This is a genomic window from Microbacterium aurugineum, from assembly GCF_023101205.1.
GTDB lineage: Bacteria > Actinomycetota > Actinomycetes > Actinomycetales > Microbacteriaceae > Microbacterium > Microbacterium aurugineum.
Map to the genome: position 1 here is coordinate 787811 of NZ_CP078078.1, position 112580 is coordinate 900390.

Annotated in this window: 112 protein-coding genes, 5 tRNA genes and 1 other RNA gene (2 of these 118 running past the window's edge); 84 read left to right on the forward strand and 34 right to left on the reverse strand. The window is 68.8% G+C overall.

Annotated features, from left to right (window positions below; translation table 11 throughout):
* Window positions 1-2562 carry the 5' portion of a hypothetical protein gene (locus KV397_RS03850; protein WP_261812200.1) on the reverse strand. The gene continues 237 nt to the left of window position 1, outside the view, so only the first 2562 of its 2799 coding nucleotides appear in the window; its start codon is at window positions 2560-2562; its stop codon lies off the left edge, out of view.
* A 23-nt stretch (window positions 2563-2585) separates the two neighbouring features.
* Window positions 2586-4409, reverse strand: a complete 1824-nt coding sequence (locus tag KV397_RS03855; RefSeq protein WP_261812201.1) for an HSP90 family protein — start codon at window positions 4407-4409, stop codon at window positions 2586-2588.
* A 196-nt stretch (window positions 4410-4605) separates the two neighbouring features.
* On the opposite strand from KV397_RS03855, the gene KV397_RS03860 reads away from it, so the two are divergent.
* The 9 genes from KV397_RS03860 to KV397_RS03900 all read left to right on the forward strand — a co-directional run bounded on the left by KV397_RS03860 (window position 4606) and on the right by KV397_RS03900 (window position 10417).
* A tRNA-Trp gene (locus KV397_RS03860) sits at window positions 4606-4678 on the forward strand.
* 40 nt (window positions 4679-4718) lie between these two features.
* Window positions 4719-4991 carry a preprotein translocase subunit SecE gene (gene secE, locus KV397_RS03865; protein WP_017201518.1) on the forward strand — a complete coding sequence of 91 codons (273 nt, stop codon included), beginning with the start codon at window positions 4719-4721 and terminating at the stop codon, window positions 4989-4991.
* Window positions 4992-5033: 42 nt separating this feature from the next.
* Complete coding sequence (gene nusG / locus KV397_RS03870; RefSeq protein ID WP_047522345.1) at window positions 5034-6068, forward strand: transcription termination/antitermination protein NusG; 1035 nt, start codon at window positions 5034-5036, stop codon at window positions 6066-6068.
* 353 nt (window positions 6069-6421) lie between these two features.
* Entirely contained in the window at window positions 6422-6853 is a 432-nt protein-coding gene (rplK, locus tag KV397_RS03875) for a 50S ribosomal protein L11 (protein WP_033106100.1), read from the forward strand.
* A gap of 11 nt (window positions 6854-6864) precedes the next feature.
* Window positions 6865-7554 carry a 50S ribosomal protein L1 gene (gene rplA / locus KV397_RS03880; RefSeq protein ID WP_047522875.1) on the forward strand — a complete coding sequence of 230 codons (690 nt, stop codon included), beginning with the start codon at window positions 6865-6867 and terminating at the stop codon, window positions 7552-7554.
* Between the two features lie 186 nt (window positions 7555-7740).
* A complete protein-coding gene (locus KV397_RS03885; RefSeq protein ID WP_134352065.1) occupies window positions 7741-8562 on the forward strand; it encodes an amino acid ABC transporter substrate-binding protein in 822 nt (273 codons plus the stop codon).
* Window positions 8563-8565: 3 nt separating this feature from the next.
* Window positions 8566-9231, forward strand: coding sequence for an amino acid ABC transporter permease (locus KV397_RS03890; RefSeq protein ID WP_047522873.1), 666 nt, complete (start codon window positions 8566-8568; stop codon window positions 9229-9231).
* Window positions 9218-10021, forward strand: a complete 804-nt coding sequence (locus tag KV397_RS03895) for an amino acid ABC transporter ATP-binding protein (RefSeq protein ID WP_153242767.1) — start codon at window positions 9218-9220, stop codon at window positions 10019-10021. The genes KV397_RS03890 and KV397_RS03895 overlap by 14 nt, the downstream gene beginning before the upstream one ends.
* Window positions 10022-10060: 39 nt before the next feature.
* Entirely contained in the window at window positions 10061-10417 is a 357-nt protein-coding gene (locus KV397_RS03900) for an iron chaperone (RefSeq protein ID WP_153242765.1), read from the forward strand.
* A 6-nt stretch (window positions 10418-10423) separates the two neighbouring features.
* Here KV397_RS03900 and KV397_RS03905 read toward each other — a convergent pair whose 3' ends face one another.
* Window positions 10424-11086 (reverse strand): LysE/ArgO family amino acid transporter, encoded by a 663-nt coding sequence (locus KV397_RS03905; protein WP_131494512.1) that lies wholly within the window; start codon window positions 11084-11086, stop codon window positions 10424-10426.
* 70 nt (window positions 11087-11156) lie between these two features.
* Between KV397_RS03905 and KV397_RS03910 the strand changes: the two genes are divergently transcribed.
* A complete protein-coding gene (locus KV397_RS03910) occupies window positions 11157-12101 on the forward strand; it encodes a LysR family transcriptional regulator ArgP (RefSeq protein ID WP_205802390.1) in 945 nt (314 codons plus the stop codon).
* Here KV397_RS03910 and KV397_RS03915 read toward each other — a convergent pair.
* Window positions 12040-12528 (reverse strand): MarR family winged helix-turn-helix transcriptional regulator, encoded by a 489-nt coding sequence (locus KV397_RS03915; protein WP_261812202.1) that lies wholly within the window; start codon window positions 12526-12528, stop codon window positions 12040-12042. The two genes, KV397_RS03910 and KV397_RS03915, sit on opposite strands and share 62 nt — an antisense overlap.
* The gene (locus tag KV397_RS03920; RefSeq protein ID WP_261812203.1) at window positions 12515-14236 is read right to left on the reverse strand and encodes a DHA2 family efflux MFS transporter permease subunit; all 1722 of its coding nucleotides are present in this window, start codon (window positions 14234-14236) and stop codon (window positions 12515-12517) included. The genes KV397_RS03915 and KV397_RS03920 overlap by 14 nt, the downstream gene beginning before the upstream one ends.
* Before the next feature lie 295 nt (window positions 14237-14531).
* Here KV397_RS03920 and KV397_RS03925 point away from each other — a divergent pair, with 295 nt between their 5' ends.
* The 3 genes from KV397_RS03925 to KV397_RS03935 all read left to right on the forward strand — a co-directional run bounded on the left by KV397_RS03925 (window position 14532) and on the right by KV397_RS03935 (window position 16399).
* Window positions 14532-14657: a hypothetical protein gene (locus KV397_RS03925; protein WP_261812204.1), complete on the forward strand. Its 126-nt coding sequence runs from the start codon at window positions 14532-14534 to the stop codon at window positions 14655-14657.
* Window positions 14654-15280 carry a signal peptidase I gene (locus KV397_RS03930; RefSeq protein ID WP_261812205.1) on the forward strand — a complete coding sequence of 209 codons (627 nt, stop codon included), beginning with the start codon at window positions 14654-14656 and terminating at the stop codon, window positions 15278-15280. The genes KV397_RS03925 and KV397_RS03930 overlap by 4 nt, the downstream gene beginning before the upstream one ends.
* A 624-nt stretch (window positions 15281-15904) precedes the next feature.
* The gene (locus KV397_RS03935) at window positions 15905-16399 is read left to right on the forward strand and encodes a hypothetical protein (protein WP_261812206.1); all 495 of its coding nucleotides are present in this window, start codon (window positions 15905-15907) and stop codon (window positions 16397-16399) included.
* A 51-nt stretch (window positions 16400-16450) separates the two neighbouring features.
* Here KV397_RS03935 and KV397_RS03940 read toward each other — a convergent pair whose 3' ends face one another.
* Entirely contained in the window at window positions 16451-17131 is a 681-nt protein-coding gene (locus tag KV397_RS03940; protein ID WP_047522864.1) for a YqaJ viral recombinase family protein, read from the reverse strand.
* A gap of 327 nt (window positions 17132-17458) precedes the next feature.
* Here KV397_RS03940 and KV397_RS03945 point away from each other — a divergent pair, with 327 nt between their 5' ends.
* From KV397_RS03945 to rplL, 3 genes are all read left to right on the forward strand, one after another.
* A complete protein-coding gene (locus KV397_RS03945; protein ID WP_261812207.1) occupies window positions 17459-18442 on the forward strand; it encodes a type IV toxin-antitoxin system AbiEi family antitoxin domain-containing protein in 984 nt (327 codons plus the stop codon).
* Window positions 18443-18796: 354 nt separating this feature from the next.
* Entirely contained in the window at window positions 18797-19285 is a 489-nt protein-coding gene (gene rplJ / locus KV397_RS03950) for a 50S ribosomal protein L10 (RefSeq protein WP_017829129.1), read from the forward strand.
* A 48-nt stretch (window positions 19286-19333) separates the two neighbouring features.
* The gene (rplL, locus tag KV397_RS03955) at window positions 19334-19717 is read left to right on the forward strand and encodes a 50S ribosomal protein L7/L12 (RefSeq protein ID WP_017829128.1); all 384 of its coding nucleotides are present in this window, start codon (window positions 19334-19336) and stop codon (window positions 19715-19717) included.
* 77 nt (window positions 19718-19794) lie between these two features.
* Here rplL and KV397_RS03960 read toward each other — a convergent pair whose 3' ends face one another.
* Window positions 19795-20799 carry a LacI family DNA-binding transcriptional regulator gene (locus KV397_RS03960; protein WP_261812208.1) on the reverse strand — a complete coding sequence of 335 codons (1005 nt, stop codon included), beginning with the start codon at window positions 20797-20799 and terminating at the stop codon, window positions 19795-19797.
* Window positions 20800-21084: 285 nt separating this feature from the next.
* Here KV397_RS03960 and KV397_RS03965 point away from each other — a divergent pair, with 285 nt between their 5' ends.
* The 8 genes from KV397_RS03965 to KV397_RS04000 all read left to right on the forward strand — a co-directional run bounded on the left by KV397_RS03965 (window position 21085) and on the right by KV397_RS04000 (window position 30125).
* The gene (locus KV397_RS03965; RefSeq protein WP_261812209.1) at window positions 21085-22398 is read left to right on the forward strand and encodes an ABC transporter substrate-binding protein; all 1314 of its coding nucleotides are present in this window, start codon (window positions 21085-21087) and stop codon (window positions 22396-22398) included.
* 102 nt (window positions 22399-22500) lie between these two features.
* On the forward strand, window positions 22501-23640 hold the full coding sequence (locus tag KV397_RS03970) for a carbohydrate ABC transporter permease (RefSeq protein ID WP_131491375.1): 1140 nt from the start codon (window positions 22501-22503) through the stop codon (window positions 23638-23640).
* Window positions 23637-24599, forward strand: coding sequence for a carbohydrate ABC transporter permease (locus KV397_RS03975; RefSeq protein ID WP_047522133.1), 963 nt, complete (start codon window positions 23637-23639; stop codon window positions 24597-24599). The genes KV397_RS03970 and KV397_RS03975 overlap by 4 nt, the downstream gene beginning before the upstream one ends.
* A 98-nt stretch (window positions 24600-24697) precedes the next feature.
* Window positions 24698-26074 (forward strand): cystathionine beta-synthase, encoded by a 1377-nt coding sequence (locus KV397_RS03980; protein ID WP_261812210.1) that lies wholly within the window; start codon window positions 24698-24700, stop codon window positions 26072-26074.
* 73 nt (window positions 26075-26147) lie between these two features.
* The gene (locus tag KV397_RS03985; RefSeq protein WP_261812211.1) at window positions 26148-27314 is read left to right on the forward strand and encodes a cystathionine gamma-synthase; all 1167 of its coding nucleotides are present in this window, start codon (window positions 26148-26150) and stop codon (window positions 27312-27314) included.
* Between the two features lie 130 nt (window positions 27315-27444).
* Window positions 27445-28833, forward strand: a complete 1389-nt coding sequence (locus tag KV397_RS03990; protein WP_261812212.1) for a multidrug effflux MFS transporter — start codon at window positions 27445-27447, stop codon at window positions 28831-28833.
* Window positions 28834-28864: 31 nt separating this feature from the next.
* A complete protein-coding gene (locus KV397_RS03995) occupies window positions 28865-29494 on the forward strand; it encodes a phosphatase PAP2 family protein (protein ID WP_248570173.1) in 630 nt (209 codons plus the stop codon).
* Between the two features lie 28 nt (window positions 29495-29522).
* On the forward strand, window positions 29523-30125 hold the full coding sequence (locus KV397_RS04000; RefSeq protein WP_261812213.1) for a GNAT family N-acetyltransferase: 603 nt from the start codon (window positions 29523-29525) through the stop codon (window positions 30123-30125).
* Between the two features lie 118 nt (window positions 30126-30243).
* Here the strand turns inward: KV397_RS04000 and KV397_RS04005 are convergent.
* Window positions 30244-30331: transfer RNA gene (locus tag KV397_RS04005), tRNA-Ser, on the reverse strand.
* A 192-nt stretch (window positions 30332-30523) separates the two neighbouring features.
* On the opposite strand from KV397_RS04005, the gene KV397_RS04010 reads away from it, so the two are divergent.
* The 13 genes from KV397_RS04010 (at window position 30524) to trhO (ending at window position 40886) form a co-directional block, all read left to right on the forward strand.
* Window positions 30524-31246 (forward strand): hypothetical protein, encoded by a 723-nt coding sequence (locus KV397_RS04010; protein WP_261812214.1) that lies wholly within the window; start codon window positions 30524-30526, stop codon window positions 31244-31246.
* Window positions 31246-32295: a daptide biosynthesis RiPP recognition protein gene (mpaB, locus tag KV397_RS04015; RefSeq protein WP_315972138.1), complete on the forward strand. Its 1050-nt coding sequence runs from the start codon at window positions 31246-31248 to the stop codon at window positions 32293-32295. Before KV397_RS04010 ends, mpaB begins: the two co-directional genes overlap by 1 nt.
* Window positions 32296-32297: 2 nt before the next feature.
* On the forward strand, window positions 32298-33551 hold the full coding sequence (gene mpaD, locus KV397_RS04020; RefSeq protein ID WP_240740457.1) for a daptide-type RiPP biosynthesis aminotransferase: 1254 nt from the start codon (window positions 32298-32300) through the stop codon (window positions 33549-33551).
* Complete coding sequence (gene mpaC / locus KV397_RS04025; protein ID WP_261812216.1) at window positions 33548-34732, forward strand: daptide-type RiPP biosynthesis dehydogenase; 1185 nt, start codon at window positions 33548-33550, stop codon at window positions 34730-34732. Before mpaD ends, mpaC begins: the two co-directional genes overlap by 4 nt.
* Before the next feature lie 4 nt (window positions 34733-34736).
* On the forward strand, window positions 34737-34871 hold the full coding sequence (gene mpaA1 / locus KV397_RS04030) for an MpaA1 family daptide-type RiPP (RefSeq protein ID WP_261812217.1): 135 nt from the start codon (window positions 34737-34739) through the stop codon (window positions 34869-34871).
* A 42-nt stretch (window positions 34872-34913) separates the two neighbouring features.
* On the forward strand, window positions 34914-35039 hold the full coding sequence (gene mpaA2 / locus KV397_RS04035; RefSeq protein WP_261812218.1) for an MpaA2 family daptide-type RiPP: 126 nt from the start codon (window positions 34914-34916) through the stop codon (window positions 35037-35039).
* A 34-nt stretch (window positions 35040-35073) separates the two neighbouring features.
* Window positions 35074-35193, forward strand: coding sequence for an MpaA3 family daptide-type RiPP (gene mpaA3, locus KV397_RS17410; protein ID WP_308191516.1), 120 nt, complete (start codon window positions 35074-35076; stop codon window positions 35191-35193).
* Window positions 35194-35257: 64 nt separating this feature from the next.
* Window positions 35258-36097 carry a daptide-type RiPP biosynthesis methyltransferase gene (gene mpaM / locus KV397_RS04040; RefSeq protein ID WP_261812219.1) on the forward strand — a complete coding sequence of 280 codons (840 nt, stop codon included), beginning with the start codon at window positions 35258-35260 and terminating at the stop codon, window positions 36095-36097.
* Between the two features lie 31 nt (window positions 36098-36128).
* The gene (gene mpaP, locus KV397_RS04045; RefSeq protein WP_261812220.1) at window positions 36129-37778 is read left to right on the forward strand and encodes a daptide biosynthesis intramembrane metalloprotease; all 1650 of its coding nucleotides are present in this window, start codon (window positions 36129-36131) and stop codon (window positions 37776-37778) included.
* Window positions 37771-38487: an ATP-binding cassette domain-containing protein gene (locus KV397_RS04050; RefSeq protein WP_131491384.1), complete on the forward strand. Its 717-nt coding sequence runs from the start codon at window positions 37771-37773 to the stop codon at window positions 38485-38487. Before mpaP ends, KV397_RS04050 begins: the two co-directional genes overlap by 8 nt.
* Entirely contained in the window at window positions 38484-39212 is a 729-nt protein-coding gene (locus KV397_RS04055) for an ABC transporter permease (protein WP_261812221.1), read from the forward strand. Before KV397_RS04050 ends, KV397_RS04055 begins: the two co-directional genes overlap by 4 nt.
* Complete coding sequence (locus KV397_RS04060; protein WP_261812222.1) at window positions 39209-39937, forward strand: hypothetical protein; 729 nt, start codon at window positions 39209-39211, stop codon at window positions 39935-39937. Before KV397_RS04055 ends, KV397_RS04060 begins: the two co-directional genes overlap by 4 nt.
* 58 nt (window positions 39938-39995) lie before the next feature.
* Window positions 39996-40886, forward strand: coding sequence for an oxygen-dependent tRNA uridine(34) hydroxylase TrhO (gene trhO, locus KV397_RS04065; protein ID WP_261812223.1), 891 nt, complete (start codon window positions 39996-39998; stop codon window positions 40884-40886).
* A gap of 33 nt (window positions 40887-40919) precedes the next feature.
* On the opposite strand, the gene KV397_RS04070 is transcribed toward trhO, so the two are convergent.
* From KV397_RS04070 to KV397_RS04080, 3 genes are read right to left on the reverse strand one after another with little or no spacing between them, the layout of a single operon-like run.
* Window positions 40920-43187 (reverse strand): transglutaminase family protein, encoded by a 2268-nt coding sequence (locus KV397_RS04070; protein WP_261812224.1) that lies wholly within the window; start codon window positions 43185-43187, stop codon window positions 40920-40922.
* Window positions 43174-44364 (reverse strand): DUF58 domain-containing protein, encoded by a 1191-nt coding sequence (locus KV397_RS04075; protein WP_131491389.1) that lies wholly within the window; start codon window positions 44362-44364, stop codon window positions 43174-43176. Before KV397_RS04075 ends, KV397_RS04070 begins: the two co-directional genes overlap by 14 nt.
* Window positions 44365-44375: 11 nt before the next feature.
* Window positions 44376-45365, reverse strand: coding sequence for an AAA family ATPase (locus tag KV397_RS04080; RefSeq protein ID WP_047522165.1), 990 nt, complete (start codon window positions 45363-45365; stop codon window positions 44376-44378).
* Window positions 45366-45541: 176 nt separating this feature from the next.
* Between KV397_RS04080 and ffs the strand changes: the two genes are divergently transcribed.
* The 16 genes from ffs (at window position 45542) to KV397_RS04160 (ending at window position 64787) form a co-directional block, all read left to right on the forward strand.
* Window positions 45542-45638: signal recognition particle sRNA small type (ffs, locus tag KV397_RS04085), an RNA gene on the forward strand.
* Window positions 45639-45700: 62 nt separating this feature from the next.
* Window positions 45701-46309: a rhomboid family intramembrane serine protease gene (locus KV397_RS04090; protein WP_261812225.1), complete on the forward strand. Its 609-nt coding sequence runs from the start codon at window positions 45701-45703 to the stop codon at window positions 46307-46309.
* Complete coding sequence (locus tag KV397_RS04095) at window positions 46306-47004, forward strand: hypothetical protein (protein ID WP_261812226.1); 699 nt, start codon at window positions 46306-46308, stop codon at window positions 47002-47004. The genes KV397_RS04090 and KV397_RS04095 overlap by 4 nt, the downstream gene beginning before the upstream one ends.
* Before the next feature lie 64 nt (window positions 47005-47068).
* Window positions 47069-49186 carry a phosphate acetyltransferase gene (gene pta / locus KV397_RS04100; protein ID WP_261812227.1) on the forward strand — a complete coding sequence of 706 codons (2118 nt, stop codon included), beginning with the start codon at window positions 47069-47071 and terminating at the stop codon, window positions 49184-49186.
* On the forward strand, window positions 49183-50403 hold the full coding sequence (locus KV397_RS04105) for an acetate/propionate family kinase (RefSeq protein WP_261812228.1): 1221 nt from the start codon (window positions 49183-49185) through the stop codon (window positions 50401-50403). Before pta ends, KV397_RS04105 begins: the two co-directional genes overlap by 4 nt.
* Window positions 50404-50503: 100 nt before the next feature.
* Window positions 50504-51262, forward strand: a complete 759-nt coding sequence (locus tag KV397_RS04110) for a beta-phosphoglucomutase family hydrolase (protein WP_131491392.1) — start codon at window positions 50504-50506, stop codon at window positions 51260-51262.
* The gene (locus KV397_RS04115; protein WP_261812229.1) at window positions 51259-53766 is read left to right on the forward strand and encodes a glycoside hydrolase family 65 protein; all 2508 of its coding nucleotides are present in this window, start codon (window positions 51259-51261) and stop codon (window positions 53764-53766) included. Before KV397_RS04110 ends, KV397_RS04115 begins: the two co-directional genes overlap by 4 nt.
* 187 nt (window positions 53767-53953) lie before the next feature.
* Window positions 53954-56227: a DNA polymerase III subunit gamma and tau gene (locus KV397_RS04120; protein ID WP_261812230.1), complete on the forward strand. Its 2274-nt coding sequence runs from the start codon at window positions 53954-53956 to the stop codon at window positions 56225-56227.
* The gene (recR, locus tag KV397_RS04125; RefSeq protein WP_047521806.1) at window positions 56227-56820 is read left to right on the forward strand and encodes a recombination mediator RecR; all 594 of its coding nucleotides are present in this window, start codon (window positions 56227-56229) and stop codon (window positions 56818-56820) included. The genes KV397_RS04120 and recR overlap by 1 nt, the downstream gene beginning before the upstream one ends.
* Complete coding sequence (locus KV397_RS04130; protein WP_261812231.1) at window positions 56817-57734, forward strand: DMT family transporter; 918 nt, start codon at window positions 56817-56819, stop codon at window positions 57732-57734. Before recR ends, KV397_RS04130 begins: the two co-directional genes overlap by 4 nt.
* A gap of 113 nt (window positions 57735-57847) precedes the next feature.
* Complete coding sequence (locus tag KV397_RS04135) at window positions 57848-59128, forward strand: aspartate kinase (RefSeq protein WP_047521813.1); 1281 nt, start codon at window positions 57848-57850, stop codon at window positions 59126-59128.
* Window positions 59129-59308: 180 nt separating this feature from the next.
* On the forward strand, window positions 59309-60379 hold the full coding sequence (locus tag KV397_RS04140) for an aspartate-semialdehyde dehydrogenase (protein ID WP_261812232.1): 1071 nt from the start codon (window positions 59309-59311) through the stop codon (window positions 60377-60379).
* A gap of 63 nt (window positions 60380-60442) precedes the next feature.
* Entirely contained in the window at window positions 60443-61915 is a 1473-nt protein-coding gene (locus tag KV397_RS04145) for a malate:quinone oxidoreductase (protein ID WP_261812233.1), read from the forward strand.
* Window positions 61916-61924: 9 nt separating this feature from the next.
* On the forward strand, window positions 61925-62578 hold the full coding sequence (locus tag KV397_RS04150; RefSeq protein ID WP_047521800.1) for a thymidine kinase: 654 nt from the start codon (window positions 61925-61927) through the stop codon (window positions 62576-62578).
* Between the two features lie 210 nt (window positions 62579-62788).
* Complete coding sequence (locus KV397_RS04155) at window positions 62789-63511, forward strand: FadR/GntR family transcriptional regulator (protein WP_261812234.1); 723 nt, start codon at window positions 62789-62791, stop codon at window positions 63509-63511.
* 10 nt (window positions 63512-63521) lie between these two features.
* Window positions 63522-64787, forward strand: a complete 1266-nt coding sequence (locus tag KV397_RS04160) for an alpha-hydroxy acid oxidase (protein ID WP_153242725.1) — start codon at window positions 63522-63524, stop codon at window positions 64785-64787.
* 31 nt (window positions 64788-64818) lie between these two features.
* On the opposite strand, the gene KV397_RS04165 is transcribed toward KV397_RS04160, so the two are convergent.
* The 6 genes from KV397_RS04165 to KV397_RS04190 all read right to left on the reverse strand — a co-directional run bounded on the left by KV397_RS04165 (window position 64819) and on the right by KV397_RS04190 (window position 70636).
* Complete coding sequence (locus KV397_RS04165; RefSeq protein ID WP_248570160.1) at window positions 64819-65661, reverse strand: DUF1295 domain-containing protein; 843 nt, start codon at window positions 65659-65661, stop codon at window positions 64819-64821.
* 53 nt (window positions 65662-65714) lie between these two features.
* Window positions 65715-66470, reverse strand: a complete 756-nt coding sequence (locus KV397_RS04170; RefSeq protein WP_261812235.1) for an HAD-IIB family hydrolase — start codon at window positions 66468-66470, stop codon at window positions 65715-65717.
* Window positions 66467-66943: a VanZ family protein gene (locus KV397_RS04175; RefSeq protein ID WP_261812236.1), complete on the reverse strand. Its 477-nt coding sequence runs from the start codon at window positions 66941-66943 to the stop codon at window positions 66467-66469. Before KV397_RS04175 ends, KV397_RS04170 begins: the two co-directional genes overlap by 4 nt.
* Window positions 66944-67009: 66 nt before the next feature.
* Window positions 67010-67086: transfer RNA gene (locus KV397_RS04180), tRNA-Pro, on the reverse strand.
* A gap of 56 nt (window positions 67087-67142) precedes the next feature.
* A complete protein-coding gene (locus KV397_RS04185) occupies window positions 67143-68084 on the reverse strand; it encodes a metallophosphoesterase (protein ID WP_261812237.1) in 942 nt (313 codons plus the stop codon).
* A complete protein-coding gene (locus KV397_RS04190) occupies window positions 68075-70636 on the reverse strand; it encodes a transglycosylase domain-containing protein (RefSeq protein ID WP_261812238.1) in 2562 nt (853 codons plus the stop codon). Before KV397_RS04190 ends, KV397_RS04185 begins: the two co-directional genes overlap by 10 nt.
* Window positions 70637-70725: 89 nt before the next feature.
* Here KV397_RS04190 and KV397_RS04195 point away from each other — a divergent pair, with 89 nt between their 5' ends.
* Complete coding sequence (locus tag KV397_RS04195) at window positions 70726-70950, forward strand: hypothetical protein (RefSeq protein ID WP_047521785.1); 225 nt, start codon at window positions 70726-70728, stop codon at window positions 70948-70950.
* Window positions 70947-71405, forward strand: a complete 459-nt coding sequence (locus KV397_RS04200; RefSeq protein ID WP_131491405.1) for a RidA family protein — start codon at window positions 70947-70949, stop codon at window positions 71403-71405. Before KV397_RS04195 ends, KV397_RS04200 begins: the two co-directional genes overlap by 4 nt.
* 79 nt (window positions 71406-71484) lie before the next feature.
* On the opposite strand, the gene acs is transcribed toward KV397_RS04200, so the two are convergent.
* The gene (gene acs / locus KV397_RS04205; RefSeq protein ID WP_131491406.1) at window positions 71485-73452 is read right to left on the reverse strand and encodes an acetate--CoA ligase; all 1968 of its coding nucleotides are present in this window, start codon (window positions 73450-73452) and stop codon (window positions 71485-71487) included.
* A 402-nt stretch (window positions 73453-73854) separates the two neighbouring features.
* On the opposite strand from acs, the gene KV397_RS04210 reads away from it, so the two are divergent.
* From KV397_RS04210 to KV397_RS04265, 12 genes are all read left to right on the forward strand, one after another.
* Entirely contained in the window at window positions 73855-74856 is a 1002-nt protein-coding gene (locus KV397_RS04210) for a TadA family conjugal transfer-associated ATPase (RefSeq protein WP_261812239.1), read from the forward strand.
* Window positions 74850-75752: a type II secretion system F family protein gene (locus tag KV397_RS04215; protein ID WP_194239282.1), complete on the forward strand. Its 903-nt coding sequence runs from the start codon at window positions 74850-74852 to the stop codon at window positions 75750-75752. Before KV397_RS04210 ends, KV397_RS04215 begins: the two co-directional genes overlap by 7 nt.
* 56 nt (window positions 75753-75808) lie before the next feature.
* Complete coding sequence (locus tag KV397_RS04220; RefSeq protein WP_047521780.1) at window positions 75809-76006, forward strand: DUF4244 domain-containing protein; 198 nt, start codon at window positions 75809-75811, stop codon at window positions 76004-76006.
* 14 nt (window positions 76007-76020) lie between these two features.
* Window positions 76021-76392, forward strand: a complete 372-nt coding sequence (locus KV397_RS04225; RefSeq protein ID WP_261812240.1) for a TadE family type IV pilus minor pilin — start codon at window positions 76021-76023, stop codon at window positions 76390-76392.
* Window positions 76392-76721: a helicase gene (locus KV397_RS04230; protein ID WP_261812241.1), complete on the forward strand. Its 330-nt coding sequence runs from the start codon at window positions 76392-76394 to the stop codon at window positions 76719-76721. Before KV397_RS04225 ends, KV397_RS04230 begins: the two co-directional genes overlap by 1 nt.
* A 77-nt stretch (window positions 76722-76798) precedes the next feature.
* Entirely contained in the window at window positions 76799-79675 is a 2877-nt protein-coding gene (gene topA / locus KV397_RS04235; protein WP_261812242.1) for a type I DNA topoisomerase, read from the forward strand.
* A complete protein-coding gene (gene tmk / locus KV397_RS04240; RefSeq protein ID WP_131491411.1) occupies window positions 79672-80301 on the forward strand; it encodes a dTMP kinase in 630 nt (209 codons plus the stop codon). The genes topA and tmk overlap by 4 nt, the downstream gene beginning before the upstream one ends.
* Before the next feature lie 71 nt (window positions 80302-80372).
* Entirely contained in the window at window positions 80373-81530 is a 1158-nt protein-coding gene (locus KV397_RS04245) for a DNA polymerase III subunit delta' (protein WP_131491412.1), read from the forward strand.
* Window positions 81527-83080: an alpha/beta hydrolase gene (locus KV397_RS04250; protein ID WP_261812243.1), complete on the forward strand. Its 1554-nt coding sequence runs from the start codon at window positions 81527-81529 to the stop codon at window positions 83078-83080. Before KV397_RS04245 ends, KV397_RS04250 begins: the two co-directional genes overlap by 4 nt.
* Before the next feature lie 69 nt (window positions 83081-83149).
* Window positions 83150-83222: transfer RNA gene (locus KV397_RS04255), tRNA-Thr, on the forward strand.
* A gap of 66 nt (window positions 83223-83288) precedes the next feature.
* The gene (locus tag KV397_RS04260; RefSeq protein WP_261812244.1) at window positions 83289-83870 is read left to right on the forward strand and encodes an isochorismatase family protein; all 582 of its coding nucleotides are present in this window, start codon (window positions 83289-83291) and stop codon (window positions 83868-83870) included.
* A complete protein-coding gene (locus tag KV397_RS04265; protein WP_261812245.1) occupies window positions 83867-84400 on the forward strand; it encodes a DUF1697 domain-containing protein in 534 nt (177 codons plus the stop codon). The genes KV397_RS04260 and KV397_RS04265 overlap by 4 nt, the downstream gene beginning before the upstream one ends.
* A 17-nt stretch (window positions 84401-84417) precedes the next feature.
* On the opposite strand, the gene KV397_RS04270 is transcribed toward KV397_RS04265, so the two are convergent.
* Entirely contained in the window at window positions 84418-84633 is a 216-nt protein-coding gene (locus KV397_RS04270) for a hypothetical protein (protein ID WP_248570151.1), read from the reverse strand.
* A 25-nt stretch (window positions 84634-84658) separates the two neighbouring features.
* On the opposite strand from KV397_RS04270, the gene KV397_RS04275 reads away from it, so the two are divergent.
* Window positions 84659-85174, forward strand: coding sequence for a CGNR zinc finger domain-containing protein (locus tag KV397_RS04275; RefSeq protein ID WP_261812246.1), 516 nt, complete (start codon window positions 84659-84661; stop codon window positions 85172-85174).
* Between the two features lie 30 nt (window positions 85175-85204).
* Here KV397_RS04275 and KV397_RS04280 read toward each other — a convergent pair whose 3' ends face one another.
* Complete coding sequence (locus KV397_RS04280; protein WP_047521566.1) at window positions 85205-85750, reverse strand: type 1 glutamine amidotransferase domain-containing protein; 546 nt, start codon at window positions 85748-85750, stop codon at window positions 85205-85207.
* Between the two features lie 172 nt (window positions 85751-85922).
* Between KV397_RS04280 and KV397_RS04285 the strand changes: the two genes are divergently transcribed.
* Entirely contained in the window at window positions 85923-86375 is a 453-nt protein-coding gene (locus tag KV397_RS04285; RefSeq protein WP_261812247.1) for a hypothetical protein, read from the forward strand.
* Between the two features lie 26 nt (window positions 86376-86401).
* Here KV397_RS04285 and KV397_RS04290 read toward each other — a convergent pair.
* Window positions 86402-86474, reverse strand: a tRNA-Lys gene (locus KV397_RS04290).
* 139 nt (window positions 86475-86613) lie between these two features.
* The gene (locus KV397_RS04295) at window positions 86614-87273 is read right to left on the reverse strand and encodes a fasciclin domain-containing protein (RefSeq protein ID WP_248541178.1); all 660 of its coding nucleotides are present in this window, start codon (window positions 87271-87273) and stop codon (window positions 86614-86616) included.
* A gap of 150 nt (window positions 87274-87423) precedes the next feature.
* Between KV397_RS04295 and sigK the strand changes: the two genes are divergently transcribed.
* From sigK to KV397_RS04315, 4 genes are all read left to right on the forward strand, one after another.
* A complete protein-coding gene (sigK, locus tag KV397_RS04300; RefSeq protein WP_208526474.1) occupies window positions 87424-88023 on the forward strand; it encodes an ECF RNA polymerase sigma factor SigK in 600 nt (199 codons plus the stop codon).
* Window positions 88020-88814 (forward strand): anti-sigma factor, encoded by a 795-nt coding sequence (locus tag KV397_RS04305; RefSeq protein ID WP_261812248.1) that lies wholly within the window; start codon window positions 88020-88022, stop codon window positions 88812-88814. The genes sigK and KV397_RS04305 overlap by 4 nt, the downstream gene beginning before the upstream one ends.
* Window positions 88815-88843: 29 nt before the next feature.
* Window positions 88844-89473 (forward strand): hypothetical protein, encoded by a 630-nt coding sequence (locus KV397_RS04310; RefSeq protein WP_047521556.1) that lies wholly within the window; start codon window positions 88844-88846, stop codon window positions 89471-89473.
* Window positions 89474-89666: 193 nt separating this feature from the next.
* Window positions 89667-90551, forward strand: coding sequence for an aminodeoxychorismate lyase (locus KV397_RS04315; RefSeq protein WP_261812249.1), 885 nt, complete (start codon window positions 89667-89669; stop codon window positions 90549-90551).
* A gap of 143 nt (window positions 90552-90694) precedes the next feature.
* On the opposite strand, the gene KV397_RS04320 is transcribed toward KV397_RS04315, so the two are convergent.
* The 8 genes from KV397_RS04320 to KV397_RS04355 all read right to left on the reverse strand — a co-directional run bounded on the left by KV397_RS04320 (window position 90695) and on the right by KV397_RS04355 (window position 99211).
* On the reverse strand, window positions 90695-90844 hold the full coding sequence (locus KV397_RS04320) for a hypothetical protein (protein WP_165875387.1): 150 nt from the start codon (window positions 90842-90844) through the stop codon (window positions 90695-90697).
* A 231-nt stretch (window positions 90845-91075) separates the two neighbouring features.
* Complete coding sequence (gene pstB / locus KV397_RS04325; RefSeq protein ID WP_047521552.1) at window positions 91076-91855, reverse strand: phosphate ABC transporter ATP-binding protein PstB; 780 nt, start codon at window positions 91853-91855, stop codon at window positions 91076-91078.
* A 28-nt stretch (window positions 91856-91883) separates the two neighbouring features.
* Window positions 91884-92969: a phosphate ABC transporter permease PstA gene (gene pstA / locus KV397_RS04330; protein WP_261812250.1), complete on the reverse strand. Its 1086-nt coding sequence runs from the start codon at window positions 92967-92969 to the stop codon at window positions 91884-91886.
* A 1-nt stretch (window position 92970) separates the two neighbouring features.
* Entirely contained in the window at window positions 92971-93948 is a 978-nt protein-coding gene (gene pstC, locus KV397_RS04335) for a phosphate ABC transporter permease subunit PstC (protein WP_047521548.1), read from the reverse strand.
* A gap of 104 nt (window positions 93949-94052) precedes the next feature.
* Window positions 94053-95153 (reverse strand): phosphate ABC transporter substrate-binding protein PstS, encoded by a 1101-nt coding sequence (locus tag KV397_RS04340; protein ID WP_261812251.1) that lies wholly within the window; start codon window positions 95151-95153, stop codon window positions 94053-94055.
* A 171-nt stretch (window positions 95154-95324) separates the two neighbouring features.
* Window positions 95325-96314, reverse strand: coding sequence for an NUDIX hydrolase (locus KV397_RS04345; protein WP_261812252.1), 990 nt, complete (start codon window positions 96312-96314; stop codon window positions 95325-95327).
* Window positions 96311-98476 carry an RNA degradosome polyphosphate kinase gene (locus tag KV397_RS04350; RefSeq protein ID WP_261812253.1) on the reverse strand — a complete coding sequence of 722 codons (2166 nt, stop codon included), beginning with the start codon at window positions 98474-98476 and terminating at the stop codon, window positions 96311-96313. The genes KV397_RS04345 and KV397_RS04350 overlap by 4 nt, the downstream gene beginning before the upstream one ends.
* Window positions 98477-98527: 51 nt before the next feature.
* Window positions 98528-99211, reverse strand: coding sequence for a winged helix-turn-helix transcriptional regulator (locus KV397_RS04355; RefSeq protein ID WP_047521542.1), 684 nt, complete (start codon window positions 99209-99211; stop codon window positions 98528-98530).
* A 73-nt stretch (window positions 99212-99284) separates the two neighbouring features.
* Here KV397_RS04355 and KV397_RS04360 point away from each other — a divergent pair, with 73 nt between their 5' ends.
* The 3 genes from KV397_RS04360 (at window position 99285) to ygfZ (ending at window position 101466) form a co-directional block, all read left to right on the forward strand.
* Window positions 99285-99575, forward strand: coding sequence for a hypothetical protein (locus tag KV397_RS04360; protein WP_047521540.1), 291 nt, complete (start codon window positions 99285-99287; stop codon window positions 99573-99575).
* Between the two features lie 150 nt (window positions 99576-99725).
* On the forward strand, window positions 99726-100328 hold the full coding sequence (locus KV397_RS04365) for an FABP family protein (protein WP_047521538.1): 603 nt from the start codon (window positions 99726-99728) through the stop codon (window positions 100326-100328).
* A gap of 1 nt (window position 100329) precedes the next feature.
* Window positions 100330-101466, forward strand: a complete 1137-nt coding sequence (ygfZ, locus tag KV397_RS04370; RefSeq protein ID WP_261812254.1) for a CAF17-like 4Fe-4S cluster assembly/insertion protein YgfZ — start codon at window positions 100330-100332, stop codon at window positions 101464-101466.
* A 2-nt stretch (window positions 101467-101468) separates the two neighbouring features.
* Here ygfZ and KV397_RS04375 read toward each other — a convergent pair whose 3' ends face one another.
* Window positions 101469-102296, reverse strand: coding sequence for a class I SAM-dependent methyltransferase (locus KV397_RS04375; protein WP_047521535.1), 828 nt, complete (start codon window positions 102294-102296; stop codon window positions 101469-101471).
* Between the two features lie 58 nt (window positions 102297-102354).
* On the opposite strand from KV397_RS04375, the gene KV397_RS04380 reads away from it, so the two are divergent.
* On the forward strand, window positions 102355-103104 hold the full coding sequence (locus KV397_RS04380; protein ID WP_047521533.1) for a phosphoglyceromutase: 750 nt from the start codon (window positions 102355-102357) through the stop codon (window positions 103102-103104).
* Between the two features lie 123 nt (window positions 103105-103227).
* Here the strand turns inward: KV397_RS04380 and phoU are convergent, their stop codons facing one another.
* Window positions 103228-103938, reverse strand: a complete 711-nt coding sequence (gene phoU, locus KV397_RS04385; RefSeq protein ID WP_047521531.1) for a phosphate signaling complex protein PhoU — start codon at window positions 103936-103938, stop codon at window positions 103228-103230.
* A gap of 216 nt (window positions 103939-104154) precedes the next feature.
* Here phoU and KV397_RS04390 point away from each other — a divergent pair, with 216 nt between their 5' ends.
* The gene (locus tag KV397_RS04390; RefSeq protein ID WP_261812255.1) at window positions 104155-105378 is read left to right on the forward strand and encodes a sensor histidine kinase; all 1224 of its coding nucleotides are present in this window, start codon (window positions 104155-104157) and stop codon (window positions 105376-105378) included.
* Window positions 105375-106058 (forward strand): response regulator transcription factor, encoded by a 684-nt coding sequence (locus KV397_RS04395; RefSeq protein WP_047521528.1) that lies wholly within the window; start codon window positions 105375-105377, stop codon window positions 106056-106058. The genes KV397_RS04390 and KV397_RS04395 overlap by 4 nt, the downstream gene beginning before the upstream one ends.
* A 57-nt stretch (window positions 106059-106115) precedes the next feature.
* On the opposite strand, the gene KV397_RS04400 is transcribed toward KV397_RS04395, so the two are convergent.
* Window positions 106116-106649 carry a DNA modification methylase gene (locus KV397_RS04400; RefSeq protein ID WP_047521526.1) on the reverse strand — a complete coding sequence of 178 codons (534 nt, stop codon included), beginning with the start codon at window positions 106647-106649 and terminating at the stop codon, window positions 106116-106118.
* 135 nt (window positions 106650-106784) lie between these two features.
* On the opposite strand from KV397_RS04400, the gene KV397_RS04405 reads away from it, so the two are divergent.
* From KV397_RS04405 to KV397_RS04425, 5 genes are all read left to right on the forward strand, one after another.
* Window positions 106785-107267 (forward strand): CarD family transcriptional regulator, encoded by a 483-nt coding sequence (locus KV397_RS04405; protein ID WP_017201416.1) that lies wholly within the window; start codon window positions 106785-106787, stop codon window positions 107265-107267.
* Window positions 107268-107338: 71 nt separating this feature from the next.
* On the forward strand, window positions 107339-108568 hold the full coding sequence (gene ispD, locus KV397_RS04410) for a 2-C-methyl-D-erythritol 4-phosphate cytidylyltransferase (RefSeq protein ID WP_261812256.1): 1230 nt from the start codon (window positions 107339-107341) through the stop codon (window positions 108566-108568).
* A gap of 85 nt (window positions 108569-108653) precedes the next feature.
* Complete coding sequence (gene cysS / locus KV397_RS04415) at window positions 108654-110060, forward strand: cysteine--tRNA ligase (RefSeq protein ID WP_261812257.1); 1407 nt, start codon at window positions 108654-108656, stop codon at window positions 110058-110060.
* The gene (gene rlmB / locus KV397_RS04420) at window positions 110053-111066 is read left to right on the forward strand and encodes a 23S rRNA (guanosine(2251)-2'-O)-methyltransferase RlmB (protein WP_153244580.1); all 1014 of its coding nucleotides are present in this window, start codon (window positions 110053-110055) and stop codon (window positions 111064-111066) included. Before cysS ends, rlmB begins: the two co-directional genes overlap by 8 nt.
* A gap of 25 nt (window positions 111067-111091) precedes the next feature.
* Window positions 111092-111733, forward strand: coding sequence for an NAD(P)-dependent oxidoreductase (locus KV397_RS04425; RefSeq protein ID WP_131491428.1), 642 nt, complete (start codon window positions 111092-111094; stop codon window positions 111731-111733).
* 153 nt (window positions 111734-111886) lie between these two features.
* On the opposite strand, the gene KV397_RS04430 is transcribed toward KV397_RS04425, so the two are convergent.
* A protein-coding gene (locus KV397_RS04430; protein ID WP_047521514.1) for a DUF4032 domain-containing protein crosses the window boundary here: on the reverse strand, window positions 111887-112580 show its 3' portion. 611 nt of this gene lie beyond the right edge of the window; 694 of the gene's 1305 nt are visible here — the last part of the coding sequence; its start codon lies off the right edge, out of view; the stop codon is at window positions 111887-111889.

The following is a 112580-nucleotide window of genomic DNA, read 5'->3' on the forward strand; positions in this document are numbered from 1 at the left end:
ATCGGCGGCGGTGAGCGCGGCCGCGACCGCCTCGTCGATCCGGCCGAGCTCGGCGAGAGCGCGACCGCGCGAATCCGTGACATCGGCGAGGAGCCACCCCGCCTCGTGCTGCTGCGCGAGCGCGGCGACCTCGTCGAAGAGCGCGAACGCCCGCGCGTCACCACGACCGCCGTACGCCTGCCCGAGACTGTGCAGCACCTCGGTCAGCGCTCCGACGGCGTCGGGTGCGCGGCGCACGATCTCGGCGGCCGCCTCCAGCAGCCCGATCGCGTCCTCCTGTTCGTCGAAGCGTGCGAGGATCTTTGCCTGCTCGGTCATCGACATCGCCTGATCGGCGTGCTCCTCGGCCTGGCCGAACAGTTCGGAGGCGTAGCCGTGCGCACCGACGGCCTGGCCGAACTCACCGGCCGCGCCCAGGGCGCGGGCCAGCATCGATGCCGTCATCGCACGGGAACCGGCGGCCACCTCCGCGATCTCCTCCCGTTGCAGCACATCGCCGAACAGCTCCGCCGCTTCCTCCGCATCCCCGACCCGCAGCATGGCGCGCGCGAGACGGAAGTCGACCCCGGTGGAGTCGCCCCCGGCCTCTCCGGCGATCCGCGACGCGAGACGATAGCGCGAAACGGCCTTCTCAGGCTCTTCCGCGTCCTCCCAGAGGGCCCCGGCGAGCAGGTGCGCATCGCCGAGCGCGCGGGTCGCTCCCAGCTCGGCGAGCAGCCGGCAGACCTCGTCCGCATCGGTGGCGCCTTCGACGTAGCTGTCGGTGCCGCCGCGCACCCGCGCCCTGATCTGCAGGGCCTGTGCCCGGTGCCCGGTGCTGAGGTCGTCCTGGGCGAGGAAGCGGTCGAGCAACGTGATCGCCGGTTCCAGGTCGCCCTTGCTCAGCACCGCCGAGATCGCCAGCAGGGTCGTGGTGTTCGAGAGGCGCACGTCCTCGGCCTCGGCGAACGAGCGGGCGGCGACCTCTGCGAGATCCAGTGCCGCATCCGCCTCGCCCGCCTGCAGGTGCAGTGCGGCGCGGCTGATCGCGAGGTCACCGCGCGACCAGGCCGGAAGCGAAGCCGCGTCGGAGATCGCCTCTTCCAGCGCGGCGGTCGTCTCGGGGGTGTTCAGCCCGAAGGTCGCGAGCTCCAGGCGTTCCTCCAGCGCGGCTTGCTCCTCGCGACCGGCGGCCCGGAGCGCGGCGATGCGCTCGGGCAGCAGCTGCAGGGCCTCCTCGGCGCGGTCGAGGGCGATCAGGATGCCCAGACGCATCGACAGCAGCTGGGCGCGCTTGTCGGGGTCCTCCACCGCGAGAGCCAGGGGGAGAGCGTCGAGGGTCTCGTGCTCGGCCCCGAACTGGGCGAGCTGCATCGCGCGCTCGAACCATCCGTCCGCATCCACCGGGGCGGCGGACGGGGTCGGGGCGACGAACGCGTCCGAGCGGATCGGCACGTCGTACTGCTCCGTGGCGAGGGCGCGCATCCGGTCCAGACTGCGGGCGTGTCCCCGGGTCCCGTCCCGCTCGTCGAACGCGGCGCCGATCCGCTCTGCGGCGGACCAGGCCGCCGCGGCGAGGTCGGTCGCGCTCCAGGGGCCGTCGTGCGCGCCGAAGAACGGGACGAGGGAGGGAGCGTCCGCACCGCGCACGGGGGTGTCGCCGTGCCCCGCGGCGGTGACCCGGTCCAGGGCCACGGCGAGGGCGGCGAGGGCGGCGAAATGCGCGTCGACGTTCAGTCCGTCGTGCGCCAGCCAGGCGATGTGCTTCTCCACCATGGTGAGTGCCCGCGCCTCGTTGCCCGTGATCGCGGCGAAGACGATGTTGTTGGCCACGATGCGGAGGTTGTCCGGGTTGTCCTTCGCCAGGCGGTAGCTGCGCAGGTGGGCGGTCTTCGCCTCCGCCGGGCGGCCGGCGCGGAGGTAGGGGAGCAGGGCCCGGGAGAGCGCATGCTCCGGCTCCTCGCCGCAGGAGAAGCCGCCCTCGATCATCTCCTCGACCAGCTGGATCGCCTCGTCGTCGCGGTCGGTGTCCGCATAAAAGCCGGCGACCTGACTGCGACCGCAGGCGTCGCAGTGACTGTGGTCGTCGCGGGGAGTGGCCTCGAGCTGCACGCGCAGCGCCTCGGCATCGTCCATGCGACCGGCGTCCCACGCATCCTCGAAGCGTGCGGTGAGCACGCCGCTCAGGCCGAGTCCGGCGGCGCGGTAGTGTGCCTCCATGTCGTCCAGCACGGCGGCGATCTGCTCCTGCGAGAACGCGGGCGAGGACCGCAACGAGGAGGCCATCCACTTGAACTGCCACATCAGGTCGGCGCCGCCGTTGTCGAGGTCGGCGGGGAACCGCTGCGGATCCGCGTCATGGTGCGCGAGGCACCACGCGAACGAGTTCAGCATCACGTCGGTCGCGCCGCCCATGTTGGCCGAAGCGGTCTGCCGCATCCGCGCCTCGTACTCGAGGCGCTCGTCGCCGACCTCGACCGCCAACGCCACGGCTTCCGCGACGAGGGCCTGCTCGGCGGGGCCCCAGGGCGTGCGATCGATCTCCTCGATCAGCTGCTGGAAGCGCTTCTTCGGACGTGCCATGGACGGAACCCTTCGATGGAGAGTCAGCGGACGTCGTCGAAGGGGATCTGATCCCCTTCGAGGCCGGCCGAGAGCGAGACGAGATCGGCGAGCGCACTCGTCATGAGCGCGCGGTCGGCGTCGGCGAGCGGATGGTGCCCGGCGAGCAGCGCCTGGATGTAGAGGAGCTGCACCGTGCGGGCGAACACGGCGTCGTCGTGCACGCGCACCAGCGCGCGGACGACACGGTTCGACCAGTTCAGGCACAGACGGGCACGGAGATCTTCCTGGCGTCCGGACGACAGCGTCCGGTCGATGCGGTCCAGCACCCCGCCCCAGAGCGCCCCGGTGACGCCCTTGGTGCGGCCGCGGTCGATCGCGCGCAGCACCTCGGGGTCGGCGACGTAGAGTCCTGCGAGGTCGGGGCGGTCGATGGAGCGCACCACCACGGAGCATCCGGATGCCGTGAGCACGGCCTCGGCGCGGGCCTCCAGTGCGACGGCGGCATCGCGGTCGTCGAGCGGCGGAGGATCGAGGCGGTCCAGCTCGGCGGTCACATCGACCTGCTCGACCGTGACGTGCGGGTACAGGTCGGGAAGCATCCGGATCAGATCGGCGTCGTAGAGATACCCTCCGTTGACCAGGACCTCGCCGCCGGGGGAGATGCCGGCCACCTGGCGGAACTCGTCCACGGTGTTCGCGTACCGGATGTGCGGGTGACGCTCGACGAGGTCGCCGATCCGGAGGGTGCCGTGCGTCGTCTCGACGGTCAGCCAGCGGGAGATGAAACGGGCCAACTCCTCGTCGTGGCGGACGAGCGACTTCAGCCCGACCTCGTGCACGGCGACGAACTGCGCCAGGCGGTGCGGCTCGCTCAGTCCGAGCTCGAGCACCCAGCGGCGGATGCCGGCGCCGAGCTGCTCGCGCACGCGCTCCAGGGCGTCGTCCTCGACGAGCGACTCCCGGCTCGCGGTGGGTGCGAGCCCGGTGGAATCCACCACGGCGCGGACGAAGAAGGCCCACTCGGGCAGTACGTCGTCGACGCGCTCGGAGAGGAGCATCCGTCCCAGATACATGCGCGTCGCCTGACGTGCACCGGGAGGCGGGGCGTAGGGCAGCACGTAGGCGAGGCCGCGGGTGCCGGTGGCCGGCTCGCTCAGCTCGATGACATCGAGAGGGCCGGCCCCGAGGAGGTCGCGTCCGTAGCTCACGGCGGCCTCCGGGTCCTGCGCGGCGTCGAGGAAGGGCGCGTCGCGGGTGATGTCGATGTCGCCGGAGGCGGTGTCGATCGTGACCCGCACCGGCAGGAACTCCCCGAACGTCGTCGCCAGCTCGTGCACGCTGGCCGGGCGCAGCAGGTCTCCGGCGTCGAAGCGCGGGACGAGGTGCACGCTGGTGCCGATCGGCAGGTCCTCGTCGATCTCGGCCACCTGGAACGTGCCGTCCGCACTTCCCGTCCACTCCACGCAGGCCCCGCCGCGGGCGCTGCGGGAGCGGATGACGATCGTGTCGGCGACCATGAAGCAGCTCAGCAGTCCGATGCCGAACTGTCCGAGGTAGTCGCTGCGCGGCAGGTCGAAGATGTCGCGCTTGGAGCTTCGGCCGACGGTCGCGAGCAGATCGGCGACCTCGGTCGCGGTGAGCCCCACGCCGTCGTCGCGCAGCACGAACTCGCCGCTCTCGGCGGTCAGCGGAGTGATCCGGATGCGTCCGCCCCCGCCGTCGACCTCGCGACGCGCCGTGATCGCGTCGCGGGCGTTCTGCAGAAGCTCCCGCAGGTACACCCGGGGGCTGGAGTAGATGTGTCGACTGAGCAGATCGACGACTCCGCGCAGATCCACTTGGAACTGCTGCACTTCAGCGCTCACCGGCGCTCCCTCCTCCTGCACACGCTCGCCGAGCCTAACAAGAACACGCCATCGCGATCCCCGGTTCGGCGCGACCGGATCGATGCCGTATGCTTGTGGGGCAGTTGTTGTCTGCATTCTTTCGCCATGCCTGGGGTCTCCCGATCACGGTCACGGCGGCAGAATGGGGAGAACACCCCGAGACCTCCCGGTCTCTAGGGCGGTAGCTCAATTGGCAGAGCAGCGGTCTCCAAAACCGCAGGTTGCAGGTTCGATTCCTGTCCGCCCTGCGCGTCAGCGCAACGCTGACACACGAAAGGTACATTCAGGATGGATCAGGACGAACCGCGCGGCGAGGTCGTCGCGGCCGGCGCCACCCGCGAGAAGAAGGGCAACCCCTTCTCCCGGTTCTTCGGGAGCATCGCCCTGTTCATCCGCCAGGTCATCGCCGAGCTCCGCAAGGTCGTCACCCCGACTCGCAAGGAGCTGTTCAAGTTCACCGGTGTCGTGCTCGTCTTCGTGATCATCGTCATGGGCATCGTCTACGGCTTGGACACGCTGTTCGCATTCGTGACGCACTGGGTGTTCGGAATCCCTGGCTGATGACCCCCGCGGCTCACGCCGCAGCTATGGAGAAGAAGCAACGTGTCTGAACGATATTCCGACGACGCCGACTGGGCGACCGCCGCAGAGCAGTCCAGCGAGGAGGACGAGGCCCAGGAGGGCAACGTCCTCGCCGCGGAGGAGCTCTCGGTCACCTCGGCCGAGCACGTCGCGGTCCACGTCGAAGGCGAAGACGGCGAAGAAGACGGCACGGAAGACATCGACATCGACATCGACGACCCGGAGGCGGACGCGATCGTGAACGACGCTCTCAACCTGGACGAAGCGGCAGAGTCTGAGGCTGCCGCTGAGGTCCTCAACGAATCTGTGGCCGAAGAGGCCGCCGACCACGACGCGGCTGCGGCCGAAGAGGTCACCCCCTACGACGGTCCCGAGGTCGGTGCCGATGAAGTCCAGAGCGACGAGGACTCCGCGGCGGACGAGGGTGCGGAAGAAGACCCGTACGAGGCCTTCCGTATGGACCTGCGCATGCTCCCCGGCAAGTGGTACGTCATCCACTCCTACGCCGGTTTCGAGCGCAAGGTGAAGGCGAACATCGAGCAGCGCAAGTCGACGCTCGAGGTCGAGGACGAGATCTACCAGGTCGAGGTCCCGATGGAAGACGTGGTCGAGATCAAGAACGGCCAGCGCAAGATGGTCACCCGCGTGCGCATCCCCGGCTACGTGCTGGTGCGCATGGAGCTCACGGAAGACACCTGGTCGGTCGTGCGTCACACCCCGGGTGTCACCGGCTTCGTGGGCAACGCTCACAACCCGACGCCGCTGCGCTTCGAAGAGGCCTTCAACATGCTGAAGTCGCTCGTCGAGGTCAAGGACGTCCCCACGGCCAAGAACATCGCGTCGAAGGGCGGCGTCGCCGTCGCTCGTCCGCTCCCCGCCGAGGTCGACTTCGAGGTCGGCGAGACCATCACGATCAAGGAAGGCTCGTTCGCGGGGCTTCCCGGTTCGATCAGCGAGATCAAGCCCGAGAGCGGCAAGCTCACGGTCCTCGTCTCGCTCTTCGAGCGCGAGACCCCGGTCGAGCTGTCGTTCGACCAGGTCACCAAGATGGTCTGACGCACACATCCTTCACGAGAACGGCCGTCCCTTTCGGGGCGGCCGTTCTCGCGTCCCCCCGTCCCCCGGTCCCCCGGTCCCCCGGTCCCCCCGTCCTCCGGTTGCGGGATCAAATACGCGCCCGGGAACCCTCCGCGAGGAACGTTTTCGATCCCGCAACCGGCAGGGACGGGAGGGGACGGGCGGGGACGGACGGGAGGGAACGGGACGGGGACGGGACGGGGCGGGGGATGAGGTAAGATTGTGTGGTTTGTGTGCCGCTTCGGCGTGCGCAGAGACGACCACGGTTCGGAAACGCCGGATCTGTGGGAGAAGCGGATGCTCCGGCATCCGATTCGATGAAAGGAAAGAGAATGGCACCGAAGAAGAAGGTGACCGGCCTGATCAAGCTTCAGATCAACGCCGGTGCAGCCAACCCGGCGCCGCCGATCGGCCCCGCGCTCGGTCAGCATGGCGTCAACATCATGGAGTTCTGCAAGGCGTACAACGCCGCGACCGAGTCGCAGCGCGGCAACGTCATCCCCGTCGAGATCACCGTCTACGAGGACCGCAGCTTCACGTTCATCCTGAAGACCCCGCCCGCCGCGGAGCTCATCAAGAAGGCCGCTGGCGTCGCCAAGGGCTCTTCGACCCCGCACACCGTCAAGGTCGCGAAGATCACCAAGGACCAGGTCCGTCAGATCGCAGAGACCAAGCAGGCCGACCTGAACGCGAACGACGTCGAGGCTGCTATCTCGATCATCGCCGGCACCGCCCGTTCCATGGGCATCACGGTCGAGGGCTGAGGAGAATAATCATGGCTACCAAGTCCAAGGCTTACAAGGCTGCCGCCGAGAAGATCGAGGCAGACCGTTTCTACACCCCGGCCGAGGCCGTCGCCCTCGCGAAGGAGACCGGCTCGTCGAAGTTCGACTCGACCGTCGAGGTCGCGCTGAAGCTCGCTGTCGACCCCCGCAAGGCGGACCAGATGGTGCGCGGCACCGTCATCCTGCCCCACGGCACCGGTAAGACCGCCCGCGTCATCGTCTTCGCCACCGGCCCCGCGGCCGAGGCAGCGATCGCCGCAGGTGCGGATGAGGTCGGCGGCGCCGAGCTCATCCAGAAGGTCGCCGACGGCTGGACCAACTTCGACGCCGCGGTCTCCACCCCGGAGCTCATGGGCCAGGTCGGTCGTCTCGGAAAGGTGCTCGGACCGCGCGGTCTGATGCCGAACCCGAAGACCGGCACCGTGACCCCGAACCCGGCCAAGGCCGTCGAGGAGATCAAGGGCGGAAAGATCGAGTTCCGCGTCGACAAGCACGCCAACGTGCACTTCGTCGTCGGCAAGGCCTCCTTCACCGCAGAGCAGCTGGGCGAGAACATCGGCGCAGCGCTCGAGGAGATCGTCCGCCTCAAGCCGTCGAGCTCGAAGGGCCGTTACATCCAGAAGGGCGCCGTGTCGACCACGTTCGGCCCCGGCATCCCGCTGGACGTCAACGCCATCTGAGTCTGACTCGCAGAGAACGCCCCCGGGTTCGCCCGGGGGCGTTTTCGCGTCCCTGCACCCGGCTCCGCGTGCGCGGTGAAACGAAACGTCATCGGATGAGGGAAACCGGCGGCCCCCGCGTACTGTGAGGAAGTTCCCGCGCCGGTCACGTAAACTCGCACCGCGCTTCACACCCCAGGAGGGTCCATGTCCCGTCGTCTCATCGCCGTCACCGCACTCGTCGCCGCTGCCGCGGTGCTCACCGCCTGCAGCGGGTCGAGCACCCCCGCGAGTACTCCGGGCGGCGGAGAGGGATCCGCGAACGCCGACTTCGGGCTGGTGCAGGAGGGCACCCTCACAGTCGCGACCGAAGGCACCTATCGGCCCTTCAGCTTCCACGACGACGGCGGCGCGGGCGACCTCACGGGCTTCGACGTGGAGATCATCCAGGCCGTCGCCGACAAGCTGGGCCTCGAGGTGAAGTTCCAGGAGACGCAGTGGGATGCGATCTTCGCCGGGCTGGATGCGGGACGGTTCGACGTCATCGCGAACCAGGTGTCGGTCAACGACGAGCGCGAGGCGAAGTACCTCTTCAGCACGCCGTACACGGTCTCGCCCGGCGTCATCGTGGTGGCGGACGACGACGACTCGATCTCGTCCTTCGCTGATCTCGACGGCAAGTCCACCGCGCAGTCGCTCACGAGCAACTGGTATGAGCTGGCCACGGATTCGGGGGCCAAGGTCGAAGCGGTCGAGGGCTGGGCTCAAGCCGTCGAGCTGCTGCGCCAGGGGCGTGTGGATGCGACGGTCAACGACAAGCTGACCTTCCTCGACTACGAGACCACCAACAGCCCCACCGGCCTGAAGATCGCGGCCGAGACGGACGAGGCCGGCACCCAGGCCTTCGTCTTCACCAAGGACAAGGAAGCGCTGGTCGAGGCCGTCGACGGCGCGCTCGAGGAGCTCCGCGCCGACGGCACCCTGGCCGAGATCAGCGACAAGTACTTCGGCGAAGACGTCACGAAGTAGCCGATGGAGAGTCCCTGGCAGCTGTTCCTCGATGCGCTCGGGCCGATCGCCTGGGCGGGTCTGACGGCGACGGTGCCGCTCGCGTTGCTGTCGTTCGCGCTGGGACTCGCGATCGCGGTCGGTGTCGCGCTCATGCGGATCTCGGTGAATCCGGTGGTCGCGGGGGTCGCGCGCTTCTACATCTCCGTGATCCGGGGCACGCCCATGCTCGTGCAGCTGTTCGTGATCTTCTACGGCATGCCGTCGGTAGGGATCACGCTGGACCCGTGGCCGAGCGCGATCATCGCACTGTCGCTCAACGTCGGCGGCTACGGTGCCGAGGTCGTGCGTGCGGCGATCCTCTCCGTCCCGAAGGGGCAGTGGGAGGCCGCCTACACGGTCGGCATGAATCGCACGCGGACGCTCACGCGCATCATCCTGCCCCAGGCGGCGCGGGTGTCGGTGCCGCCGCTGTCGAACACCTTCATCTCCCTCGTCAAGGACACCTCTCTCACCTCGCTGATCCTGGTCACGGAACTGTTCAAGGTGGCGCAGCAGATCGCCGCGACGACCCTCGAGTTCATGGTGGTGTACCTCGCGGCCGCGCTGGTCTACTGGGTGTTCTGCCTGGTGCTCTCCTTCGGACAGAGCGCCCTCGAGAGGAGGCTTGACAGCCGTGTCGCCCACTGAGAACACCACCGACGCCCTTCTCACCGCCCGCGGTCTCCGCAAGAGCTTCGGTGACAATGAGGTGCTGCGGGGCATCGATCTGACGTTGCACCGCGGCGAGGTCGTCGTGCTCATCGGCCCCAGCGGTTCCGGCAAGACCACCGTCCTGCGAGCGCTCAACGGACTCGAGACCCCGGATGCCGGCACGATCGTGGTCGCGGGTGGCCCCGACCTCGACTTCGCCCCGTCGGCGAAGCCATCGCCGCGGGAGCAGAAACGCAAGCGGCTCGCGCTCCGGGACCGCTCCGCGATGGTGTTCCAGCATCACAACCTCTTCCCGCATCTCACCGTGCTCGAGAACGTCATCGAGGGGCCGTGGCGGGTGCAGGGGCGCCCGAAGGCCGAGGTCGTCGCCGAGGCGCTCGTGCTGCTCGACAGGGTGGGGCTGAGCGACAAGGCCGATGCGCGTCCGCATCAGCTCTCGGGTGGGCAGCAGCAACGGGTGGGCATCGTGCGTGCCCTCGCCCTCAAGCCCGACCTGCTGCTGTTCGACGAGCCGACCAGCGCGCTCGACCCGGAACTGGTGGGCGAGGTGCTCCTGGTCATCAAGGAGCTCGCGGACGAGAACTGGACGATGGCGGTCGTGACCCACGAGCTGAGCTTCGCCCGCGAGGCCGCGGATCATGTGCTGTTCATGGACGGCGGGGTGGTCGTCGAACAGGGGCCTCCTGCCGAGCTCTTCCGCGCGCCGAAGCACGAGCGCACGCAGCGTTTCCTCACGCGCATCCTCCGCCCGCTCGACGGCGCCTGACCACTCGCGGTCGCGGGCGACGGCTGGAAGGATGACGTGATGGGCACCATCGACGACTACCTCGCTGAACTCGACCCCGCGGATCGTGAGGCGATCGACCGGGTCTACGCGGTCGCCCGCCGGGAGGTTCCGGATGCGGAACAGGGCAAGGGATACGGCATGCCGGCACTCGTGCACCGCGGCAAGGCACTCCTCTCGGTGATGCGCGCCAAGAAGCACATCGGCATTTACCCGTTCAGCCCGGACGCGGTCGCGGCGGTCGCGGGCCTGCTCGAGGGCGGTCCCGGGATCAGCGTCGACAAGGGCACCATCCGATTCCAGCCCGAGCATCCGATCCCGACCGCGGTGCTCGAGAGCCTCGTGCGGGCGCGGCTCGCACAGATCGACGGAGCGTGAACGCCGTCAGCCTCGAAGCACCGGAAGCACGAGGCTGACCGCGATCGTGATCATCACCACGGCGATCACGGCATCGAGGATGCGCCAGGAGAGCGGGGTGCGCAGCCAGCGCCCCAGATAGCGCGCGCCGAAGCCGAGCGCGGTGAACCACAGGATGCTCGCGGCGATCGCTCCGCCGGCGAACAGCCAGCGGTCGTCGCCGTGCGTGGCCGCGATCGATCCCAGCATCAGAACCGTATCGAGGTACACGTGCGGATTGAGCCACGTGAGCGCGAGGGTCGTCAGGATGACCGGTGCCAGTCGGGGGCGGACGAGTGTCGACGTCGCGCTGTGGGGGAGCGGCGCGCTCGGATCCACGGCTTCCGTCCCGTCGACCCGGAGCTCTTCCCCGCCGCGCCACGCACGGCGTGCGGCGAGGACGCCGTAGGTCAGCAGGAACAGTGCGCCCGCCCACCGGGCCACGACCACGAGCCACGGGGCGGCCGAGAGGACGAAGCCCAGCCCCGCCACCCCGGCGGCGATCAGGGCGGCGTCGGAGGCGGCGCAGATGATCACGACGGCGAGCACGTGCTCGCGGCGGATCCCTTGGCGCAGCACGAAGACGTTCTGCGCGCCGATGGCGACGATGAGGGAGAGTCCGAGTCCGAGCCCGGCGAGGACGGTGAGCACGGGTTCAGCCTAGGAACCGTTGGACATGAGAGGAAGCGATGGTTTCTTCAGAACCATTAGTATCACTAATGTGAGGATCGACCCGGAATTGGCCGCCACCCTCGCCGCGATCGTCGATGAGGGGACGTTGGACGCTGCATCGAGGCGTCTGCGGATCACGCCGTCCGCGGTGAGTCAGCGGCTGAAGATGCTCGAGCAGCAGCTCGGCCGGATCCTGCTCGTGCGCGCCAAGCCCGCGCGGGTGACGGAGGCGGGAGAAGCGGTCGTGCGGCTGGCGCGACAGGTCGCCCTGCTCGAACACGATGCTCTGCTCGGCGTGGGCATCGACGAGGCCGGCGGGACGCGTCGCATCAGCATCCCGCTGGCCGTGAACGCCGACTCGATGGCGACGTGGTTCCTCGCTCCGCTCGCGCGTCTGTCCGCCGGGCACGACATCGACTTCGATCTGCATCGTGATGATCAGAACTTCACCGCCAGATTGCTGGAGTCGGGCACCGTGATGGCTGCGGTCACCAGCGAGGCGGCTCCCGTCGCCGGGTGCTCGGTGTCGCCGCTCGGCGTGCTCGAATACCGGGCGATGGCGGAGCCGGGGTTCGCGGCGCGTTGGTTCCCCGAGGGGGTCACGACGGAGGCGTTGGGGTCGGCCCCCTTCGTGGACTTCGACCGTCGAGACACGTTGCAGCACGAGTGGCTGCGTGCGATGTCGGTCGGGCAGGAAGGCGTGCCACGGCACTACGTCCCCGCCTCGAACGACTACGCGCTCGCGGTCGGTCTGGGCCTCGGCTGGGGAATGGTCCCGCTGCTCCAAGAGCGACCGGGCCTGGTTCCGCTGGGCGGGCCGACTCTGCGAGTGGAGCTCTACTGGCAGCAGTGGAACCTGCGCTCGGAACTGCTGGACACCATCGCCGGGGAAGTCGCCGCCGAGGCCCGCCGTGTGCTCGGCGGCACCGGGGTCACGCAGACGGCTTCTCGTCCGGAGCCGCCCCGGAGGCCAGGGCGTGCAGCAGCCGGGTGAGGCTCCCGATGTCGGCGAGGCTCCACTCCGCGAGTGTCTCGAGCAACCGGCCCTCCTGCGGAAGCCGGGCGGCAGCGAGGCGCTGTGCACCCATCGCCGTCAGCTGCAGCAGGAACGAACGGCCGTCGGTGGGATCCGCCGAGCGCTCGATCAGGCCGAGCTCCTCCAGCTCCCGCACCGTCCGGCTGACCTGCCCCTTGTCGATCAGCATCCGCTCGGACAGGGTCGACACCGTCACCATCTCGCAGCGCGCGATCGTGGTGAAGATCTTGTAGGCCCCGGGCAGCATCCCGGGGCTCACCCGGTTGGCGTTCTCGGTGATCACACGACGGAAATGCGTGATCAGTTCGCCGAACTCCGCTTCGAGGGCGCGGACCGCCTCGGCCCGCGCCTCCGGAGTGTCGAGCACGTCGTCAGCGGCCGGCATCGGATGCCGTATCGCCGCGGTCGTCGCCGGATCGGCTGACCACGGTCACGGAACCGGTGGATGCTCCGGAGAGCGCCTCCGCGTCGGCGATCGCGACGTCTGCGGCATCCTCCACGGAACCGTCGGCCGCCTGCTTCCCGGAGGCATCCGCCCGAGCGCGCTCGGAGGTCGTCATCGTGGTGAGCGGACGGTTCGGAAGGAACAGGATCGCGATCAGGCTGATCACCGCGAGCGGGATGCCGATCAGGAACGCGTGCGAGATGGCCTGCGCGTAGAAGTCCTCGATGATCGAGCGCACGGGCTCGGGGAGGAGCCGGACCTGGGGAAGAGTGCCGGACGAGAGCTGTGCGGCGACCTCGGCGCCCTTGTCCCCGAGCTTCGCGATCGCCGCGCCGATGCGCTCCTTGCCGTCGGAGAACAGTCCGGTGAGGCTGTTCGCGAGCACGGCGCCCATGACCGAAACGCCGATCGTACCCCCGAGGCTGCGGAAGAACGTCACTCCGGAGCTGGAGACGCCCATCTCGCTCGGCTTCGCGACGTTCTGGACGATGAGGACGAGGTTCTGCATCGTCATGCCGACGCCCGCGCCCATCACGAACATGTAGATCGAGACGAGGATGAAGTTCGTGTCGTAGTGCAGCGTCGACAGCATCACGGAGCCCGCGATCAGCAGCACCGAGCCGAGGATCAGGTACCCCTTCCACTTGCCGAAGCGGGTCACCAGCTGACCGACGACCATCGAGGAGATCAGCAGGCCCGCCATCATCGGCAGCGTCATCAGTCCGGCCTCGGTGGGGGTGGCGCCGCGCGACAGCTGCATGTACTGCGCGAGGTAGACCGAGGTTCCGAACATCGCGACGCCGATGGAGATCGATGCCAGCACCGACAGGGTGAACGTGCGGCCGCGGAACAGCGTGAGCGGGATGAGCGGCTCGCGCACCTTGAGCTCGACGATGATGAACGCGATGGTCGCGATGATCGCCGCGCCCACCATCAGCACGGTCTCGGTGCCCCACCAGTCGAAGGTCGAGCCTGCGTTGGTGATCCAGATGAGGATGAGCGAGACGGCGGCCGAGAGCAGCACGATGCCGACGTAGTCGATCGAGACCTTGCGCGTGCGCTCGGTGCTGATGCGCAGCGTCTTCTGCAGGATGATCAGGGCGGCGACGGCGAAGGGGAGCGCGACGAAGAAGTTCCAGCGCCAGTTCGCGACGTCGGTGATCCACCCGCCGAGCAGGGGGCCGCCCACGGTCGCGACGGCCATCACGGCGCCGAACAGGCCCATGTAGCGGCCGCGCTCACGCGGACTGATGATGTCGGCCATGATGACCTGGCTGAGGGCGGCCAGTCCGCCACCGCCGATGCCCTGGATGGCGCGGAACGCGATGAGCGTGTTCGTATCCTGCGCGAAGCCGGCGGCGGCCGTCGCGGCCACGAAGATGACGAGGGCGAGCTGGATCAGCAGCTTGCGGTTGAACAGGTCGGCGAGCTTGCCCCAGATCGGTGTGGAGATCGCCGTGGTGAGGAGCGTTGCGGTGATGACCCAGGTGTAGGCGGCCTGGTCTCCGCCGAGGTCGTGGACGATGACCGGCATCGAGGTGGACACCACCGTCGTCGCGATCATCGAGACGAACATGCCCAGAAGGAGCCCGGTGAGGGCTTCGAGCACCTGCCGGTGCGTCATCTTGACGGGGGAGTCCGTGGTCATGCGGGACCTTTCGCTGTCGTGAACGGGGACGCGGCGACGGCTCTGGCGCGCACGAGATGGTTGAACTGGGTCAACTATACGTCGATCGTTGATTTACGTCAACCATCTTCGACCGCGGAGGGACTGCGCGCGATGAGCGCGGAGCATGCGCGAAATCGCCTTGTCCTGTTCGGAGGCGTGGATGAGGATGAGGGCACAGCGGGGATGCGAGGCTTCTGAGGGGCAGCCGTTCTCGGACATCCACGCGATCGCCTGATTCCTGAGGGGGACACCAGGAGGCGCCTCGACCCAGGCGGTGAGCGCCAACGGTGCCGCGCAGGTCAACTACTGCATCGCCGTCACGCTGCCGACCACCGCGCTCAACGCCGCGCAGGGGCTCACGATGTCCCAGACCTGGCACATCCAGGGGACGTCGTCGTGACGCAGCTGACCCGGCGCAGTGCGCGCGCGCAGGCGGAAGGGATTCGCGCGGACGAAGGCGCCGACGTCCGGACCCCGGCACGTGTCCGAACACGGCCCGGTCGGACGATCGGCGATGCGCTCCTCTGGCTCGCCGCGCTGGCCGGCGTGATCTGCATCGTGCTCGTGGTCCTGGCGTTCATTGCGCAGATCACCCTGATCCTGTTCCGGACGGGGTCGATGTCGCCCACGATCCCCGCCGGATCCGTCGCAGTGGTGCAGCGGATCCCGGCGAGTGGGATCGAGGTCGGAGACGTCGTGACCGTGGACCGCGTCGGAGAGCTTCCGGTGACGCACCGCGTCACGACCATCGCACCCGGGGTCGTGCCTGAAGAGCGGATCATCATCATGCGCGGAGACGCGAACGCCTCGGAGGATCCCTTCCCGTACACGGTCTCCAGCGTGCGGATCGTCCTGTGCTCGGTCCCCGACGTCGCGACGCTGATCGTCGGCATGGGCAACCCCGTCGTGCTCGGCACGCTGACCCTGGCGGCGACGACGCTGGTCGTCTGGGCGTTCTGGCCCCGCACGCATCGTCGTGCGGATCGGAGCGGTCGAATCGGAGCGGGCGGGAGGGGCGGATGAGGCGTGTCTTCGGGATCCTCACGATCGCGGCCGCCGCGGTCATGACGCCCAGCGCTGCCTGGGCGGCGCCGACCACGCAGGTCATCCAGGGAGAGGTGCTCCGCCTCGTCTCGGTGGCGGACTGGGATGCCGCGGCCGGCCTGCTTCCCGGGGCGCCGGTGCGATGGGACGTCGCTGTGAGCGCGGATGCTCCCGACCCCGGTGTGGTGCGGATCGGCGTGAGTGCGACCGGCACGGCCCGACTGCTCGTCGACATCTCGACGTGCTCGCGGGCCTGGCGCGATGCCGGATGCCCCGGGTCGGAGACGGTGCTGCGCACGGAGTGGCGGATTCCGCGGGACGGTGCGGTGGTCCCGCTCGCCGAGATCAGCGACGCCGACACCGCCCATCTGCGCCTCTCCGTCGCCCTCGACCCGGCCGATGGCGCGGGCAGCACCGACCTGCGCGTGATCGCGACGGGGGCGGGGGAGACCGCGGACGTCGGGCCCGGAGGAGGCCTCGCGAGCACCGGCCCGGCGCCCGGGGCTCGCTGGGCGGTCGTCGGCGGAGTGCTCCTCGCGGTGGGGGCGGTGCGCTCGCCGTCCTGCGCCGGCGCCGGGCGGAGGCAGAACTGGGAGAGCGGCCATGAGAGGCGGGCGCCGGCGGATCCTCGCGGGCGCGGTCGGCGTCGCGATCCTGGTCGGAATCGCGTCGTTCCCGCCGGTGGAGTCGACCGAGGCGAGGTTCACCGACAGCGAGTACGGCGCGGGAGCCTTCACCGCGGCGACCCTCCCGACCCCGGTGGTCGCATCCTGCACGGTGACGAGTTTCCTCGGGACCTTCACCGGGTTCACGATCACGTGGACATCGCCCGCCGTGAAGCTCCGACAGCGCTTCTCCATCAACGGCGTCATCGTGGACAACGCGAACGTCACGCAGACCGGGACCGGGCCGTACACGTACTCGTCGACGATCAGTTCCGGACTGCTGAACACGCTCCTGGGAAGCCTCCTGGGCTCGACCAACACGGTGAAGGTCGAGACCATCTACCCCGGAACATCGTGGGTCTCGCCGGCGGCGACGCGCTCCCTGTCCGTCGGCGGACTGCTCGGGCTCGGCGGCAACAACACCTGCACCTGAGCCGGACCCTGCTCTCCCGCGCAGGGGTGCGCGAGGGGCCGTCGGCGAGCGTCAGTCGGCGAGGGCCAGCGCGCGGAAGGCGTCTCGTTCGCGCAGCTGCTCGCGGCGGCTCATCGCAGGGTCCGCGGTCCGGCTCGGGACCTGTTGGCCGGTCGTGCGCCGATAGAGCTCGTCGATGAGATCGGTCGCGAGGCCGACGAGCTTGGCGATCTCACGGTCGTCCCGGTCGATCCACACGCACCGGGGCTCGTCGTGGATCGGGGCGAAGTCGACGTGCTCCTCCCACACGAACAGCGTCCGCTCGGCGCCGAGCACGTGCTGCTGCCACCACACCTGGCGCAGGTAGGTGCGTGGGATCCCGCGGAACGCCTTGTTCGTCGTCTTGATCTCGGCGAGCTTCACGCGGCCCTCGGCATCGACCGCGATCCCGTCGGGCGTGGCGAGGTGGCGGTGCTCGACCTCGGCGCGGAAGAGGGCGGAGGAGGGGAGGATGCCGTGGGTCGCGGCGACCCAGGCGGCGATCTCGGGTTCGCGACGGCGACCGTGGTCGGTGTAGGCGTTGCCGCCGAAGCGCGGGCCGCCGCCGAGCTTCGAGTCCGCAGCCCGGGCGATCGACCTCTCGGAGGTGAGTCCGGCCACGTCGGTGGCCGTGATCCCGCGCGAGCGAGCCCGCATCCATGCCACGCGATCGCGAGAGTCCGCGACGATGCGTGCAGCGAGTTCCGGGGTCACCCTTCGACCCTAACCCCGCTCGCCGACCCTTCCTCTCCCACACGCCGTCCTCCCTCCCGCCCCGCCCCTCCCGCCCCGCCCCTCCCGTCCCGTCTCTCCCCGTCCCTCCCGTCCCGTCTCTCCCCGTCCCTCCCCGCCCGTTTCGGTCGACGCCCCCTCTGCTCGTCCGCGCCCCCGCGTGCCTGCGCGATTCAGCGGGGGTGCGGACGGTCAGCGGGGGTGTGGGGCGGTGGCGACTGTTCCTGCACCGATCGGTCGACGTCGAGACCTGGGATCGGCCCTGTGAGTGACGGTGGCAGGGGGTGTCGGAGGCCTCACGATGACGGGATGCCGAACAGGATCGATGTCACCGACGTCCGCTCGCTCCTCAGGACGCGGGGCGAGTTGCTCGTGAAGGGGCACACGGAACGGGAGATCGGATCGCGTGTCGCTGCGGGGTCCCTCCGCCGAGTGCGCCGGGGTCGCTACGTCGAGGCCGACCGATGGGACGGGCTCTGGAACGAGGGGCGTCATCTCGTCGAGGTGGTTGCGACCGCTCTCAACTCCGACGGTCCGGGGCCGGTGTTCTGGGGGCCGTCCGCCGCGGTCCTGCACGGCCTTCCGTTGTATCGGCTGGCACCTCGGAAGGTGCATGTGGTCATCGCCGGGGCCCGGCATGGGAGGACCCGGTCCGGGGTGATGTGGCACGACGTCGAGGTTCCTCCCGCCGAGGTCGTCGACGTCGATGGCATCAGGTGCACGTCGCTCGACCGCACGATCCTCGACCTGGCCTGCCTGACCCGCGAGGAGGTCGGGTTGTCCGCCGCGGATGCCGCACTCCGTCGCGAGGCCGTCTCGGGTCAGGTCCAGGACTCCGGGGCGGTCGAGGGCTGGCGGGCACGGATGATGGTGCGAGCGCTCCGCTCGCACTCGCGGGGCGTGCGCCGGGCGCGACGGGTGATCGAGTTCGCCGACGGACGTGCACAGCTGCCGGGTGAGAGCGTCAGTCGCCTGCAGCTGCACAGGCTCGGCTTCGCGGCGCCCGAACTGCAGGTGCTCGTGCGCGGGCCGGGAGGGGAGAACTACTGGGTCGATTTCGGGTTCCGTCGTTCGCACTGTTTCGGCGAGTTCGACGGAGAGGACAAGTACCGCAACGCCATCCTTCGCCGAGGACGGAGCGTCGAGGAGGTCGTGCTCGAGGAGAAGCGCCGGGAAGACGCGATCCGAGGGGTGACCGGATGGCGGATGGTCCGGTGGGGGTCGTCCGACATCGCCTCCCCGGATGCGCTCGGCGCCACGCTCTCCGCGTACGGCATCCGCCCTCCCGGGTAGCCCGCGTCGACGCCCCCGCACGCCGCCGAGACCCCGTCGGGTTCGCGGGGCGCAGGAGGGGCCTCGGCGCTCAGCGGGGGTGTCGGCATTCGGAGACCGGGGACGGGGACCGGGAGGGGGGAGGGGGTGGATTTGGGGGAGGGGGATGCGTCGGGTACAGTTGTCGTAACCGAAGACCGCTGGTCATCGTCGTGAGCACATGCGCACAACGATCGAAGCTCTGCACAGCAGGGGCCCGCGCAGGACACGAACTTTCCAAAGCTCCGTGCGCTTGCGCCGGAGCTTTTTCTATGCAGGTGGTCCAGGTCGGCGCCCCACCACCGTGCGGCGCCTCGTACACACCAAGGAGTGACCATGGCGCAGAAGGATGCATCGGTCGCCGAGCTCACGAAGTCATTCGAGAACTCGACTGCCGTTCTGCTGACCGAGTACCGCGGTCTGACGGTTGCCCAGCTCAAGGAGCTGCGCAACAGCATCCGTCAGGACGCTGAGTACGCCGTGGTGAAGAACACGCTGACCAAGATCGCCGCCAACAAGGCTGGCATCTCCGCGCTGGACGACGACCTCAAGGGTCCGTCGGCTGTCGCGTTCGTGCACGGTGACTTCGTCGCCACCGCCAAGGCTCTGCGTGACTTCGCCAAGGCCAACCCGCTTCTCGTGATCAAGTCCGGCATCTTCGAGGGCAACGCCCTCACCGCGGACGAGGTCAACAAGTACGCCGCGCTCGAGAGCCGTGAGGTTCTGCTGGCGAAGGCTGCGGGCATGATGAAGGCGACGATGGGCAAGGCTGCCGCCACCATCGACGCTCTTCGCGAAAAGCTGGAGACCGCAGAGGCCGCGTAAGCGACCTGCGATCTCGTCTACAAACCCCATCTATCTAGGAGATACATCATGGCGAAGCTTTCCACCGAGGAACTGCTCGAGCAGTTCGCCGGCCTGACCCTCATCGAGCTCAACGAGTTCGTGAAGGCGTTCGAGGAGAAGTTCGAGGTCACCGCTGCTGCTCCCGTCGCCGTTGCCGGCGCTGCGGGTGGCGCAGGCGCTGCAGAGGCTGAGGAAGAGAAGGACTCCTTCGACGTCATCCTCGAGGCCGCTGGTGACAAGAAGATCCAGGTCATCAAGACCGTCCGCGAGCTCACCTCGCTGGGTCTCGGCGAGGCCAAGGCCGTCGTCGACGGTGCCCCGAAGGCCGTCCTCGAGGGCGCCAACAAGGAGACCGCCGAGAAGGCCAAGGCTGCTCTCGAAGAGGCCGGCGCGACGGTTACCCTCAAGTAATCACGCTTCAGCGTTTTCTGCGAAGGCCCCGGGTTCGCCCGGGGCCTTCGTGCGTTCCGGGCCGTGCGTGGCCGTCGTCAGCGCGGGGGAGCGGTCGAGTTGCGCACCACGAGGGCGGAAGCGGCAGCCACATGCTCCTGCGGAGCGTCCGGCCGGTCGATCCGCTGCATCAGCAGGCGAACGGCTTCGTGACCCTGTTCCCTCGGGGACTGCCCGATCGTGGTGAGGGCGAACATGTCCGCGTGCTCGTGGTCATCGATACCCACGACGCTGAGCTCGGTGGGTACGGCGATGCCCAGGCGTCGGGCGGCGATGATCGCCCCGATCGCGGCCTCGTCGCACACGCCCACGATCGCGGTCGGTCGGTTTCGCCGATCGCCGAGCAGCCCCGCCGCCGCGGAGTAGCCTCCGGGCATGGTCGGGGCCGTGCCCGCGACCCGGGCGTGCGAAGCGAGTCCCGCGGCGCTCAACGCGTCGCGGTAGCCGTCGAGCCGCCGCGTGTCACCGAAGCTCCGTCCCATCGCGTCTGTCGGGCCGCCGACGAAGGCGATCTCGGTGTGGCCGAGCTCGATCAGATGCTCGGTCGCGATGCGTGCGGCCGCCGCATCATCGATCGAGACCGCGCTCGAGCCCTCGCCGTAGGGCCCGACGCTCACCAGCGGCCTTCCCGTGCGCTGCAGGCGCTCGAGCTCATGCGCGCTCGGCTGGATGCCGACGGCGATGATCCCGTCGAAACGACGGCCGGGCAGCACGTTCTCGAACAGCCGTTCCCTGGTCTGCGACCCCTCGGGCACACCGTAGAGGGAGAGGTCGTAGTCGAGGGCGAACAGCGACTCCTGGATCCCGGCGAGGAGTTCGGCGAAGAACCAGCGGTCGACGGGCGGCATGACGATCCCGACCGTCTGCGTCCGCCCCGTCGCGAGACTCGTCGCGGAGGAGTGCGCGACGTAGGCGAGTTCGCGGGCGGCGACCTCGACGCGCGTCCGCGTCTCGTCCGAGACATAGCCCCGTCCGCTCAGGGCGCGGCTCGCCGTGGCCTTCGACACCCCGGCACGCGACGCGACATCCGCGATCGTGCTCATCGGTCCTCCTCGACCTGATCACGCGGTTTCGTGGGCGGCGGCGTAGCGCGCGCCGGGTGTCAGCGTAGCCCGCGGACGGGGAAAAAGGAACCGGTTCCAGGCCTGAGGTGAGGGAGCGCTCCCAAGCCCGGAGGTTCCACGCGCCGAATGGTTGCGAGCTTGTGACCCTTGCGTGTTGTGCGGGGGCGCACAGGGACAGTAGGTTGGCCTGGAATCGGTTCCCTAACGATGCCGCGGGGTGGCGTCGCACCAGGAGGGAACCTGTACTCGAAGAGGAGAATTCACATGGCTCTGTCACAGCGTTCCCGGCGTTACGCGCCGATCGCCCTGGGGGTCGCGGGCATCGCGCTCGCAGGCTGCGGGGCTCCCGGCGGTGCGCCGGGCACAGACGGTGGTGATGGTGGCGACGCCACTGTCACGATCTACGGCACGATCGTCGACTCGGAGGCGGAGCTCCTCCAGGAGTCCTGGAAGGACTGGGCCGACGAGAACGGCATCACCATCAAGTACGAGGGCAGCCAGGACTTCGAGACGCAGCTCGGTACCCGCGCACAGGGCGGGAACCCGCCGGACATCGCGATCTTCCCGCAGCCCGGTCTGTTCGCCGACTTCGCCAAGCGCGACTTCCTCAAGCCTGCTCCCGAAGAGGTCGAGAAGAACGCCAACGAGTACTGGACCGAGGACTGGGTGAACTACGGCACCGTCGACGGCACCTTCTACGGGGCGCCGCTGATGGCCAACGTCAAGGGCTGGATCTGGTACTCGCCGGCGAAGTTCGCGGAGTGGGGCGTCGAGGTTCCCAAGACGCTCGACGAGATGTCCGCGCTGACCGAGACGATCCAGACGGCGACCGGTACTCCCGCGTGGTGCGCCGGTTTCGAGTCCGGAACGGCGACCGGCTGGCCGGGAACGGACTGGGTCGAGGACTACGTGCTGCGTCAGTCCGGCCCGGACGTCTACGACCAGTGGGTCACCAACGACGTCAAGTTCACCGACCCGCAGATCAAGTCGGCGTTCGACTCGGTCGGCGAGATCCTGCTGAACCCGGCGAACGTGAACGCCGGTTTCGGTGACGTGCGCTCGATCAACTCGACCGCATTCGGTGACGTCGCTCCCGCCCTCGCCGAGGGCACGTGCGCACTGACCCACCAGGCGTCCTTCCTCTCCGGCTTCTTCCCGGAGGGCACGGAGATCGCTGAGGACGGCGACATCTGGGCGTTCATGCTCCCGGGTGAGTCCGAGGGTGACACGGCCGTGACCGGTGCCGGTGAGATCGTCGGCGGGTTCAGCGACTCCGAGGCGACTCAGAAGGTGCTCGCGTACCTGTCCAGCCCCGAGTGGGCGAACAGCCGCGTCAGCCTCGGTGGCGTCACGTCCGCCAACAACGGACTCGACCCTGCGAACGCGAAGGACCCGATCCTCCAGGAGACCATCAAGATCCTGCAGGACCCGGACACGACCTTCCGCTTCGACGCGTCCGACCTGATGCCTGGTGCCGTCGGCGCCGGGACCTTCTGGAAGGGCATGGTCGCGTGGGTCAACGGCACCTCGACCGATGAGGTGCTCACGCAGATCGAGACCGGCTGGCCGAGCAGCTGATCCGGGGGAGGGGTCGTCCCGCACGGGGCGGCCCCTCAGCCCCCGCGGCGCGCACACCGACGTGCGCGCCGGTGATCCGGTCCGCGTGATGAAGGGGAATCCGTGAACGCGACTAATTTCTTCCGTTGGATCGGCTCGCTCCCGCCGGTCCTGCAGGCCGTCGCCGTGGTCATCGCTTTCGCGGTGGTCGTGGCGATCATCCTGCTCCTGGTGGACATCGCTCCGCGCAGGGGAAAGCTCTACACCTTCGTCCGATTGGCGATGTGCCTGCTCATCCCCCTCGTGGTGATGTTCTTCTTCAACTCCTATTACTGGGCGATGGGAGTGGCCGTCGCCGTCGGCGCTCTGTTCTTCTGGCTCGACTATCGCTCCCGCGATGGCGCGGGGTATCTGATCCAGCTCGTGGCCTTCATGGCTCCGGCGCTGCTGCTGCTGCTCGTCGGCCTCGTCCTGCCGTCGATCCAGACGATGTTCTCGTCGTTCATGAACTCCTCGGGCAACGAGTTCGTCGGTCTGAACAACTACCTGTGGATCTTCACGCAGTCCGACGGCATCACGGCCGTGATCAACACGATCGTCTGGGTGCTCCTGGTGCCGACGGTCTCCACGATCGTCGGCCTCGCCTACGCAGTGTTCATCGACCGCACCCGCGGCGAGAAGATCTACAAGGTCCTGGTCTTCATGCCGATGGCGATCTCCTTCGTCGGGGCGAGCATCATCTGGCGATTCATCTACGAGTACCGCGGGCCGCAGTACGAGCAGATCGGTCTCCTCAACCAGATCCTCGTGTGGCTCGGGGGCACGCCGCAGCAATGGCTGCTCAATGAGCCGTGGAACAACCTGTTCCTGATCGTCGTGCTCATCTGGGTGCAGACCGGTTTCGCGATGGTCGTGCTGTCGGCATCGATCAAGGGAGTGCCGGCGGAACTGCTGGAGGCGGCGGAGCTGGACGGCGCGAACGCCTGGCAGCGGTTCGTGTCGGTGACCGTCCCCGCGATCCGCCCCGCGCTCATCGTGGTCCTCACGACCATCTCGATCGCATCGCTGAAGGTGTTCGACATCGTGCGGACGATGACCGCCGGCAACTACGGCACCTCGACTCTCGCGAACGAGATGTACACGCAGTTCTCGAAGTTCGAGGCGGGGCGCAGTGCCGCGCTCTCCGTCATCCTGTTCATCCTGGTGCTGCCGATCGTGATCTACAACGCACGCCAGATCAAGAAGCAGCGGGAGATCCGATGACCGACACCGTGAAGTCAGACGCCGCCCTCAGCACGCGCGCGATCACCACCGGCGGCGGGTTCGAGGGCGCCGCAGGCCGCACTCGCAAGAAGCTGTCCCGGCCGTGGGCATCGGTGGCGTCCATCGTCATCGCGTTCATGTGGACGATCCCGACGCTCGGACTGTTCATCTCGTCGTTCCGGCCGCGGGATCAGATCCAGACCACGGGATGGTGGACGTTCTTCGCCGATCCGCAGGTGACGATCGAGAACTACGTCGACGTGCTGCAGTCCGGCACGACGCAGCTCACCATCCTGGAGTCGTTCGTCAACTCGATCGCGATCACGATCCCGGCGACCATCGTGCCGCTGATGATCGCTTCCATGGCGGCCTACGCGTTCGCCTGGATCGACTTCAAGGGCCGCAACGCGCTGTTCATCTTCGTGTTCGCGCTGCAGATCGTGCCGATCCAGATGGCCCTGGTGCCGTTGCTGAGTTCGTTCTCCCGCGGGCTCAACCTCTTCGGGCTGCAGGTCACACTGCCGCTCGATGCGTCCCAGGGCTACGCGCAGGTGTGGATCGCGCACTCGATGTTCGCGCTTCCGCTGGCGATCTACCTGCTGCACAACTTCATGTCGGAGATCCCCGGCGAGATCATCGAGGCCGCACGCGTCGACGGTGCATCCCGCGGGCAGATCTTCTTCCGTGTGGTGCTTCCGCTGACGATGCCGGCGATCGCCTCGGTCGCGATCTTCCAGTTCCTCTGGGTCTGGAACGACCTGCTCGTGGCGCTGGTGTTCGCCGACGGAGCCGCGGCGCCGATCACGAAGCTGTTGGCCGAGATCACGGGCACGCGAGGAAACGACTGGTACCTGCTCACGGCAGGCGCCTTCGTCTCGATCATCGTGCCGCTGATCGTGTTCTTCGCCCTCCAGCGCTACTTCGTCCGCGGCCTGCTGGCCGGATCGACGAAGGGCTGACACACTTCGGAAGACAGAGGGGCCTTTCGTGAGAACGGATGCCGCGGTCGGGAGAAACACAACCCCGCCCGCGGCATCCGCGCGTCTACCCTGAAGGCATGAAGTACGCAGACTCCATCGTCGACCTCGTCGGCGACACGCCCCTCGTGAAGCTCCGTCACGTCACCGAGGGCGTCGCGTGCACGGTCCTCGTGAAGCTCGAGTACCTGAACCCGGGTGGCTCGTCGAAGGATCGGATCGCCGCGCGGATCATCGACGCCGCCGAAGCCGCCGGCGACCTGAAGCCGGGCGGGACGATCGTCGAACCGACCAGCGGCAACACCGGTGTGGGTCTGGCGCTCGTGGCCCAGCAGCGCGGCTACAAGTGCGTGTTCGTGCTGCCCGACAAGGTGGGCGAGGACAAGATCGACGTGCTGCGCGCGTACGGGGCGGAGGTCGTGGTGACGCCGACCTCGGTCGCGCCCGACAGCCCGGAGTCGTATTACAGCGTGAGCGATCGGCTGGCGCGGGAGATCCCCGGCGCGTTCAAACCGAACCAGTACGAGAACCCGAACGGCCCGCGCAGCCACTACGAGACCACGGGTCCGGAGATCTGGCGCGACACCGACGGCGGGGTCACGCACTTCGTCGCCGGGGTCGGCACGGGCGGCACGATCACGGGCACCGGTCGCTACCTGCGGGAGATCTCGGAGGGCCGGGTGCGGATCGTCGGTGTCGACCCGGAGGGCAGCGTGTACAGCGGGGGTACCGGACGGCCGTACCTCGTCGAGGGCGTGGGGGAGGACATCTGGCCGGGCGCCTACGACCCCACCGTGCCGCACGAGATCGTCGCGGTGGGCGACGCCGACGCCTTCGCGATGACGCGGCGCCTCGCCCGCGAGGAGGGCATCCTCGTCGGCGGATCCAGCGGGATGGCGGTGGTCGGTGCGCTGCGCGTCGCACGGGACCTCCCGGCGGATGCCGTCATGGTCGTGCTGCTTCCCGACGGAGGCCGCGGCTACCTGGGCAAGATCTTCAACGATGGATGGATGCGCTCCTACGGGTTCAGCGATGTGGAGGACGGGGAAACCGTCGCCGACGTGCTCGCGGCACGTCCGCACAGACGGGGAGCGGGGATCCCGGACCTCGTGCACGCCCACCCGACCGACACCGTGCTCGAGGCGATCGGCATGATGACCGAGTACGACGTCTCGCAGTTGGTCGTGCTCAGCGCCGAGCCGCCCGTCATGATGGGCGAGGTGCTCGGCGCGGTCGACGAGAAGGGGCTGCTCGACCTGCTGTTCCGCGGCGAGGCGAACGCGACCGACGCCGTGGGGGAGCACGTGGGGGAGCGGCTTCCGCTCGTCGGCATCCACGCCTCGGTCGCACAGGCGCGGGCCGCGCTCGCCGAGGCCGACGCGCTGCTGGTGACGGAGGACGGCAAGCCGCACACGGTGCTGACCCGCCAGGACCTGCTCGCGTACCTGTCCCGTTGACGTCTTCCGAGGAGCGGCGACCCGTGGCGTAACGGGACGTCCGCGGCTCCGGGCGCGGACGTAGGCTGAGGTCATGTCCGACCACGCCTTCGCCACCCGCGCCATCCACGCAGGACAAGCTGCCGACCCGACGACGGGGGCGATCATCCCGCCGATCTACCAGTCCTCCACGCACGTGCAGGACGGTATCGGCGGCTTCCGCGAGGGTTACGAGTACAACCGTGCGGGCAACCCCACGCGTTCCTCCCTGGAGACCCAGCTCGCGGCTCTCGAAGGCGGAGTGAGCGCGCTCTCCTTCGCCTCGGGGCTCGCGGCGGAGGACGCGCTGCTGCGGGGAATCCTGAAGCCGGGGGATCACGTCCTGCTCGGGAACGACGTGTACGGCGGCACCTACCGTCTGCTCACCCGGGTGCTGGCTCCCTGGGGTGTGGAGACGACGACGGTCGAGCTCTCGGACGTGGACCTGCTCCGTGCCGCGATCCGTCCGGAGACGAAGATCGTGTGGCTGGAGACGCCGAGCAACCCTCTGCTGAAGATCGTCGACATCGCCGTGATCACCGAGCTCGCGCATGCGGCCGGTGCGATCGTGGTCGTGGACAACACCTTCGCCTCTCCTGCGCTGCAGCAGCCCCTCGCGCTCGGTGCCGATCTGGTCGTGCACTCCACGACGAAGTACCTGGGCGGGCACTCCGACGTGCTCGGCGGTGCGGTCGTGTTCGGCGATGACCGCTACGTCGAGCAGGTCAAGTTCCAGCAGTTCGCCGTCGGTGCGGTGTCCGCTCCGATGGATGCGTGGCTGACGACCCGCGGCATCAAGACACTCGCGCTGCGCATGCGGCAGCATTCCGAGAACGCGCAGGCGATCGCGGAGTGGGCGGCGGCGAAGCCGGAGTTCTCGCAGGTGTACTTCCCGGGACTCGCCTCGCACCCCGGGCATGAGATCGCCGCCGCGCAGATGAGCGGTTTCGGCGGCATGCTGTCGCTCGGGCTCGCTGCCGGCGTCGACGCTGCCCGTGCCTTCGCCGAGAGCACCTCGGTGTTCCAGCTCGCCGAGTCGCTCGGCGGCGTGGAGTCGCTCATCGGCTATCCATCGGACATGACGCATGCGTCGGTGCGCGGAACGGAGCTCGCCGTCCCGGAGAACGTCGTGCGGCTCTCCGTCGGCATCGAAGACCTCGGAGATCTGATCGCCGATCTGGACGAGGCGCTGGCGCGCGTGAGGCGCGTGCGGGAGCAATAACGTGCCTGCGGGGTGGTCGCGAGGGACGTATTTGATCCCGCGACGGGGGAGACGGACGCGCTAGCATGGGGGCTTCCCCCTTGGCGAAACGATTCGACAAGACCACCCCCTCGAACGCTGGAAGGACGTCGTGTCCGACGCGCCCCGCACTGACTCCATCCCCGTCGCACCGTCGGAGCAGCAGACCGAAGAGACTCCGCAGCCCGCGCGCACCGCGACCGGGAGCATCCGCACCTCCACGGCGACCGGGGCGATCCGCACCCTCGGCGCGAATCCCGCGACGGCACCGATCATGCTGCACCCGGGAGATGCGATCTCCCTCGGCAGGCGGACGCTCTACATCGTCCTGCTCGGAGCTCTGACCGCGCTCGGTCCGTTCACGATCGACCTCTATCTCCCGGCCTTCCCGGTGCTGGAGGAGGACTTCCAGACCACGGCTGCCGCGATCCAGCTGACCCTGACCGGAACGATGATCGGCTTCGCCCTGGGTCAGCTCGTCGTCGGGCCCCTCAGCGACAAGGTCGGGCGCCGGGTGCCGCTGATCGTGGTCACCGCCCTGCACGTCCTCGCGAGCGTGGGGGCGGCCCTCGCGCCGGACCTCGGCCTGCTCAGCGCGGCTCGGGTGCTGATGGGGGTGGGAGCGGCCGCCGGTGGAGTGGTGGCCATGGCGATCGTGCGCGACCTGTTCGGCGGGCGGCGACTGGTCATCATGCTCTCGCGTCTCGCGCTGGTGTCGGGCGTCGCACCGGTCATCGCACCGTTGATCGGCTCCTGGTTGCTGACCCTGATGCCCTGGCGGGGGATCTTCGGCGTGCTCGCGGCCTACGGCGTCGTGATGCTGCTGTCCACGCTCCTGTTCATCCCGGAGACGCTTCCGGTCGCGCGTCGGCAGGGCGGCGGCGCCACGATGGCGCAGCGCTACCGCTCGGTGCTCTCTGATCGCGTCTTCCTCGGCGTGCTCGTGATCGGCGGCATGACCTTCTCCGGATTGTTCTCGTACCTCTCCGCGTCGCCGTTCCTCTTCCAGGTGACCCACGGGCTGGATGCCCAGCAGTACGGTCTGCTGTTCGCCGTGAACTCGCTCGGTGTCGTCGCCGGGGTGCAGACGGCCTCACGGCTCGCCGCCCGCTTCGGACCGCAGTGGGTCATGGCCTACTCGACCGCTGTGCTGCTCCTGGCGGGTGTCGCGATCATCGTCACCGACCAGCTCGGACTCGGACTGTGGGGCACGGTTGTCCCGTTGTTCGTCTTCATGACGGCCTGCGGCTTCACGTTCCCCAACGTGCAGGTGCTGGCGCTCGACCGGCACGGCAAGGCTGCGGGGACGGCGGCATCCATCATCGGGGCGACGAACTTCGGCGTGGCGGGGCTCATCTCGCCGCTCGCGGGCTGGCTCTCGCACGACGCCGGGATCACGGCGACGACCATGGCCTCCGTGATGGTCGGTTGTGCCGCGATCGGCGTCCTGTCGCTGTGGTTCGTCGTGCGTCCGCGCACCGTGGGGATGCTCACTCCCTGAGTGCCCAGGCATCGTCCGACAGAATAGGACGATGGACAGGCGGATGCTGCTGTGGTGGGGAGTGGGCCTCCTCGCGCTCGCAACAGCGCTCGGTGCGCTGGTCGTGTTCGCGTATCCGGAGACGCCGGGGTTCGACCGGTGGTGGAACGAGATGATCGCCGCAGCCCGTGCTGACGGCATGGTCGACTTCGCCCTCGTCCTGAACTGGATCGGCGGCGGCTGGGTGGCGATCTTCGCGGTGCCGCTGCTGACCATCATCGCTCTCGTGCTCGCTCGCCGATGGCGGGCTGCGGCGTTCGCCGCCCTCTGCTTCGCCGCGAGTGCCGGTGCGGTGCAACTGCTCAAGCTGCTCTTCGGACGGGCCCGCCCCGACGACATGCTGGTGGCGAGCGACTACGGTTCCTTCCCCTCGGGCCACACGGCGAACGCCGCGACGATCGCGCTCGTGGTCTGGGTGCTGTTCCCGCGGGTCTGGACGGCGATTCTCGGCGTGCTGTGGGTGCTCGCGATGGCACTCTCGCGCACCTTCCTGTCGGTGCACTGGGCCAGCGACACGCTCGGCGGCGCGCTCGTCGGCGCCGGGGTGGTCCTGGTCCTGGCCGCGTGGCTGCTCCCGTGGGTGCGCCAACCGAGGTCCGAGGTCGCGGCGCCGATAGGCTGAACGGGCCCGTCGTCCAGAGGAGTCCTTCGTGTCGCGCATCCGTCCCTACCGCCCCGCCGACCGCGCCGCGCTGTACGAGATCTGCGTGAAGACGGCTGACGCCGGCGTCGATGCGACCGGGGTGCTCTCCGACGATGCGCTCTGGGGAGACCTGTTCGCGGTCCCCTACGCCGAGCGGCATCCGGACCTCTCCTGGGTGGTCGAGAGCGACGACGGGCGCACGATCGGCTACATCGTGGCGACCGACGACACCGACGCCTTCTACACCTGGTTCCGCGAGGAGTGGTGGCCGACGCGTCAGGAGCGGTACCCCCGGCCGGCCGAGGTGGTCACCCGCGAGGATCGGATGGTCGACTACGGCTACAGTCGCGCGCCCGGCATCGAGCCGAATGCCGCAGACCACCCCGCCCACCTGCACATCGACCTTCTTCCGGAGACGCAGGGGCAAGGGCTCGGCCGTGCCCTCATCGAGACCCTGTTCGCCGAGCTAACGCGTCGGGGCATCCGGGGCTTGCATCTGGGCATCGACCCGAACAACGCGGGGGCCGCCGCGTTCTACGAACGCCTCGGAATGACGCGACTCCCGGCGGAACCGGGCGGACAGACCTACGGCGTGCGCTTCGACGCCTGAACACCGCATCCCGCGGTGACGGCGGGACACCGGTGCTCACCGCGCTCGCTCCTCCCCGAATCCCCGGTGCCGGTTAAACATGAAAGAGCCCCCGCTGGCGCGGAGGCTCTTTCATGTTTGGCGGTGACGGCGGGATTCGAACCCGCGGTTGCTTGCACAACACACGCTTTCCAAGCGTGCTCCTTCGGCCGCTCGGACACGTCACCAAGGAACAACCTGTCCATCCTATCCGATCGGCGGAGCGCGACGTGACAGAGCGCTGTGGCGAAGCCCGGCATGCGGTCCTCTCCTGACCAGTATGACGCGTATGGAATATATTGCTAGTTGTGTGAGTGCTCAATAGCCTCAGATGAGGACGGATCAACTCCGTACCGCATCCGACGCTACTGGGGGAGACCATGCGCGCCAGCTCGACCACGGCACGACCGGACAGTCACCGCACGGTGGCGGCATTCGAGCAGTACGTGACCGCGGAGCGCGCGATTCCGGGGTGCGCGGTGTTCTTCCTCGAGTCCGCGGTGCACCTCGACGAGGTGCGGGCGCTCGCCGAACGCGACGATGTGATCTTCGTCCCTGCGGGGTCCCTCCCGAAAGTGGATCCGCGGGTCGTCCCGTTCGCCGGAGCGCTTCACTCGCCCGGCGACGAGATGAGCTTCGGCGGGCGCCACGCGTTCCAGCTGCAGGACTACCTCGCCGGTCGCTTCCGCTTCCGCGGAGGGCTCACGGTCGTCCGACAGGGGTCTGCGGAAGGACTCGCTGCATTCCTCCGTGATGCCGACACGGCCCGGGCGACCGGCATCTTCGCCGAACGGCTCCTCGACGGTGCCCTGCTGCTGGATTCCGCCGCGTCGTTCACCCGCGCGTATCCGGTACCGGATTCTCTGGTGCGCGTGCACGTGACCGCGGACGGCGAGTACCGGGACGGCCCTGACGGACTCCTGCTCGGACGGGTGGGCGACGGGCGCGCAGACATCGAGGCCGTGGCCACCGAGAACGCCGGTCGTGGTCGAGCATTCGCGCGCATCGTGGACCCCCGGGTCCTCGAGGCGGATCTCGACGATCGGCCGTGGATCGAGTTGTACGTGTCGCTCGTGACGGCGAGTCGACGGGACCGCGTCTGATGCGCGACGCACACCGCGGGCCCGGGGCGGACCTGGTCGGAGCCCGGGCGCTCCGGGAGTGGATCACCGGGATGCCGGACCGGTACGCGCGGGTGTTCCTGGTCGAAAGCGGCGCGCAGGCGGATCGTGTCGCAGGCGCAGCAGGACGAGACGATGTGATTCTTCTGCCCGAGGGGAGCGGGCCCTGTGCCGGACCGGCCCGTGTCGTCCCGTACACCGGCGCGCTGCAGGACATCGGGGATGAGTTGTTCTTCGGTGAGCGCGGCGTCGAACTCCAGGACTACGTCGCTGCGGCATTCCTGCAGTTCACCGGGCCGACCGCTCTCAGCCTCTTCGACGCGGTCAGCTGGCAGGCTCTCCTCGACGATGCCGAGCTCGCGCGACGGACGGGCGTGTTTCCCTCGGCACTGATCGATCCGCGAGTCCTCCTGGCGGACCGCGGCGCACTCACGGAACCGGGCGAGCTCGCGACCCCGAGCGCGATCAGAGTGCGGGCTGACGGCGCCGTCAGCGTCGGGGTCCAGGGCGATCCCCTCGGAACCGTCGACGAGCTGCCCGCCGTGCTCGCCGTGCCGCGACCCCGGGCCGTGGCCTTGGGAGGATCGGTGCCTCGAGAGGCGTTCGTCGCCGATCGGACGCTGCGCGAGGGGACGACGCGATACCTCTGCGCGACGGACCTCGTGAAGATGCTCCGCCTGGGCAACGGCGAGGCCCGCATCTCGGGGTTCGGGTGGGCGCTCGTCGACGACGGCCTCGCGGATGCCGCCCCCTGGGCCGCGGATCCGTTCCTGATCGAGACCGCGGACGGCTTCGTCCTCGCAGACACGCGGACGTTGCGTCGACAGCTGCTGTCCCCGGTGGCCGCGCAGGTGGTCGCCGTCACACAGACGTCCACGACGCCGGAGGTCGCGGCGGAGCGCGTGGCTCGGCAGCTGGGCGGCTCCGTGGCCGACGCGCGAGCCCTGTGCCTCGAGGCCGTCACCATCCTCAACATCCGCTTCGGTACCCGAGCGGGCCTCGCTCGCCCGGCGAACGGCATCCGGCGTTGAGCGTGCCGAACGCCGTGTGGAGCTCGATGCTCCCCGCGGATGCGACCTTCCCTCCCGATCGCGTCGCCGTCCGCGCCGCGGGACATCGCATCGAGTTCGCCGACGGATCCACACGCCTGTGCGCGACGAGCGGGCTCTGGAACGTTCCGCTCGGGTACGGGAATCCGGTCGTCGGCGAGGCCGTGGCCAGAGCCACACACGATGCGTCGTACCTGACCCTGTTCCGCGCGTCGCATCGGTATGCCGAAGCCGCCGCGGAAGGTCTTCTCGACCTCGCGGACCCGACCAGGTACAGCCGCGTCATCTTCTCCACCTCGGGCGGCGCTGCGAACGATGCCGCCATGAAGCTCGCACGACAGTACTGGGCGCAGAAGGGCGCAGGATCCCGATCCCTCATCGTCGGGCTGAAAGGCAGCTACCACGGCACGATGTACGGCAGCCACGCGCTCAGCGGAGACGACCTCCTGCAGTCCGTCTACTCCGTCGATCGCAGGTCGGTGCGCCACGTTTCGTCCAGCGATGAGGGTGAAGAGCTCGCCACCCTGTTGAAGCGGGAAGGGTCCCGAGTCGCCTCGGTCGTCGTGGAGCCCGTCCTGGGCAGTGGCGCATATGCGCTGACCGAGGCGTTCATCGATCGCCTCGTGCTGCTGCGTGAGGAATACGGGTTCCTGCTCGTGGCCGACGAGGTCGCGACGGGATTCGGGCGCACCGGCGCGATGCTCGCCACCGACGAGTGGCCGGCCGCTCCCGACGTCCTCCTCCTCTCGAAAGCACTGACGAACGGCGCGACGGGTGCAGCCGCGATCCTCGTGGGTCCCCGTGTCGCCTCCGAGTTCGCGCGAGGCGGGTGGACCTTCGTCCACGGGGAGACGCAGGCGGGAACGCCGGTGTGCGCGGCGGCCATCACCGCAGTGATGGAAGAGCTGCGTCGGATCGACGTGGAGACGACGACGAAGGCACTCGGGGCCGAGCTGTTCCGTCTGGCGACGGCGCTGAAGTCCGACGGATTGATCACGGAGGTCACGGGGCGGGGCTGCTTCGTGGGGATGGGGCTCCGCCACCACGATGAGCGCCGGCTGTCCTCCTCCGAGGTTCTCCGTGTGGTCTCCGCCATCGCCGACCACGGCGTCCTGGTGCAGCCCGGCCCCAGCTCCATCGAGCTGATCCCGGCCTACGGATTCACCTCGGAGGAACTCCGCACGGTGGATGCGGCCGTGCGCTCCGGCCTCGCGCGAGTGCAGGAAGCGGCAGCATGACCACGCACTTCACCGGACGCGTCCCGACCCTGTGGCACGGCCCCGGCGTCGCGCATCACGTGATGACGCACCTCACCGCGGGACGAGAGGTCCTCGTGATCGCGGACTCGGCGGTCACGGTTCCCTTCCGGGCCGGGGCTGCGGTGAGGACCATCACGGTGGACGCGCCGTCGGTGGATGTCACGTCGGTCTCCAGGATCGCGCGGCACATCGTTCGTCGGTCGCCCGAGGTCGTCGTGGCCGTCGGTGGGGGCAGCGTGCTCGACGCCAGCAAGATCGCCGCGCTCGCGCTCGCTCCGGGGAAGGTCTTCGACTATGCCATCGGTCATGCGGAGAAGTCCGCGCTGACCGTGCTGCCGGATGCGCCGCCGCCCGTGGAGATCATCGCCGTGCCGACGACTCTGGGCACCTCGTCGGAGACGAACAGCGTCGGCATCCTCAAGAACGGGAGCGGCTATCGGCTCATCGTCGGACGCTCGCTCAGACCCCGTCATGCCGTCATCGATCCACGCAACCTGGCGTCCCTCACCTACGGCGCCGTCCGTGAGGGAGCGCTGGAGGCGTTCCTGCGTCTCGCCGGTACGTCGACGAGTTCGCGACGAAGCGCCCGGGGGAACAGCGAGGCCGTCATCCTCGGGAGAGCCCTCCTCGAGACCGCCACCCAGGACGCCGGCTCGCCTGCGGGGCGGTTGCGCCTCGCACGGTTGAGCGCAGCCACCCAACGCGGTGCTGCTCTGCGCGGACAGGATCCCTACAGCGCTCGCCATTGGTATGTCGCGAACGAAGTGGCCTTCGTGCTCAGGACTCGCAAGATGGTCGCCACGGCAGCGGTGATCGCCGCGGTCTGGCGTCGCATCTGCGCGGGTGACACCCGCTGGGGAGATCGGCAGAGTCTCGAGGACTTCTGGTCGAGGGTCGCGAGCGGGGTGGCATTGCCGCTCGAACCGGCCGCGGGTATCGCCGCCCTCCTCGAACGCTGGGATATCCCGCTTCCGCCGCGACCGACCACGCGGGAGGTCGGCCGCATCTCGATGTCCACCGAGGCGTCGTGGGGAGATCGCCGCCCGATGCTCACCGGCCTCGTCGCCGACGACATCCGTGAGGTCCTCCGCGGTTCCCGGTGGAGCGATCCGTGTGCCGGCGATCAACGTCGGCCCTCGACTGCCGTGCAGAGGAGGTGAAGAGATGATCAAGGACGTGGAAGAGCGACTCCGGTTCCAGGAGCTGGACGACATGGAGGCTCCCAGCTGGGAGAGCTTCTATCAGGGCGCCATCAGTGCGCTGATCCTCATCGGGATCGGCGCTGCCGCTGCGACGTGATCCCGTCGCCCGACGGAGATCGAGACGAGGAAGGAGAGAGGTATGAACACCGAAGTGCAGAGGCTCGAATTCACTGAGCTCGAGGCGATGGACGCTCTGAACAACACCGATGATTTCGTGCGGGGCTTCGCTGTCGGCGTCATCATCGGAATTCTCGCGCTGACCTAGGAAGCGCATCGCCACGTGATGAAGGAGGTACGAAATGCAGACTGATCTGCTGGAGTTCCAGGAACTCGAACGAATCGACGCGCCACTCGAGTGGTGGGAGCACGTCAGCTACATCATCGCCATCGTCGGCGGTGCCGCGGCGATCGCGACGTGACCGGTCGGGGTGCGGGCGGTTCCGCGCGCCCGCACCCCCTCACTCCCGCGGAGAGGTGTGGTGAATGTCAGGAACGATAACCGAAGCCATCGCGGCGCGACTCGACCGGGCGGGTGCGGTCCCTCGGGAACAGGACCTGTACACGGGCGAGGGGACCGACTTCTACGAGCGACTGGTCGGCGCCGATGCCGCGGAGATCCGAGAGGTGCTGGCGCTCGCGAGAGAAGCCGCGGGTCCGGTCCTCGATGTGGCCGCCGGCAGCGGGAGGCTGACCATCCCGCTGGTGCGCTCCGGCCGATCGGTGACCGCGCTCGATCTCTCCGACGACATGCTCTCGCACCTTCGTCGTGCCCTGCCCTACCATCCGAGGCTCGACTGTGTGATAGCCGACATGCGCGACTTCAGCCTGCCGCGTCCGTACGACCTCGTGGTCCTCGGTGCGACCTCCATCACCTTGTTGGACAGGGAGGGGAGGGCGCGCCTCTACGCGAGTGTGCGACGCCACCTCGCGCCGGGAGGGGTCTTCGCCTTCTCCGTCGCCGGAGGCGCCGCAGCGGAGAGCCTGACGGTGCCGAGCGAGCAGGAGATCCGTGTCCCCGGGCCCGGTCCCGGACCCGGCGGCGAGGAGACCTATCTGTTCTCGCAGCAGATGGAGGAGGACGGCGCGGCTCGCCTGGTCAACTGGGTGCGCCTCGCCGACGTCGTGGCGGGCGGCGACGTGCGCGTGCTCACGAGTCGGCTGCGTGTGCTCAGCCATGAGCTCCTCTCCAGCGAGCTCGTGGACGCCGGTTTCGCTGAACCTGCCGTCTCGCCCGTGCGGACGCACCCCGGAGCGGACATCCTTCTCCTCACGACGACGTGGGCCGGAACCCGGGATCGGGCGCGTGACGATGACACCGCCTAGTTTCGCTCGGCGGCGAGACTCTCGCGCCCCGGTGCCGCTCACGGCCGAGGATCGTCCGCTTCTCGCCCCCGGTGTCGTGTTCGAGGAAGTGGGGGAGGCCGGGGTGTGGATCGCGCTGCTGCAGGGGGTGCCCTCGTCGAGGGTCTCGCGGGCCGTCGTCGATCTGCTGACGGCGATGGACGGCGAGACCACGCTCCGCGACCTGCGCACGCGCTTCGCCGCATCCGAGCCGCGGGAGGAGTTCCTCCTGCTCGTCCAGCGCTTCCGCGCCAGCGGGCTCCTGGCCGGTGACACGAAGCCCCCGCCCGGCAGAGTGACCTACCGGCCCCCGTTCACGCTGCAGTTCGCGACGCTGCGTGCACCCGCGTTCTTCGACCGCTGGAATCGCCTGATCGTCCCGCTCTCACGCCGAGGGGTTCTGGCATCCCTTCTGGTGGTGCTCTGCCTCGGCCTCGGCGCTGCGGCCCTGCAGACAGGTGAGGTGTGGGACGTCCTGACCATGCCGGTGTCGTTGCCCGGACTCGTGGGCGTCGTCATCGCGTTGTCCGTCATGACGCTGCTCCACGAGAGCGCTCATGGGCTCGCGCTCACACGCTTCGGCGGCGAACCGCGCCGCGCAGGTTTCATGCTCTACTACCTCACCCCCGCCTTCTTCGTCGATGTGACCGACGGCTGGCGCCTCTCCGACCGGTGGCAACGTGTCGCGGTCGCGCTCGCCGGGCCGGCCGTGCACGCCGTCGCCGCCGCGGTCGCCCTCCTCGCCGCGCTCGCCCTTCCGGACCCTCTGATCCACCAGGCGCTGTTGCTCCTCGCCGTGTCCTGCGTCGCGATCGTGCTGGTCAACCTGATTCCGTTCGTGCGATTCGACGGCTACATCGCGTTCATGAGTGCGCTCGACGAACCGAACCTCCGGGACCGGACGATTCACGACGGAGTGGACTTCCTGACCCGGATCCTGTTCGGCGGTCCGCGGACCGCACGGAGCCTCGATCGGTGGTGGAGCGTGCCGTTCGGTCTCGCCTGTCTCGTCGCCCCGATCGCGCTCGTGCTGTTCGCGGTCTCCCGCGTGGTGCGAGCGCTCGCCGGAGGCGGACCGGTGCTGGGGGTCCTCGTCGTCGTCCTGGAAGCTGCCGTGGTGCTCGTCGGCATCGTGATCCTCTCGACGGCGCTGCGCCGCGTCCTTCGGTCAGGCGTCTCCCGGCTCCGCTTCGTCGCCGTCGGTGCGACGCTGATCGCGAGCATCGTGGTCGTGGGCGCCGTGATCCCGCTGCCGGTGACGGCGACGTACGGTTTCGTCACCCGCGGTGACCGTGTGCTCCTCGTGCAGCCGGGCACCGCCGCCGAGGCGGAGGTGCCGGACGGCGCCCCGGTCGAGCTGATGAGCGCCGGGCTCCTCGCGAGCGCGCGGGTCGGCGGGGGGACCATCAGGCCGGAGCCGCCGATGCCGACGGAGGTCCCCTGGGCGGTGCTCGTCCCCGTCGCGGCGGACGGCGTGGACGTCCCCGCAACGGTCATCGCCGGCGTGGACGTGGACGACGGCGGCGGGAGCACGCCGCCGACCGGACGGGCGCAGGTCGCGCTCGGCACGAGGAGTCTGTGGCAGACGCTCTGGGCGACCGGCGTGGTGTCGCCGCTGTCCGCCCTTCTGGACCAGAAGCACGAGAGGCAGGAAGATGACTGAACACGCGATCGAGGTCCGAGGCCTCACGAAGAGGTACGGCCGCCGGACCGCCGTGGAAGACCTGTCCTTCGTCGTGCCGCGCGGGACGATCGTCGGGCTCCTGGGGCCGAACGGCGCGGGCAAATCGACGACGCTGCGCACGATCGTCGGCTTGCTCCGGCCGACGAGCGGCGAGAGCCTCATCGACGGTGTTCCGTTCTCGGCGCTCGACAACCCCGCATCGCACGTCGGTGTGCACATGGACGGCTTCGGTTTCGAGGCGGGCATCACTGCACGGCGGCACCTGGAGATCTGTCGGCTCGCGGCCGGTGCGCCGCGCGGCCGGACCGACGAGGTCCTCGAGGAGGTCGGGCTCACCGCCGACGCGCGTCGTCGCGTGAAGACGTTCTCGACGGGGATGGCTCAGCGGCTCGGCCTGGCCGCCGCCCTCATCGGGGCGCCGCCCACGCTCATCCTCGACGAACCGGCGAACGGCCTGGACCCCGACGGGATCCGCTGGCTGCGCAGGTTCCTCCGCCGCTTCGCCGAACGCGGCGGCACCGTGCTGGTCGCCAGTCATCAGCTGTCAGAGCTCGAACACATCGTGGATGAGGTCGTGGTCATCAAACGGCGAGCACTCTTCGCCGGACGACTCGGCGACCTGGTCACGAGCAACGGCGACTCCCTGGAGAGCAAGTACTTCGAACTCGTCGAGGAAGTGCCGGTATGAGGGGCACGATCCAGAGCGAGGCCCTGCGCTGCGTGAGCGGGCTCTCCCTCCTCGCCGTCTACCTCGTCGCGTTCCTCCTGCCCGCCTTCGTGCTGTTCTCCGACGGATCGCGCCTCGACGTGGCCGGCCTCGATCCCGCCGCGGCGACCACTCGTCTCCTGGAACCTCTCGCCTGGTCGGCGGTCTCCGCGGCGTTCGTCGGCGCGTACGGCGTCACTCGTGAGTACTACTACGGCTCGATGGACCGGACCCTCACCAGCGTCGGATTCCGGCGTGCGTTCGCCGGAAAGCTCGTCGCGGGCGTCCTCGTCGCGCTCGCCCTGTCCGTCGGCCTCTTCGCCGTGTGGACCACGGGTGTCGCCGTCTTCTTGAGCCGGAGCGGTCTCTCGCTCACTCTGACGCCGGACGGGTGGCGCCTCTGCGCGGGAGCTCTGGTCGGCGGCGTGCTCGGTGCGCTCATCGGGGGCGCCATCGGCTGGATCACCCGCAACTACTACGTGACGGCCGTCTTCGTCCTCGTCCTGCCGATGGTGGGGGAACTCGCACTGCTGCGCACGGTGCCGGAGGTGGCGAAGTTCTCGCCCGGGCTGGCGCTCGCGGCCTTGGGCGTGCCCGGGTATCAGGGTCGCCTGCTCGAGTTCGGCCCGGCGCTCGTCGTCGCACTCGCGTTGACCGCGGGGCTGGTCGCGGTGGCGTGGACCGGTGGTCGCAGGAGGGCGGGATGATCGTCCGCGCGCTCCGAGCCCACGCGCGCGGTGCGACCGGCGACATCGTCCTCCTCTGGGTGGTCGCGGCCGCCTTCGTGTTGTCGACTTCGATGGCGACGAGCGTTCCTGCGGAGCTCGCCGAGGCACCGGCCGGGGTTCGCGCCGCACTCAGTGCGCCGTTCAGCGCGGTGCTCGCGACCTATGGCGCGGTGCTCGCGGCGGTCTACGCTTCCTTCCGCTACACCGTCGACCGGCGGGATGGCGTCATCGCGCAGCGGCTGATGCTGCACCCCCGGTGGGTGACGCTGCTCAGCCGGACACTCGGGTCTGCTCTCGGCGGCGCCGTCGTCGCTCTCGCGGGACTCGCCGGTGGCCACATCGCGCTGGCCGTCGCGATGGGCGGTGTCCCGGTGGGCTGGGCATCGGTGGGATCCGCACTGGCCGTCGGCGCAGGCGCCGGCCTCTGGGGACTGGGGGCGGGCATCGTCGTCCAGAACCATCTCGTGGCGCTCTTCGTCGCGTCGATGTCTCTGGGCAGCGCCGTCCTCGTCGCGATGTTCTGGAGCGCCGCTGCCCACGGCTTCCCGCTGATCGCGCTGCTCGACGCTTTCGGGTTCGACGTCACGGCCGTGGGGGTGTCGCCAGCCGACGGATCCGGTGGCTCTGTGCCGGTCGCCGTCGGATGGATGCTGGCGGCTCTCGTCGCGGGGGGAGTCACCTTCATGAAACGCGATGTGACGTAGCGGTCTCGAGCCGCACCGGGGTTCGGAACCGCTCGGGGTGACGACGTAGGATCCCTAGGTGGCAACCCCCAAGATCGTCCTCTTCTATGCGTTCACGCCCCTCGCCGATCCCGAGGCCGTCCGTGTCTGGCAACGCGACCTCGGCGAGGCGCTCGGCCTGCGTGGGCGCCTGCTCATCTCGAAGGACGGGATCAACGGCACCCTCGGCGGCGATATCGGCGTGTTGAAGAAGTGGCTGCGATCGTTCCGCTCCTACGGCCCGTTCGCCGATGCGGACATCAAGTGGAGTGAGGGGACGGGGCTGGATGCTGAGGGGCGCAGCCTCGATTTCCCCAAGCTCAGCGTGAAGGTGCGCGATGAGATCGTCTCATTCGGTGCGCCCGGTGAACTGCGCGTCGATGAACACGGGGTCGTCGGCGGAGGCACCCGGCTGACGCCCGAAGAGCTGCACGGACTGATCGACGAGCGCGGAGACGAGGTGGTCTTCTTCGACGGCCGGAACGCCCTCGAGGCGCAGATCGGGAGGTTCCGCGGCGCGGTCGTGCCCGACACCGAGACGACCAGGGACTTCGTGAGACTGCTCGACTCCGGCGCCTACGACGATCTCAAGGGCAAACCCGTCGTCACCTACTGCACCGGCGGCATCCGCTGCGAGGTGCTGTCGAGCCTGATGACGGCGCGCGGCTTCGGCGAGGTGTACCAGCTCGAGGGCGGCATCGTCCGCTACGGCGAGAAGTACGGCGACGACGGGCTGTGGGACGGATCGCTCTACGTGTTCGACGGCCGCGGTTCGGTCGACTTCTCGGACCATGCGCGCGTCATCGGGGAGTGCGTCGGATGCGGGGTGCCGACCAAGCGCACCGCGAACTGCCCCGACCTGTCGTGCCGCTCGCAGTTCGTGGTGTGCGACACCTGCGTGGCCGTGCCCTGCACGGCCCATGCCACGTGACCGCGCAGGAGACGCGCCCGCGTGCGGGCATGCTCAGACGGCGACCCCGGGTTCCGCGGCGCGGGGAGCGTACAGTGACCGGGGCAGCAGCGTCGCCCGCACACGCGTCGGCCCATCCACACTCCGGCGCAATGCCTGCAGCACCTCGCTGAGCGGTTCGGTGAGATCCGTCTGCAGCTCGGCCGATCGCGCGTAGTTCGTCTGCTCGACCGCATCCGTCAGCCGTCGCATCGTCTCCGCGTCCACATGACGGTCGCGCACCAGGCCGGCAGCACGGACCCGCGGGGTGTCGGCGTCGGAGACCGGCAGCTGCAGGTCGATCAGGGTGTCGCGGAGCTCGGCCCAGGCTGCCGCGGGATCGCCGCGCCTCGCCTGCGTGAATCGTCTGCGACGCTCGATGATGCGGATCAGTGCCGGTACCAGGAGCAGCGCCACGGCGCCGAAAGCGATGAGCACGACCGGCGTCGGATCGAGACGACGCTGCGCGGCGCCGTCGGCCGAGTCGCCCCCGGCGTCCGCACGGTCGATCTCCGGTCCCGAGGTCTCCTCGCTCTGCGGGGCCGTGGTCGGTGCGGGGGTGGCGGGTGATCCGGACTCGCCGCCCTGCGTCACTCCCGCACGGAACGCGGTGGGCACGCCCAAGGATGCGGTCGGCTCGAACGGCACCCAGCCGATACCGGGGAAGAGCACCTCCGGCCAGGAATGCAGCTGATCGCTGGTCACGGAGAAGACCGATTCGCTGCCGCGCTTCTCGTCGGTGAGCGAGCCGGGAAGATAGCCGACGACGATGCGCACCTGCATCCCCAGGCTCTCCGCCATGAGCGCGAATGCCCCTGCGAAGTGCACGCAGTACCCCGATCGCACGTCGAGGAACTGCGCCACGGCTTCGGCGCCGGTGCCGTCGAAGCCTTCCTCCACCGGCGTCTCCAGCGAGTACGCGAACTGCGAGCGGAACCAGTTCTGCAGGGCGATCAGCCGGTCGTAGTCGGTGCTCGCGGCGGCCGTCACCTCGGCGGCACGCTCCGCGATGATCTCGGGCAGCTCCACCGGCTCGGCGTCGGGATCGACCACGGGCGATGCCGCATCGATCGCACGGATCTGCTCGAGCGTCGGAACGAGGCGGGAGGAGGTGACGGTGTAGTCGTTCCCCACCGCGTCGGCGCTGCGCGAGAAGAGGGTGCGGTTGAGCGGGGACACCCGCCACGAGCCGCTGAGCCCCTGCACGTCGGTCGCCGGGTACGGGACCGGCAGCCACGAACTCGACATGCGGAGCACGCGGATGGACGTGTTCTCCTCCTCCGTCGCGATCTCCGGTCCCCACTCCGGAGTGCCGAACCCGTCGTCCTGCGACTGCAGATCGCCCCGGTCCGGCTGCCACACCCGGCCGTCGAATCGAGAGAGTGTCGTCAGCCGCAGATACGGGGCCACGTCGGTCTTCGCCGCGATGGTCAGCACTTCGACCGGATTGGGCTGACGCAGATCATCGCCCAGACGCAACGAGGCATCGACCGTGACCCCGACGCCGGTGCCCGCCATGCTCGTCGCGACCGGTAGTGCGGGAGCGATCACCAGGGTCGTCACCAGAGCGGCGGCTCCGACACCGACGGCGACCGAGAGCGAGGACCTGCGGGGGGATTCCGGATGCCGCCTCGCGGTGTACCGGAAGAGGAAGAGTGCGACGAGGGCGAACAGCACGAACCACACGACGTTCGTGTCGCCGAGGGTGATGATCATCGGCACGGCGCCGACGATCCCTGTCAGCAGGGTCGCCAGCACCGCGGAGCGATGCGTCACCAGGTGATCGACCAGGAGCGCGACGCCCGCGAAGCCGGAGGCCATGGCGGCGGTGAGAGCCGGCGAGGCATCCAACGGCGCGGAGCCGAACACGATCGCTTCGAGGGCCGCAGCGCCGAGGGTGCCGAACACGGCGACGGTCGTCGGTGTCGGGAACACGCCGAAGAGCGCGGTATCGCCGGCCACCAGCAGCGTGACCATCGCGACCGCGACGATGATCTGACCGAGGAACGTCCCGGCGTCCCGGAGCCAGGCTGTCCGTCGGCGCAGCAGTCGCCGCAGGAGCATGCCCCCACCCGCTACGGCGAGGATCACGATGAGGACCGAAGACGACCACGCTCCAGGGGAGATCACCGAGGTGTACGGCCACATCGCCACGATCGTCGCCGTCGCGGCCAGCACACCGGGACCGACGACACCGGTCGGCTCCTCCTCGTCGCGGTGCCACGTCGGCGCCGTGTGCGCGGGGGGCGCGGTCGCCTTCGGGCGCTGCTCAGCGCGGAACATCGCCGACTCCGATCCGCGCCGAGACGGCGTCCTCCCACGCGTCCGCGATGACGGGCCCGAGCGTCGCCACCGTCCAGCCGTGTGGAGTGGCCGCCTCCGCGGCGCCGGGGAGAAGCTCCGTGCTGAACAGCATCGGCGCGGCGGCTCCGGCCGGACGCAGCCGGGCGGCATCCTCCTCATCGAGCCGACCGGTGATGAAGACCAGAGGCCCGGGCGGGGTGCCGCCGATGAGTGCCGCCAGATCACGGCCCTCACCCCGGGGGGCGACCATCGCGAGCGCCACCAGCAGTCCGTCGCGATCGTCCTCGTGCCCGCGGAGCGCACCGAGCAGCGTGCCGGCGCTGTCGATCACGTCGACGCTGTACCCCTCGGAGGCGAGGTGCACGGCCGCGGAGGCGCAGAGCGACACGGCGGTTTCGAAGGCCGGGTCGGCATCGGCGCCGGGCGCATCCCAGCGGCCCGCACTGCGATCGAGGACGACGACCGCGTCGGGGCTGGATTCCTCCTCCTCCTGGCGCACCATGAGCTGTCCGCGGTGGGCGGTCGCACGCCAGTGGATGCGGCGCATCGAGTCTCCGGGGATGTACCCCCGCGGCGAGAGGTTGTCGCTGCCCTGCCCGAGGCGCGTCGATGAGGTGTGGGCGGTTCCGCCGGCGGCTCCGACGCGCACGGCCAGCGGGGCGAGGGCGAAGACCTCGGGGACGACGGTGATGCTGCGGGTCTCGCCGAACGCTTGCTCGCGCTGTGCGAGGCCGAACGGATCGACGGTGCGCAGCATCAGCGGGCCGAGCGGCCAGACACCCCGTCGCACACCGGTGATCGGGTACGTCAGCTGACCGGACTCGGGGGGATACTCACCGCCGGAATCGCCGGCGACCGCCGCGGGGAGGATGTCGTGCCAGAGCCCGTGCGGCACCCGCAGTGCGCGGAGTGAGATCCGCACCGTCACGCGCGACGTCTCCGACACGGTGAGCAGATCGGTGGAGATCTGACGCGTGACCGTCCCCGAGCGGCGGGGCAGGCGGACGGCGAGGAGCGAGAAGAGCGTGAGGGCGGCCAGGAGCAGCCCGATGTAGAGCAGGATGCGGGTGCCGAAGACGTTGGCGGCGATCACGCAGCACAGGGCGGCGACGAGCGCGCCGGCTCCACGGCCGGTGAGAGGTCGGCGTCTTCGCATGACCGACCCGATCAGGAACGCGTCGCGACGGGGACGCGCACCCGCTCGACGATCTGGGTGAGTGCGGCCTCGACGGGCTGTGCGCCCGCACGGTGGGCACCACGCGCCGGCAGCAGCCGGTGGGCGAGGACCGGGATGAGCAGGGCCGTGATGTCGTCGGGGATGACATAGTCGCGGCCGTCCAATGCCGCCCACACCTTCGCGGCGCGGATCAGCTGCAGGGTCGCCCGCGGACTGGCGCCGAGGTGCAGGTTCGGGTCGGAGCGGGTCGCCTGTGCGAGGGCGACCGTGTACTCCTCCAGCGCGGGGGCGACGTGCACCGAGCGCGCCCAGGCGATGAGCTGGGAGATGGCGGTCGCGTCGGCGACGGGTGACACCGCGGCGAGCGGGTTCACCACATCGCGCTGACGGAGCATGAGCGTCTCGGCCTCCGCGTCCGGGTACCCCATCGAGATGCGCATCATGAAGCGGTCGCGCTGCGCCTCGGGGAGCGCGTACGTCCCCTCCATCTCGAGCGGGTTCTGGGTCGCCACCACCAGGAACGGTGTCGGCAGCATGTGGGTCGACCCGTCGACGGTGACCTGCCCCTCCTCCATCGCTTCGAGCAGGGCCGACTGCGTCTTGGGGGAGGAGCGGTTGATCTCATCGGCGATCACGATGTGCGCGAAGACCGCGCCGCGCTTGAACTCGAACTCCTGGTCGACCGGGTTGTAGACCGAGACACCCGTGACGTCGCCGGGCAGCAGGTCGGGCGTGAACTGGATGCGGCGCACGGTCGCGTCCACGCTCGCGGCGAGGGCACGGGCGAGCATCGTCTTGCCCACACCGGGGACGTCTTCGATGAGCAGGTGCCCTTCGGCGAGGAGGCAGACGAGGGCGCTGCGCACGGCGTCCGGCTTCCCGTCGATGACCCGTCCGATGGAGCCGAGGATCGCAGAGGTCTGCGCGGCGAACCGTTCGGCATCGATCATCACCGGGATCAGGGGGGCGTTCTCTGGCATGCGTTCCCTCTCACATCGGCGCTGCGGTGCGCGTTACTCGATCGTAACCCGGCGGCGCGGTCCCCGCTCTGGAAGCTTCCCCTGAGAGGGCGGTCGGCGGCGTCCGTGACCCACCCGGTCCGTCGAGCGCGCTCGAGCGGTGTCGTCGCACCCCACGTGCTCGGGTTAGGATGGTTGACGGCTCTCCGCGTGACAGCATCCAGGCCAATTCCCCCAGGGCGGAAACGCAGCAAGGGTAACCGGGCTCTGCTGGGTGCGCGGAGAGTCTTTTTCATGTGCGGGTGCCCTGTCGTGACGCCCACTCGAACGTCAGCGGCACCTGAGACAATCGTCCGGTGACCGTCTCGCCGCCTCCGAAGGCGCAGCATCCGCTCGGCCGATTCGCCCTGCCGGTGCTCCTCCTCGTCGCGATGTGGATCGTGCAGTTCGCCGATGCGGTCCTTCCGGGGTCGTTCACCGGTTTCGGCCTGAGGTCCTGGGATGTCTCGGGTCTGGGCGGCATCGTGCTCGGTCCGCTCCTGCATGCGAACTGGCAGCACCTCATCGCGAACTCCGTACCCTTCCTGGTGCTCGGATGCCTGGTCGCCGTCGAAGGTGCCCGGAGGTTCTGGGCCGTCACAGCCATCGTCGCGATCGTGGGCGGCATCGGGACCTGGGTCGTGAACGCTCCGGGGACGCTGACGGTCGGCGCCTCCGGGCTCGTGTTCGGCTACTTCGGATACGTCGTGATGCGGGTGTTCGCCCCCGGACGCGTCGCCCACCGCATCCTCTACGCCGTGATCGCGCTGGTCGTGATCGCGCTGTACGGCGGCTCGATGGTGGCCGGAGTGTTCGGCGCCGCAGAGGGCATCTCCTGGCAGGGGCACCTGTTCGGCGCGATCGGCGGGGGTGTGGCGGCGTTCGCCGGTCGCCCCCGCACGGCGCGCGGCAGCGTGGCGACATGACCCCGGGGCGCACGGCCTCCCGGCCGAAAGGTCGAGCGGCGACGAAGAAGACCGCGAAGAGCCGCAAGAGCGCGACGCGGCGACGCAAGACCGGCGCGCGCAGACGTGCCGCGATCCGGGCGCGCCGGAGGAAGATCCTGCAACGGGTGCTGCTCTCCGCGGCGGCGGTCGTCGTCCTCGGGGGACTGCTCGCGCTGATCCCGCTGGGGCTCGCCCGCGATCCCGCCCCGTTCTGCCTCGACGAACCCCGGACGTTCCCGGAGGCGGGCATCCGCGGCTGGAGCGGGGAACAGCTCGACAATGCCGCGACGATCATCCGGACGGCGGGCGACCTCGGGTTCCGCCGCGACGGGCAGATCCTCGGGGTGATGACGGCGATGGGCGAGAGCAGCCTGCGCAACATCGACTACGGCGACTGGGAGACGAGCGGGTTCACCAACCCCGACGGATCGCGCACGACCAGCATCGGACTCTTCCAGCAGCAGGAGTGGTGGGGGAGCGTCGAGCAGCGCATGGATCCGCAGACCGCCGCGACGCTGTTCTACGACCGGCTGGGCCGCCTGCCCGGATGGCAGGAGCTGGAGCCCTCGCACGCGATCCACCGGGTGCAGATCAACACCGATCGCGACTACTACGCGCGCTTCCAGGAAGATGCCGCCGCCGTCGTCGACGCACTGTCCGGTCCGTGCGAGTGAGACCCTGCGTTTCTCCCGGTGGTTTCCCCGGCGGCTTCCCGAACGCCGCGCCTAAGCTGGGCTCGTGGCGCGGAGCATCTACATCACCTCGGCCGAAGGTCATACCGGCAAGTCGACGATCGCCCTCGGGGCGCTCGACGCCCTGATGCGCGTCTCGCCGCGGGTGGGGGTGTTCCGCCCGATCGCGCGGTCCACGACCGAGCGCGACGAGATCCTCGAACTGCTGCTCGCCCACGACGGCGTACACCTCGATTACGAGGACTGCATCGGCGTGACGTACGACGATGTGCGCTCCGACCCGGAGAGCGCGCTGTCGACGATCGTCGCGCGGTTCAAGTCCGTCGAGGCGCAGTGCGATTCCGTCGTCGTCATCGGCAGCGACTACACGGATGTCGCGAGCCCCGCCGAGCTCGGGTTCAACGCGCGGATCGCCGCCAACCTCGGTGTCCCCGTGCTGCTCGTGCTCAGCGGTCGCGATCAGCAGCGCCAGGCCGAACAGCTCGGCACCACGACCGCCCGTGAGGCCGCGGCGATCGGACAGATCGCCGCACTCGCGCTGTCCGAGCTCTCGGAGGAGCGTGCGGAGTTGTTCGCCGTCGCGGTGAACCGTGCCGACCCCGATGCGCTGGACGCCGTCATCGACGCGGTCCACGCCGTGCTCCCCGAGGACCGCACGCCGGTGTGGGCGATCCCCGAGGACCGTGCGCTCGTGGCCCCGTCGATCCGTGACATCCTCGCCGCCGTCGACGGCACGCTGTTCACGGGCGACGAGGACCGGTTGACCAGGGAGGCGCTGACGATCGTCGTCGCCGGCATGTCGATGGTCAACGTGCTGCCCCGGCTCACCGAGGAGGCGGTCGTGGTGATCCCGGCCGACCGCACCGAGGTGCTGCTGGCCGCCCTGCTCGCCGATGCGTCCGGCACCTTCCCCCGCATCGCCGGCATCATCCTGAACGGCCCGTTCCCTCTTCCCGAGCAGATCGTGCGCCTGCTCGACGGCTTCGCGTCGTCGGTGCCGATCATCACGACCGATCTGGGCACCTACGACACCGCCGTGCGTGTGATGAGCACCCGCGGGCGCCTCTCTGTGGATTCGCGCAGCCGCTACGACCGCGCGCTCGGCCTTTTCCAGGCGCACGTCGACATCGTGGAGCTGACCGAGCAGCTCGGGCTCGCTGAGGCACACGTGGTGACCCCGCTGATGTTCCAGTACGGCCTCATCGAGCGTGCACGCGCACATCGGCGTCGCATCGTCCTCCCCGAGGGCGACGACGACCGCATCCTGCGGGCCGCGGCGACGCTTCTCGCGAGGGAGGTCGCGGATCTGACGATCCTCGGCGACGAGGCGGCCGTCCGTGCCCGCGCCGTCGAGCTGGGCATCGACATCGCGGCGGCCCAGGTGCTGAGCCCCACCGACCCTGAACTGGTCGAGAGGTTCGCCGCCGAGTACGCGCGGCTGCGGGCGCACAAGGGCATCACCCTCGCCCAAGCGGCGGACACGGTGACCGACGTGTCGTACTTCGGCACGATGATGGTGCATCTCGGTCTGGCCGACGGCATGGTTTCCGGCGCGGCGCACACCACGGCGCACACGATCCGTCCGTCGTTCGAGATCATCAAGACCAAGCCGGGCGTGAACGTGGTCTCCAGCGTGTTCCTCATGGCGCTCGCCGATCGTGTGCTCGTCTACGGAGACTGCGCGGTGATCCCCGATCCGACGAGCGCGCAGCTCGCCGACATCGCGATCTCCTCCGCCGAGACCGCCCGCCAGTTCGGCATCGATCCGCGCGTGGCCATGCTGTCGTACTCGACCGGGGAGTCCGGCTCCGGGGCCGACGTCGACAAGGTGCGCGCCGCGACCGCGCTCGTCCGCGAGCGTGCCCCCGAGCTCCCGGTCGAAGGGCCGATCCAGTACGACGCGGCGGCGGATGCGGCGGTGGCCAAGGCCAAGCTCCCGGACTCGGCGGTCGCCGGCCGGGCGACCGTGTTCGTGTTCCCCGACCTCAACACCGGTAACAACACGTACAAGGCCGTGCAGCGCTCAGCAGGAGCCGTCGCCATCGGACCGGTGCTCCAGGGGCTCAACAAGCCCATCAACGACCTGTCCCGCGGCGCGCTCGTCGATGACATCGTCAACACGGTCGCGATCACGGCGATCCAGGCGCAGGGAGATGAGGCATGAGCGCGATCCTGGTGATCAACAGCGGGTCGTCGTCGCTGAAGTACAGCCTGATCGACATCGAACAGGAGGACCTGCTCGCGAGCGGACTGATCGAGCGCATCGGGCAGGAGTCCAGTCCCGTGGCGCACACCGTCCGCCCCGCCGTGGACGCCGCCGCCGTGCCGACGATGCTCGACGCGACGTACCGCAGCGAGCAGCCGATCGCCGACCACGCCGCCGCCTTCGAGGTGATGCGGGAGCAGTTCGCCGCGCACGGGCCCTCGCTCGACGAGCGTCGCCCTGTCGCGGTCGGACACCGCGTGGTCCACGGCGGTGCGCGCTTCTACGCCCCGACCCTGATCGACGCCGACGTGGAGCGTCAGATCGACGAGCTCGCGGTGCTCGCCCCCCTGCACAACCCCGCGAACCTCGCCGGGATCCAGGCCGCACGCGCCGTGTTCGATCAGGTTCCGCACGTGGCCGTGTTCGACACCGCGTTCCATCAGACGCTTCCGCCCGCCGCGTACACCTATGCGATCGACGCAGCGCTCGCCGCCGAGCATCGGGTGCGGCGATACGGCTTCCACGGCACGAGCCATCAGTACGTGAGCGAGGCGGCGGCGGCATTCCTCGGGCGCGACCTCGCCGAGCTCCGGCAGCTCGTCTTCCACCTCGGCAACGGCGCCTCCGTGACCGCGATCGAGGGCGGGCGCTCGGTGGAGACGTCGATGGGGCTCACCCCGCTCGAGGGCCTGGTGATGGGCACGCGGTCGGGAGACATCGATCCGGCGGCCCTCGTCCACCTCTCCCGCCGTGCCGGGTACTCGATCGACGACCTCGACTCGCTGCTCAACACCCGCAGCGGTCTCGCCGGACTCGCCGGCCGCAGCGACATGCGCGACATCCTCGCCGGTGTGGATGCCGGAGACGAGTCCGCCGTGCTCGCCTTCGACGTATACGTGCACCGCCTGCGGGCTTACGCCGGGGCGTACATCGCACAGCTCGGCGGAGTGGACGTCATCTCGTTCACGGCCGGTGTGGGCGAGAACGCCGCGCCAGTGCGGGCCGCTGCGCTGGCGACGCTCGGTTTCGCGGGCGTCGAGATCGATCCGGCGAGGAACGACGCTCGTGAGCGCGGCATCCGTCGGATCTCCACGGACGCCTCCGCGGTGCCGGTGCTCGTCGTGCCGACCGATGAGGAACTGCAGATCGCCAGGCAGACGGCCGAGCTCCTCTGATCCGCTCGCGGGGGTTACCCCGTGACGCGATGCCGCATTACGCTTGAGCGGTGGCACGGAGAGGTGCCGGCCCCCTGATCGCCCTTCTCCTGGAGGCTCTGTGCCAGACGCACTGCCCGACCTGTTCCACGCCGACGGCGTGCTCTTCGACCTCGACGGCGTCCTCACCCCGACCGCCGAGGTCCACATGCGCGCCTGGCAGGCCGTGTTCGACGATGTGTTCGCCCGGTGGAGCATCACCCCGCCGTACACGGATGCCGATTACTACGACTACGTCGACGGCAAGAAGCGCTACGACGGCGTCGCGAGTCTGCTGCGCAGCCGTAACATCGAAGTCCCCTGGGGACACGTCGATGACGACCCGTCCGCCGAGACGATCTGCGGCATCGGCAACCGCAAGAACGCCGCCTTCGCAGCGTCTCTGCGCGCGCAGGGCATCGTTGCGTACCCGGGGTCGCTCGCGCTCGTCGAGAGCCTGCGTGCCGCCGGGATCCCGCTCGGCGTCGTGTCGAGCTCGAAGAACGCCGAGGAGGTGCTGGCCGCCGCCGGCATCCGCTCCCTCTTCCGGGTCGTGGTCGACGGCGTCGTGGCGGAGCGCGATGGTCTCGCGTCCAAGCCGGCCGCCGACATGTTCGCCGCCGGCGCCGCGGCCCTCGGGGTCGACCCGAGCCGCTCCGTCGCCGTCGAGGATGCCACCTCCGGTGCCGCCTCCGCCTCCGCAGCCGGCTACCGCACCGTGATCGGCGTCGATCGCGGGGCCGGTGCCGACGCCCTGCGAGCCGCCGGCGCCACGATCGTCGTCGACGACCTCGCCGTCTTCGTCCCCGCCACCCGTACCGACATCCCGGAGACCGCATGATCGACCGCGACCGCTTCCCCGTCGACGCGTGGCGTCTGATCGACACGCACTACTCGGAGGAAGGCGTCAGCGAGACGCTGTTCTCCGTGGGCAACGGCTACCTCGGCCTCCGCGGCAACCACATCGAGGGTCGGGGTGCCCAGGAGCACGGGACCTTCATCAACGGACTGCACGAGACCTGGACGATCCGGCACGCCGAGCAGGCCTATGGATTCGCGGAGGTCGGGCAGACGATCGTCAACGCCCCCGACGCGAAGGTCATGCGTGTGTACGTCGACGACGAGCCGATCTCGCTCGACGACGCCGACGTGCGCGAATACCGGCGCACCCTCGACATGCGCACCGGTGTCCTGGAGCGCCTGGTGGTGTGGGAGACCCCGTCGGGCAAGCGCGTGCGCATGCGTGACGAGCGCATCGTGAGTTTCGAGGAGCGCCACCTCGCCGTCCTCCGGCTCGAGGTCGTCGTCGAGAACGCCGATGCCCCGGTCACGATCAGCTGCCAGCTGCTGAACCGCCAGGACGGAGCCGGTGTGTACGCCGGGACGCCGATCGGCACGAAGGCGGCCGCTTTCGACCCGCGCAAGGCCGAGAAGATCGCCGACCGCGTGCTGGAGCCGGCCGAGCACTGGCAGGACGGACTGCGCTCGGCGCTGTCGTACCGGGTCGCAGACTCCGGGATGACCGTCGCCGTGGTCGCCGACCACATCGTCGAGACCGAGAACGAGTACAACGCACGCACGCTCGTGGAGCCCGACATCGCGAAGAACGTGTTCCGCGTGCAGGCCAAGGCCGGCGTCCCGATCACGGTCACGAAGCTCGTCAGCTACCACACCTCACGCGGGGTGCCGCCGCGTGAACTCGTCGACCGCTGCCGTCGTTCGCTCGACCGTGCGGCGGATGAGGGCGTCGAGACGGTGTTCCGGCGTCAGCGGGAGTGGCTCGACGCGTTCTGGGAGCGCAGCGACGTGCAGATCGGCGGGCGCGACGACCTGCAGCAGGCCACTCGCTGGTGCCTGTTCCAACTCGCGCAGGCATCGGCGCGCGCCGACGGCGCCGGGGTCCCCGCCAAGGGCGTCTCCGGGTCGGGGTACAGCGGCCACTACTTCTGGGACACGGAGATCTACGTGCTCCCGTTCCTGACCTACACGACGCCGCGGTGGGCGTACAACGCGCTCCGCGCCCGCGCGGGCATGCTCCCCGCTGCGCGTCGTCGTGCGGCACAGCTCAACGAGGCGGGAGCGCTCTTCCCCTGGCGCACCATCAACGGCGAGGAAGCCTCCGCCTACTACGCCGCAGGCACCGCGCAGTACCACATCAACGCCGACATCAGCTTCGCGCTGGGCAAGTACGTGCGGGCCACGGGGGACGAGGAGTTCCTGCGGCGCGAGGGCGCCGACATCGCGATCGAGACCGCACGGCTGTGGGCGACCCTCGGGTTCTGGCGCGCCTCGCGTCTGGTGGACGAGGTGGATTCCGGAGACGGCATCGAGACCTTCCACATCCACGGCGTCACGGGCCCGGACGAATACACGACGGTCGTCAACGACAACCTGTACACGAACGTGATGGCGCGCTACAACCTCCGCTATGCGGCCAAGGTGGTGCGCGAGATCAAGGAGAGCCACCCGGAGGACTACGTCAAGCTCGTCGACCGGACGGGGCTCGGTCCCGGTGAGGCCGAGGCGTGGGAGCGGGCGGCGTCGGCGATGTTCATCCCGTACAGCGAGGGTCTCGGCATCCATCCGCAGGACTCGCTCTTCCTCGAGCGCGAGGTCTGGGATCTCGCCAACACCCCCTCCGAGCAGCGGCCGCTGCTGTTGCACTTCCACCCCCTGGTGATCTACCGGTTCCAGGTGCTCAAGCAGGCGGACGTCGTGCTCGCGCTGTTCCTGCAGGGCAACCACTTCACGCCCGAGGAGAAGAAGGCCGACTTCGACTACTACGACCCGCTGACCACGGGCGACTCCACCCTGTCGGCGGTCGTGCAGTCGATCATGGCCGCCGAGGTGGGCTACCAGGACCTCGCCAGGAAGTACTTCGAGCAGTCGCTGTTCGTCGACCTGCACGACCTGCACCACAACGCCGCGGATGGTGTGCACGTGGCCTCCGCCGGTGGGGTGTGGACCGCGCTGGTGTGCGGCTTCGGCGGCATGCGCGACTACGCGGGCGACCTCAGCTTCGATCCGCGGCTTCCGGTGGACTGGCCCTCTCTCTCGTTCCCGCTGCAGTGGCAGGGGTCCACGATGCAGGTGACCGTGACGAGGGACGAGCTCCGCGTGGAGGTGCGCAGTGGTCCGCCGGTGCCGTTCAGCGTGCGCGACACCGCCTACTTCGCCACCGTGGAGGACGCCGCCGTCGTGCCCCTCGCTGATCAGGGGCCGATGCTCCCGGGGCGCCCGACCCTGCGGCAGTTCGCCGATGCACGACGCGAGGACGGCACGCGCATGTCGGCATCCGTTCCGGTGATCACGACCGCGGTCCCGGTGATCGAACCGACCGACTGACCTTCCCTCCTCCTCTCCTTTCTCTTTTGTGCCGAGACCCCCGCTGGTCGTCGGCGCCCCCGCTTGCGTGCGCCGAAGCGAGGGGGCGCGGACGACCAGCGGGGGTCTCGGCGGCGTGTGTGGACGGATCGGGCCAGGATGCCGGTCTCCCGAAGCGAAGGTCGGTGGCACGCCGTAGGCTGTTGAGGTGACCACAGCCCTCTACCGCCGCTACCGACCCGAGACCTTCGGCGAGATGATCGGGCAGTCCCAGGTGACCGATCCGCTGATGACGGCTCTGCGCGGCGATCGAGTCGGCCATGCGTACCTGTTCTCCGGTCCTCGCGGCTGTGGCAAGACGACCTCTGCCCGCATCCTCGCGCGCTGCCTGAACTGCGCTGAGGGGCCGACCGATGTTCCCTGCGGCGTGTGCCCGAGCTGCGTCGAGCTGTCGCGTGCCGGCGGCGGATCCCTCGACGTCGTCGAGATCGACGCGGCGAGCCACAACGGTGTCGACGACGCACGAGATCTGCGTGAACGGGCGACGTTCGCCCCCAGCCGCGACCGGTACAAGATCTTCATCCTCGACGAGGCGCACATGGTGACGCCGCAGGGCTTCAACGCGCTGCTCAAGCTCGTCGAAGAACCGCCGGAGCACGTCAAGTTCATCTTCGCGACCACCGAGCCCGAGAAGGTCCTCGGCACGATCCGCTCCCGCACGCATCACTACCCGTTCCGGCTCGTGCCGCCCGCCGCCATGCTCGAATACGTGGCCAAGCTGTGCGCCGAAGAGGGCGTGATCGTCGAACAGGGCGTCCTCCCGCTCGTGGTCCGCGCCGGTGGTGGCTCGCCTCGAGATACGCTGTCGCTGCTCGACCAGCTGATCGCCGGATCCGACGCCCCGGCCGACTCCGAGACGGTGACGGTGGGATACGCGCGTGCCGTGTCGCTGCTCGGCTATACACATGCCGCCCTCCTCGACGAGATCGTCGACGCGCTCGCCGCAGGAGACGCGGCCGCCGCCTTCCCGGCGATCGACCGTGTGGTGCAGACGGGTCAGGATCCGCGCCGCTTCGTCGACGACCTGCTCGAACGCCTGCGAGACCTCATCGTCATCGCGGCGGTCGGAGCCGGCGCCTCGGCGGTCCTCCGCGGCATCGCCGAAGACGATCTGGAGCGCATGCGTGCCCAGGCGGCCACCTTCGGGTCGGCGCGGCTCTCGCGCACGGCCGATGTGGTCAGCGCCGCCCTCGACGACATGTCGGGTGCGACCTCTCCGCGCCTTCACCTCGAACTCATGGTGGCTCGCGTGCTCGCCGCTGCGGCGGAGGCGTCGACGTCGGATCCGGCCCCCGCGGCCGCGCCCGAGCGCGCGGCCGCACCGGCCCGCTCGACTCCCGCGGCTGTCTCGACTCCTGCAGCTGTCGCGACTCCTGCCGCCGTCTCGCCCCCGGCACCCGCCACGGGCTCCCCGGCTGCTGCCCCGGTGGCGACGCCGGCTGCTGCCTCCGCTGCCCCCGCTGCTGCGCAGACCGCCCCCGCCGAGGAGCCCGCCGCGCGCACCGAGAACGAAGCGCCGAGCCCCGCACCGGTACCCGAGGCGGCACCCGCACCCGCACCCGAGGCGGCACCCGCACCGGAGCCCGCCGTCGCGCAGGGTCCCGTCACCCTCGAACGCATCACCGCCTCGTGGCCCGCCGTGCTGACCCGGCTCGAGAGCATCAGCCGCACGTCCTGGTTGCTGGCGACCGCGGTGCAACCGCTCGCCTACGCCACCGACACCGAGGTCCTGACGCTCGGCTTCACGAGCCAGCATGATGTCGCGAAGTTCAAGGGCACCACTCCGGGCTCCGGACCCTCGGACCATCTGCGGTCGGCGATCGAGAGCGAGCTGGGCGTGCGGGTCAAGTACCTGCCCGCACCGATGCCCACCGGTGGAGCTCCGCGGCAGTCCGCGGCGTCCGGCCCGTCGGCACCCGCCGATCCTGCTCCCGCATCGGAGCCTGCGTCAGCGGGTTCCTCCCGTCCGCAGGTCCGCAGCGCGTCGGCCTCCACCGTGACGGAGTGGGCCGTCGCGCCGATCCCGTCCGCCGTGGAGCAGCCGAGCGTGCCGCCCGCAGCCGCCGCTCCGCTTCCGGTCGACGACGAGCCCGAAGAGGTCGAAGCGGCGGCAGCCGCACCCCTGCCGCCGTCCGATGGTGCTGTCGATCGCGACGCACCGCCGCTTCCCAGTGATGACGAGGCCCCGGCATATGACGATGAGCCGCCCTACGACCCGTCGTACGAACCGCCGGTGGCGCGTCAGGCTCCGCCCGAACGGTCGGCACCGGCGCAGCGCACGGCGACAGCCCCTCCGGTCGTCATCGAGCGCGCTCCCACTGCCGGGGGAGTGCAGCGCTACGGTGAGGCCGTGATCCGCCAGGTGCTCGGCGCGACGTTCCTGCGCGAAGAGCCCTACGAGCCCCCGACGAGGTTCTCCTGATGTATGACGGCATCGTTCAGGAGCTGATCGACGAGTTCGGTCGGCTCCCCGGCATCGGCCCGAAGTCCGCACAGCGGATCGCGTTCCACATCCTCCAGACGCCGACGTTCGACGTCGCGCGTCTCGCCGAGCTGTTGAGCGAGATCCGACTCCGCGTGCGGTTCTGTGAGATCTGCGGCAACGTGGCCGAGCAGGAGCGATGCGGGATCTGCCGTGATCCGCGTCGCAGCCAGGCGCTGATCTGCGTGGTCGAAGACGCGAAGGATGTCGCCGCGATCGAGCGCACCCGGGAGTTCCGCGGGCTCTATCACGTCCTCGGCGGGGCCATCAGCCCCATCGCCGGCATCGGTCCCGACGACCTCCGGATCGCGCAGCTCATGACGCGTCTCGCCGATGGCACGGTGCAGGAGGTGATCCTCGCCACCAACCCGAACCTCGAGGGGGAGGCGACGGCGAGCTACCTGAGCCGACTGCTGACCACCATGCAGATCACCGTGTCCCGTCTCGCCTCCGGTCTGCCCGTCGGCGGCGACCTGGAGTACGCCGACGAGGTCACGCTCGGGCGCGCGTTCGAGGGCCGGCGCGTCCTGTGACGCCCAGCGCGGGTTTCTCGCGTCGCGGCTGGCTGCTCTTCGGGGCCATGGCCCTGCTGTGGGGCGTGCCGTACCTGTTCATCAGTGTCGCGGTCGAGTCGATCTCCCCGCCGGCGATCGTGGCCGGACGCACGCTGATCGCCGCGGTGCTGCTGCTGCCGTTCGCGATCCGGAGTGGCGCGCTGCGGGCCGCTCTGAAGCACTGGCCCTGGGTCCTCGCCTTCGGCGCGGTCGAGATGGCCGGTCCCTTCCTCCTGCTGGGCCATGCCGAGATGACGCTGACCTCCGGGATGACCGGGCTGCTGGTGGCAACGGTGCCGTTGTTCGCCGCTCTGATCGCCCTCGGCGGGGGCGACCGCGGGGTGCTCCGGCCCGCCCGCGCAATCGGCCTGCTCGTCGGATTCCTCGGTGTCGCCGTCGTGGTCGCAGGCCCGGGACTCTTCGGGGGCGAAGTGAGCCTTCTCGCTGCGGGGGAGGTGCTCCTGGTGGCCGTGCTGTACGCGACGGCTCCCTTCATCGTCGCTCGCAAGCTCAACGCCGTCCCGTCTCTGGGCACCATCACGCTGTCGCTGCTCATGATCGGGATCTTCTACCTCCCGATCGGCCTGCTCACGCAGCATCAGGTGCCCACGCTGCCGTCGATCGGGGCGCTGCTCGCGCTGGCCGTGATCTGCACGGCGGTGGCGTTCCTCGCGTTCTTCGCGCTCATCCGCGAGGTGGGGCCGGTACGTGCTCCGCTGTTCACGTACGTCAACCCGGTGGTCGCGATCGTCCTCGGGGCGATCGTCCTCGCCGAACCGTTGACGCCGGGTCTGCTCCTCGGGTTCCCGCTGATCATCGTCGGGTGCTGGTTCGCCGCCACGGGCGGTCGCCTGCGCCCGGTGTCTGCGCAGGCGCTCCCACCGACGCTCTGATCGCCGAGGCACCGTTCCTCGCCGTCGGAAGCGATGACACATGCGCAGCAGGGCATACGCGCCGATCATAGAATGAGCGTGGGCGGATCCGCCCGACATCCCAGGGAGTGATCGTGGCCCTCATCGTGCAGAAGTACGGCGGCTCGTCCGTCGCCGACGCAGAGAGCATCAAGCGCGTCGCCAAGCGCATCGTCGACACGCGTCGTGCCGGTCATGACGTGGTCGTGGCGGTCAGCGCCATGGGTGACACGACCGATGAGCTGTTGGAGCTCGCGGACGAGGTCGCCCCGATCCCCGCACCGCGTGAGCTCGACATGCTGCTCTCCAGCGGAGAACGCATCTCGATGGCGCTGCTGGCCATGGCGATCCACTCGATGGGATTCGAGGCGCGGTCATTCACCGGCAGCCAGGCGGGCATGATCACGGATTCCCAGCACGGTGCCGCACGCATCGTCGACGTGACGCCGATTCGTCTGCGCGAAGCCCTCGATGAGGGGGCGATCGTGATCGTCGCCGGGTTCCAGGGCTTCAACCGCGACACCAGGGACATCACGACGCTCGGCCGTGGAGGATCCGACACCACGGCCGTCGCTCTCGCCGCCGCGCTCGATGCCGACGTGTGCGAGATCTACAGTGACGTGGACGGCATCTTCACTGCGGACCCGCGCGTCATCCCGAAGGCGCAGAAGCTCGATCACGTCTCCAGCGAGGAGATGCTCGAGCTGGCCGCCAACGGCGCCAAGGTGCTGTACATCCGCGCCGTCGAGTACGCACGCCGTCACGGCGTCCTCATTCATGCTCGGTCGACCTTCTCGTCGGCCGAGGGCACATACGTTCTGGGCGAGGGCATGAAGAACCCGCGCGAAGCCGAGGGAGCAGTCATGGAAGAACCGATCGTCGCCGGTGTCGCCACCGACTTCAGCCAGGCCAAGATCACGGTCGCGGGCGTGCCCGACGTGCCGGGCAAGGCCGCGGAGATCTTCAAGATCGTCGCGAAGTCGGGCGCGAACGTCGACATGATCGTGCAGAACGTCTCTGCGACCGGACGCACCGACATCTCCTTCACGGTTCCCAAGGCGGATGCGGCGGCTGCGCTCAAGGCGCTCGCCGGCGATCAGACCGAAGTCGGGTTCCAGAACCTGATCCACGACGATCAGATCGGCAAGCTCTCGGTCGTCGGCGCGGGAATGCGCACGCACTCGGGGGTCTCGGCGACCCTCTTCGAGGCGCTGTCGGCCGGCGGCATCAACATCGAGATGATCTCCACCTCGGAGATCCGCATCTCGGTGGTGCTGCGCGACACCGACCTGACCGAGGCAGCGCGGACGGTGCACACCGCCTACGGACTCGACGGCGACGCCGAAGCCACGGTCCACGCCGGCACCGGCCGCTGATCTCTGCCGATCGTCGCCGTTTTCCTGACACAGGTGAGTGGTCTCGGAGCGCAGAGCCGACGGTCCGTCGCGGCACGGTAGACTCACCGAAACCCTGACACCGGCGCCAGGCGCAGCATCCACATCCCGACGCCGCGCCCGAAGCCTCGTACGCAGTACCGCACGACGCCAAGGAACATCATGACCCGCATCTCCGAATCAGGACTCTCCGTCGCCATCGTCGGCGCCACCGGCCAGGTGGGCACCGTGATGCGCGAGATTCTCGCCGAGCGGTCGTTCCCGATCCGCGACCTGCGGCTGTTCTCATCCGCACGCTCCGCGGGCACGGCCATCGAGTTCGGCGGCGCGACCGTCATCGTCGAAGACGTCGAGACGGCGGATGCCTCGGGCATCGACATCGCCCTGTTCTCGGCAGGAGCCACCGCGAGCCGTGCCTATGCGCCGCGTTTCGCCGCCGCCGGCGCCGTGGTCGTCGACAACTCCAGCGCCTGGCGGATGGACCCCGAGGTTCCCCTCGTGGTCAGCGAGGTCAACCCGCACGCGATCGACGATCGCCCCAAGGGCATCATCGCGAACCCGAACTGCACCACCATGGCGGCCATGCCGGTGCTGAAGGCCCTCGACGCCGAGGCCGGCCTCGAGCGGCTCATCGTGTCGACCTACCAGGCGGTCTCCGGCTCCGGACTCGCCGGCGCCCAGGAGCTCCTCGGCCAGGTCGAGGGAGTGCTCGCGCAGGGCGACACCCTCCGCCTCGTGCACGACGGTTCGTCCGTCGATTTCCCGGAGCCCGAGAAGTACATCGCTCCGATCGCCTTCGACGTGATCCCGTTCGCCGGCAATCTGGTCGAAGACGGGGACAACGAGACGGACGAGGAGAAGAAGCTCCGCAACGAGAGCCGCAAGATCCTCGAACTCCCCGATCTCCGGGTCGCGGGCACCTGCGTGCGTGTCCCGGTCTTCACCGGTCACTCCCTCTCGATCAACGTCGAGTTCGCCCGTGCCATCTCGCCTGAGCGTGCGCGCCAGGTCTTGAGCGCGGCTCCCGGCGTGGTCCTCGACGAGGTCCCCACGCCGCTGCAGGCTGCCGGCAAGGACCCCAGCTTCGTCGGTCGCATCCGGGCCGATCAGTCCGCGCCGGAGGGCAAGGGGCTCGTGCTGTTCCTCAGCAACGACAACCTCCGCAAGGGAGCCGCACTGAATGCGGTGCAGATCGCCGAGGTCCTCGCGGAGCGTCTCGCCGTCGTACGCTGATCTCTTCGCCGCGGACACCGTCGCATGGTCCGCGGTGGCGTGCCCGCGAACTAGACTGGTTCGGTGACTGAAAACGTCGATGTCGTCCTGATCGGCGGTGGCATCATGAGCGCCACCCTGGGTACTCTGCTGCACGAACTGCAGCCGGAGTGGAAGATCGTCGCCTTCGAGCGACTCTCCGATGTGGCCCAGGAGAGCTCGAACCCGTGGAACAACGCCGGCACGGGTCACGCCGCCCTGTGTGAGCTGAACTACATGCCGCAGCAGGGGGATGCCCCGCTGGACCCCGCCAAGGCGGTGTCGATCAACGAGCAGTTCCAGCAGAGTCGCCAGTTCTGGTCGTCGCTCGTGGACCGTGGTGTGCTCGATGCGCCGTCGACGTTCATCAACGCGACTCCGCACATGACGTTCGTCCGCGGTGAGAAGGACGTCGCCTACCTCAAGGCACGCTACGAGGTGCTCAAGGAGCAGCCGCTGTTCGCGGGCATCGAGTACAGCGAGGACTCGCGCGTCATCAACACCTGGGCGCCTCTGCTGATGCAGCAGCGCCGCAAGGGCGAGCCGTTCGCCGCGACCCGCGTTCCCGCAGGAACCGACGTCGACTTCGGCGCGCTCGCCCACCAGCTCTTCGACCACCTCACCGAGTCGGGCGTGACGCTGCGCACCAACCACGAGGTGCGCAGCCTGAAGAAGCAGAAGGACGGGACCTGGCTGGTCAAGTACCGCAACAGCATCGGCCACACGCCGAACGAGGTCAAGGCGCGCTTCGTGTTCGTCGGCGCCGGTGGCTGGGCCCTCAAGCTCCTGCAGAACTCCGGGATCCCCGAGATCAAGGGATACGGTGTCTTCCCGATCGGCGGACAGTTCCTCAAGACCACGAACCCGAAGATCGTGGCGCAGCACAAGGCGAAGGTGTATTCGCAGGCCTCGGTCGGTGCGCCGCCGATGTCGGTCCCGCACCTCGACACCCGCGTCGTCGATGGGGAGTCCTCGCTCATGTTCGGGCCGTTCGCGACGTTCAGTCCGAAGTTCCTGAAGAACGGATCGATGCTCGACATCGTGTCGCAGGTGCGGGCGCACAACCTGCTCCCGATGCTGCAGGTGGCGGTGAAGAACCCCGACCTCATCACCTACCTGGTGGGCGAGCTGCTGAAGAACCACACCAAGAAGGTCGACAGTCTGCGGACCTTCATGCCGACGGCGAAGGATGAGGACTGGACCCTCATCGACGCCGGTCAGCGTGCGCAGGTGATGAAGAAGGACCCGGAGAAGGGCGGCATCCTGCAGTTCGGCACGGAAGTGGTCTCGTCTGCGGATGGCTCGATCGCCGGGCTCCTCGGTGCCTCGCCCGGCGCGTCCACGGCGGTCCCGATCATGCTGGGTCTGTTGAAGACCTGCTTCCCGTCGGAGTACCCCGCCTGGGAGCCCGAGCTTCGCGCCCTGATCCCCACGTTCGGCCAGAAGCTGAACACGGATGCGGCGCTCGCGGAGGAATCCACGGAGGCGACCGCCGCCACCCTCGGCATCAACGCCTGAGCTCGACCCGTGGCGAAGCTCTACTTCCGCTACGGCGCGATGAACTCCGGCAAGTCGACCGCCCTGCTCCAAGCCGCGTACAACTACGAGGAGCGCGGACAGCACGTGCTGCTCGCGAAGCCGGAGATCGACACCAAGGGTGCGGCCGAGATCGAGAGTCGGCTCGGCGTCACCCGTCAGGTCGACTTCCTCGTCGGGCAGGCCGACGACGCCCGCGAGCTGTTCACCCAGCATCGTGACCGCCTCCGTCGTTCCACGGATGAAGAACTGCTCCCCGGCGGGCCCGTGGATGTGGCATGCCTCCTCGTCGACGAGGCACAGTTCCTCACTCCGTCGCAGGTCGACGATCTCTTCCGGATCGCTGTGGAGGACGGGGTGCCGGTGATGGCATACGGCATCCGGAACGACTTCCTCACGCACGCTTTCCCCGGATCCGCGCGGCTGCTCGCGATCGCGCACTCGCTCGAGGAGCTCAAGACCATCTGCCGGTGCGGGCGGAAGGCCGTGTTCAACGGCCGGGTGGTCGGCGGGCGCTTCGTCTTCGACGGCGATCAGGTCGCGATCGACGAGGGCGCGGTCGGAACGGCTTCCCCCGAGCTGACGACCTACGAGTCGCTGTGCGGGACGTGCTACCTCGACGAATCGGGTGGGCGCCTGGGCTGAGCCCCCTCCCGGTCCTGCTCCCGCGGTGGTTTCGCCGCCCCCTCGCGTTCACAACTCCGCAGATCCTCGACCGGATCCTGCGGTGACGCCGCTCCGCAGGGGGTTTCGTGAATTCCTTGCGGAGTTGTGCACCTGAACGAACCCGAGGCTGCCTGTGTTGCGTGGTCTGACCACAGGAGGATACGCTGTGGTCAGACCACAGGAGGATCGATGGGTGAACAGCCGGCGCGCGCCTGGCAGCTCGTGCTCGAACACATCGAGCGCGACCTCCTCGACGCTCGTCTGGGCCCGGGGGACAGGCTCCCTTCGGAGCGTGACCTCGCGAGCGAGCTCGGTGTCGGGCGCTCCAGCGTCCGTGAGGCGTTCCGTGTGCTCGAGGTGATGGGTCTCATCCGCACCGCGACAGGTTCGGGTCCGCAGTCCGGCGCCATCGTCATCGCGACCCCGACCGGAGGGATGTCCGCGCTCCTCCGGCTGCAGGTCGCCGCGCAGGGCTTCCCGTTGGACGACGTGGTGCGCACGCGCCTGGTCCTCGAAGACGCGGTGGTGACGGCTCTCGCCGCATCCGCAGATCGCGACACGACACGCGCGCACCAGCTGCTCGAGGCGATGGACGCGACAGGCCTTGCTGCCGCGGAGTTCCTCGCCCTCGACGCCCAATTGCATCTCTCCCTCGCTGAAGCCAGCGGCAACACGGTCATCGCCGCGATGATGGCGGGCCTGCGTTCATCCATCGAGTCCTACGTGCAGGCGGGCGTCGCCGCGATCCCCGACTGGGAAGCGATGGCGGAGCGGCTGCGCACCGAACACCGGGCCCTGGTCGCCGCGATCGACGAGGGTGATGGCGATGCCGCTCGCGCTCTCGTCCATTCGCACATCACCGGCTACTACACGTCCGCGGGGCTGACCCGCGACCTCCATCCCCTGAACTGAGAGGCACACCATGGTGCAGCGCCAGCTCCCGAATCCCGTCGAACTCCTCGACCTCATGAAGTTCAAGAAGCCGGAGTTCGACGGCCGCAAGCGCCGTCTCGATGCCGCGCTCACGATCGACGATCTTCGTCTGATCGCCAAGCGCCGCACGCCCAAGGCGGCTTTCGACTACACCGATGGCGCCGCCGAGGGCGAACTCTCGCTCTCGCGCGCCCGGCAGGCGTTCCAGGACGTGGAGTTCCACCCGGGCATCCTGCGGCCCGCTCCCGACGTCGACACGAGCGTCGAGATCCTCGGCGGCCCCTCCGCGCTGCCCTTCGGGATCGCGCCCACGGGCTTCACCCGGTTGATGCAGACCGAGGGCGAGGTCGCCGGTGCCGGAGCCGCCGGCGCTGCGGGCATCCCGTTCACGCTGTCCACCCTCGGCACCACGTCGATCGAGGGCGTCACGGCCGCCAACCCGCATGGGCGCAACTGGTTCCAGCTCTACGTCATGCGCGACCGGGAGATCTCGTACGAGCTCACCCGCCGCGCCGCCGCGTCCGGCTTCGACACCCTCCAGTTCACAGTGGACACCCCGGTCGCGGGTGCCCGTCTGCGGGACAAGCGGAACGGCTTCAGCATCCCGCCGCAGCTCACGCTCGGCACGATCATCAACGCGATCCCGCGGCCGTGGTGGTGGTTCGACTTCCTGACGACTCCGAAGCTGGAGTTCGCCTCCTTGAGCACCACGGGCGGAACGGTCGGTGAGCTGCTGGACGCCGCGATGGACCCGACGATCAGCTACGACGATCTCGACGTGATCCGTGACATCTGGCCAGGGAAGATCGTGATCAAGGGCGTGCAGAACGTCGAGGACTCGGTGCGCCTGCGTGATGCGGGAGTCGACGGCATCGTGCTCTCGAACCACGGCGGACGACAGCTCGATCGTGCGCCGATTCCGTTCCATCTCCTGCCCGAGGTGCGACGGGCCGTCGGCGACGACTTCACGGTCATGATCGACACCGGCATCATGAACGGTGCCGACATCGTCGCCGCCGTGGCGCTCGGGGCGGACTTCACCCTGATCGGGCGCGCGTACCTCTACGGCTTGATGGCCGGCGGGCGCCAGGGGGTCGACCGGACGATCGCGATCCTGCGCAGTGAGATCGAGCGCACGATGCGTCTGCTGGGGGTCTCCTCACTTGCGGAGCTCGAACCGGGACACGTCACTCAGCTCACGCGCCTGGTGCCCGTGGCGAGGGCGGCTGCGGACGCGCGCACGCGCACGCGCTGAGCGGGAGTGGCGGGGCGACCCCCGGACAGGCTCAGGCCTGCGGGGCGACGGCCCTGCGGCGCGGCGGCCACGGCACCAGCATCGACGTCGTCCGGCGATACTCGGCGTAGGCCGGATACTTCGACGCGGTGATCGACTCGGTGAAGACCGTCGAGCCGATGAAGAGCACCGTCAGCAGGGCAGGGCCGATGATCGTCGGATTCAGGACGCCACCGAGCACACCCGCGCCCGCCGCAGTGGCGGCCGTCGCACCGATCGCGTAGAGGGCCCACCACTGTGCCTGCTCGAAGAAGAAGTTCGGGTGTCGGCTGTAGCGGAACAGCCCGGTGGTCGCGAAGCCGGGGGAGAGGGAGCCGCCCGCCCGCTTCTTGCGCTGATGGAAGGCCCACTGCTGCTGGTCGGCGATGGTCTCGCCGACCAGGAAGGCGAGGAACGCCGCGATGAAGAGCGCGTCCCACCCCGTGAGCGCCGAGGGGTTCTGCGCGGCGACGAGGGCCGGCAAGGTGATGAGGACGAGCAGTGTCATCTGATAGCCGATGATGAACAGCAGGTTGAAGATCTGGAACTGCCAGGGCCGCATGCGTGCGCGAAGAATCGCCCAGCGGTAGTCCTCCATGCCCGTGTAGCCGCCCTTGCGCGCGAAGTTGAAGGTCAGGCGGGCTCCCCAGGCGGTCACGAGCACCCCCATCAGCACGACGCGCGCCGATCCGTCGCCCTGTGCGAAGGCACCGGCGACGAAGATCCACACGTAGGCCACGGGCACGATCGACCAGGCGCGGTCGACCCACGAGGTGTCGCGGGTGGCCAGGGACAGGATCCAGCAGGCCGCGCTGGTGGCCGCGGCGACGATGATCACGATCAACAAGGCGTCCATGTCGCCATGCTAGGGCCACGCGGTGACGTCGTGCCGTGCGACACCGCGGCGGCTCAGAGCGAGCGCAGGAGCTCGTCGAGCTTATCGGCGGTGTCTTCCCAGCCGTCGACGGCGACCGACGGCACGCCGATGGCCAGCACCGGGTAGTCGTTCCCGCCCTCGTCGAGCCGGTCGCCGTAGAACAGCATGTCCGTGAGCGGGATCCCGGTGTGAGCGGCGAGCTGCGTCATCCCGAAGGCCTTGTCGATGCCGGCGCGGGTGATGTCGATCGAGGTCGATCCGCCGGAGCGCACCTCGAGGCCGGGGAGGCGGGCGGCGACCGCATCCCGCAGAGCCGCGCGCTTCGCCCCGGTCGGATCCCAGTCGTGCTTGGCTTCGCGCGGGGCGCGCTGGCCCAGCGCAGAGAAGGTGATCTGCGATCCGCGGTCCTCGAGGATCTCGCCCCAGGGGTCCGCTTCCCAGAGCCCGAGACGCTCGGCCTCTTCGCGCAGAGCGGTCAGGGCCGCCTGCTTCTCGTCATCGCTGAGGTCGTGCGCGTAGACGGGCACGAAGTCCGCCCCGTCGTGGCGCAGATACCGCGTGCCGCAGGTGGGCAGCAGATGGAGTCGTGCGAGCGCAGCAGGGTCCGCGTCACCGAGGCGGGCGACGACTTGCGAGCGGAACTGCGCCTCGTTGCCGCCCGAGATGATCGCGACGTCGACGGTGCGCAGCAGGGCCCGCAGCTGTTCGGCGATGCGCGGGTCGATCACTCCCTTGGACGGCGCGAGCGTGTCGTCGAGATCGAAGGCGACGAGGACAGGCGTGGTCATGGTGTCTCCAGCCTAGAAGGTGGGCGCGGGGAGGCTCGCGGGGCGAACAGCAGGGTGCACATGACAGCGAGGGCCACGCCGAACACGGCGCCCGTGGAGTTCGCCAGGACATCGGTGAGGGTCGCCGCACGATGGGGGAGTGCGAGGTGCTGAACTGTCTCGATCGCCAGGGAGAGCGCCGGTCCGACGAGCAGTGCGAGAGGCCAGACACGGCGGGGGAGCAGCACGAAGGCGAGGATGCCGACCGGGATGAAGACGAGGATGTTCGCCAGGATCTCGAGGCGGGTGAAGTCGAGCGACGCCCAGCCGAGGCGATGGGCCATGCCGAGGATCACGTCGAGCAGATTGGGCATCGTGTGTTCGACGCGTGAGGGCGTCAGCGTGAGCGCCGCGAGGACGAGGAGGAACGGGATGCCGAGGGCGAGAGCCCAGGCGCGGGTGAACCGGCGCGGCGGCGGGAGCAGAGACCCCATTCGTTCCCTTCGTGCGCGAAGCCGATACAGAGAAGGCCGCCCCTGAGGGCGGCCTTCCGGTGTCACTGGTCGGGGTGACAGGATTTGAACCTGCGACCTCTTCGTCCCGAACGAAGCGCGCTACCAAGCTGCGCCACACCCCGTTTGCAACCCTCCGAGTCTACAGGGAAATGCTCCGTGCGCCGAATCGAGACCGGGATCAGTTCCGGGCCGTGAGGGTGAGCAGCGTCGCCTCGGGGCGGCACGCGAAGCGGACCGGGGCGTAGATCGAGTGACCGCACCCCGCGCTGACGTTGAGCGGGACCGTGCGCCTGCCGTGCGACCAGGTGCTGAGGCCCTTGGCCTGTTTGAGCGGGATATCGCAGTTTGCGACGAGCGCACCGTATCCGGGCAGGCAGACCTGACCGCCGTGTGTGTGGCCGCCGAGGATCGCATCGGCGCCGAGGTCGGTGAATCCGTTGAGCACGCGCTGGTAGGGGGCGTGGGTGACGCCCAGCAACGGTGTCGATGCGTCGCGCGGACCGAGGGCACCGATCGCGTCGGGGAGCACATCGAGGCGGTCCCAGTCCCGGTGCGCGTCATTCACGCCGAAGGCGTCGACCACCGTGCCGGCGACCGTGAGGCGCGCTGCGGAGTTGTTGAGGTCGGTCCACCCCAGCTCGTCGGTGAAGTACCGGTCCATCGCCGCAGTGTCCAGCGGCGTCGGCTCATGGTGCTTCTTCGACGGACCGAGGAAGTAACGCAGCGGGTTGCGCGGGGAGGGAGCGGTGACGTCGTTCGACCCGTGCACGAAGACGCCCGGGATACCGGCGAGCGGATCGAACGCCCGGCGGATGCCGGCGAGGCCGTCGAGGTGGCCGAGGTTGTCGCCGGTGTTGACGATCAGATCGGGCTTCAACTCCGCGAGCGATGCCAGCCAATCCTGCTTCCGATGCTGCCACGGCGCCATGTGCGCATCCGAGAGGTGCAGGATGCGGATCGGAGCTGAACCGGCGGGGAGGGCGGGGGCGGTGACCTCGCGCACCGTGAACAGGTAGCGCTCGATGCCGATGCCCCAGACGGCGGCAGCAGCACCGACGGCCCCCACCGCGCCGAGCGCGATGAGGGCCGGGTGGGCCGTGCGGCGCGAGGCTACTCGCACGTCACTCGCACGGCGGTGGACTTGCTCGTGGCGGTGCCGGGTGCCGGATCCGTGGAGCTCACGACAGCGTTCGGCGGGTTGCACGAGTTGTCGAAGTCGATCGACGTGAAGCCGGCGGCACCCAGCGCGGCCGCCGCGTCCGCACGGGACATCCCGGCCAGGTTCCCCGGAACCGTGGTCCCCTGCCCGTTGCTGGGGGAGATCGTCACGGTCGTGCCTCCTGCGGCCTGCCCGGAGGGGTCCTGGGCGACGACGATGTTCGTCGGCTGGTCGCTGTCGACAGCCGGCCCGTCGGTGACCGAGAAGCCTCGGCTCTCCAGCGTCGACCGCGCTTCGTCCATCGTCATCCCGACGACGTTCGGCACCTCGGTGAGTACCCGCCGGGTCAGGTTGTTGTCGGGGCGGGGGAAAGCGTCTCCGCCGTAGGCGCCGTTGGCCGCAGCCTGCGCTGCCTTCGCCAGCGGGTACCGCATGTTGTTGAGCAGGTGGTCACCGGCTCGCTTCTGGTAGATGTCGGACTGGCCCTTCCAGCGCCCGGCCCACACCGCGGTCGTGACCTTGGTGCTGGACTCGATCATCATGGTCGACCAACGGTCGTGGGTTCCGGTCTTGCCGATGAGCGGGGTTCCGTCGAACGGGTTGGCGCGGGCACCGGTGCCGCCGCCGGACATCACACCCTGAAGCGCGTAGGCGGCGGTCGCCGCGACCTCCTTCGAGATGACGCCGTCGGTGCAGGACGACTTCGGGAGCTCGCGGTCCTTGCCGTCGGGGCCGACCACGCGGTCGATCGCACGCGGTGTGCAGTACTTGCCGCCGCTGGCGACCGTGGCGTAGGCGTTGGCCATGGCGATCGGGGAGATGTTCTTCGGGCCGAGCACGTCGTACGGCACGTTCTCGTCCGTGACCTTCTTGCCGCTCGCGAGGGTGACGCCCATGCGGTCGGCGACCTGGTTGATCTCGCAGATGTCCAGCTTCGAGGCCATCGCGAAGTAGCCGCTGTTCAGGGACTGTCGGGTGAAGTCCATGACGCTCGCGGTGTAGCCGCCGCCGCCGCCGAAGTTGCCGATCTCCTTGGTGTTGGTGGTCTGTGGGCTCTCGCACACGGGGATCTTCAGGTTCGTCTGCACCCGGCCGTTGAGGACCTCGTTGACGGAGTGGCCCTTCTCGAGCCAGTCGATCAGGGTGAAGAGCTTGTAGACCGATCCGACCTGGAACCCGCCCGAGTTGCCGTGCGTCGTGTCTCCGGCGAAGACCAGCGAGCTCTTCGCCAGGTCGTCCGTCGTGGTCTCATCGAACTGCGTGTTCTGCGTGATCGACAGGATGCGTCCGGTGCCCACCTCGATCGATACTCCGGCAGCACCGAAGTAGTCGTTGTCGTAGTTGGCCGGCACGATGTCCTTCATCGCCTGCGCGGCGGGGTCCTGGATGCGGTAGTCCAGCGAGGTGTAGATCTTGAGGCCCCCGCGACGGAGCAGGTCGGCCCGGTCCTGCGGCTCCTTGCCGAATGCCTCGTCGTTCAGCACGATCGACTTCACGTACTGGCAGAAGTAGGCGTTGGCGCCCGCGGAGGCACAACCCTGCGTGGGCGGGTTGAGCGAGGGAGTGATCTCGGAGGCGTCGGCCTCGTCGTACTGCGCTTGGGTGATCTTGCCGTCCGCGAGCATGCGGCCGAGCACGTAGTGACGCCGATCCTTCGTGAGGGCGTAGCCGCTCTCGGCAGTGTTGAGCGCCTCACCCTTCGAATTCGTGATGGTGCCCTCGGGCTTGTCGATGCGGTACGTGTTGGGGTTCTGCACGATGCCCGCCAGCGTCGCCGCCTGCGCGACCGTGAGCTTCGCCGAGGTCGTGTTGAAGTAGTAGTTGGCCGCGGCCTCGATGCCGTAGACCGTTCCGCCGAAGTTCGCGATGTTCAGGTAGCCGAGGAGGATATCGTTCTTCGAGAACTCCTTCTCGATCTGGATCGCGTAGCGCATCTCCTGGAGCTTGCGCTCGATGCCGTCGGCGCCCGTCGCGTTCGTCGCGTCCTTCCAGCACTGCTGCAGATCCTCGTTGTGCGTCTCCGAGGTCGTGTCGACCTTCTGCTCGCACTCCTGGATCAGCACGTTCTTCACGTACTGCTGGCTGATGGTCGATGCACCGCGGCTGGAGGTGCCGCGGACGTTGTCGATCAGCGCCTTCACCGTCGCGCCGACGTTGACGCCGCCGTGGCTGTAGAAGCTCTTGTCCTCACTGGACAGGATCGCGTCGTAGAGCACTGGGGAGACCTGCTCGTAGGTCACGGGCACACGATTCTGCTCGTAGAACGACGCGAGGGCGACGTTCTTGCCGTCGGGCGTCGTGGCGTAGATCGTGGACTGCTCCATCGGCGTACCCGGGTTGAGGTTCTCGGGGAGCTGGTCGAAGAGCGTGAGGGCCTGGGTGCCGGCGAGGCCGGTCATCGTGAGGACGGGCGTGACGCTCGCTGCGACCAGGAGTCCGGCGACGGCACTCAGCCCGACGAGCCCGACGAGTCCGCCGAGCACGCCTCTCACCGTGCGATTCTTTTGGGGCATACGCTTGATCGTAGGGGAGTTCCCTGAATACCGCCTTTGACGAGCCCGACGCGGAATCACGGCGTCGCGCCCCGATCGACAGGAGTGCCATGACCACGTGGGAGTACCTCACCACGCCGCTGCTCATCCACAACACCGCCGCGATCCTCAACAACTGGGGCAAGCAGGGCTGGGAGCTCGTCCAGGTCGTGCAGGGCCCCGAGGGTGGGCTCGTCGCCTACCTCAAGCGCCCTGTCACGGCCGAGGCTTCTGCCAACGCCGGCCTCGCTGCGGCGGAACAGGCCGCCCGCCAGTTCGAGGGGGAGCAGGCATGACCGTCGCTTCCCGCCTGGCCGAGCTCGGCATCGAGCTGCCCGCGGTCGCCGCACCGGTGGCCGCCTACGTGCCCGCGGTCGTGCACGGCGGGCTCGTGTACACCTCGGGCCAGCTGCCGTTCGTCGAAGGCGCGCTCCCCGCCGTGGGCAAGGTCGGTGCGGAGGTCTCCGCCGAGGATGCGAAGACCTACGCGCGGACCTGTGCGCTGAACGCCCTCGCCGCGGCAGCGGATGCCGCGGGTGGACTCGACCGCATCGCCGGTGTGCTGCGCGTGGGCGGATTCGTCGCCTCCGCCGAAGGCTTCACCGGGCAGCCCGGGGTCATCAACGGTGCCAGCGATGTGCTCGGCGAGATCTTCGGGGACGCCGGACGCCACGCCCGCGCAGCCGTCGGCGTCGCGGAGCTTCCCCTCGGCAGTCCGGTCGAGGTCGAGGTGGCCTTCCGCCTCGCTTGACCCGCCGCCCCGCCCGCGTGCGGGATCGAAAACGCGCCTCCCGGAAGCCCGGGAGGCGCGTTTTCGATCTTTCAGGGGCTTACTTCACCTGGGCCGAGATGATGCTCATCACTGCGGTGTCGGCGAGGGTCGTCGTGTCACCGACCTCGCGGCCTTCGGCCACATCGCGCAGCAGACGGCGCATGATCTTGCCGGATCGCGTCTTGGGGAGTTCGCCGACGATGTAGACGTCACGCGGACGCGCGATGGCGCCGATCTGCTCGCCGACCCACAGCCGCAGCAGCTGGGCGAGTCCGGCGGGCTCATGCGCCGCGAGGTAGCTCTCCTTGATGATGACGAACGCCACGACGGCCTGCCCGGTGGTCTCATCCGATGCCCCGACCACGGCGGCCTCGGCGGTGGCTTCGTGCGCCACCAGCGACGATTCGATCTCGGCGGTGGACAGGCGGTGGCCCGACACGTTCATGACGTCGTCGACGCGCCCCAGCAGCCACAGGTCGCCGTCCTCGTCGAGGCGGGCCCCGTCTCCGGCGAAGTAGTAGCCCTGGTCCTCGAACTTCTCCCAGTAGGTTTCGCGGTAGCGCTCCGGGTCGCCCCAGATTCCGCGCAGCATGCTCGGCCAGGGCTCCGTGATGACGAGCAGGCCGCCGTTGCCGTTGCCGACTTCGACACCGCTCTCGTCGACCACATCGATCGAGATCCCGGGCAGCGGCACCTGGGCGGACCCGGGCTTGGTCTCGGTGACGCCGGGGAGGGCGGAGACCATGATCGCTCCGGTCTCGGTCTGCCACCAGGTGTCGACGATCGGGGTCTTGCCTGCGCCGATGACGTCGCGGTACCACATCCACGCCTCGGGGTTGATGGGTTCGCCGACCGAGCCGAGCAGGCGCAGCGACGACAGGTCGAACTTCTGCGGGACGCTGCGGCCGATCTTCATGAAGGAGCGGATCGCGGTCGGCGCGGTGTAGAAGATGGAGACCTTGTACTTCTCGATGATCTCCCACCAGCGGCCGGGGTGCGGGGTGTCCGGCGTGCCTTCGTAGAGCACCTGGGTCGCACCGTTCGCGAGCGGGCCGTAGGCCACGTAGCTGTGCCCGGTGATCCAGCCGATGTCAGCCGTGCACCAGAAGACATCGGTCTCGGGGTGCAGGTCGAACACGTATTTGTGCGAGTACGCCGCCTGGGTGAGGTAGCCGCCGGAGGTGTGCAGGATGCCCTTCGGCTTCCCGGTGGTCCCCGAGGTGTACAGGATGAAGAGGGGGTTCTCCGCCGGGAACGCCGATGCGGTGTGCTCGGACGACGCTGCGGGGACGACGTCGTGCCACCAGACGTCGCGGCCCTCGACCCAGTCGACGTCGTTCTCGCCGCGCTTGACGACCAGCACGTGCTCGACGGTCTGCTGCTCACCGTCGCCCCGATCGGCCAGTGCCTGGTCGACCGCGGGCTTGAGCGCCGAGACACGGCCCTTGCGGTATCCGCCGTCCGCCGTGATCACCAGCTTCGCTCCGGCGTCGTCGATGCGTGAGCGCAGGCTGTCGGCGCTGAATCCGCCGAAGACGACCGAGTGGATGGCGCCGAGACGCGCGACCGCGAGCATCGAGGCGATCGCCTCGGGGATCATGGGCAGGTAGATCGCGACGCGGTCGCCCTGCCCCACTCCCAACCCTTCGAGCACGTTGGCGACACGCTTGACCTCGTCGGTCAGCTCGGCGTAGGTGATGCGGCGGGAGTCGCCGGGCTCTCCTTCCCAGTGCAGCGCGACGCGGTCGCCGTTGCCGGCCTCGACGTGACGGTCGAGGCAGTTGTACGCCACATTCAGCTCGCCGTCGTCGAACCACTTCGCGAACGGCGGATTCGTCCAATCGAGCACCTGCGTGAACGGCTTGTGCCAGTGCACGAGTTCGCGGGACTGCTCTCCCCAGAAGGCCTCGCGATCAGCCGCGGCGCGCTCGTACAGCTCCGGCGAGGAGATGGTCTGGGCGATGAATTCCTCCGACGGCGGGAATCGCCGGGTCTCATCGAGAAGGTGGTCGATCTGGCTGCTCATCGGCAGGCGCTCCTTTGCGGCATTCGGTCGTTCGAGCATGGTCGTGGGGTGGACGACCAGGTCAGGGTGAATCTATCCCCGCGGACTCCCCTCGAATACTGCCGAAAGTCGGTAGTGGTTTCGGTTTTGTGAGGACGGTTGCCTTGCGTACACTCGACGACAGCCGAGATCTCATTCCGGCCTTGGTGCGCCCGATTCCCCCGATCGTGGCCCACCGTGGGCGGCATCTCATTCCCCCCGTGAGGTGTCGCCCATTTCGTTTGGGAGCGCTCCCGCGTGACGGCTCCCGCGATGCCCGATCGACTCCTGCACGGGCGTTGCCGGATGGCACTTCTACACAGGCCTCGCTCCGCCCGTACTCGACCACGTTCTCGTGCCGGGGGTGCCGCCTAGCGTCGCTGTATGCCCGATTCGTTCGTCATCCAGCCCCGGGGAGCGGCCTCCGCCCGGACGGACTCCCTCCTCGACCCTTTGCACCTCGATCCCGCGTTCGGTCCCCTTCTCGCCCACATCGACGACACCGTGACCGATGTCTTCGTGAACGGCACGGCCGGGCTGTTCGTCGACCGCGGCAGCGGCGCGGAACCGGCGACGCAGTGGCGGGCCTCCGAGCGAGAAGTCAGGGATCTGGCGGTCGCTCTCGTCGGTCTTGGCGGACGACACCTCGATGATCAAGCGCCGTGCGTGGACGTCCGTCTCGCTTCCGGCATCCGCGTGCATGCCGTGCTCGCGCCGGTCTCGACGACGGGAACGGCGCTCTCGATCCGCATCCCGAGGGTGCGCGCGGCGGATCTCGCGGCGCTCGCCGCCGTCGGCGCCTTCGACGCGCGCCAGCAGGCCTGGCTGCTCGGGCTCGTCGCCGACCGGGCGAACATCCTCATCACCGGGGGCACCGGAACGGGAAAGACGACGTTGCTGTCCGCGCTGCTCTCCGAGGTCCCGCCGACCGAGCGCATCGTCACGATCGAGGATGTGGCGGAGTTGCGTCCCCGGCACCCGCACCACGTCGCGCTCGAAGCCCGCCAGGCGAATCTGGAGGGGGCGGGCGGGATCACCCTTGCTCGCCTGGTGCGGGAGTCCCTGCGTATGCGGCCCGATCGGCTGGTGGTCGGGGAGTGTCGAGGGGAGGAGGTGCGTGAGTTGCTCAGCGCGCTCAACACCGGGCACGACGGGGGAGCGGGCACGATGCACGCCAGCGGTCTGCGCGACGTGCCCGCCCGACTCGAGGCGCTCGGTGCGCTCGCGGGAATGGATGCCACCGCGCTCGCACGGCAGGCGGTGAGCGCGTTCTCCGTGGTTCTCCATCTCGATCGAACCCCGGATGGTGTCCGTCGGATACGCCAGGCCGGTCGCCTCGTGCTCGTGGCCGATCGCCTGGATATCGAGGAGGTGTCTCCGTGGTGATCCGACTCAGGCAGGCGCACCGCAATGAGTCGGCAGGCGCCGCGGAAGCCGCGACATCGGTGCAGACGCTGGCGGTGCTGTTGCAGGCGGGCGCGGTTCCTCTCACTGCGTGGCGACATCTCGCAGGCACCGGCGACCCGCATGCGGTGGCCGTGGTCGGGCGGGTCGACGAGGGCGTCCCTCTCCTCTCGGCGATCGAAGCCGAGCGGGGGGCGTGGACCGATCTCGCAGCCGCGTGGGAGATCGCGACGACCGTCGGCGCACCTCTCGCGGAGGTGCTCCGGATCATCGCGGAGTCGCTGCGCGATGCCGCCTCGGCAGCCGACGACGTCCGCATCGCCCTCGCGGAACCCGCCGGAACAGCCCGTCTGCTGCTCTGGATGCCGCTCGCGGGGCTCCTTCTCGGATTCGCGCTCGGCTTCGACACCCTCGGCGTCATCGTCGGCAACCCCCTCGGCGCCGGGTGCGTGGTCGTGGGCCTGCTCCTGGTGCTGGCGGCGCGACAGTGGACGAAGGGACTTCTGCGGCAGGCGAAGCCAGGGCCGGGCACGCCAGGGATGCGCGCGGAACTCGTGGCCGTCGCGCTCGCCGGAGGAGCGTCCATCGACCGGGCGCTTGCACTCGTGGACGACAGCTCCGCTTCCGGAGGGAGTGACGAGCGGATCCGCGCCGTGCTCGATCTGTCCCGAGCGGCGGGGGTGCCCGCGGTGGAACTGCTCCGCGCGTCCGCGGCGCAGGACCGCCATGCCGCTCGGGTCGGAGGCCGTCTCCGCGCGGCGAAGCTCTCGACACGACTCCTGATCCCTCTCGGAGTGTGCACCCTGCCGGCGTTCCTCCTGCTCGGTGTGGCCCCGATGCTCCTGAGCGTCCTGTCATCGACACCCTTGCCGTTGTGATCGCCCCCGTGGCTATCCGTCCTCCATACGAACATCTCAGAGAAAGAAGGAACACCATGACGACCATTCCCCGACTCGACCGGCGCAGGGCGGCGATGCTGTTCGGCGACGACACCGGTGCGGCCACAGCGGAGTACGCGATCACGACCATGGCGGCTGTCGCGTTCGCCGGTCTCCTCGTCGTGATCATGAGATCCGATGAAGTCCGCGGCATCCTGACGGATCTCGTGCGGCGCGCCCTGACCGTGTCGTGAGGAGGCTGCGGATCATGGCCCGGCGGCGACGACGGACGACATCGCTCATCACCATCGGGGGAGAGCGGGGATCGGTCGCGGCAGAGCTCGCGCTCGCCGTGCCCGCTGTGGTGCTGGCGCTGCTGCTGGGCGCGGGTGCGCTCGGAGCGGCGTCGCGTCAGGTCGCGCTGCAGGATGCGTCGGCCGATGCCGCTCGCCTGCTCGGTCGGGGAGAAGGACTCGGCGCCGCGGAGGGGGTTGTGCGTGCGGCGGTCCCCGGCGCCGGGGTATCCGCGTCGCGCCGCGGTGAGCTCGTCTGCGTCACCTCGTCGGTGGAGGTCTCGTGGGGTGCGGCGGTGCGGATGCCCTTGCGGGCGTCGAGCTGCGCGCTCGACGGAGGACTCTGATGGCGGGCACGGCGCTCGCTGCGGGCGTCCTCGCCGTGGCGGCCGCGCTGTCCCTCGGCTTGGCGGCCGTGGCCGGTGCTTCGGTGACGGGGCAGCGGGCGGCGGCCGCTGCGGATGCCGCGGCACTCGCCGCGGCCGATGCCGCCAGCGGCGCCGTGCCGACCTCGACGGAGCCGTGCGCCCTCGCCGCGACGGTCGCAGAGGCGGCCGGTGCCGACCTCACCGGATGCGTTCTGGAGGGCTTCGTGGCGACCGTGGAGGTGCAGGCGGCGTACGCTGGACTCGCAGCCGTCTCCCGAGCCCGTGCCGGGCCACCCGAGGGACAGTGACGGCCGCGCGACCTCGCTCACTGTGAATGACCCCACACAGTGGTGTGTATGGTGTGCTTCGAAGAAAGGACGCACCCTTGGCTGAAGGCAAGAAGCTCGTCATCGTCGAGTCCCCGACGAAGATGCGGTCTATTCAGGGATACCTCGGCGACGGCTACGAGGTGCTCAGCTCCGTCGGCCACATCCGCGACCTCGCCGACAAGAAGGACATTCCGGCGGAGGACAAGCAGGCCTACGGGAAGTACTCGATCGACATCGACAACGGGTTCGACCCGTACTACGTCGTGTCCGATCGCAAGACCAAGACGGTCGCCGAGCTCAAGCGCGCCCTCAAGAGTGCCGACGAACTCCTGCTCGCGACAGATGAGGACCGCGAAGGCGAGGCGATCGCCTGGCACCTTCTGGAGACCCTCAAGCCCAAGGTCCCGGTCAAGCGCATGGTCTTCCATGAGATCACCAAGGATGCGATCCAGGCGGCCGTCGGCAACACCCGCGAGCTCGACCACGACCTCGTCGATGCCCAGGAGACCCGCCGCATCCTCGACCGTCTGTACGGCTGGGACGTCTCCCCGGTGCTCTGGTACAAGGTCAAGACCGGAATCTCCGCAGGACGCGTCCAGTCGGCGGCGACCCGACTCATCGTCGACCGGGAGCGTGAGCGCATGGCGTTCACCTCCGCCGAGTACTGGGACGTCGACGCCGCAGCCGCGGCGACCGGCACGTCCTTCAAGATCCGCCTCGTCCGCGTCGACGGCGGCCAGCTCGCACGAGGCGCCGACTTCGACGACGACGGGAAGCTCAAGAAGGCCGTCGTCGTCCTCGATGAAGCCGCGGCTTCCGCTCTCGCCGAGGCGATCGACGCGGTCGGCTCCGGCTCCGTCACCAAGGTCGAGGCCAAGCCGGGAACGCGCAGCCCCTACGCGCCCTTCACGACCTCGACGATGCAGCAGGAGGCCGGGCGCAAGCTCTCCATGGGAGCCAAGCAGGCGATGGGTGTCGCCCAGCGGCTGTACGAGAAGGGGTACATCACCTATATGCGTACCGACTCCACGTCGCTGAGCACCCAGGCGGTGCAGGCGGCGCGGAGCCAGGCGGTGGCCCTCTACGGTGATGCCGCCGTGCCGCTGAAGCCGCGGGTCTACAAGTCCAAGAGCAAGAACGCGCAGGAGGCGCACGAGGCCATCCGTCCCTCGGGCGACAACTTCCGGACGCCGGCATCGCTGTCGTCCGAGCTCGATCGCGATGAGCAGCGCCTCTACGACCTCATCTGGAAGCGCACGGTTGCCAGCCAGATGGCCGACGCGAAGTACGAGACCACCACGGTCACCATCGCCGTCGATGCCGCGGGGAAGAAGGCCGAGTTCACGGCGTCCGGAACCGTCTACACCTTCAAGGGCTTCCTCGAGGCCTACGAGGAGGGGCGGGACGAGAAGCGCGGTGACGCGGATGCCGCAGAGAACCAGTCGCTCCCGGCCGTCGCCGTGGGCGATCAGCTCGCGGTGTCGGACGCTGAGGCGAAGGGCCACCGCACCACGCCGAAGCCGCGCTACACCGAGGCTTCGCTCGTCAAGGTGCTCGAGGAGAAGGGCATCGGTCGTCCCTCCACTTTCGCGTCGATCCCCGAGACGATCCTCGACCGCGGCTACGCCGTCAAGCGCGGCCAGGCCCTGGTGCCGACGTGGCTGGCGTTCAGCGTGGTGCGTCTGCTCGAAGAGCATTTCGCGGACCTCGTCGACTACGACTTCACGGCAGCGCTCGAAGACGACCTCGACACCATCGCGCGCGGTGAACAGAACCGTGTCGAATGGCTCAAGTCGTTCTACTTCGGCTCGGACTCGCACGTCGGTCTCCGTCAGGTCGTCGACAACCTCGGCGAGATCGATGCGCGTGCGCTGAACTCCACGCGCATCACCGACACGGCCACTCTCCGCTTCGGCAAGTACGGCCCGTACCTCGAGGTCGCCGACCCCGAGAACCCGGAGGCGAAGCCGCGCATCGTGAACGTGCCGGAGGAGCTGGCGCCCGACGAGCTGACAGCGGAGAAGGCACAGGAGCTCATCGATGCTCCTGTCGCGGGCGACCGTGTGCTCGGGGAGAACCCGGCGAACGGCAAGATCGTCGTCGTCAAGGACGGCCGCTTCGGGCCTTATGTGCAGGAGAACGATCCGGTGGCGGAAGACGCCGCGATCGATGAAGCGACCGGAGAGGTCGTCGAGGCCCCGAAGCCGAAGCGCGGAGCGAAGAAGGACGCGGCACCCAAGCCGCGGACGGCATCGCTCTTCCGTTCGATGTCCGTCGATGAGATCGACCTCGACACGGCGCTGCAGCTGCTCAGCCTCCCGCGCGTGGTGGGTGTCGACCCGGAATCCGGTGATGAGATCACGGCGCAGAACGGCCGCTTCGGTCCGTACTTGAAGAAGGGCACCGACTCCCGCTCCCTCGAGAGCGAGTCGCAGATCTTCAGCATCACGCTCGAGCAGGCGCTCGAGATCTACGCGCAGCCGAAATACGGTGCCGGTCGACGGGCGTCGAGCGCGCTCGCCGAGTTCGAGGCCGATCCCGTCAGCGGCAAGCCGATCCGCATTCGCGACGGTCGTTTCGGGGCGTACGTCACCGACGGAGAGACCAACGTGACCATCCCGCGTGGTCAGACCGTCGAAGACATCACCTTCGAGATCGCGGTGCAGATGCTCGCCGACAAGCGCGCCAAGGGGCCGGCCCCCAAGCGGGGAGCAGCGAAGAAGGCTCCGGCGAAGAAGGCGCCAGCCAAGAAGGCGGCGGCCAAGGCGACCTCCGCGAAGAAGGCTCCCGCGAAGAAGGCCCCGGCGAAGAAGGCCCCGGCGAAGAAGACGACAGCGGCGACATCGGCCGCGCGGTCGGCGGCGGCGAAGAAGGCGGCGGCCACCCGTGCGGCGAACGCGGCCGCGAAGGCCGCCGAGAAGGCGGACTCGTGACCTCAGGCCGCGGGGTGTGGATCACACTCGAAGGCGGCGACGGGTCCGGCAAGACCACGCAGTCGAACCTGCTCGCCGAGTGGCTCGTGGCTGCGGGTCGCACGGTCGTGCGCACGCGGGAACCGGGCGGCTCCGAGGTCGGCCAGCTGATCCGTGACATCGTGCTGCATCACCGTGGTGACATCGCGCCGCGCGCGGAGGCGCTGCTGTACGCGGCCGACCGTGCGCATCACGTCGCGACCGTCGTGCGACCGGCGCTCGAGCGTGGCGACGTCGTGCTGCAGGACCGCTACCTCGATTCGTCCGTGGCGTATCAGGGAGCCGGGCGCGTGCTCGATGCGAAAGAGATCCGCGACCTGTCGCTCTGGGCCGCGGAAGGTGCCCTTCCCGACTTGACCGTGCTTCTCGACCTCGATCCCGCGGCAGCACGCACCCGTCTCGACTCGGCGGACAAGCCGTTCGACCGCCTCGAGGCCGAGCAGGAAGAGTTCCACGGCCGGGTCCGCGATGCCTACCTCGCGCTCGCCGACGCCGAGCCCGACAGGTTCCTGGTTCTGGACGCCGCTGCCTCTCCCGAGAGCATCGTCGAACGGATCCGCGCGCGGGTCGGAGAGCTGCTCGGCTGATCAGGCCGCGGCTCTCCGCGCGGGGAGGTCAGGGTCCCGACGAGGTCGGTGGTCCCGATTAGGCTGAGTACATGCCCCAGACCGTTCCCGCTCCCTTCCCGTGGGTGGATGTGTGGGGGCAGGACGCCGCGGTCGACACGCTCCGTGCCGCCGCCTCCGATCCCGCCGCGCTGTCGCACGCCTGGCTGATCACCGGTCCACCCGGATCAGGAAGATCGACCCTGGCCTATGCCTTCGCGGCCGCGCTGATTGCCGATCACCCCGACGACGAGAACGTGATGCGGCAAGTGCTGGCGGGCACGCATCCCGACGTCACCGCGCTGCGCACCGACAAGGTCATCATCACGATCGCCGAGGCCCGAGGCCTGGTGGAGCGCTCCTACTTCGCCCCCTCCGCCGGGCGATATCGCGTGATCGTGGTCGAAGACGCCGACCGCATGGTCGAGCGCACGTCCAACGTGCTCCTGAAGGCGCTCGAGGAGCCGCCGGAGCAGACGGTCTGGATCCTGTGCGCCCCCAGCGAGGCCGACCTCCTGCCCACGATCCGCTCTCGCGTGCGGTCGTTGCGGCTGACGGAACCGGACGTCGACGATGTCGCGCGTCTCATCAGCCTGCGCACGGGGGCGGACGAGGCCATCGCCGAGCAGGCCGCTCGGCACGCGCAGCGCCACATCGGCATGGCCCAGAGGCTCGCGACCGACGATGCGGCGCGCCGTCGCCGCGACGAGACGCTGCGATCCGTCCTCGGTGTACGCGGTGTCGGCGATGCCGTCGAGGTCGCCGGCCGGATCATCCAGGCCGCGACGGAGGATGCGAAGGCGCTCACGGCCGAGCGTGATGCGAGCGAACGCGCCTCCCTGCTGCGCACGATCGGCATCGCGGAGGGGCAGGCGGTGCCGCCGGCGCTGCGCACCCAGCTGTCCGCGCTCGAAGACGATCAGAAGAAGCGCGCCACCCGGAGTCTGCGCGACGGGATCGACCGGGTGCTCACCGACCTGCAATCGCTGTTCCGTGACGTCGTGATGCTGCAGTTCGACCGTGGCGGCGACCTCATCAACCGAGAACTCCGTCCCGAACTCGAGGAGCTCGCGGCCGTCTGGCCCGTGACCCGTACTCTTGTCGTACTTGACCACCTAGCCGAGACGCGGCAGTCCCTGGAGCGCAATGTCGCTCCGCTGCTCGCCCTGGAGAGCTTGCTCGTGACGATCGCGAGCGGGAGGAAACCGTGAACAACCGATCGACTTCCCGCTTCCGGCGTGCCCTCGGGGTCATCGCCGGCCTCGCCGCGGCTTCCGTCGCCCTCTCCGGCTGCCTCTACGCGATGATCCCCGAGCAGTCCTCGCGGCCGTCCACGACCGCCGCTCCCGATACCGAGGGTGTGGCAGAAGACCTGCTGCCGTTCTACTCGCAGGAATTGACCTGGACCGAGTGCGGCACCGGCTTCGACTGCACCGACGTCACGGCTCCGCTCGACTGGGAGAACCCGGCAGCGGGCGACATCACGCTCGCGGTCGTGCGCCACCGGGCGGAGGGGACCCCGGTCGGCTCGCTGCTGACCAACCCCGGTGGCCCTGGTGCCAGCGGTGTGGACCTCGTCCTGAACAACCTCGGATTCGCCGTCGGGGCCGACCTCATCGAGAACTTCGATGTGATCGGCTTCGACCCGCGCGGAGTCGGCGACTCGACCGCGGTGACCTGCTACGACGCCCCCGAGATGGACGACTACCTCTACGGCATCCCCGCCGCCGCCCGCGGTACCGCGGAGTGGGAGGCCGAACTGCTCGACGCGCATAAATCGTTCGCCGAAGCGTGCGATGCGAACAGCGGCGGGATCCTGCCCTACGTCACCACCGTCAACGCCGCCCGCGACATGGATCTGATCCGTGCCGTGCTGGGCGACAAGCAGCTGAACTACCTCGGCTACTCGTACGGCACATTCCTCGGCGCGACCTACGCCAAGCTCTACCCCGAGAAGGCCGGGCGTCTGGTGCTCGACGGTGCGATCGATCCCGCTGTCCCCGGCCTCGAGGTCGGCGCGACGCAGGCACTCGGTTTCGAATCGGCGCTGCGCGCCTACATGCAGAGCTGCCTCGACTCCGGGGAGTGCCCGTTCGCCGGAACGGTCGATGAAGCGATGGCCGATCTCGGAGCGCTGCTGGCGAGCGTCGATCGCACGCCGTTGCAGAGCGGAGACGGTCGACTCATGGGCGCGGACACCCTGCTGACGGGCATCATCGCGGCGCTCTATTCGCAGGACAACTGGGGATTCCTCACGCAGGCGCTCGATGAGGCTCTGCAGGGCGACCCGACCTCGGCGTTCCTCCTCGCCGACTTCTACAACAGCCGCGAAGACGGCGTCTACATCGACAACTCCACCGAGGCGTTCCGCGCATACAACTGCATGGACTACCCAGTGGAGGACGACCCCGCCGCGGAAGCCGCCATCGATGCCAAGATCGCCGAGGGTGCCCCGACCATCGCGCCGTATTGGAGCGGTCCGGATTCCTGCGAGGTCTGGCCCTATCCGCCGACCGGAACCCGGGGTGAGATCACGGCCGAAGGTGCGGGACCCATCCTGGTGATCGGGACGACCAACGACCCGGCGACCCCGTACGAGTGGTCCGAATCGCTCGCGGATCAACTGGAGGAGGGCGTTCTCATCACTCGCGTGGGCGAGGGGCACACCGGCTACAACAAGGGCAACATCTGCGTCGACGACGCGGTCGAGGCGTTCCTGCTCGACGACGTGGTGCCCGAAGACGGCCTCCGCTGCGAGTGAGACCGGCCCGATTCGCGAGCGAGCGCGAGACAGGGTAATATCGGTGATCGCGCCGCTCACGCGTCGCACGCCGCTTTAGCTCAGTCGGCAGAGCATTTCACTCGTAATGAAAAGGTCGTCAGTTCGATTCTGACAAGCGGCTCCGAAGGCCCCGTGATGCGAAGAACATCACGGGGCCTTTCCCGTCCCCACGGCGTAACCTCGAAGTATGAGTAGAGCGCTTCTCATCGTCGATGTGCAGAACGACTTCACCGAGGGCGGTGCGCTCGAGGTCGTGGGCGGTGATGCGGTGGCCTCCGCCGTCACGGGCTACCTCGCCGCGCACGCCACGGACTACGAGGTGATCATCGCCTCCCGCGACTGGCATGACGCCGAGGGGGACAACGGCGGTCACTTCGCCGAGACGCCGGACTTCATCGACTCCTGGCCGGTGCACTGCGTCGCCGGGACCCCGGGGGCCGACTACGATCCGCTCCTGGTGACCGATTCCGTGACCCACCACGTCCGCAAGGGTCAGGGCAAGCCCGCCTACTCGATGTTCGAGGGGGAGACCGAAGCACAGGAGACCGTCGGTGAGGTCCTGGCGGCGGCCGGCGTGCTCAGCGCGGATGTCGTCGGGATCGCGACGGATCACTGTGTCCGTGCGTCAGCGCTCGACGCGATCGCCCACGGTGTCCACGTCCGCATCCTGACCGACCTCGTCGCGGGGGTCGCTCCGGAGGCGAGTGAGACCGCGTTGGCCGAGCTCGTGCATGCCGGCGCGGAACTGGTCCAGAGCGCGGACGCGTGAGTCGTAGCGTCCTCCTGCTGCGGGCCGTGAACGTCAGCGGGCGCAACAGGGTTCCGATGGGGCGGCTGCGCGACGTGCTGGCAGCCGAGACGGACCTCGCCGATATCTCCACCTACATCGCCAGCGGGAACATCGTCTGCGCGACTCCACCGGATCCCGAGGCCGCACGCGCTGCTGTCCGTTCCGTGATCCAGCGCGAGTTCGGGGTGGACACGCCCGTGATCCATCGGACCCATGAGCAGCTGGTCTCGTCGGAGTCCGCGCAGCCCTTTCCCGAAGGGGATGTGACTTTCGTGCACGCGATGTTCCTCGAGGGGCGGCCTGCGAGTGGTGCGCTCGGAGCGTTGGAGGAACGCCTGCTCCCTGCAGAGCGCCTCGCTCTCGTCGACGACGACCTGTGGATCGACTACGGCGAAGGTGGCGTGCATTCCACGAAGCTGACGAAGGCGGTGCTCGACCGTGCGCTCGGCGTGGCGGGCACAGCGCGCAACCTCCGCACGATCCGCACGCTCATCGAGCTGGCCGCGTGATCGTCGACGTCTGAGCCTCAGTGCCCTGCACCACCGAGTTCCGCGCTCACCCCGACCGGCGGTGTGTGAGGGTGCGCCTGCAGGTCGACACGTCGGGATCCGCAGTCCGCACAGCGCACGTAGAGCACGACGCCCTCGCTCGTCGGGTGTCGGGATTCCACCCGCCAGCCGTGTTCATGGGTCGCGGTCTCCGGTCGGAGGCGGGGGATCGGGAGGGTGTTCGGCGAGGTCATGCATCCAGCGTGATGTAATGGTCTTATGCATCTCAACCCTTACGGCGAGTATGCGGTCCTGCTGGCCGCGTCGTTGGCGAACGACTGGCCCGAGGATCGCGCCGGCATCGAGGAGCGCACCCTCGCCCTCGGGATGACGCAGACATTCCCGCCGGCGCCCGAGGACCATGCGGAAGTCCGAGCGGTCATCGACGACTGGCTCGCGATCGTCGACGAGCCCGATGCCGACGCGAGGGCGCTGCTGCTGAACGCACAGCTCGCCGCCGCCGCCGCGTACCCGCGGCTGACCAACCACGACGGCGAGGGCTGGCACCTGCACTACCGCGATGACGTGCCGTCGCTGCCCTACGTGCTCCGGGCGATCATCAGCCTCGGCACGTCGCTGCATCTCGTCACCCGGGGAATGAGCAGGCTCGGGCGCTGCCAGGCCGCGCCGTGCACGAATGTCGTGGCGGACGTGACGCGCAACGGTAGCCAGCGGTTCTGCTCCGTGCGCTGCGCCAACCGTGCGGCCGTCCGTCGGCATCGGGCTCGCCTCTGAGGTCGAGGTCTCGGCCTCAGAGGCGCGGAATCAGGCCGTCTGGCCTGCGTGCTTCCCCTCGCCGATCTCCTCGACGAGCTTCGCGTTGAAGGCCGGGAGATCGTCGGGTGTGCGGCTGGAGACGAGTCCTTCGTCCACGATGACCTCTTCGTCGACCCAGGTCGCTCCGGCATTGCGGAGGTCGGTGGTCAGGCTCGGGTAGCTCGTGAGCGTCCGGCCGTCCACGACGTCCGCCTCGATGAGGATCCAGGCGCCGTGGCAGATCACGCCGACGGGCTTGTGCTGGTCGAAGAAGGCGCGGGCGAGCGCGATCGACGGCTTGTCGAGGCGCAGGTGGTCGGCGTTGACGACACCGCCGGGAAGGACGAGGGCGTCGAAGCTGTCGGCCGCCGCCTCGGAGGCGAGCAGGTCGACGGCTTGCTCGTGACCGTTCTTCCCTGTGATCGCCGCTCCCGCCGGGGCGATCAGTGTCGCGCTCGCGCCCGCGGCGGTGACCGCCTCCCACGGGCTGGTGAGCTCGCTGTCCTCGAATCCGTCGGTCGCCAGGAACGCCACTCGGTTGCCGGTGAGGGTCATCGTTCATCCTTTCGTGGGGAGTCGCCCGCGGATGCGGACGAGTCGACCCTCTCCCGGAACGAGCGAGGAGTGAAGGGGGTGGCCGGGGAGCGGGGCAGGATGCTAGAGGCGGAGTCGGGCGGTCGCGGAGCGCTCCCGTCGGATCGGAGTGGGGAGGCAGTAGCATCCAGCCATGCGCTTCCGTTCTGCCCTCGTCCTCGTGCCGGTGCTCGTGCTGCTCGCTGGCTGCGCTCCTGAGCCCGCGCCGAGCCCCTCGCCGACCGCGTCGACCGCCTCGCCTTCGCCGACGTCATCTCCGACCGACACGGCGACACCCCAGCCGACCGAGTCTGCGACGGCATTCGCGACCGCCCAACTGGTGGAACTGTGCACGCAGAAGACCCGGAGTCTCGCGCCGGATGCGACCTATTTCGCCGACATGGCGACCACGGAGTGGCTCGGCGGGCAGTCGCTCTGGTTCGTCGTGATCCCGAAGACCCTGGACGGCCAGGACAGTGTCGCGGTGTGCGCGATCGGCGGCACCCCGGACGCTCCGGTGTTCGACCTCGAAGGCGAGACGCTGCCGAGCGGCGTGGCCGAGATCCGTGACGAGCTGCTGGCAGGAGTGCACGACGCCGAATCCTGAACGGGTTCGGTGCGCTCGTGCTGCGGTGGGCCCCGTGGGGCTCGAACCCACGACCCGCGGATTAAAAGTCCGATGCTCTGCCGACTGAGCTAGAGGCCCCTGCGTCAAGTCTAGTGCGCAAGAAGAAGGGCCGTCAGCGACATGACTCCGCTGACGGCCCTTCTCTCCTTCTCAGGATCCTCCCCCTACTCCCGAGAAGGGCGTGCGTCGGGTGTCCTCCCACCCGACAGCGCCCGGCTTAGGATGCCGGGGGCATCAGGACCGTGTCGATGAGGTACACGGTCGCGTTCGCGGTCTGGACTCCACCGCAGATGACCTTCGCGTCGTTGACCATCAGGTCGTCTCCGCTGCCCGTGACCTCGAGCTCGGCGCCCTGCACGGTCTTGTGCATGCCGTCGATGTCGGCCGGCTCGATCTGGCCGGGGACCACGTGGTAGGTCAGGATCGAGCTCAGCGTGGCGCTGTCGGTCTTGAGGGCCTCGATCGTGGCCGGGTCGATCTTCGCGAAGGCGTCATCCACCGGTGCGAACACGGTGAACTCGCCGCCGTTCAGGGTGTCGACCAGGTCGACGTCGGGGTTGAGCTGTCCGCTCACCGCCGAAACCAGCGTGGTCAGCAGCGGGTTGTTCGAGGCTGCGACCGCGACCGGGTCCTGGGCCATGCCCTCGACGGATCCTGCGCCGTCCGGCACGGCGTCGGCGTATGCCGCGCAGCCGGGACCGACCAGGTTCGCCGCCGGGTCCATCTCCGTCGGCGTCGACTCCGACGTCTCCGGTGCCTTCGGCTCGGACGACTCGTCCGTGGTGCTGCCGCTGCCCATGGAACAGGCCGAGAGCAGGAATGCGCTCGCCAGGCCGAGGGTGATTGCCGCGGTGACCTTCTTCTTGGTGCTGAACATGTCGAGCTCCTTCAGAACTGAGCCACGGCCTCTCCGTGGCGTCGAGTGCTGTTCGGAGCCCCTGCGGCATCGGATGGGAAGAATCTCAGAAATCTTTGAAATCGCTCCGGCAGCGGCCTCGTCTGCGCGAGACCGGGGCGGAGATACGGCATGCTTATAGGGATGGTCATCGATGGGTTCGACGTTCCCGAGGACGGAGCGACGCAGGATGCTGTCGCCGACCTCATCGTCCGCGTCGCGTCAGGTGATCAAGCTGCCTTCGCGACTCTCTACGATCTGCTCTCCTCTCGCGTGTTCGGCCTCATCCTCCGTGTGCTGGTCAACCGCTCGCAGAGCGAAGAAGTGCTTCAAGAGGTCTTTCTGGAGATCTGGCAATCCGCTTCGCGCTTCGCTCCGAACAGAGGTCAGGGACGAGCATGGATCATGACGATCGCTCATCGCCGGGCCGTTGATCGGGTGCGTGCATCGCAGTCGAGCGCCGACCGAGACGTACGAGCAGGATTCAAGGACATCGGCGTCGCGCACGACAGTGTCGCGGAGCAGGTCGAATTGGGGATAGAGGGAGGGAAGGTCGTCGAAGCGCTCTCGGGGCTTCCGGAAGCGCAGCGCGAAGCACTCGTCCTCGCGTATTACGGCGGTTACAGTCAAAACGAGATCGCGGCCCTCGTGGGCGCGCCGCTGGGGACGATCAAGACACGGATGCGAGACGGGCTGACCCGTCTGCGCACGGCGATGGGGGTGACGGCATGAACGAGAAGGACTTCGTAGAGCTCGCGGCAGGTGCCGCGCTGCACTCGCTGTCTGCAGACGATGAGCGTCGGTATCTCGCTGCCCTCGCGGAGCACCCGGAATGGGAGGACACCGTGGATGAGGATGCTGCGACCGCTGCGTCACTCGCGGACCCCGTCGAACCGGTCACCGCTCCCGCGCACATCCGATCCGCGCTGCTCGCACAGATCGCGGACCTGCCCCAGGACGGCGGAACGCGGTCCGATCCGGATGCCACGTCGGCGATCACGGACGCCCCCGTCGCCACCCAGAGCGACGCCATCGACGCTCGTGCCGAGCAGAAGCCGAAGCAGCGCCGCTGGACGCGGAGCGTGTTCGCCCTGGCGGCGTGCCTGGCCGTGCTGGTCGGCGTCGGAATCGGTGCGGTCGCCCTCAACCAGCAACTGAATCCTCCCGCCAGCGTGGTCGCGCTGCAGGAGATCGAGGCCGCGGGAGACGCCGAGCAGGCGACCGTCGCCCTCGATGACGGGGGATCGGCGACCGCGCACTGGTCCGCCTCGGTCGGCAAGGCCGTGCTGGTCGCCGACGGCATCCCCACCCCTGCAGAGGGGGAGACGTACGAGCTCTGGTTCGTCCGCGGTGATGCCCCGGTCTCGGCGGGTGTGTTCGATGTGGACGGCGGCGACGCCACGGCGCTCCTGACGGGCGAGATGCAGGCGGGCGACGCGATCGCCGTGACCGTCGAGCAGGCCGGTGGATCTCCGACAGGCCAGCCGACCACGGACCCGGTCATCGTCATCCCCACGGCCTGATCGTCGTCGATCGCGCGTACCCTGGAGGGATGCCCGAGCAGCACCACCGCCCCGTGCGTCGCCCCACCACCGCCTTCGACAACATCGTCGGTTCACACGATCCCGCCGAGGAGACCCGTGTCGCGCACGCCACGGCTTCCGCGCTGCTGACCCGTGTGCGCGCGGATGAGAGCGGCGCGAGCGCCGAGCGACTCGTGGCCTTCACGGCCGAGCACGGCATCGACGAGATCGCCGAGCTCTGGTCGAAGGCGCCGTCGCGCACGCTTCCCGGAGCACTGTGGCGTCTCTACGTGCTGCAGCTCGCGATCCACGCCGACGCTCGTACGGCCGCACTGCTCTACGACCGGGGCCGCGTCGAACTGTCGTCGGCGGACACCGTGATCGCGGGTGCTCCGGTGCCGGCGGGTCCGGAGGAACTCGTCGCCCTCATCGACACCATCCTGCGCGGGGCCTTCCGCGGCGACTTCGCCGTGGCACTCGATCGCGCCGCCGCTTTCTGTCGTGTACAGGCGTCCGGTGCGACCCATACCGCCGACGACTACGAGCCGACGGAGCCTGCGCGCGCCAGCGAGCTCACGACGCGGGCACTCCGCTTGAGCAGCTACGCGCAGGATCTGGCAGCTTCGGCCGTGCTGTGGCGCACAGGAGCCCTCAGCTGAGCGGATCCTCACCGGGGAGCGCTGGTGCTTCCGCAGCGTTCGGCGCCTGGACAAGAAAAGACCGGGCCGCAAGAACGCCTCTCGGCGGAAGGCCGCTCGTAGCGGCAAAAAATGGAGCCCGGGGTTATGCGGCCCGGCCATTCAATTGTAACGCGATGCAGCCGTGGGTATTCCCGCCCTCTAGGCTCGGATCATGACCGGGCGCTTCGCATTCATGATCGATCCCGTGGACATCGAGGAGCAGCGCTCCGACTACGCCGACACGTTCACCCAGGTGGATGCGGCGGCGCCGGCGCTCAGCGTCGGTGAACTCAGTACCCAGCGGGGTGACGGCGTGTTCGAGTCCATCGGCGTCGTCGACGGGCACGCGCAGGAAGTGGTCCCGCATCTGGAGAGGCTCGCGCACTCCGCGCGCCTGTGCGATCTCCCCGCACCGAACCTCGCGCAGTGGCATCAGGCCATCGACGAGGCGGCGGCGCAGCTCGGATCCGGTGAGTCCGTCATCAAGCTCATCCTCAGTCGTGGCGTCGAGCACGGGCCCACTCCCACGGCCTGGGTCACGGCTGCACCGGCGCCCGACTTCTCCGCCGTGCGGGAGAACGGGGTGCGCGTCGTGACTCTGGACCGTGGCTACGACCTCGGTGCGGCCGAGCGGGCACCGTGGTTGCTGCTGGGCGCCAAGACCCTGTCGTATGCCGTGAACATGGCGGCCCTGCGTGAGGCTCACCGCCGCGGCGCGGACGATGCGATCTTCCTTTCGAGCGACGGCTTCGTGCTCGAGGCACCGACGGCTTCGCTGATCCTGCGGTTCGGGGACCGCTTCGTGACCCCGGCGCCGAACGGGGGCATCCTGCACGGGACGACCCAGCTCAGCATGTACGAGCACCTCGCGGCGCAGGGCTTCGAGACCGCCTACGACCGTATCCCGGCAGCGGATCTCCCGCGAGCGGATGCGGCGTGGCTGGTGTCGAGCGTCCGCCTCGCCGCAGCCATCACCGCGATCGACGGTGTCTCTCTCCCGGTGGACCCGAGCCTGACAGCCGACCTGAACCGCTACCTGCTCTCTCCCCGCGACTGAAGCCTCTCCTCGGTCCGGTTCGCTGGGCCGAAACGGAGAGCATCCGTCCGCACTGCGGTGCGCCCCACCAGACACGCCCTGACGTGCGCGAGACGTCTCTGTTTTGGCACGCCACACCCCGTGTCGGCGGAGCCACGCAGTCGTCAGAGGAGAGCCGGGGCGAGGTGTGCTCCGCGTGCGAGAGCACCCCGGATCGCGGCCTCCACGAGCGGCCAGTCGTCGATGATGAGCTCGTAGGTGAACCGGAGAGTCGTGTACCGGCGCGGCCTCGCCGACGCGGACGCGGCCCTCATCCCTGTGCATCACGCAGTCCTCGCACGCCGACCGGGGGGTTCCCGCGTTCCCCATCCAGACGTGGTGGACGGAAGGAACGAAGTCGCTGTGTTCCCTCCCGGTGCAGTCGTCGCCCACGACCCTCGGATATGCGAAAACCCAGACCATCGGGACTCAGAGCGGCGTGTCGCTGGGGGACACGCCGTCACGAGCGCGAATGGTCTGGGTTTTCGAAGTCCCCGCGCGAGGGGTCAGCCGAAGCGGCCGGAGACGTAGTCCTCCGTGGCCTGCACAGAGGGGGTGGTGAAGATCGACATGGTGTCGTCGTACTCGATGAGCTTGCCGGGCTTGCCGGTGCCGGCGATGTTGAAGAACGCCGTCTTGTCCGACACGCGCGAGGCCTGCTGCATGTTGTGCGTGACGATGACGATCGTGAACTCGTTCTTGAGTTCGCTGATGAGCTCTTCGATCGCGTAGGTCGAAATGGGGTCCAGGGCCGAACACGGCTCGTCCATCAGCAGGACCTGCGGCGACACGGCGATCGCGCGGGCGATGCACAGTCGCTGCTGCTGGCCGCCGGAGAGCCCGGAACCCGGCTTGTCGAGCCGGTCCTTGACCTCGTTCCACAGGTTCGCACCCGTGAGGGACTTCTCGACGAGGGCATCCTGGTCGCTCTTCGACATGCGGCTGTTGTTGAGCTTGACCCCGGCGAGCACGTTCTCCTTGATCGACATGGTGGGGAACGGGTTCGGCCGCTGGAATACCATGCCCACCTGGCGGCGCACGAGCACCGGGTCGACTCCGGGGCCGTAGAGGTCCTTGCCATCGAGCAGGACCTCGCCCTCGACGCGTGCGCGGGGGATGACCTCATGCATGCGGTTGAGGGTGCGAAGGAACGTCGACTTGCCACAGCCCGAGGGGCCGATGAAGGCTGTGACGCTGCGCGGTTGGATGTCGAGGGAGACGCCTTCGACGGCGAGGAAGTCGCCGTAGTAGACGTTGAGGTCGTTGACTTCGATGCTCTTGGACACGTGTTTCCTATTCCGGGTGGGCCGCCGCTCAGCGGCCGGCGAGCTTGGGTGCGAACAGCTTCGCGATGAGTCGGGCGAGCAGATTCAGCAGCATGACGATGAGGATGAGGGTGAGGGCCGCCGCCCAGGCGCGGGCGATCGCCGCGTCCGGGTTCGTGCCCTGGTTCATGTACTGGTTGTAGGCGAACACCGGCAGCGTCATCATCTGCCCGTTGAAGATGTTCGTGTTCAGGCTCTGGGTGAAGCCGGCAGTGAGCAGAAGCGGCGCCGTCTCTCCGATCACCCGCGAGATGGCCAGCATGATCGACGTCATGATGCCCGCGATCGACGTCGGCAGCACGACCTTCAGGATGGTGAGCCACTTCGGCACCCCGAGGGCGTAGGACGCCTCTCGCAGCTCGTTGGGGACGATGCGCAGCAACTCTTCGCTGCCTCGCACGACCACGGGGGTCATCAACACGGCAAGCGCGAGAGCTCCCATGAATCCCATCGAGATGCCCGGGCGCACCAGCAGCGAGAACACTGCGTAGATGAACAGACCCGCCACGATCGAGGGGATGCCGGTCATCACGTCGACGAAGAAGGTGATCGCCTTCGCGATCTTCCCGCGGCCGTACTCGACGAGGTAGATCGAGGTCATCAGGCCGATGGGTACGGAGATGACGGTGGCTGTCAGCGTGATGAGCACAGTGCCCCAGATGGCGTGGACGATTCCGCCGCCTTCGCCGACGACGTTGCGCATCGAGTAGGAGAAGAACTCCAGGTCGAAGCGCTCGATGCCGTTGGCGACGACCGTCCAGAGCAACGAGATGAGGGGCAGGAGCGCGATGAGGAAGGCTGTCGCCACCAGTGCGGTCATGAGCCTGTCGATCGCCTTGCGGCGACTCTCCGCGATGGACGAGATCACGGTGATGATCACCATGTAGATCAGGATCCCGCAGATCACGGTACCGACGATGTTGAAGTCGGCGAGGCTGGAACCGGCAGCGGCCACGGCGAAGATCGCGGCCGAGATGGTGAAAGATGCCGCGAGCAGCGCCCACGGAGCCCACTTGGGGAGCTTGCCCGAGGTGAGCGACGCGGTGCTCGCGGGAGCGGCGGTCAGGACGGTCATGTCAGTTGGCTCCCGAGAACTCGGCGCGGCGGGCGACGATCCATCGCGCCAGCGCATTGACGGCGAAGGTCACGACGAAGAGGATGAGGCCGGTGGCGATCAGCGTGTTCACTCCGGTGTCGTGTGCCTCGGGGAAGGCCAGGGCGATGTTGGCCGGGATCGGCGTGGGGTTCGTCGCGGTGAGTACCAGGAAGGTGACCACTGCGGACGGGGAGAGCACCATGGTCACAGCCATGGTCTCGCCGAGTGCCCGGCCGAGGGCGAGCATCGCCGCCGAGACCATGCCGCCGCGAGCGAAGGGCAGGACGGCCATACGCACCATCTCCCATCGGGTGGAACCGAGGGCGAGGGCTGCCTCCTCGTGGAGCTTCGGGGTCTGCAGGAAGACCTCACGGCAGATGGCGGTCATGATCGGGATGCACATCACTGCCAGCACGAGAGCCGCGGTGAGGATCGTCTTCCCGGTCGACGACACCTGGCCCCCGAAGAAGGGGACCCAGGAGGCGTTCTCGTTCAGCCAGGCGTAGATCGGCTGCAGGAGCGGGGCGAGCACGAGGCCGCCCCAGAGCCCGAAGACGACGGAGGGGACGGCGGCGAGCAGATCGATGATGTAGCCGAGGACCGCGGCGAGACGCCGGTGGGCGTAGTGGGAGATGAACAGCGCGATGCCGATCGCGATGGGAGCGGCGATGAGGAGCGCGATGAATGAGGCCCAGAGCGTTCCGAAGATGAGCGGCCACACGTACGACCAGAAGGACTCACCCTTGAGGATGTGGTTGTCGCTGGTGTCGAGCTCGAAGGCGGGGAGGCTCTGAATGAAGAGGAAGGCGGCGACGAGCGCGAGGACGACGAGGATGACGATCCCCGCCCCGAGCGCGGTGCCGGAGAAGACCCGGTCGCCAAGTCGCTGCTTCGCCTTGATAGGCGCAGGTGGCGCCTTGGTCGGCGTCGGTGTCGGCGCCTGGGCTGTCGTGCTCATGATCTCCCTGTTTCGGGCCGGGTCGATATGGATCGGATACTGACCGGGAGGTGCCCCCGCGCCCCGTCGGGACGCGGGGGCACCGTGTCAGCGTGTCGGCGTGATCAGCCGACCTGGATCAGGTCGATCGCGGCGAGGACCTGATCGCGCAGGCCGTCCGAGATCGGTGCGCTGCCGGCGTTCTCGGCCGCAGCGTCCTGGCCCTCAGCGCTCGCGATGTAGGTGAAGTACTCCTTCACGAGCTCCGCGACGTTGCTGTCCTCGTACTGCTCGCAGCCGATGAGGTAGCTGACCAGGGCGATCGGGTAGGCGCCGTCCGAAGCGGTGGCGGGGTCGACGTCGAAGACGAGGTCCCCTGCGCCGCGGCCTTCGACCAGCGGCGAGTTCTCGACGAGCTTGGCGGCAGCCTCGGCCGAGTAGGCGACGAAGTCCCCGCCCACGCCGACAGCGACCTGTCCGAGTCCCTCGGCCTGCGAAGCGTCGAGGAAGCCGACGGCGCCGTTGCCTGCCGTGATGGCCTGCTTCACACCGGAGGTGCCCTGCGCTGCCTCGCCACCCTGGATCGGCCACACGTCGGCCGGCTCGTAGGTCCAGACGTCACCCGCCGTGGCGTTGAGGTACTTGGTGAACGTCTCCTGCGTCCCCGAGGGGTCGGAGCGGTGCACGGGCGAGATGGCCAGGTCGGGCAGCTCGACGCCGTCGTTCAGCGCGGCGATCTCCGGGGCGTTCCAGTTGGAGATGGTGCCGGCGAAGATGCCCGCGATGGTCGCGGCGTCCAGGTTGAGGGAGTCGACGCCCTCGAGGTTGAACGCGACGGCGACCGGCGAGATGTAGAGCGGGACCTCGACGATGTCGTCGGTCGTGCAGGCGCCGAAGCCGCCGGCGGCCACCTCTTCGTCGTTGAACGCGCGGTCGGAGCCGATGAAGTTGCTGCCGCCTTCGAGGAAGTTCTCGCGACCCGTACCGGATCCGGTGGGCTCGTAGTTGACGGTCACGTCGGGGTTCGCGGTCTGGAACGCGGCGACCCAGGCTTCCTGAGCGGCCGCCTGCGAGGACGCGCCGGTGGCGTCGATCGTTCCGGAGAGTGTGGAATCGGTGGGAGCTTCGGTGGAACCGGAGCCGCCTTCGTTCGCGGCGCAACCGGCGAGAGCGAGAGCGGCGACGGCGCCGATGGCGCCGATTCGTGCGATTCGGGAGATCTTCACTGTGGATCCTTCGATCTTGGATGGGTGGGGCCCGGTGCAGGGCACACAGTGACGCTATGGGCGACGGTTAACGAGACTCTCCCGAGCAGGTGAACGGCAGGTGAACGACGGGCGACTCTCTGGGGTGCTCCCGCGTGATTCCGGCGGTGGTGTCCGGAATCCGTCGACGCGTCAGACCTTCGGGATGTGCGTCTCGATCGCGATGATGCCGGAACCGGGGTTCGTGGACGACAGGTGCACGACCGAGAACGCGGCAGGCTCGAGGTCGGCGGCGCTGCCGAGATACGACCCGGTGACGGTGCCGGTCGCGAGGGCGATCTCCGACAGCAGCCCGGGGAGCACGGGACCGTGACTGCACAGCACGGCCGGCTTTCCGGACCGCACCCGTCGGCCGACCACGGATCGAAGATCGGCCGCGCCGTCTTCCCAGGCGTCCTGGCTGATCTTCTCCGTCTGGACCGGCTTCCGGCCGAGGGCCTTCGCGAGCGGGGTGACGGTCGCGACGCAACGTACCGCGTCACTCGTGACGATCTTGCGCACACCGAAGGCGCGGAGCGGCCCGACGATGGACTTCGCCTGGGTGCGGCCACGTTCGGTGAGCGGGCGCGCGGCGTCCGAGCGGTCCCAGTCCGAGCGCGAGAGCGCCTTCGCATGGCGCAGCACGATCACCGGGAAGGTGCGCAGCACGCCGTCATCGACCAGGTTGGAGAAGAAGTCGAGGATCTCCAGGTCGACCGGGTAGCTCAGTCGGTTGCGTGCCTTCTTCACGCTGACCCATTCGAGCGCCGCGATCTCCCGATTGGGCACGAACGTGGACTCGCGGATCGCGTCGTCCGTCGCCTCGGCCGCCCAGTAGTGCACGACCTTCTGCTTGCGGGAGGCGAGGTGGTAGCGGCTCACTCCGATGGGAACGCCGAGGGAGACGCGGATGCCGGTCTCCTCGTGCACCTCGCGCACGGCGGTCTCGGCGAGCATCTCTCCCGGATCGACCTTCCCCTTGGGCAGCGTGACGTCCCGGTACTTGGTGCGGTGGATCAGGAGGATCCGCAACTTGCCGTCGATGATCCGCCAGACCACGGCGCCTGCGGCGTACACCGCCTTGTCGGCCCACTTCGACCCCGTCTCGGAGTCGGGCGGGAGCTGCAGCTGCCGCCGGATCATCGAACCGCCCGTGCGCGGCGGCGCCGCTGGATCAACCCCATGGTCTTATCTTGCAGGTCGATCAGGGGCTTTCCGTCGGCATCCACGGCGTGGCGCTCCCAGACGCCGTCGGCGCCGAGGTGCCACGACGAGGTGCCGTCGTTCATCGCCAGGTCGAAGAAGGTCCGGAGCTCCTTGAGATGGGCGGGGTCGGTCACGCGCACCAGTGCCTCGACGCGACGGTCGAGGTTGCGGTGCATCATGTCCGCGCTGCCGATGTACACCTGCGGGTCACCGGCGTTCTCGAACGCGAAGATCCGCGAGTGCTCGAGATAGCGGCCGAGGATGCTGCGCACCGTGATGTTGTCGCTGATGCCGTCCAGGTCGGTGCGCAGGCTGCAGATGCCACGCACCCAGACGTCGACCTTCACGCCCGCGGCGCTCGCGCGGTACAGCGCGTCGATGATCTCCTCGTCGACCATCGAGTTCACCTTGATGCGGATGTGGGCGGGGATCCCGGCCTCCGCGTTCTTGCGCTCGGCGTCGATCTGGCGGATCAGTCCCTTGCGGAGGTGGAGCGGGGCGACGAGGAGTCGTTTGAACTTCTTCTCGATGGCGTACCCGCTCAACTCGTTGAACAGGCGCGTCAGGTCCTTGCCGACCTGTGCGTCGGCGGTGAAGAGCCCGAAGTCCTCGTAGATGCGGCTGGTCTTGGGGTTGTAGTTGCCGGTCCCGACGTGGGAGTAGTGCCGCAGCATCCCTTCTTCCTCGCGGATGACCAGGGCGAGTTTGCAGTGTGTCTTGAGTCCCACGAGGCCGTACACGACGTGCACGCCGGCCTTCTCGAGCTTGCGCGCCCAGACGATGTTGTTGGCCTCGTCGAACCGGGCCTTCACCTCGACCAGCGCGAGGACCTGCTTGCCGGCCTCAGCGGCGTCGATCAGGGCCTGCACGACGGGGCTGTCTCCGGAGGTGCGGTACAGCGTCTGCTTGATGGCGAGCACATGCGGGTCACGGGCGGCCTGCTCGAGGAAGGCCTGCACGCTCGTCGTGAACGACTCGTAGGGGTGGTGGACGAGCACGTCCGACTTGCGGATCGCCTTGAAGATGTCGGCCCGTGCGCTCGATCCCGCGGGCTGGAAGGCCACCGCCGTGGTGGGCAGGTGCGGCGGGTAGCGCAGATCGGGGCGGTCGATGCGCGAGAGGTCGAAGAGTCCGCGGAGGTCGAGAGGCCCGGGGAGGCGGTAGACCTCGAGATCCGTGATGTCGAGCTCGCGGACCAGCAGATCCATCGTGACGTCATCCATGTCATCGGTGATCTCGAGCCGGATCGGCGGACCGAACCGGCGGCGCAGGAGCTCGGCCTCCAGCGCCTGGATGAGGTTCTCGCTCTCGTCCTCCTCGATCTCCACATCTTCGTTGCGGGTGAGGCGGAACGCATGGTGGTCGAGCACCTCCATGCCCGGGAACAGGTCGCCCAGGTGGTTGGCGATGAGTTCCTCCAGGCGCAGGAAGCGCTTGATCTCGCCGGCGCCGGGAACCTCCACGAAGCGGGGGAGCATCGGCGGGACCTTGATGCGCGCGAACTCCTGGCGCCCGGTGCGGGCGTTGCGGATGCGGATCGCGAGGTTCAGCGAGAGTCCGGAGATGTAGGGGAACGGGTGCGCCGGGTCGACCGCGAGGGGCATCAGCACCGGGAACACCTGCGCCTGGAAGTAGTCGGACAGCGCGGAGCGCTCGCCGTCCGTGAGCTCGGACCAGTCCGTGATCTCGATACCGGATTCGGCGAGGGCGGGGCGCACGAGCGAGTTCCACGCGTCCGCGTGGCGCAGCTGCAGTGCGTGCGCCTCACGGGAGATGTCGGCCAGCGCGTCGACCGGGGAGCGGCCGATGTTCGTCGGCACCGCGAGACCGGTCATGATGCGCCGCTTGAGCCCTGCGACGCGCACCATGAAGAACTCGTCGAGGTTGCTGGCGAAGATGGCCAGGAAATTCGCCCGCTCGAGTTCGGGCAGTGACGGGTCTTCCGCGAGCTCCAACACGCGCTGATTGAACGCGAGCCAGCTGAGCTCGCGATCCAGGTAGCGGTGGTCGGGCAGCATCGAGTCCGGGGACTCGATGGCGTCGAAGTCGTCGTCTTCGGCGTCACCGAGACCGGCGTCGGCGAGTGCGGGATCGATCATGGGGTACATCTAAGCACCGCCAGGTGACGCTCGTGTGAACGGTGTCGATCCTCAGTGGCCCGCGGCGACGCTCTCTTCTTCGTTGACGTTGAAGCGATAGCCGACGTTGCGCACCGTGCCGATGATCTGTTCCTGGTCGCCGAGCTTCGCCCGGAGGCGCCGCACGTGCACGTCGACCGTGCGGGTTCCGCCGAAGTAGTCGTAGCCCCACACCTCGCTGAGCAGCTGCTCCCGCGTGAAGACACGCGAAGGATGGGTGGCCAGGAAGTGCAGCAGCTGGAACTCCTTGTAGGTGAGGTCCAACGGCCTGCCGCGCAGCTTCGCCGAGTACGACTGCTCGTCGATCGTGACTCCGGAAGCCTGCACGCTCGCGGGCTCGGCGACCTCATCGCGGCGGGCCAGCGCGAGGCGGAGGCGCGCGTCGATCTCCGCCGGGCCCGCGGTCGCGAGCAGCACGTCGTCGATTCCCCAGTCGCCCGAGAGGGCGCTCATGCCTCCCTCCGTGACGACGAGGAGGAGAGGGGCGTCCTGACCTGTGGCGCGCAGCAGCCGGCACAGCGACTTCGCGGCGACCAGATCATGGCGTCCGTCGACGATCACGACGTCGTACTCCGGAGCGTTGACCAGCTGTGCGGGTTCCGCAGGGATCTGGCGCGCTCTATGGCTCAGCAGCTCAAGGGCGGGCAGGACCTGCTCCGAGAGCGGAGCATTGGTCAGAACCAGGACCAGGGCCACGCGCACTCCTCACCGACGGGGGATCGACGTCGTGCCGCCATGATACCGGGGCGGATGCGCAACAATGGTTGTCATGACGGAACCAGCACTCGCACCACGCAACGCGTTCGTCGGTGTGATCGTCGTGTGGGCGGCGGCATTCGTCGCGACCGTCGCGATCGGGATCTTCGTGCCGGAGGAGTGGCGTGTCCCCTGGATGCTGGTGGGCTTCGGAGGCGTCGTCCTGCTCTCCTTCGCCGTGCAGCTCTGGTACGGCCGCACCCAGGGATTCATCTTCCGGGTGGCGAGCAGCGTGATCGGCGCCCTGATGCTGATGGGGCTCATCTCGGTCGGTTTCGGTCTCGCGGCGCTGATCCCGTCCTGACGACGGCGGGGCGCGGTAAGGTGGGGGACATGGACCTCATGGCGCTCGAAATCTTCTTCATCGGCCTGCTGGGCCTCGCGAGCCTCGCTATCGTCTTCGTCTCGGCAGTGGTGCTGCGCAACCTCTTCCGCGGCCAGCGCTGACGCGATCGTGATCGAACTGCCCGTCGACCTTCCGGCCGATCTCGTCCCCTTCGCGTGGCTGATCGGCGTCTGGGAGGGTACCGGTGTCATCGACTACCCGGTCGGCGACGAACGCCTGCAGGGTGAGTTCACCCATCGGGTCAGTTTCAGCCATGACGGCGGCCCGTTCCTGAACTACTCCGGCTCAGCCACCTTCCTCACCGACGAGGGGGCGCCGGCGGCGGCACTGCTCGCCGAGACGGGATTCTGGCGACTCGCGCGACCGGCGACGGACTCGGATCCCGGTCCCGCGCTGCTCCCGCCCACCGCGCCCGCCGTCGCACGCACGGTCGACGACGTGGAGGAGCTGCGCGCGCCGAGCGGCGGATTCCCCATCGAGGTGTCGCTCGCGCACGCAGACGGTGCCCTCGAGCTGTACATCGGCGAGATCAACGGTCCGCGCATCGACATCGGCTCCGACGCCGTCGTGCGCAGTGCCGGCGCCAAGGTGCACACCGCATCATCGCGCATGTACGGCCTCGTCGACGGACACCTGCTGTGGGCGTGGGACATCGCCGCGCTCGGCACCCCGCTGCGCTCCCACGCCTCCGCCCGGCTGGCCAAGGTCTGAGATGTCCGGTTTCGACCAGGTCGACGGTGCCGTCGCCGAGGGTGATCTGATCGCCCACTTCGGCGATGTGTTCCGAGAGCAGCGGCGCCTCGCCGACGGCGCGGCTCTCGCCCCGCTCGGCGATCGCACCGTGATCGAGGTCGCGGGTCCGGAGCGGTTGAGCTGGCTCGATTCGATCACGTCACAGGCCGTGGGACGCCTCGCCCCCGGTGACAGCACCGAGCTTCTGGTGCTCGACCCGCAGGGCCGGGTGGAGCACGCGGCCGGTGTCATCGACGACGGCGAATCCACGTGGCTCATCGCCGACGACGGAGACGCCGAGGCGCTTGCCGGCTGGTTGACGCGGATGAAGTTCCGCACACAGGCGACCGTCGACCTCCGCTCCGACCTCGTGCTGGTCGGATACATCGACGGCGGCGTCATCTCCGCGACGGCGACCGCCGCGGCGTTCGCCCCGAACGGCGCCGCACTCGTGTGGTCCGACCCGTGGCAGCGGATCAGCGTCGGCGGACACCAGTATTCCGAGGTCATCGAGCATCCGGCGGCCGACTACGCCTGGCGGGTGGCGATCCTCACCGCGGAGCAGGCCGACGCTCTCGCCGCTTCTCTCGACCGGGAGGCGTTCGCCGGCGTTCTCGCCGCAGAGGCTCTGCGGGTCGCGGCGTGGCGCCCGCGCTGGACGACCGAGGTCGACGAGCGCTCGCTTCCTCATGAGTCCGACTGGATTCGCAGCGCGGTGCACCTGAGCAAGGGCTGCTACCGCGGACAGGAGACCGTCGCCAAGGTCCACAACCTCGGGCACCCGCCGCGTCGTCTGGCCGCGCTCCACCTGGACGGCAGCGATGCGGTCCTGCCCGAGCCCGGTACCGCGGTCTTCGCCGGCGACGACGAGGTCGGGCACCTGACCTCGGTGGCGCGTCATCATGAAGACGGTCCGATCGCCCTCGCGATCCTCTCCCGGCGCGCGCCCATCGGCGACCTGGTGGTTCGCGCCGACGGCATCGACATCGCCGCATCGCAGCAGGTCATCGTTCCGGCCGACGCGGGGGCCACGGCAGACGTCCCGCGCCTGACCCGGCTGTCTCGGAGACCCACGGCGCCGGACCCGCGTGACGCCGTCCCCGGAAACGGAAGCTGAGCTCAGCCGGGCAGCGGCGCGACCGCGGCCCACGGCAGTGTGAGCTCGCCGAGACGCCAGCGGGTGCGCCCGCCGAGCACCGGCCAGCCCTGATCCCGTAGTCCTGTCACCGCGGCGAGGAAGCGCTGCGTGGCGCCGAACGTCGACAGGGGAGCCGCGCGGTCCCACTCCCGGTCGAGGTCGATGAGCAGATCGTGCACGCGCTCCCCGGCGACGTTGCGGTGGATCAGGGCCTTCGGCAGACGCTCGGCGACGACGCTCGGACGTTCGAGATCGGCGAGACGGAGCGAGATCGTGAAGCGCAGCGGTGTGGCCTGCGAATCGACGTCGATCCAACTCGACACGCGCCCGATCTCGTCGCAGGTCCCTTCGAAGAGCAGGCCGCCGGGGGACAGGCGTGCGGTCATGCGTGCCCAGGCATCCGGCACGTCTTCCTCGTCGTACTGGCGCAAGACGTTCATGGCCCGGATCGCCGCAGCGCTGCGTCCTCGGGGGAGGGGGACCTCGAAGCCACCCCGCGCGAACGACACGGGGAGATCGGCGGCGAAAGGAGTCCGTCCGGCCCGCACCTCCGCGAGCTGAGCCTCGGCCGTGGCGACGCGGGCGGGGTCGATCTCGAGCCCGAGCACCTCGACATCGTCGCGGACGCGCACGAGACGTGTGGCGAGTTCGAACGCGGTGACTCCGCTGGCACCGTAGCCGAGGTCGACGACCAGGGGATCGTGCGCGCGGCGCAGCGCGTCGCTCTGCGCGATCCAACGGTCGTTGCGTCGGAGTCGGTTCGTCCCCGTCGTGCCGCGGGTCGGCCGGCCGAGGGGAGATGACGCCATGTCACCATCCTCCCAGGATCCGACTCGGCGGGACGTCCCAGGTGGATAAACTGGCGGCATGACTGCGACGCGTACCCTCATCCTGCTCCGCCATGGCCGAAGCGAGTGGAACGAACTGAACCTCTTCACCGGTTGGGTGGACGTCCGCCTCAACGCTCAGGGCGAGAAGGAGGCGCGTCGCGGCGGCGAGCTGCTCGCCGAGTCCGGCATCCTGCCGGACGTGCTGCACACCTCGCTGCTGAGCCGGGCGATCCAGACGGCGAACATCGCTCTGGACGCCGCCGACCGTCTGTGGATCCCCGTGACGCGCTCCTGGCGTCTGAACGAGCGTCACTACGGTGCGCTCCAGGGCAAGGACAAGGCGCAGACGCTCGAGGAGTTCGGTCCCGAGCAGTTCCAGCTGTGGCGCCGGTCGTTCGACGTGCCTCCGCCCGTGCTCGACGACGAGAGCGAGTTCAGCCAGGTGCACGATGTCCGCTACCAGGGCATCGACGGCGAGGTGCCCCGCACGGAGTCGCTCAAGCTCGTCATCGACCGTCTGCTGCCGTACTGGGAGAGCGCGATCGTCCCCGACCTCGAAGCCGGCAAGACGGTCCTCGTCACCGCGCACGGCAACTCGCTGCGCGGCCTGGTGAAGCACCTCGAGGGCATCAGCGACGAAGACATCGCCGAGCTGAACATCCCGACCGGCATCCCGCTGGTGTACGAGCTCGATGAGAACAACGTCCCGACCGGTCCCGGCCGCTACCTCGACCCCGAGGCTGCGGCTGCCGGCGCGGCCGCCGTCGCCGCGCAGGGCAAGAAGTAGGTCGAGACCCCCTCACACCGTCGGCGCCCCTCCTGATTCACGCGAATCAGGAGGGGCGCCGACGTGCAGAGGGGGTCTCGACCGAAATGTCCGGAGGAACCGGAGGAGAGGCGGAGAGACGGGTCAGGCGTGGCCGTGTTCCTGCTGCTCCAGCTCCTGCTGTTCGACGGCGAGGGGGATGTCCTCCTCCTCGACCGCCCAGTCGCCGGTCGAGAGGTAGACGACCTTCTTCGCGACGGCCACCGCGTGGTCGGCGAAACGCTCGTGGTAGCGGCTGGCGAGCGTGGCGTCGACGGTCGCCGTGGCCTCGCCCTTCCAGTTGTCGCTGAGTACCTTCTCGAAGACGGTGGCGTGCAGTTCGTCGACATCGTCGTCCGCGTTGCGGATGGCGTCGGCGAAACGCAGGTCCTGTGTGCGCAGCAGCTCCGACAGCGTGCGCGCGACCTCGACGTCGAGCTCGCCCATCTTCACGAACGTGCCCTTGAGGCCCTTCGGGATGGCGCGCTCGGGGAAGCGGAGGCGGGCGAGCTGGGCGATGTGCTCCGACATGTCGCCCATGCGCTCGAGCGAGGCGCTCACGCGCAGAGCCGTCACGACGATGCGCAGGTCGCGTGCGACCGGCTGCTGGCGGGCGAGGATCTCGATCGCCTGCTCGTCGAGGGCGACGGCCAGCTCGTCGATCTTCGCGTCGTCGGCGATGACCTCCTCGGCCAGTGCCACGTCGCTCGTGGCGAATGCCCGGGTGGCCTTGTCGATGGAGACCGTGACGAGGTCGGCGATCTCGACCAGGCGGTTCTGAAGATCCTCGAGGGACTGGTGGAACACTTCGCGCATGTTGGGGCGCAACCTTTCATTCGGATCTCGGCTGTGTCAGCGCGAGACGGCGGGTCGTCCGCACGAGAGCAGGTCTGTGCTCCCGCACAAGCCCGAAGCGATTGTCCGCTTCGAAGGTTAACGAACGGTGCCCAGCACGTGAATAGTACTTCCCCTGTTCCCGCCAGGGCGCGGAAACCCGCCGGACGGACGGTGAACGCACTCTACGCTTGTGACATGACCTTGCCGCAGCTCGCGCTGTCCTCGCTCGCCATCGGGCTGGTGATCGGTGTCGGCCTCTCCCTGCTCGTGGCCTGGGCATACCGGGCACGCGCACGTGTGCAGGAGGAGACGTCGCTGGCCGTCCCGGCCGGTATCACCGACGTTCTGCGCAGCATGGACGATGCAGCGGCGATCGTCGACACCTCCGGCATGGTTCTCGCCTCCTCGCAGGCCGCGACCCGCTTCGGTATCGAGGTCGGGGCGACGCTCGACAACCCGGAGCTCCGTCAGCTCGTACGTGTCGTGAGGGACACGGGAGGTTCCGTCACCGAGTCGATGCGCATCACGCGGGGAGGATTGAGCCTCGATCCGCGACTCGTGTCGGCGCGCGCGAGCGTGATCGGCACGCGCCTGGTGCTGCTGATCATCCGCGACGTCACCGAGCAGGAACGCCTCGATCAGATGCGCCGGGATTTCGTCGCCAACACGAGCCACGAGCTGAAGACACCGGTGGGCGCAGTGAGCCTTCTCGCCGAGGCCATCGAGTCGGCGGCCGACGACCCCGCGCAGGTGCGCATCTTCGCCGCCCGCATCGCGGCGGAGGCCGGGCGACTAGGACAGCTCACGGGTCGGATCATGAGCCTGTCCCGCCTCCAGGCCGAGGACGGTCTGACCAAGGTCGGTCCCGTGGCGATCGACGAGGTGATCGCCTCCTCGATCGAGGCCCATGTCGTACAGGCCGATTCCGCCGGCGTCGATCTCGCCCGCGGCGGTGACCGGGGCGTCTGGGTGCGCGGCGACGCGCAGATCCTCATCGAGGCGGTCGGCAACCTGATCGCCAACGCCATCGTCTATTCGCCCCGGGGATCCCGGGTGGGCGTCGGCGTGCGCGCCGAGGACGGAGTGGTCGAGATCGCGGTGTCCGACCAGGGCATCGGTATCGCAGAAGCGGACCGTGAGCGCATCTTCGAGCGGTTCTACCGAGCGGATGAGGCCCGTTCCCGGCGCACGGGCGGCACGGGACTCGGGCTGTCGATCGTCAAGCACGCCACGCAGCGCCACGGTGGGGAGGTGCGGCTGTGGTCCCGCCCCGGACGCGGCTCCACCTTCACGATCCGGCTTCCTCGGATCGACGCCCCGGAGCACGGCGACTCGGGCAAGAAGAGCAAGAAGAAGCGTGCGCGCAAGGCCGCCAAGGCTGCGGCATCCGCGCGCGTTCGAAACGGAGAGAGAACATGACCCGAATCCTTCTCGTCGAGGACGAGCCCGACCTCGCCGACCCGCTCGCGTATCTGCTTCGCCGTGAAGGCTACGAGGTGGAGATCGCGGAGGACGGCCCCGGCGCGCTCTCCGCGTTCCGGGAGCGGGGCGCGGACATCGTGCTGCTCGACCTGATGCTGCCCGGGATGCCGGGCACCGAGGTGTGCCGTCAGATCCGCTCGACGTCGGCCGTGCCGATCATCATGCTCACGGCGAAGGACTCCGAGGTCGACATCGTGGTCGGGCTCGAGCTGGGCGCCGACGACTACATCACCAAGCCGTACTCGTCGCGCGAACTGCTCGCGCGGATGCGCGCCGTGCTGCGCCGGGTCGTGCAGGCCGACGGCGAGCTCGACGAACGCGTGCTCGACGGCGGCAGGGTCTCACTCGACATCGACCGGCACACCGTGTCCGTCGCGGGTGAGCAGATCAACATGCCGCTGAAGGAGTTCGAGCTCCTCGAGGTCCTGATGCGCAACTCCGGACGCGTGCTCACCCGCGGTCAGCTCATCGACCGGGTCTGGGGGAGCGATTACTTCGGCGACACCAAGACGCTCGACGTGCACATCAAGCGCATCCGTTCGCGCATCGAGGAGAACCCGAGCGAACCGGTGATGCTCGTCACGGTGCGCGGCCTGGGCTACCGCTTCGAGGGCTGAACACAGAGGAGGCCGGCACCCCGTAAGGTGCCGGCCTCCTGTGTGTTCGACGCGGGGTCACTCCGAGGGAGCAGGCGCCGCCGTGTCGGTCGGCATCGGCGTCGGTGCCGATGTGCGCACCGACTCCGAGGGGACGAGGTCCGAGTAGTAGGGGAGAGAGCCGTCGAGCACGGGAACGTCGGCCTTGACGCCGGTGGAGTCTCCGGACTGGAAGTGCATCTCGACGGTCGCACCCGGCTTGGTGTCGAGTCCGACGATGCGCAGCGGCTCTTCGTCGGCGCCCAGGCTCTTCGTCTCGCCCGCAGGGACCGTGACCTTGAAATCGTTGCCGTCTCCGAGGGAGATCGTGAGTGTGGCGCTCTCTTCGGTGGGGTTCACGACGGCGGCGATGAAGTTGCCGATCGATCCGTCCTCCGTCGCGATCACGAGGGCGTTGCGCACGTCGATCGGGCCGTCGGCGTCGGAGATGTTCACACCGTCGGACGCCGGATACTCGATCTTCGTCGACTGCGGGGTGATGAACGTGCACCCGGTCGCGCCGAGCAGAACGAGGGCGCTGAGGGCTGCAGACGCAACAAGGCGCGATTTCACGGGTCCTCCTGAGGTCCGGCGGGATATCCGCATCCATTCTATGGGTAAGTCGTGAGCGACTCTGCGGCCCTGGGGCGCGAACCTTAGCGCATCTGCCCTGTGGTATCCTTGAGGTTGCCGAAAGGACACGTTTTTATGCTTTTTGAGGTTGGCGAAACCGTCGTCTATCCCCACCATGGCGCTGCGACCATCATCGAGGTCAAGGAGCGCATCATCAAGGGTGAGGCGAAGAAATATCTGAAGCTCAACGTCACCCAGGGCGATCTCATCATCGAGGTTCCTGCTGAGAATGTCGACCTGGTCGGCGTTCGCGATGTGATCGGGAAAGAGGGCCTCGACCACGTGTTCGAGGTGCTGCGCGCACCCTTCACGGAGGAGCCCACGAACTGGTCCCGCCGGTACAAGGCGAACCTCGAGAAGCTCGCCTCCGGCGATGTCATCAAGGTGAGCGAGGTCGTCCGCGACCTGTGGCGTCGCGATCAGGACCGCGGGTTGTCGGCGGGCGAGAAGCGGATGCTGGCGAAGGCTCGTCAGATACTCATCTCCGAGCTCGCGCTCGCGGAGAAGACCGACGAGGACAAGGCGGGCGCACTGCTCGACGAGGTCCTCGCTTCCTGAGTTCTCGACGAAGGGGCGGATGCTGTGGCATCCGCCCCTTCGTCGTCCCTGCCACGCGGTAGCGTGAGAGGGTGACCCTGCTTCCTGTCCCCGACATCGCGATCATCGTCGTCGCCGCCGGCTCCGGCACTCGGCTGGAGGCGGGGGCGCCGAAGGCTCTCGTGGGGATCGACGCGCATTCGATCCTCCGGCATGCCCTGGACGGCGTGTTCGCAGCCCTGCCTGCGCAGGTGATCGTCGTCGCACCCGCCGGCCACGAGGGCGACGCGTTGGCGGAACTCGAAGCCGCCGCAGGAGACCGGCGAGACCTCGGTCGCGTCGTGACGGGCGGCGCGACGCGGCAGCAGTCCGTCGCCGCGGGGCTCGACGCTCTCTGGGGGGACGTGAAGACCGTGCTCGTGCACGACGCGGCGCGCGCCCTCACGCCACCCTCTCAGATCGATGCGGTCGCTCGTGCCGTCACCGCGCAGGAAGGAGTCGTGCCCGCGCTCCCCGTGGTCGACACGCTCAAGAAGGTGGCGGACGGTGCCGTGGTGGCCGCGGTCGACCGTTCCGAGCTCGCCGCGGCGCAGACGCCGCAGGGCTTTCCCCGCGCTGCGCTCGAAGCGGCTTACGCGGAAGCCGTCTCCGCGGGGGTCGAGTACACCGACGACGCGGCGTTGTTCGCCGCGGCCGGGAACACGGTGCGGCACATCGACGGTTCCGCTCGAGCGTTCAAGATCACCACCCCCGATGACCTCGAGCGCGCCCGGCACCTGCTCGGTGCGTCTGCAACGCCGGCGCACGCGCCGCAGGAGGCGCCGATCACCGGTCCCGTCATCCCTCGAATCGGCATCGGCACCGATGTGCATGCGTTCGGCGGCGAGGGGAACCTCTGGCTCGCCGGCGTGGAATGGCCGGGGGAGCAGCCCCTCTCCGGACACTCCGACGGGGATGCGGTCGCACACGCGATCGTCGATGCTCTCCTCGGCGCCGCCGGCCTCGGGGACATCGGCGAGCACTTCGGCACCTCGCACCCGGAGTACGCGGGCGCACATGCGGAGGTCTTCCTCGCGCGCACCCGTGAGCTGCTGGCAGACGCGGGCTTCGAGATCGGCAACGTCTCCGTGCAGCTGCAGGGGAACCGGCCGCGCTTCAGCGTGCGTCGTCGCGAGGCGGAAGGCGTCTTGTCCTCCGTGCTGGGCGCTCCCGTGTCCGTCACAGCGACCACGACCGACCGGCTGGGCTTTCCCGGGCGGGGCGAGGGCATCGCGGTGACGGCGGTCGCGGTCGTGGTGGCCGTCGATCCGCGCGACGGGTGACGGTCCACCACGTTCAGATCGTCACACGCCGCATGAATCGTCATCGCGGGGCGGTCGCTCAGCAGTCGCCGAGTAGGCTTGAGCGGTGACTCTCCGCCTCTACGACACCCGCGCTGCGGTGTTGCGCGACTTCGTGCCTCTCGATCCCGAGAACATCACGATGTACGTGTGCGGACCCACGGTGCAATCCGGACCCCACATCGGGCACGTCCGAGCGGCCCTGAGCTTCGATCTGCTGCGTCGCTGGTTGGCCCACCGCTATGGTCGGGTCACCTTCGTGCGCAACGTCACCGACATCGACGACAAGGTGCTCGCCAATGCGACGGATGCGGAGCCCTGGTGGGCACTGGCCTACCGCATGGAGCAGGAGTTCACGGCCGCGTATGCCGGTGTCGGCATCCTTCCTCCGACCTACGAGCCTCGCGCCACGGCATCCGTTCCTCAGATGCAGGAGCTGATCGCTGGTCTGATCACCCGCGGACACGCCTACCCCGCCCCCGACGACTCGGGAGACGTGTACTTCGACGTGCGCTCCTGGGCGGAGTACGGCTCCCTCACGCATCAGTCCATCGACGCCATGGAGCCCGCGGAGGATGCCGACCCCCGAGGCAAGCGGAACCCGCAGGACTTCGCGCTCTGGAAAGGCGCCAAGCCGGAGGAACCGGCGGACGCGACGTGGGCCTCGCCGTGGGGCGCCGGTCGTCCTGGGTGGCACATCGAGTGCTCCGCCATGGCGAAGCGCTACCTCGGCGCGGAGTTCGACATCCACGGCGGCGGGCTCGACCTGCGATTCCCGCATCACGAGAACGAGCTCGCGCAGTCGACGGCGGCGGGCGACGGTTTCGCCCGCTACTGGGTGCACAACGGACTCGTGACCGTGGCCGGGCAGAAGATGTCCAAGTCGCTGGGCAACTTCACCTTGGCGGCGGACGTCCTGTCTGCACATGACCCGCGGGTGGTGCGCTATGCGCTCGCCGCCGCGCACTACCGATCGAGCCTCGACCTCAGCGAATCGTCCTGGGCGGAGGCCGAGGCCGCGTTGGCGCGCATCGACATCTTCGCTGCTCGCGTCCGCCGCGCCGTTCCCGGCATGACGGATGACGCTGAGGGCGATGCTGCTGTTCCGGATGCATTCGCCGACGCGATGGACGACGACCTGGGGGTCCCCCAGGCGCTGGCCGTGCTGCACGACACCGTGCGCCGCGGCAACTCGGCACTCGACGCCGGGTCGAAGGAGGAGGCCTGGACCGCTTTCGTCCAGGTGGACGCGATGGTCCGCCTCCTCGGATTCGACGAACTCCCGTCCGGTGGGGCAGACCTCGCCGAGCACCGCACTCTGGACGCCCTCGTCCAGACGATGATCACCCAGCGCGCGCAAGCTCGCGCTGACAAGGACTGGGCGGCGGCGGATCGCATCCGAGACGCGATCGCCGCCGCAGGAATCACGCTGGAGGACACTCCGGCCGGAACTCATTGGAGTATCGATGGCTAAGCCACAGCGCCCCGGCGCGAGCAACGGTAAGAAGAAGGGCCCGACCAAGGGCACGGGCGGACTCGGGCGCAAGGCACTCGAGGGCCGCGGTCCGACCCCGAAGGCGGAGGACCGCGCCTGGCACCCCGCGGGCAAGCGCAAGGCAGCAGCTGAGCGCTATGCCGCCTCCGGGGGCAAGGGCAAGCCCGGTGGACAGCGCCAGACCTCGGGCGGCAATCCCAACCGCTCCGCGAGGGCGAAGGACAACACCACCGACACCGAGACGGTCACCGGGCGCAACTCGGTGCTCGAGGCGCTGCGGGCGAAGATCCCCGCGGCGGCCTTCTACATCGCGCAGCGCGTGGAGATGGACGACCGCGTCAAGGAGATGCTGTCGATCGCGACCCATCGCGGAATCCCCGTGATGGAGGTCACCCGGCAGGAGCTCGACCGCATGGCCGGCTTCGACGGCGTGCACCAGGGCGTCGCGCTCAAGGTGCCCCCGTACGAGTACGCCCACCCGCAGGACCTCCTCGAGAAGGTCATCGACCAGGGCGAGGTGCCGCTGTTCGTGGCGCTGGACGGTGTCACCGATCCCCGCAACCTCGGAGCGATCATCCGATCCGCTGCCGCTTTCGGAGGTCACGGCATCATCCTGCCGCAGCGCCGTTCCGCCGGGGTGAACTCCGCGGCCTGGAAGACCAGTGCGGGCGCCGCTGCGAGGATCCCGGTGGCACTCGCGACGAACCTCACGACGCAGCTCAAGGAGTTCAAGAAGCAGGGCGTGTTCGTGCTCGGACTCGACGGTGGCGGCGATGTGTCGCTTCCCGACCTGCAGCTCGCCGATCGTCCCGTGGTGATCGTCGTGGGTTCGGAGGGCAAGGGGCTGTCGCGGCTCGTCACCGAGACGTGCGACCAGATCGTCTCGATCCCGATCTCCGCCGCGACGGAGTCGCTGAACGCCGGTATCGCGACGTCGGTCGCGCTGTATCAGGTGGCGACGGTCCGCGCCGCGAAGCAGTCCTAGCCGCACGCCCAGAGAGAGGTCCACCATGGCTCGCATCATCGTCCTCGGAGGAACCGGGTACGCCGGTCGTCATATCGTCGCCGAGGCGGTGAGTCGAGGACATGCCGTGATCGCGATCTCGCGCTCGGAGGCGACCGATCCGGTAGCGGGCGCAGCCTACGTGCAGGGCTCCGCGCTGGAGCCGGCGTCGCTCGCGGACGCCTTCGTCGGTGCGGACGCCGTCGTCTCGGCGCTCTCACCGCGCGGGGACATGGCCGATCGGGCGTTGGAGGCGTTGACCAATGTCGTCTCTCAGCTCGCCGGTACGCCGACGCGTCTCGGTGTGGTCGGAGGAGCAGGTGGCAGCCTCGTCGCTCCGGGCGGACCGCGTCTGTTCGATCAGGACTTCCCCGAGGAGTACAAGCACGAAGCGCAGGTCGGCATCGATTCTCTCGCGCTCCTGGAGAGCACGGATGAGGATCTCGACTGGTTCTTCATCCACCCCGCAGAGGTCTTCGGTCCCTGGGCCGAGGGTGAGCGCACCGGACACTACCGCGACGGCGGTGACGTGATCGTCCGCGATGCCGAGGGGAAGTCGTTCATCTCCGGTGCGGACTTCGCGATGGCCGTGGTCGACGAGATCGAACAGGGGAATCACCACCGCGAGCGCTTCACGGTCGGCTACTGACCGCGCGTATCGACGCAACCGCGCGTACCGGCGCGACCACGTCTCGGGCGGTCGACGCCCCCCTGCCGTGTCGAAACCCCCGGGCTCCGGCACCGTTCACCGGGGGTATCGACGATGAAGAGGGGTTTCGGCGCTCAGACCAGGTCCCGCCGCTCAGACCAGGTCCCGCCAGTCGATGTCCTCGTCGTCGTCGGTGACGGGAGTCACCCCGGTGATGACGGGCAGGCTCATCGTCTCGGTGGGTGGACCCATGATGGTGGCCTCGTCACGGCGGTGGCGCAACACCTCGTTGATGTAGCTCGTCAGGACCTCCGCGAGGGGCACGGAACGTCCCTGCGCCTGTGACAGGTACCACCGGTGCTCCAGTACCTGGTGGAACACCTCCGCGGGCTCGAGTTTGGCGCGCAGTTCGTACGGGATCGCGCGGACGACGGGCTCGAAGACCCGCGTGAGCCACTCGTGCGCGTACATCTCCTCGTCGGACCACTGCTTCGTCGAACGGGCGCGGAACTCGTCGAGGTCGTTGAGCAGGCGCCGGGCCTGGTTCTCTTCGACGTCGAGCCCCGTCAGGCGGATCAGGCGGCGCTGGTGGTGACCGGCGTCCACCACCTTCGGCTGGATCTCGACGACCGTGCCATCCGCCGTCGTCGACATGGACATCTCGTCGATGTCGAAGCCCAGAGCGTTGAGCCGCTCGACGCGTTCCGTGATGCGCCACGTCTCCGCGGCCGAGAACGACTCCTGGGCGGTCAACTCCGCCCACAGGGACCGATACGAGGACACGATGCCGTCGGCGATCGCGATGGCGTCCACACCGTGCTCCAGGCGGCCCCCGGCGGCGAGGTCC

What these genes read in the sequence shown, in the direction of transcription:
- KV397_RS04245 (WP_131491412.1), top strand. Translation starts at nt 80,373, where the DNA reads ATGCCCCAGACCGTTCCCGCTCCCTTCCCGTGGGTGGATGTGTGGGGG.
- KV397_RS04010 (WP_261812214.1), top strand. Translation starts at nt 30,524, where the DNA reads ATGCGCGCCAGCTCGACCACGGCACGACCGGACAGTCACCGCACGGTG.
- KV397_RS04390 (WP_261812255.1), top strand. Translation starts at nt 104,155, where the DNA reads ATGACCTTGCCGCAGCTCGCGCTGTCCTCGCTCGCCATCGGGCTGGTG.
- KV397_RS04375 (WP_047521535.1), bottom strand. Translation starts at nt 102,296, where the DNA reads ATGGCGTCATCTCCCCTCGGCCGGCCGACCCGCGGCACGACGGGGACG.
- KV397_RS04220 (WP_047521780.1), top strand. Translation starts at nt 75,809, where the DNA reads ATGACGACCATTCCCCGACTCGACCGGCGCAGGGCGGCGATGCTGTTC.
- KV397_RS04115 (WP_261812229.1), top strand. Translation starts at nt 51,259, where the DNA reads ATGATCGACCGCGACCGCTTCCCCGTCGACGCGTGGCGTCTGATCGAC.
- KV397_RS04280 (WP_047521566.1), bottom strand. Translation starts at nt 85,750, where the DNA reads ATGACCCTCACCGGCAACCGAGTGGCGTTCCTGGCGACCGACGGATTC.
- KV397_RS04095 (WP_261812226.1), top strand. Translation starts at nt 46,306, where the DNA reads ATGACCCCGGGGCGCACGGCCTCCCGGCCGAAAGGTCGAGCGGCGACG.
- KV397_RS04080 (WP_047522165.1), bottom strand. Translation starts at nt 45,365, where the DNA reads ATGCCAGAGAACGCCCCCCTGATCCCGGTGATGATCGATGCCGAACGG.
- KV397_RS04140 (WP_261812232.1), top strand. Translation starts at nt 59,309, where the DNA reads ATGACCCGCATCTCCGAATCAGGACTCTCCGTCGCCATCGTCGGCGCC.
- KV397_RS03975 (WP_047522133.1), top strand. Translation starts at nt 23,637, where the DNA reads ATGACCGACACCGTGAAGTCAGACGCCGCCCTCAGCACGCGCGCGATC.
- KV397_RS03945 (WP_261812207.1), top strand. Translation starts at nt 17,459, where the DNA reads ATGCCGAACAGGATCGATGTCACCGACGTCCGCTCGCTCCTCAGGACG.
- rlmB (WP_153244580.1), top strand. Translation starts at nt 110,053, where the DNA reads ATGGCTAAGCCACAGCGCCCCGGCGCGAGCAACGGTAAGAAGAAGGGC.
- KV397_RS04320 (WP_165875387.1), bottom strand. Translation starts at nt 90,844, where the DNA reads ATGAGGGCCGCGTCCGCGTCGGCGAGGCCGCGCCGGTACACGACTCTC.
- KV397_RS04170 (WP_261812235.1), bottom strand. Translation starts at nt 66,470, where the DNA reads ATGACCACGCCTGTCCTCGTCGCCTTCGATCTCGACGACACGCTCGCG.
- rplA (WP_047522875.1), top strand. Translation starts at nt 6,865, where the DNA reads ATGGCTACCAAGTCCAAGGCTTACAAGGCTGCCGCCGAGAAGATCGAG.
- KV397_RS04350 (WP_261812253.1), bottom strand. Translation starts at nt 98,476, where the DNA reads ATGATCGATCCCGCACTCGCCGACGCCGGTCTCGGTGACGCCGAAGAC.
- KV397_RS04260 (WP_261812244.1), top strand. Translation starts at nt 83,289, where the DNA reads ATGAGTAGAGCGCTTCTCATCGTCGATGTGCAGAACGACTTCACCGAG.
- KV397_RS04285 (WP_261812247.1), top strand. Translation starts at nt 85,923, where the DNA reads ATGCGCTTCCGTTCTGCCCTCGTCCTCGTGCCGGTGCTCGTGCTGCTC.
- KV397_RS04155 (WP_261812234.1), top strand. Translation starts at nt 62,789, where the DNA reads ATGGGTGAACAGCCGGCGCGCGCCTGGCAGCTCGTGCTCGAACACATC.
- pstC (WP_047521548.1), bottom strand. Translation starts at nt 93,948, where the DNA reads ATGAGCACGACAGCCCAGGCGCCGACACCGACGCCGACCAAGGCGCCA.
- KV397_RS04075 (WP_131491389.1), bottom strand. Translation starts at nt 44,364, where the DNA reads ATGCGAAGACGCCGACCTCTCACCGGCCGTGGAGCCGGCGCGCTCGTC.
- recR (WP_047521806.1), top strand. Translation starts at nt 56,227, where the DNA reads ATGTATGACGGCATCGTTCAGGAGCTGATCGACGAGTTCGGTCGGCTC.
- KV397_RS04380 (WP_047521533.1), top strand. Translation starts at nt 102,355, where the DNA reads ATGACTGCGACGCGTACCCTCATCCTGCTCCGCCATGGCCGAAGCGAG.
- KV397_RS03885 (WP_134352065.1), top strand. Translation starts at nt 7,741, where the DNA reads ATGTCCCGTCGTCTCATCGCCGTCACCGCACTCGTCGCCGCTGCCGCG.
- sigK (WP_208526474.1), top strand. Translation starts at nt 87,424, where the DNA reads ATGCTTATAGGGATGGTCATCGATGGGTTCGACGTTCCCGAGGACGGA.
- KV397_RS04275 (WP_261812246.1), top strand. Translation starts at nt 84,659, where the DNA reads ATGCATCTCAACCCTTACGGCGAGTATGCGGTCCTGCTGGCCGCGTCG.
- KV397_RS04175 (WP_261812236.1), bottom strand. Translation starts at nt 66,943, where the DNA reads ATGGGGTCTCTGCTCCCGCCGCCGCGCCGGTTCACCCGCGCCTGGGCT.
- KV397_RS03960 (WP_261812208.1), bottom strand. Translation starts at nt 20,799, where the DNA reads ATGAGCACGATCGCGGATGTCGCGTCGCGTGCCGGGGTGTCGAAGGCC.
- pstA (WP_261812250.1), bottom strand. Translation starts at nt 92,969, where the DNA reads ATGACCGTCCTGACCGCCGCTCCCGCGAGCACCGCGTCGCTCACCTCG.
- KV397_RS04210 (WP_261812239.1), top strand. Translation starts at nt 73,855, where the DNA reads ATGCCCGATTCGTTCGTCATCCAGCCCCGGGGAGCGGCCTCCGCCCGG.
- KV397_RS04195 (WP_047521785.1), top strand. Translation starts at nt 70,726, where the DNA reads ATGACCACGTGGGAGTACCTCACCACGCCGCTGCTCATCCACAACACC.
- KV397_RS03915 (WP_261812202.1), bottom strand. Translation starts at nt 12,528, where the DNA reads ATGCCGGCCGCTGACGACGTGCTCGACACTCCGGAGGCGCGGGCCGAG.
- KV397_RS04225 (WP_261812240.1), top strand. Translation starts at nt 76,021, where the DNA reads ATGGCCCGGCGGCGACGACGGACGACATCGCTCATCACCATCGGGGGA.
- rplL (WP_017829128.1), top strand. Translation starts at nt 19,334, where the DNA reads ATGGCGAAGCTTTCCACCGAGGAACTGCTCGAGCAGTTCGCCGGCCTG.
- mpaA2 (WP_261812218.1), top strand. Translation starts at nt 34,914, where the DNA reads ATGAACACCGAAGTGCAGAGGCTCGAATTCACTGAGCTCGAGGCGATG.
- phoU (WP_047521531.1), bottom strand. Translation starts at nt 103,938, where the DNA reads ATGCGCGAAGTGTTCCACCAGTCCCTCGAGGATCTTCAGAACCGCCTG.
- KV397_RS04295 (WP_248541178.1), bottom strand. Translation starts at nt 87,273, where the DNA reads ATGTTCAGCACCAAGAAGAAGGTCACCGCGGCAATCACCCTCGGCCTG.
- mpaB (WP_315972138.1), top strand. Translation starts at nt 31,246, where the DNA reads ATGCGCGACGCACACCGCGGGCCCGGGGCGGACCTGGTCGGAGCCCGG.
- KV397_RS04395 (WP_047521528.1), top strand. Translation starts at nt 105,375, where the DNA reads ATGACCCGAATCCTTCTCGTCGAGGACGAGCCCGACCTCGCCGACCCG.
- KV397_RS04070 (WP_261812224.1), bottom strand. Translation starts at nt 43,187, where the DNA reads ATGTTCCGCGCTGAGCAGCGCCCGAAGGCGACCGCGCCCCCCGCGCAC.
- KV397_RS03985 (WP_261812211.1), top strand. Translation starts at nt 26,148, where the DNA reads ATGTCCGACCACGCCTTCGCCACCCGCGCCATCCACGCAGGACAAGCT.
- ygfZ (WP_261812254.1), top strand. Translation starts at nt 100,330, where the DNA reads ATGTCCGGTTTCGACCAGGTCGACGGTGCCGTCGCCGAGGGTGATCTG.
- KV397_RS03935 (WP_261812206.1), top strand. Translation starts at nt 15,905, where the DNA reads ATGAGAGGCGGGCGCCGGCGGATCCTCGCGGGCGCGGTCGGCGTCGCG.
- KV397_RS04345 (WP_261812252.1), bottom strand. Translation starts at nt 96,314, where the DNA reads ATGATCCGGCGGCAGCTGCAGCTCCCGCCCGACTCCGAGACGGGGTCG.
- mpaC (WP_261812216.1), top strand. Translation starts at nt 33,548, where the DNA reads ATGACCACGCACTTCACCGGACGCGTCCCGACCCTGTGGCACGGCCCC.
- acs (WP_131491406.1), bottom strand. Translation starts at nt 73,452, where the DNA reads ATGAGCAGCCAGATCGACCACCTTCTCGATGAGACCCGGCGATTCCCG.
- mpaA3 (WP_308191516.1), top strand. Translation starts at nt 35,074, where the DNA reads ATGCAGACTGATCTGCTGGAGTTCCAGGAACTCGAACGAATCGACGCG.
- KV397_RS04315 (WP_261812249.1), top strand. Translation starts at nt 89,667, where the DNA reads ATGACCGGGCGCTTCGCATTCATGATCGATCCCGTGGACATCGAGGAG.
- KV397_RS04190 (WP_261812238.1), bottom strand. Translation starts at nt 70,636, where the DNA reads ATGCCCCAAAAGAATCGCACGGTGAGAGGCGTGCTCGGCGGACTCGTC.
- KV397_RS04105 (WP_261812228.1), top strand. Translation starts at nt 49,183, where the DNA reads ATGAGCGCGATCCTGGTGATCAACAGCGGGTCGTCGTCGCTGAAGTAC.
- KV397_RS03900 (WP_153242765.1), top strand. Translation starts at nt 10,061, where the DNA reads ATGGGCACCATCGACGACTACCTCGCTGAACTCGACCCCGCGGATCGT.
- KV397_RS04405 (WP_017201416.1), top strand. Translation starts at nt 106,785, where the DNA reads ATGCTTTTTGAGGTTGGCGAAACCGTCGTCTATCCCCACCATGGCGCT.
- secE (WP_017201518.1), top strand. Translation starts at nt 4,719, where the DNA reads ATGGATCAGGACGAACCGCGCGGCGAGGTCGTCGCGGCCGGCGCCACC.
- KV397_RS04230 (WP_261812241.1), top strand. Translation starts at nt 76,392, where the DNA reads ATGGCGGGCACGGCGCTCGCTGCGGGCGTCCTCGCCGTGGCGGCCGCG.
- KV397_RS04425 (WP_131491428.1), top strand. Translation starts at nt 111,092, where the DNA reads ATGGCTCGCATCATCGTCCTCGGAGGAACCGGGTACGCCGGTCGTCAT.
- KV397_RS04160 (WP_153242725.1), top strand. Translation starts at nt 63,522, where the DNA reads ATGGTGCAGCGCCAGCTCCCGAATCCCGTCGAACTCCTCGACCTCATG.
- KV397_RS04270 (WP_248570151.1), bottom strand. Translation starts at nt 84,633, where the DNA reads ATGACCTCGCCGAACACCCTCCCGATCCCCCGCCTCCGACCGGAGACC.
- KV397_RS03965 (WP_261812209.1), top strand. Translation starts at nt 21,085, where the DNA reads ATGGCTCTGTCACAGCGTTCCCGGCGTTACGCGCCGATCGCCCTGGGG.
- KV397_RS04310 (WP_047521556.1), top strand. Translation starts at nt 88,844, where the DNA reads ATGCCCGAGCAGCACCACCGCCCCGTGCGTCGCCCCACCACCGCCTTC.
- rplK (WP_033106100.1), top strand. Translation starts at nt 6,422, where the DNA reads ATGGCACCGAAGAAGAAGGTGACCGGCCTGATCAAGCTTCAGATCAAC.
- mpaM (WP_261812219.1), top strand. Translation starts at nt 35,258, where the DNA reads ATGTCAGGAACGATAACCGAAGCCATCGCGGCGCGACTCGACCGGGCG.
- KV397_RS03890 (WP_047522873.1), top strand. Translation starts at nt 8,566, where the DNA reads ATGGAGAGTCCCTGGCAGCTGTTCCTCGATGCGCTCGGGCCGATCGCC.
- KV397_RS04200 (WP_131491405.1), top strand. Translation starts at nt 70,947, where the DNA reads ATGACCGTCGCTTCCCGCCTGGCCGAGCTCGGCATCGAGCTGCCCGCG.
- KV397_RS03920 (WP_261812203.1), bottom strand. Translation starts at nt 14,236, where the DNA reads ATGACCACGGACTCCCCCGTCAAGATGACGCACCGGCAGGTGCTCGAA.
- KV397_RS04055 (WP_261812221.1), top strand. Translation starts at nt 38,484, where the DNA reads ATGAGGGGCACGATCCAGAGCGAGGCCCTGCGCTGCGTGAGCGGGCTC.
- KV397_RS04060 (WP_261812222.1), top strand. Translation starts at nt 39,209, where the DNA reads ATGATCGTCCGCGCGCTCCGAGCCCACGCGCGCGGTGCGACCGGCGAC.
- mpaA1 (WP_261812217.1), top strand. Translation starts at nt 34,737, where the DNA reads ATGATCAAGGACGTGGAAGAGCGACTCCGGTTCCAGGAGCTGGACGAC.
- rplJ (WP_017829129.1), top strand. Translation starts at nt 18,797, where the DNA reads ATGGCGCAGAAGGATGCATCGGTCGCCGAGCTCACGAAGTCATTCGAG.
- KV397_RS04305 (WP_261812248.1), top strand. Translation starts at nt 88,020, where the DNA reads ATGAACGAGAAGGACTTCGTAGAGCTCGCGGCAGGTGCCGCGCTGCAC.
- KV397_RS03995 (WP_248570173.1), top strand. Translation starts at nt 28,865, where the DNA reads ATGGACAGGCGGATGCTGCTGTGGTGGGGAGTGGGCCTCCTCGCGCTC.
- KV397_RS03980 (WP_261812210.1), top strand. Translation starts at nt 24,698, where the DNA reads ATGAAGTACGCAGACTCCATCGTCGACCTCGTCGGCGACACGCCCCTC.
- KV397_RS04165 (WP_248570160.1), bottom strand. Translation starts at nt 65,661, where the DNA reads ATGGACGCCTTGTTGATCGTGATCATCGTCGCCGCGGCCACCAGCGCG.
- KV397_RS04050 (WP_131491384.1), top strand. Translation starts at nt 37,771, where the DNA reads ATGACTGAACACGCGATCGAGGTCCGAGGCCTCACGAAGAGGTACGGC.
- KV397_RS04360 (WP_047521540.1), top strand. Translation starts at nt 99,285, where the DNA reads ATGACGGAACCAGCACTCGCACCACGCAACGCGTTCGTCGGTGTGATC.